Origin of the sequence: Streptomyces sp. CT34 (assembly GCF_000805335.1) — a bacterium.
Classification (GTDB): domain Bacteria; phylum Actinomycetota; class Actinomycetes; order Streptomycetales; family Streptomycetaceae; genus Streptomyces.
The window spans coordinates 6,579,822-6,694,634 of record NZ_KN708638.1; the positions used below are offsets into that span (position 1 = coordinate 6,579,822).

A 114,813-nucleotide genomic window follows, 5' to 3' on the forward strand; every position below is an offset into this window, starting at 1 on the left:
GTGGCGGTCGCCCCCCGGGGCGACCGAGGATCGCAACGCCTCGTGGCAGGGACGACAGGGCGGGTCGTAGACCAGTGGCGGTCGCCCCCCGGGGCGACCGAGGATCGCAACTCCTCGGCGGCCGTCCGCTGGGCCTCCAGCTCGGCCTGTGGCGGTCGCCCCCCGGGGCGACCGAGGATCGCAACTGGAGAGGGGCCGGGGGAGGGGAGCGGCGGGCGCTCGGGGTGGCGGTCGCCCCCCGGGGCGACCGAGGATCGCAACTCATCGGCCCGCAGGCCAACATGGCCCAGGCGGACGGGTGGCGGTCGCCCCCCGGGGCGACCGAGGATCGCAACGCGCGAGAGGATGCCCGCATGCGTGACATGTTGACGGGTGGCGGTCGCCCCCCGGGGCGACCGAGGATCGCAACTCCTACGGCCGCCCCACTCTGTCTCATGCTGGAGGGTGGCGGTCGCCCCCCGGGGCGACCGAGGATCGCAACACCCTGGCCAACATGGTCAAGGGGGCCGATGGCAAGGTGGCGGTCGCCCCCGGGGCGACCGAGGATCGCAACATGACCTTCAGCACGTGCACCAGTTGGCGGGCGTGAGTGGCGGTCGTCCTCCGGGGCGACTGAGGATCGCAACGCAGTGAGCATGAGCCACGCAATCGCGCGGAGTATGGGTGGCGGTTGCCCTTCGGGGCGACTGAGGATCGCAACCTAAGAACACCCGGCGCGGCCGCGAATCGCGCGCCAAGTGGCGGTGGCCCTCCGGGGTGACCGAGGATCGCAACTACGGTATGGGCATGGGCGCGTCGCCCATGGTCACGTGGCGGTCGTCCTCCGGGGCGACCGAGATTCGCAACGCGGGTCACGATCTCCTCCGCCTGCAGGTGAGGCCGTTGCGGTCGCTCTCCGGGGTGACCGAGGATCGCAACGTGACAGCACCCATGGGAGACCGGCCCCAGGAAACCGGATGCGGTCGCCCTCCGGGGCGCCCGAGGATCGCAACGACCCGGGCCTGTCGGTCCTGAAGTTGGATGAGGGCGTGGCGGTTGCCCTTCGGGCCGACCGAGGATCGCAACAGGGTGTAGTCGGTGCCGTTGGTCGGCGACGTGAAGAGTTGCGGTGGCCCTCCGGGGCGCCCGAGGATCGCAACACCACGATGACGACGGCGGCGTCCGAGACCACCGGGTGGCGGTTGCCCTCAGGGGCGACCGAGGATCGCAACCCAGTTCCTCACTCCTCACGAAAGGAGAGAAGTGGCGGTCGCCCTCTGGGGCGATCGAGGATCGCAACGTCACGAAGTCCGCGTGGTACCAGTCGCCCCGACCGCATGGCGGTCGTCCTCCGGGGCGCCCGAGGATCGCAACACCGACTCGAAGAAGGGCGAATGGTGTGTGGTCAAGTGGCGGTTGCCCCTTGGGGCGACCGAGGATCGCAACTGTGTACCCGTGTGGCGCGGGCGCGTCCACCGCGCAGTGGCGGTCGTCCTCCGGGGCGACCAAGGATCGCAACCACTGCCACGGGTCCGCGTCCGGGGACAGCGGCGAAGTGGCGGTCGTCCTCCGGCGACCGAGGATCGCAACTCCATCCCGGACAGGGACGCAGCCACCGGGAGTATGGTGGCGGTCGCCCTCCGGGGCAACCGAGGATCGCAACGCTCGCACCTCCTGGGCTGTCATCTCCGTCGAGCAGAGTGGCGGTCGCCCTGCGGGGCGACCGAGGGATCGCAACGCCGTCGCGGACACCGCGGCCAGGGCCCAGGCGGTGGCGGCGGTCGCCCTTCGGGGGACCGAGGATCGCAACGTCTACGTCGGCTGGCCGACGTACCAAGGTGGCGATCGCTTCTCGGCGCTACCGAAGAACGCAACGCGTATGAGGATGGCGGCTGCGCCGACCTGTCCGCCGTGGCCGTTGCTCTCTGAAATGACCGAGGATCGCAACTGGCCCTCACCGAACAACAAGGGCATGATCTGCGCAGTGGCGGTCGCTCTCCGGGGTGACCGAGGATCGCAACTGGATGACCGACCAGGACCCGTTCGCCGAGCACCGGCGTGGCGGTCGCCCCCCGGGGCGACCGAGGCTCGCAACGTGGTCTACGTCCACGAGGACGAGCGGACTTGGGGAGTGGCGGTCGCTCTCCGGGGCGACCGAGGCTCGCACCTGCGTCACAGACCCCACAAACCAGGAGCACCCCGTGGTGGCGGTCGCCCCCTGGGCGGCCGAGGATCGCAACCAGGACTACCGCGACCGCGACGCCGAGGCTCGCCGGGTGGCGGTCGCCCCCCCCGGGGCGTACGAGGATCGCAACTGCTCCCTCGTCATGCCGCATCCCCGTCCTTGTGTCGTGGCGGTCGTCCCCGGGGCGACTGAGGATCGCAACAAGTCACCTCGGATCGCGATGTGTTGGTGTGTGCCCGTGGCGGTCGCCCCTCGGGGCGGCCGAGGATCGCAGGACCCCGTAGGGTGGCGGTCACCCCCGGGCGATCGAGGATCGCAACGTCACCTGGGCGGGCGGGGCCGAGGTCAGCCTGGCGCGTGGCAGTCGCCCCCCGGGCGATCTAGGATCGCAATACCGTGCTCCAGCCCCGGCACAGCGCGACCCTGGAGGGTGGCGGTCGCCCTCCGGGGCGACCGAGGATCGCAACGACCCCGAGCACCGCAGCGGCTCCCTGGCCGAGGTGGTGGCCGGCGCCCCGGAGGGTGATCGAGGATCGCAACGTGTCGGTCACCGCGGTCACCGGTCCCGGCGGAACGGTGGCGGTCGCCCCCAGGGGCGATCGAGGATCGCAGCTCGTCAGGGACGTAGCGGCGCAGCTGCTCCCACGAGGTGGCGGTCGTCCTCTGGGGCGACCGAGGATCGCAACGTCTCCGCGCAGCGATCCGCGGATGGAGTCCAGCGTGTGGCGGTCGTCCTCCGGGACGACCGAGGATCGCAGCCCGGGGCACGATCTCCTTCGCCTGCAGGTGAGGCCGCGGCTGTCGCTCTCCGGGGCGATCGAAGATCGCAGCGTCTACGTCGGTACGCTGGGCCGGCCTCGTACCCGCAGTGGCGGTCGCCCTCCGGGGCGTCCGAGGATCGCAACACGACTCTGAAGCCGGGGCTTCCGTCGGCCATCTCGAGTGGCGGTTGTCCTCCGGGGCGTCCGAGGATCGCAACACCTTCGCGCCCACGCATCATCTTTGGCTCTTGGGAAAGTGGCGGTCGTCTTCCGGGGCGACTGAGGATCGCAACAAGTACGGCGAGCATCCCCTCACCGGGGAAGTGCTCGTGGCGGTCACCCCCCGGGGCGATCGAGGATCGCAACGACTCCGAACAGGGCAACAACGGCAAGGGCACGCTGGTGGCAGTTGCTCTCTGGGGCGACCGAGGATCGCAACGGGACGTACGCGCACAGCAAGTTGCCCGACGAGATCATGGCGGTCTTCTCCTGGGGTGACCGAGGATCGCAACTTCCCGAACAAGATGGTGCTGGCCGAGGGCTCCCCGCGTGGCGGTCGCTCTCAGGGGTGACCGAGGATCGCATCGCATCGGCGGTGGTGATCGACGTGCGCTGCGGTACGGTGGCGGTCGCCCTCCGGGGCGACCAAGGATCGCAACTGCTACGACCCGTGGACCTGGTACGACGCGGGCCTGGTGGCGGTCGCCCCCCGGGGCGGCCGAGGATCGCAACCCCTTCGTTCGGGTCGAAGGTGCTGGTCGGCACGAGTGGCGGTCGCTCTCCGGGGTGACCAAGGATCGCAACGGCCTGGGCTACGTCGCGGCACCGGGCGGGCGGCGCAGGGTGGTGGTCGCCCTTCGGGGCGGCCGAGGATCGCAACGCCTATTCCCGGATCGACGCCGACCGGCGCACCCCTGTGGCGGTCGGTTTCCGGGGCGACCGAGGATCGCAACCTTCTGGTGGGAGGGTCGGCCGCGGCGAACTACTACAGTGGCGGTCGCCCTCTGGGGCGACTGAGGATCGCAACCATGGACGCCATGATGACGCCCGCGTTGTGATCACCGCGTGGCGGTCGCCCCCCGGGGCGGCCGAGGATCGCAACATGGCCGGGGCCGCGACGTCTGTCACGAGAGCCGCGTGGCGGTCGCCCCCGGGGCGACCGAGGATCGCAACTGGGAGTGCCAGAGCTGCGGCCTGGTGATGATGACGGTGGCGGTCTCCCCCCGGGGCGACCGAGGATCGGAACATCGTTCCCGGCAACATCGACGACCTCGATGTCGATGTGGCGGTCGCTCCTCGGGGTGACCGAGGATCGCAACACGGTCACCTTCCTGGCCACCGTCGACATTTTCGTCGTGGCGGTCGTCCCCCGAGGCGACCGAGGATCGCAACGTCATCAGCGAGGACATCAAGGCGACCACCACCCTGGTGGCGGACCGAGGATCGCAACAGGGCCGTTGCGGCGCTGCCCACGCGTAGTTGGACGGTGGCGGTCGCCCCGGGGCGACCGAGGATCGCAACCACCTCGACTCCGCCTGGCACCACGGCTGGGAGACGTGGCGGTCGTCTCCCGGGGCGACCGAGGGTCGCAACACTCCCGGCGAAGCCATCATGACCCAGGCCCGCTACGGTGGCGGTCGCCCCCCCCGGGCGACCGAGGATCGCAACAGCCGTACCGGCGGCACCAGCATCAACCTGCTGGATGTGGCGGTCGCCCCCTGGGGCGACTGAGGTTCGCAACTCGAAGATGCGGGCGCGCACGTGCGGTGCGGTCTCCAGTGGCGGTCGCCACCTGCAGCGGCCGAGGATTGTAACCCTGCGGTGTACACCCGGTGCGCCGGCATTCTGCCGGGTGGCGGTTTCCCCCTAGGGCGACCGAGGTTCGCAAGTGTGTGCCCTGTACTCCTCGGCGAGGAAGTCCGGTCTGGCGGTCGTCCTCCGTGCCGATCGAGGATGGCAACATGAAGGGACAGCTTGGCTTTTGGACTGCAACACTTCGCCGTGGCGGCCGCCCTCCGGGACGATCGAGGATCGCAACATCTGCGCGGCAGCCACCCGCATAAGCCGAACTGCCGGTGGCGGTCGCTCCCCGGGGCGACCGATGATCGCAACCAGTGCCTGCCGCCGAAGGAACATCATCAGCTACAGGGGTGGCGGTCGCCCCCCAGGGCGACCCGAGGATCGCAACGCCCGCGTCGGCGTTGGCTCCGGCCAGAAGGTCGAGGGTGGCGTGGCGGTCGCCCCTTGGGGCCACCGAGGATCGCAACAATGTAATGCAGGGCGTCGGCCAGACTTACGACACGTGGCGGTCGTTCCCTGGGGCGACCGAGGATTGCAACGAGTCCACCAACCTTCGACCGCTGATCGGTGGCGAAGGTGGCGGTCGTCCCCCGGGGCGACCGGGGATCGCAATATTGTGCCCTGTACGCCCGGGCGAGGAAGTCCGGTCTGGCGGTCGTCCTCCGTGCCGATCGAGGATGGCAACATGAAGGAATAGCTTGGCTTTTGGACTGCAACACTTTGCCGTGGCGGTCGCTCCCTGCGGCGACCGAGGATCGCAACCTCTCGGCCTTGACCGCGTCACGAAGCTGCATCGCGTGTGGCGGTCGCCCCCGGGGCGACTGAGGATCGCAACGCGGAAACCGAAGAGGCCGAGCCCGTGATGGAGGACGTGGCGGTCGCCCCCCGGGGCGACCGAGGATCGCAACGTGCAGTGTGACCTGGACATTGTCGGGTCGTCTTCGCCGTGGCGGTCGCCCCCGGGGCGACCGAGGATCGCAATGCCCAGGCCATGGGCTGGATCCCCGACCTCTACAACAGTGGCGGTCGCCCCTCGAGGCGACCGAGGATCGCAACCCGGCTGGCCAGCCGGGAAGAGGCCGCACTGCTCGACGTGGCGGTCGCCCCCCGGGACGACCGAGGATCGCAACAGGAACTGGTCGAGGCTGGCCTCGTCAAGCGCGGCGTGGCGGTCGCCCCCCGGGGCGACCGAGGTGAGGGATCGCGGCGGTCGCCCCCCGGGGTGACCGAGGATCGCAACCTTTGCCATTCCGTCACAACGGGTGCACTCGTGAGACGTGGCGGTCGTCCTCCCGGGGCGGCCGAGGATCGCGACCATGTGCACCGCGAGGTACTGGGTGGCCACCCAGCCCGGTGGCGGTCGCCCCCTGGGGCGACCGAGGATCGCAACAACAGGACCAACACCCTCCGCGCGACAAAGACGGGCGTGGCGGGCGCCCTCCGAGGCGACCGAGGATCGCAACACGTGCACCACGATCTTGTCGGCCAGGCCATGCGCGAGGTGGCGGTCGCCCTCTGGGGCGGCTGAGGATCGCAATGTTGTGCCTTGTACTTCCGGGCGAGGAAGTCCGGTCTGGCGGTTGTCTTCTGGGGCCGATCGATGATGGCAACATGAAGGTACAGCTTGGCTTTTGGACTGCAACACTTCGTCGTGGCGGTCGCTCTTGGGGGTGGCCGAGGATCGCAACATCTACTGCCCGTTCTCGATCTTTGGTGACGGACTGGTGGCGGTCGCCGCCGGGGGGGACCGAGGATCGGAACCTTGAGGAGTCGGGAATATGGAGTGCCGATGGCTCGGGTGGCGGTCGCCCCCTGGGCAACTGAGGATCGCAACAAGTCACCTCGGTCCGCGATGTGTTGGTATATGTCCGTGGCGGTCGCTTCCTGGGCGACCGAGGATCGCAACTTCAAACCCGGCCGTGGTGCCGAGGCGCTGTGCGAGGGTGGCGGTCGCCCTCCGGCGCGACCGAGGATCGCAACGCTGGCATCGCCCTCAAGACCGACGCCCCGGAAGCGTGGCGGTCGCCCCCCGGGGCGACCGAGGATTGCAACAGCCGCTCCTCGGGACCGCGCTGGTGCCACCGGGGCGTGGCGGTTGCCCCCCGGGGCGACCAAGGATCGCAACGTATCGGCTCGAAGCCGGCACGCGGCCTCGATGTCGGGTGGCGGTCGCCCTCTGGGGCGACCGAGGGTCGCAACAACGGAGTGGCTTGGGCCTACCAACAGCTCTTGATGTGGCGGTCGCCCTCTGGGGTGATTGAGGATCGCAACAACTACCCGCAGAAGGCGGGCGAGATGGTGGATACGGTGGCGGTCGTCCCCTGGGGCGACCGGGGATCGCAACAAGGGCTGCCTCAACGAGGGCGGAAACAAGTACCCGCGTGGCGGTCGCTCCCTGAGCAGCCGAGGATCGCGACCGCGGGGCTCGTACGAAGACGGTGCCCCGGCCCTCGAGTGGCGGACGCCTTCTGGGGCGACCGAGGATCGCACCCCCGACAGAGTCACGCACTGAGCACTCGTCACCGGGTGTGGCGGTCGCTCCCTGGGGCGGCCGAGGATCGCAACCGCAAGGCCGGCATGGACGTCAACGATCGTGCTGAGTGGGGGCGACCGAGGATTGCAACTTCTGTGCTGTCATGGAGCCCGGCCTGAGGGCGCCGGTGGCGGTCGCCCTGGGGCGACCGAGGATCGCAACTCCGTCCCGCGGCTGTACGCGGCGCTGCTGAACGCCTGTGGCGGTCGCCCCCCGGGGCGACCGAGGATCGCAACCTGGACAGTGGCTGTCACACTCTCAACCGCGAAGGCGTGGCGGTCGCCCCTTGGGGCGGCCGAGGATCGCAACGGCTACTGGCCCGAGCCGTGCCGCAACTGCGGCGAGGTGGCGGTCGCCCTCCGGGGCGACCGAGGATCGCAATACCGTGACCCGCCCCACGGGCGAGCCCACCGCCTAGTGGCGGTCGCCTCCCGGGGGCGACCGAGGATCGCAACGTCAGGTACGACGCGACGGTGATCGGGTCGACCAGCTGTGGCGGTCGCCCTCCGGGGCGACCGAGGCTCGCAACCCCCTCTCCACCTGGGAAAAGAGGCCCCCAGTCCCGTGGCGGTCGCCCCCGGAGCAACCGAGGATCGCAACGCGATGGCGATGATGTTCTCGCCATCCGCGAAGCGCGTGGCGGCCGCCCCCTGGGGCGACCGAGGATCGCAACAAGGAGCGGCGGGCCGCGGTGATCGCCAACGGCGGTTGCCCTCCAGGGCGACCGAGGATCGCAACTCAACTCGATCGGGATGACCGGTGCCGGCCTGGTCGTGGCGGTCGCCCTCCGGGGCGATCGAGGATCGCAACCGCACGGGCCCCCGCTTATCGATCACCAGCGCCCAGTGGCGGTGGCCCTCCGAGGCGACCGAGGATCGCAACGACATCTACGCCGTTGACCGGCTGCGCGAGGCAACGGTGGCGGCCGCCCCTCGGGGCGACCGAGGATCGCAACGACCCCGAGCACCGCACTGGCTCCCCGGCCGAGGATCGCAACGAGGTTAAGGACAGCCACAACAAGACGGTCGCGAATGGGTGGCGGTAGTCTCTGGGGCGACCAAGGATCGCAACAACAAGGCCGAACTCTCCGGGGCTACAGCGGTATCGGTGGCGGTCGCCTCCCGGGGCGACCGAGGATCGCAACCCGCATTCAGGAACCCAGTAGTGCGGGGGAGTTGGCGTGGCGGCCCCTGCTGGGGGGCGACCGAGGGTCGCAACGTCAAGAACGGCGACACCTGGACCATCGACAAGATCGTGGCGGTCGCCCCCCAGGGCGTCCGAGGATCACAACGTCGCGTGTGCGTGTGAAGTACCGGGACCTCGCCGGTGGCGGTCGCCCCCGGGGCGTCCGAGGATCGCAACACGAAGTGCGCCGGCTCCGGCAGACTCACCGTCAGCGTGGCGGTCGCCCTGCGGGGCGATCGAGGATCGCAACTGGTTAACGCACACGTACGTGCGGTGTCCGCCGGTGGTGGCGCTCGCCCCCGGGGGCGACCGAGGATCGCAACCATGGACGCCATGATGACGCCCGCGTTGTGATCACCGCGTGGCGGTCGCCCCCCCGGGGCGACCGAGGATCGCAACAGCAGGGCTTCGCTCAGGTCCGGCCGGAACGTCTCGTGGCGGTCGTCCCCTGGGGCGACCGAGGATCGCAACGACATCACCGGTCAGGGCCCCAGCCACATGCCCACCGTGGCGGTCGCCTTCCGAGGCGACCGAGGATCGCAACGATGGACGAGGACCTTTACATAGCGGAGCGGGTCGTGGTGGCGGTCTCCCCCCCGGGGCGACCGAGGATCGCAACAGCCGTACCGGCGGCACCAGCATCAACCTGCTGGATGTGGCGGTCGCCCCCTGGGGCGACTGAGGTTCGCAACTCGAAGATGCGGGCGCGCACGTGCGGTGCGGTCTCCAGTGGCGGTCGCCACCTGCAGCGGCCGAGGATTGTAACCCTGCGGTGTACACCCGGTGCGCCGGCATTCTGCCGGGTGGCGGGTTCCCCCTAGGGCGACCGAGGTTCGCAAGTGTGTGCCCTGTACTCCTCGGCGAGGAAGTCCGGTCTGGCGGTCGTCCTCCGTGCCGATCGAGGATGGCAACATGAAGGGACAGCTTGGCTTTTGGACTGCAACACTTCGCCGTGGCGGCCGCCCTCCGGGACGATCGAGGATCGCAACATCTGCGCGGCAGCCACCCGCATAAGCCGAACTGCCGGTGGCGGTCGCTCCCCGGGGCGACCGAGGATCGCAACTCCGAGCGGCGCCGGTTTCGGCGTAGCCATGGGGGTGGCGGTCGCCCCCGGGGCGACCGATGATCGCAACTCTCCGCTCATCGGGGAACTGCTCGCCCTGCACAGGTGGCGGTCGCCCCCCAGGGCGACCGAGGATCGCAACGGCACGAGGGAGGCCGGCTACGGCCACCGGGCCCGGCGTGGCGGTCGTTTCCCGGGGCGACCGAGGATCGCAACATCGAGGAGCACGGCGACAAGCTCCGGTTCGTCCACGTGGCGGTCGTCTCCCGGGGCGACCGAGGATCGCAACCAGTGCCTGCCGCCGAAGGAACATCATCAGCTACAGGGGTGGCGGTCGCCGCCCCAGGGCGACCCGAGGATCGCAACGCCCGCGTCGGCGTTGGCTCCGGCCAGAAGGTCGAGGGTGGCGTGGCGGTCGCCCCTTGGGGCCACCGAGGATCGCAACAATGTAATGCAGGGCGTCGGCCAGACTTACGACACGTGGCGGTCGTTCCCTGGGGCGACCGAGGATTGCAACTCCGTCAGCGTCACCCCATGGACGATGCGGTGGACCGAGGGTCGCAACGGCTTCGTCTCCAGCCGCAACCACTCCTCGTCCAGGTGGCGGTTGCCTCTTGGGGCGACTGGGGTGCTGTTCGGCGTCGAGGAACTACCCCGCACCCGCGGCGGTAGTTCCCGTGCTCGGCACCATGCGGGACGGCACAGCCAGTCGTCCCCGCACCTGCAGGGGAGTTTCCGCGTACTGGACTAAACGCTCGGTCGCAGGCGGACCTGGGCCAGTCATTCCGCGATCGGTCAAGTATTCGAAATGATGAGTGAATCACCTTGGGTGTTTCGCATGCACCTAAAGGGAAGGCTCGGCTCCGCTTTGCAGGCAAATAGGTCGGCGAGCGGAGTTGCCTGGTCGGCGACACCTCCGCTGGTGCATGGCCTGGTGTTCTCGTGGGCGCCGAGGAGGGTCCGGCGCTCGTGTGGCCCATGTTTCGCTTTCGCGATTTGCTGTAATTCCCATATGCACGGGCCTTCGGCACGGACGCCATGCTTCCGCTTGGGGAGCTTAGTTGAGCGAGGTTCGCATAATCGTTGACCTGCAGTCTTATCAAGGTCGGTCATGTAGTGAGCTTTTCATGGAAGCGGATGCGCGAATTGGTTCCCCGCCCCTGTGCTGGATGGGTCACGGGATGACATGTGGCGCATCACATCGACGATTGTGCGTCGCGTTGCATGCGAGAGGGATTCCCGTGGCGGGATGGTCGATGGAGGCGAAAGGAAAGGATTGTGAAGGGCGGTTCGTTGTGACGATATGGTTCAGTCACTGCGCGCAGTCGAGTGATGGCCGGCTGTGTGTGGTGGCCTCGGGGGGCATCCCGAGGCCACCTGACAGGCCGTCAATAACCGTGAAAGGTCCTTGTTTATGCCCATCAACAAGAGCCGGGGATCGTCAATGGAGCCCCCGGCTTCTCGTAAGGGGATTATCCCTTCTCCGGAAGGCGACGAAACCCGTTCCGTTGATCGGTGGGAGGTGCACCTCTGTTCCAGCCTTCTGGTGGTGGTGTTCGTCCTCGTGGTGATCGTCGTGGCTCTTCCCGACCTCTGGCCCGCCATCGTGGGGGTGCCGGTCGTGTGGCCGCTTGGTGCGCGTGTGATCGCGCTGCTGCTGGCCGCGTCTCGCCGTAGCAGCGTGCGATTCGTGCGCGTGCGGCCGACCTGATCGGCCGGAGGGCGGGCACTGCCTCGCGGTAGTGCCCGGGTGGAGCCACTGCCATAGGCCCCGTGCGGTGACCTCACTGCACGGGGCCGGCGAAGGGATTTTTGATGTTCGAGCCGCCGCATCCGATGGGCTGCGCGTATTGTGGAAAACCGATCACGCAGAACAGCTCTCGTGGGCGCCGACGAGACTACTGTGATCCGACATGTCGGCGCCGGGCACAGCGGAAGCGGGACCGTGAACGCCGGGCAGCCGGGGTTAACCGCACGCTTCGCCGGTCGGTTGCTGTCGACCTTGCCGCACGGGCCCAAGAGGTGCTGGCGTGTGAAGGCACCTCCGTTCCGCTCGGTGCGCTATTGAAGCTGGCCGTGCAAGTGCGGGAGGACGCCTCGTGCCTTGCGGCCGCTGCCGTCGACGAGGCCCGTGCCGAAGGCGCCAGCTGGTCGGAGGTCGCCGCGGCGGCAACGATGAGCGAGGCGGCGGCACGGGCACGATGGGGCGGAGCTAAAGCCGCCGCGCTCCGTGCCTCGCGCAGTGCCCACATACGGTCACGGGCTCGGCATGGCTGGACAGGGGAGGCCGTCGCCCCGTTCTTCGACGTGGCGCTCCTGCCGGCCGTCGCGAGGAACTGCCATGCTGCCGAGGCGCTTGCGAAAGCACTGAGGACGCTGCAGGTGCGCTTCGGCGGTAGTGAAGAACGCGTCGCTGAGCAGGCTGGTCTACCGCCGGCGGTCGTGAACCTCATGCTGCAAGGGACGCACGTGGCGCCATGGCCGGTGACCTATATGTTGACCGACCTGCTGAAAGGCGACCCCGCCGACCTGCGGCTGCTGTGGGAGCGCGCCTGGGGGCAGCCTGCGTCAACGGCTGCCTCGCAGAGCCCCAGTGCACTCGCGGCTGCTCTGCGAGGGGCTCATCTGGCCGCCGGCGGACCGGAGATCTCGACGCTGAGTGCGCACGTCGATGCCGGACGGGAGGAGCTTGCGCTCGTCTTCGCCGGACGACTGGTTCCCCCCTGGGCGCTGCTCGTCAGGATTCTGGACCAGTTGGGGGCAGGCCACGACGACTTCCGCGGACTGTGGGCAGCGTGCCACGACTCCAGCGACTCGGGACACGAAGGGGTCGGGGCCTCATGACCACGTCTCGTCATCGATCTCAGCTTGCTGCACCGACAGCGCGCCGCCGGCCGCCGGATTTCCGACTCGCGTACACGGCATTCCGCCAACTTCACCACGACGTCTACCTGCGCTACGCCTCCGTGAGGACCGAGGACTGGAATCGGGCCAACCAGTGCGTGGATGCCGTCTTCGAAGCACTGTCCACTGGCTGGCCAGCAGCCCTACGCAGCCACTGCCCTGCGGCGCGAGCTTGGTGCCTGTTGCGTCATGAGGCCGCCGTCCGCGCCCACTGCCGACCGGGCCAGACCTGGCGCATGCACTGTCTCCTGGAGGATTCGCAGGCGGATGTGGTCCTCCTGCGCGACAGGTTGGGCCTGCCCGTGGCGCAGGTGGCGGCCCTCATGGGCGTGGACGACCACACCGTGCGGGCGCTGCTGAGGGCAGCCGAACGGAGCCTACGCGCCATCCCTCCGTGCACCTCCCCTTGGACATGCACGCCGCCCGGGCGAGCAACCGCGGCGCGGCACACGCCTGCGTATTCTTCACCATGCATCAGCAGCAACTCCAGTTACCTGCCGCTCGATTGAGCGATTGGCGTGTGTGCCACAGCCCCCTACGATGAGCCCTTCCGCAGGGACATCTGGCCTTCTTCAAGGCCCAAGGAGCGCGCATGGCCCACGGGGAGAAATCCCAATCTCGCCCTATCGACATGAACACCCCCAGTGCCGCCCGCATGTACGACTGGCTGTTAGGGGGGTCCGAGAATTTTCAGCCGGACCGCGACGCATGCGTCAAACTGCTTGGGATCACCCCTACCATCCAGCAGCTGGCCCGCACGAGCCGGGCTTTTCTCCGGCGCGCAGTACGGATCCTCGTCAAGGAATTCGAGGTAACCCAGTTCCTCGAGCACGGCTCGGGCTTGCCCACTCGGGACAACGTCCACGAGGTCGCACAGCGAGCGAACCCGAACGCGAAGGTCGCCTACGTCGACAACGATCCCATGGTCCTCGCCCACGCTCGGACGACCCTGCATGAGAACAGCAATGTCATGGTCATCGATCGGGACGTGCGTGATACGGCGGAGATCCTGGAGGCCACAGCTGACTTCTTCGACTGGACGCAGCCGATAGCAGCCCTCTTCGTCTCTGTCCTGGACTGCCTCCGGGACACAGGCGACGACCGCGACCCGGCCGCGCTGGTCAAGCGGGTCGCCGCCAGCCTCCCGGCCGGCAGCTACGTGGTCGCCTGCCAACTCGTCAGCGACAACCCTGTCGTACGAGAGAAGGTGACGACGCTGATGGCCGAGGCCACCAACAACAGCTGGGGAAGGGTCCGCCAGAGCCACGAAGTACGCCGTTACTTCGAGGGCATGGAGATCGAGCCCCCGGGCCTGGTGGACATCGCCGACTGGCGACCGGACACCCCGCCACCGCCGTTGAGTCTTCGACCCAAGGACTGCAGGGAATGGGGGGGCGTAGCCCGCGTTTAGGTGGGTACGCCGTAGAGCGGTGCATGCGAGGCTCGGCCGTCAAGCGCGGGCTTGCTGCGCGTACCGCTCCACGGCTGCCTGCAACTTCGTCAGGCTGGCCTTCATGCTGTCTGCCGCGTCGTGCATCAGGGTCAGCCACTTGTGATATCCGTCAAGTGCCTTCCTCTGCGTTGCGTATGTTGCGCTGTTCACGTGCTCCACATATGCCAGCTCGGACGGTCCACCAGCAGGGAAGTTCAGCAGCGTGAAGGGGTAGGGAGGCAGTACGCAGTCTTTGTTCAAGAGGCGGATGTTGACCTTGTCGGACTTGGCCGCCGTGACCAGGTGCTCCATCTGCTCATACATGACCTGAGCGTTGCCGCGACACCGATCGAGTACGGTCTCGTCCAGCAGAAGCGTAAGCCGCCGCCCCTGTCCCAGGATGAACTGTCTGCGCAGGCGCAGCATGACAATGCGCATGACGACGTCTTCGGGATCGTCAGGCCGCACCAGCCGCACCATCGCTTCAGCGTATGCGCGCGTCTGCAGCAGCCCCGGGACCACCTGGTTCTCGAAGATCGTGATCCAGTCGGCTCGCCCCTCCAGCCGAATCAAGCGACGGAGGTAGTCGGGCGTCACATCCGCGAACTGCTCATACCACTCCTGGTTGTTCGTCTGCGCGAGGAGCTGCTCCACCACCCGCATCTGTGCATCGGACAGTCCGTAGTATCGGGCGAGATCGTAGACATCGCGGGCCTTGGGCGGGCTTTCGCCGCGCTCCAGGCGACTCACCTTCGACGTCGAACCTCGGATGACAGGCGCAACATCCTTCAAGGTCAGACCCCGCAGCTCCCGATAGCGGCGGAGCTCTTCGCCCAGCATTTCGCCCGCAGCCGCGTTGCTGTCCGGCGACGCCATGCGAACGACGGACGGGTCGCCTTCCGGCTCGGGTTGGGCGACGGACATACGAACTCCGGTACAGCAAGGGGCAGGTGGACGCCCTCAGCATGTCTGGCATATGCCCGTCACCACAAGCTATGGCCTGAACATCAGCGCTCGGTCACGATTGCTCGTCCGTCAGGTGGTCGAATTCCGAACTCTTGGCCCCCTCGATGAAGGCGGCCAACTCCGCCGAAGTGAAAACGAGCGCCGGTCCGCCTGGGAATCGAGAGTTGCGGATCGCGACCTCCCCGTTGGGCAGCCCGGCGACTTCGACGCAGTTACCGTTTCCGATGCTCGCGCTGGCCTTCTGCCACGTCACACCAGAGATCTCGCGAGCAGCAACACCGTTCCTGAATGGCATCAGTGCATTCTCCTTTCCTGGGCCTGTCGCCACTTCTGCCCTTCGCAGACTGACACAATTCCCATATGGGATTGCACGGCGACCGTTATGCAAACGCTATCGAAGGTCAGTTCCGGGTTGCAGGTCCCCGAAAGAGTGCAGTTCACGCCCGACTGTCATATTTAATGAATGGACGTCGGAACGGCGGCTGGTCCGTGGAGTATCGAGCGGTTCTCGACCCCGATCGCGTCGCTGCCGCGGGCCGGCGCAGAACGTCGGCCAGCTTGATCACGTTTGGCTGGAGCCTTTGGTGGCCAGATCAACGGGGGATGTGACGGCGCTGCGCGGCCTGGGCCGCCTACCCAGGAACCCAGGTGTGGATCTGGCGAGGTGGACTAGAGCACATGGTCGATGCGGTTGTGCAGTCCGTATCCGCTTCCTGGGCACTCCGTGGTGGCGATCGAGGCCCGTTTCGCGCCAGCTGTCACAGGTTGCGTCTGCTTGTGCGCCCAACGGTTGTCGCTGGGGCTGCTGGCGGGAGAGTGCTGAGTCGGCGATTGCGCACGGCGGGGGCGGCTGTCACATGGCGGGTGCCGGTTCCGTGGGCGAGGGTTTCGGCGAGATTGGCAAGCAGGTTGCTGGGGGCGCGCGTTGAGGCTGAGATGTCCCATGTGGGGTTGTCGATGTCGGGGCCGGCTCATAAGAGCCAGGTAGGCGAAACCGTCTTCTGACGTCTACGTGGTCCAGGACGGTGCCGTTTGCGCAGGTGGGGCCTTGTGTCTCAGTGCATCGACGGTGTTCGTGACACGCGCGTGACAGGACAGGCGATGGGCCCTGTCAGTTTGCTCCGGCGTGCCATTGGATGATGCGTCAGGCGTGGGTATTGCTGTACTCCGGCTCGCCGCTGTCGAGGACGCGGAGCAGGGACGCGGTGACGACGCGTGTGCTGCGGCCGATGCGGAGCACGCGGCAGGGGAATTCCCCGCGGCGGACTAGGTCGTAGCCCTTCGCCCTTGAGAACCCGAAGGCCCGGGAAGCGTCCTCGACGCTGCCAGTTCCGGCCCAGGTGGCGCGGATGCGCGAGGGGCTGTACTGGGCGTCCATGTCCGGTATCACGTTGTTCTGGCTGTGCATGTCTGACTCTTCGGATCCTTTCAATACGGCTTCGGCTGCGGAAATATCCCCGGACTCTGTGACGTTCCCGTGTGGCACCGTGATTACGGAGGGGGAGTGGTGGGTCTGAAGCTGTTCAACACGGCGGGCGGCGTGAGCGAGGTCATGCCGCGTCTTGCTGAGGTCGAGGCGGATGTACAGGACCTCATCGAGGCGCACATGGAGACGATGCTGGGCGTCCGGTTCCTGGCGAGCGAGTACGTCATCGACTGCGTCGACGGCGGACGGATCGACTCGCTCGGGATCGATGAGAATTTCGCACCCGTGATCGTCGAATATAAGCGCGGCACCGACGCGGGGGTGATCAATCAGGGCCTCTACTACATGGCGTGGCTCGTGGCCCACAAGGATGCCTTCCGGAGCCTGGTCCGCGACCGGCTCGGGGCCCCGGCCGCGTCCCAGATCCTGTGGAGCGCACCCCGGCTGATCTGCGTCGCCGGCGACTTCACCCGCTACGACGCGCACGCCGTGCGCGAGCACCGGCGCAGTATCGACCTGGTCCGCTACCGGTACTTCGGCAAGGACCACGTCGGCCTTGAGACCGTGGCCTCGGTCACTGGGCAGTCGGCCGCCGCCAGGCGAGGCCGTCGGCACGCGGCCGGGCTGCCGACTGGCCGAAGGCAGGACGGCGCGATGGTGGAGCTGGCCGCGGCCGTTGACGAGGCTCTGCTTGGTGTCGGGGACGGCATCACCCGGGTCCAGCGCAAGCAGTACCGCGCCTACCAGCGGCTGCGGAACTTTGCCTGTGTCTGCCTGCCGCAGCAGACCAAGCTCCTCGTCTACCTCAAGGCGGACCCGCAGGGGGTCGACCTCGTTCCCGGCTTTACCCGGGATGTGACGGGGCTCGGCCACCACGGCACGGGCGACCTGGAGGTGCAGCTTCGTACGGAGCGGGACCTGGAGCGCGCCCAGGACCTGTTCCGCCTCAGCTACGCCGCGGCGTAGCGGACTCTCGCCCGGGGCACTGGCCGGGCGGGAGTGTGGAGTTGTGGGTGGTCGTCGTGCTGCTGCCTCTCGACGGGACGGTCAGGGGTGGCGGTGGACTACCAATGGTGCGGAGGATCCCCGGTTTCGCTAACCGGGGATCCCGTGCTATGTATCGCCCTGCCTGTGGTGCCGTTGTGTGTGCCGCTGGGGCCTATGGGGTGCCGTTCCACAGCATGGCCACTTCCTCCGCGCTCGGTTCGTACCCTTCGGGGTACGCGGCTGCCGCCCGCTGCTCAGCGGCCTGGGTGGTGTCCCGGAGGGCGATGTTCAGGCGGGTCAGCAGTGCGAGTACCGGCTCGTGCGTGATCGGGTCGAGGATGTCTTGGGTGCGAGCCGAGTCCCAGTCCGCAACGACGAACGCGGTGGAGATCAGCAGCTTGGCGTGGGTTGCGGGGATGTCCACGATCTCGTCGGCGTTGACGGCCATACGGACAAGGCGGTCGCGAAGGGCACGGGCGTTCTCCCAGCCGCGCCAGATCCCCGTCTGCTGGTCCGCACTGCTGCCCCGCGCGACTCGCGGGGACAGCGGAGGGTAGGCCAGCACCAGTGTGGTTGCCGCCTGCCAGTCGCGGGCCGACGCCGGCACAGTTGCCTCGGCGACTATCCGCGCCCGCAACTGCTGCAGGTTCCACCGCCGCGACGTGTCCTGCTGTGCCTGTGCAGCGCACTGCGGGCAGAGCGGCGGACCGAATCGCCCGGGTGGGCTCCAGGAGCGGCTTGTGCGCAGCAGCTCCGTCCCACAGGCCGCGCAGAAGATGCCCGACGGACAGGGGCCGATCGCGGTGAGCATGTCGTTGAGAGTGAGACCAGCGGCCTCGGCCAGCGCCCTGGAGTGAATGCCGGGCTGCTGCCAGTACAAGTGCCTCAGCAAGCCGATCAGGGGCGGGGCGTGGACGGCTTCCATCTCTTCACGGAGTTGTCTGACCTGTTCCAGCACGTCCTGCTGCGCGAGGTCGAGCCGTTGCTCGGCTTCCGCGAGTGCACCTTCTGCGTCGGTGAACTCGCGGACCGAATGCTCCACCTGGGCCAGGATTTCGTGCGGGATATCCGTACTCATGCCGGTGATTATGCAGCGGGCGTCGGACACGTCACGTGTGCACGGGCGCAGCGCAGGTTAGGGGGTCATCGGGGTCGTCCAGGAAGGAGGGCGGCTGGTGGTGATGCTGCCACCCGGGCCGGGGCCGGGGCTTGCGTGGCGCGGAGCGCTGGGCCGTCAGGAGCCGTTGGGCGTACGCGTCGTTGGCCGTTCCCTTCGGCCACTTCGAAGGTGATGTCCTGCAGCAGGGCTGCCGGTGCCTGTGCGGACAGCTGGAGTGCCCAGCTCGGCTGGTGGACGGCGTGGCCGCCCCAGACGGTCCACGTGGGGAGGGGGCTGTTGGTCTGCTGGGCGGCGAAGGCGTCGAACTGCACGCCGGCAGCCTCGGCGCCGGGGGCTTCCCACATGATGTAGCGCCCGTCGATGGTGTGCTTCCAGCCCGCGTCGGCGAGCGGGCGGGTCGCCTCGGCGATGGTGGTCTCGGTGACGCGGGTGGACGGGCCGCGGCCCCACGCGTTCTCGGTGGCCAGGGAGTTCAGCAGGGTGCTGACGATCTCGGCTGGAGTTGATGCGGTCGCCGTCCCGTGCCAGAGAAGGTCGCTGACCGGCGTTTCGTAGGCGGCGAGGGTCCACTTGATGTCGCGACCTTCGGCGTCGTGGTCGAACAGGGCGCGCAGGGTGAGTGATTCGTGGTTGGCGATCGAGGTGTTCTCGTCCCAGGTGCGCCACCTTTGCCAGTCATCGCGTGCGTCGAGGAAGTTGTCGAGGAGGGCGTCGTGGTCGCCTGCATCGGCGGCATACGCGGGCACGACCTCTATCTCGGTGCGGAGTGCGGGTTGTTCCGGTTCGGCAGGTGCGGCGAGTGTGCTGCGGGCCTGTGCGACTTGGCGCTCCATGGCGGTCATGGGCGCGGGACCCGGTCGCATGTTGTCGTGGGCGTGTTCGAAGGCGCTGAGCGCTTCGCCAGGCGAGTCGAACCTGTTGGTGATGTGCCGAAGGTTGTCTTCCCCGCGGAGGAAGACGCTTTCGCCGCTTTCGCGGTAGGTGCCGACGGCAAACGTGTCGCCGTCCCGATGGGCGTGGCCGTGGATGATGAGGCGGCCGTGCCGGATGTCGTCGTGGATGTTGTTGGCCTGGCTGGCGGCCTTCTGGACTTCCTCGCGCGTGCCCGCGTGGGCGGGGTTGGTGGCCCCGGTCCGCCCCTGGTCGATCGCCTCACGGAGCCGGGGGAGATCTCGGTGGTGATGCCTTCGAGAGTCAAGGCTTGGGCGACTTTTTCCGCCCAGTAGGGCTCTTCGTGGTCGATGCGGGCCATGACCAGATTGTGCTCGTCGAGGGCGTCGAAGCCGCGAGCGGTCAGGAAGGCGTGGGCCAGCTGGTGTCGGGGGCCGGTGACGGAGGCGGTCACGGCACTGGGGTGCGCGGGGTGCGTGTCGAGGTGGACGTGCAGGTCGGTGGAGGGTGTCGTCATGGCAGGCTGCTCGCTTCTGCCGGTGACCGGGTCAAGGACCCGGTCACCGGCGAATTAAGGGGTCAGCGGGAGATACGCGAGGGTGACGGAGCTGTGGTCCGCGGTGGGCCGGCTCTAGGCGGGGCTGAAGCTCTAGTGGGCTGGTGCGTGGGGGCTGGCGCGGGCGAGGTGGCGTGATGCCAGCGGGTACGCACGGCAGCCAGGTCGGCCAGGGCGCGGCGGCTGCCGACGACGAGCTGGTACGGGGTGGTCGCCGGGTCGTCGGTGAACGCCTCGATGCGCAGGGCCACATGGTGCGCTGTGGCGAGGAGGGAGTGTTGCAGGACGCGCTCGCCCCAATAGTGCGGCGAGCCGACGGCTGGTGCCCCGAGCAGGTCGAGCAGTTCCGCTGGTTCGGTGTCAGCGGTGAGCAGGCCGCGCTGCTGGGCCTCCCACAGGATGGTGACCGGGTCGACGGGAGCATGGCGCTGCGCCAGGGCGGTCGCGGATTGCCACAGCCCGCCGTGCAGGGGGCGGGTGAAGTCGCCGGCGGTCAGCCAGCGCATCTGCTCGACATCGCGAGGGTGTGCCGTTGCGGCGGCGAGCAGCAACCGCTCCTCCTCAGCCGCTTCGTCGCCGTTGTGTGGGGCGGCCGGGGTCGGTGCGGGTGTGCGGGGCAGCGATCCGGGGTGGGGCGGGAACGTCGCGGCGAGGTGGTCGACGATGGCGGTGAGGGCGTCGGCTTCAGCGAGGGTGGTTGGGACCGGCTGTGGGTGCGTGAGGTCACGGGCGGTTTGCGCGAGGCGCTGGGCGCCGGCGCGTAGGGTGCGGCGGGCGTGCTCGGCTTCGATCATCCGCGCGTAGGCGGGTGCGTGCCGGGGGCGTGGGCAGACCTGGATCACGGTGTGTAGGTAGGAGGCGCTCAGCCCGCGGACGTGGTCCTGGGCGGTGGTGAGTACCTTTTCCAACCAGTCGGTGTTCTGGGTGTGCTGGGCCGGGTCGGGGGCGGGCAGGGAGCGGATCGCGGCGAACAGGGCACTGTGCGCGGCGGTGGAGAAGCAGTCGGGGTCGATCGGGGGCACCTCGTCGAGACGGTGGGGTTCGAGGAGGAGGGCCCCGAGGAGGGCCTGCTCGGCGAAGTGCACCGGCGGGAGAGCGTCGAGGTCGTCCTCGTCAGGGTCGGGGGTGCGGGGCATTAGGCGGCCAAGGTGAAGTCGTCGGGGTTGAACGTCGCACCCACGTGCGGGGCCAACAGGTGTGCGGCGAGGCGGGGCGGAACGGCGTTGCCGATCTGGCTGAAGACTTGCCCCTTGTTGCCTTGCCACGGGTAGTCGGCGGGGAAGGACTGCAGGAGGCCGGCTTCCTGGGCGGTGATCCGGATCGGGTCCGGCGCCGGGCAGTCCGCGTTCCCGTCGTGCGCGGGTTCGGCGACCCAGGTGCATTCGTTGGCGCGATGACCGAAGAACAACGTGCCTGCGGGCTCGTCCAGGCTGCGAACCGTGGCGTTGGCCTGGTTGTTGCTGCGCAGCGACCACGACCAGCGTTGCCCTTCAGGCGCGTGGAGGTGAGCGGGCGCGTCGCCAACGTGGTGGTCACTGGCATCGCCTGGCTCGTTCCAACGCATGTTCCGGCGGCGAGTTTTCGCTTGGCTGTCGGGGTTGAGAGGCTGCGGTTTCCAGGTGCCGCGGTCGCGGGCGCCTTCGAGAGTCTTGCGGGCGCCGGAAGGGAAGGGCTCAGGGCCGCCACCAGGTCCGCCGCCGGCGCACACGGTGGGGACCGGGCGGTCGGTCGCACCCCAGCCCAGGGCCTGCGCCATGGTCACCCATGGGGCGCGACCGGGACCGAACAGGCTCTCCGGCTCAGCAACCTTGGCATGCGTGGGGGGCGGGGGTTCGGCGGTATGGGTGCGGGAGGCGAGCAAAATCGCCCGCCTCCGGGTCTGCGGAACCCCGTAATCGGCGGCATTGAGGATCCCGGCCCACACAGAGAAGCCCCAGGTGCGCAGGATCGCCGCGTACTGGCGCCACAGCGGCAGCACGTCAGGGACCTCCTCCATGGCCACCCACTCCGGCTGACCGACCGTGTTGAGCGCGTGCAAGTACCGCATCGGCTCGGCCGCCAACAGGGAGCGCGCGTCGCGGCAGCAGATGAGGAGCTGCTCGCGGGTGTCGCGGCCCTGAGCGAGGTCGGCGACCGCCTGGTGGACCAGAGGCCGGTCCACCAGGCCAAGGCGCTTGCCGGCCATCGACCACGCCTGGCACGGAGGGCTCGCTATAAGCCCGGCGGTTTTCCCGCGGACCGGCCAGACGGGGTACGTCGCCACGTCCGTGCGAATCGTCAACTGTCCAACTGCCGCACGCGTCTTGCAGGCCCATTCATCCCACTCCAGGCCCACATCCCGTACACCGAGGACGGTCAGAGCGTGGCTCCATCCACCCGGACCCGCAAAGAGGTCCAGGACTATCAAGAGGCCAGCCCGAAACTGTCCTGGATCAATTCGGCTTCACCACGGCAGGCCCACGGGGAACAGCCGTCGATGACGCCTTGCTCCAGCCCCTCCAGGTCCTGGTCAGTGCTGCCGCGTTCCGTCTGGAGGGCGGCCCATTCGGCGGCGGTGACGTGGTCGATCGGAGCCTGGTCCAGTGGCACGCGGGAGCGGTGGAGGAAAGCCTCTCCGAGCAGTCGATTACCGGCGGCGTTGGCGCGGGCATTGCCCTTGCGGATCGCCGCGTCGAAGGCGACGGCATCCGCCCACTCCGACGGCGAGTTATCCCTGATGTAGCGCCACTGCGCGTTGCCGTGAAACGGGCAACCAAGGCAGCTCGACTTCGGGGTATCCGCCAGGCCGAGCGATGTCAGATAGCGGACGCAGTCGGAGCGGGACCAGCCCATGTCGATGAGCGGATGCCGGTTGCGCATGTACTTCACGTCCGCGTCCTTGGCGCGGTGGAATTCATCGGTAGAGATGCCGACCCACTGCTCCACGAACACGTCGCGTGGGATGCGTGCGGGGTAGGGGTAGCCGAGAAGTTCCCGCACCTGCTTCTTAATTGGCTTTATTTTATATTCGCCTGTGCATTGCCGCCGGGTCATACCGGGCTTGCCGTCCTGATTCAGGATGTAGAGCGGCATGGAAGCGAATCGGTGATCTGGGTCGAGTGCGTCCTTTCGGATGTTCCCGGAGGAGACGCGCAGGATGGGTATGCCTGCTGGTGCGGCTATTTCTCGCTCCAGGCGGTCGAGGTGGGCGTAAACGGCCCTGGGTTCCCATCCTGTGTCAGCGAAAATGGCATAGTCGACCTTGGGGAGGATGCCCTTGGCGGACAGGGCGAGCATGGCGCTGGATTGAATTCCGGCACCTAGAGAAATGCATCGAAGTGCGGGGGATGTGGAAATGGTGGTTCCTCGCAGTGAACGGATATGGCCGGGCGGTGGCCGGGAGTGGGGAGATTCAGCGCCGTGCCGGGGTGGTGCCGGTGCCGTGCGTGGTGGGGAGGGTCGCGGGCGGCGTCGTGGCGGGCGCCGGGCGCGCGGCGAAGGCCGGGCTTGTCTGCTCAAGCCCGTCGGCCAGGTGTCGAACGGTGGTGGTGGCGGCCTTCAACTTGTCGAAGACGGGGGCGGGCAACTGGCGCCAGTGCGCGTTGTACTGGGCCCACTTGATGATCTCGGCCGCGTTGCGGAGCTGCTCGGCGAGTTGGACGAGCACGGCTGCCTGCTGTTCGTTGTCTTGGGCCGTGCGTGTGGCCTGGAGGAGTTCGTCCAGGGCGGTGGGTAGGGGGTCGGGGTCGGTCGGCAGCCCGTAGAGCCGGGCGTGCAGGGACTGGGCGAGGGCTTGGACGGGACCGCCACAGGACTTGTAGCCGAACTGGGGTCCTGCCTGGGGGCGCAGCCGGAAGCTTGCGATCACGTCGCGGGTGGGGACGTCTGGATCGATCTCGGCGGCCAGGGCACGGGCGAGGTCGTGCGGGGTGAGCGCATCGGTGGTCGTGGCGACCTCCATAGGGACGGGGAGAGGCAGCGGTTGTCAGGTCCGACGGCGTCGAGCGATGGGCAGGTCAGCAGCCCCGGTGGGGCGGTCGGCGGCGTAGGACTGCCGGTCGGGCCGACGGACCGACTGGTGCGCCTGGGAAAGGCGCTGTTGACGGCGAGGCAGACGGTTCTGTCGTCGGAGCTGCCGAGGACAATGTCGTGGTGGTCAGTGAAGGCTGTGGTGTGGGTGGCGCTGCGCCGATTGAGGCGGGAACAGGCGGACTGCGGCGCTACAGGCCGTGGCCGTGGGCTGCGTTGGGCGGTGCAGGGGGTTTCGCGACGGACAATCCTGTGCGACTCGGGGGCCGCGGTGTGGTGTCGGCCAGTGCGATCCGTGCCTCGTCGAGGGTGCGTTGCGCGGCGTCGAGGTGGCGGCGCAGGGCGGTGTGGTGCGGGAGAGCTTCCAGCTGCGCGCCGACGGTGGTGGTGTGGCTGACCGGGTCGCTCACCTTGGCCAGGGCGGGCAATGCCTGGGTGTAGTGGGCCAGGGCGCGGCCGATCGTTGCCGCTGCCTGACTTGATGCGAGTGCTTCCTGGGAGGGGGTGGTGGTCTGGATGTCGCCGGCGAGGACGTGGTGGGCGTGACCGGTGAACATCGAAGCGAGGTAACCCAGAATGTCGACATGGCGCAGGGCGGTGAAGAAGCCGTCGGGGCCGGCGTCTACCGGATGGGCGCGAATATCGGTGAGGACGGAGTCGAGGGCTTCGCGGCACGTCATGTCGAACAGGTCGATGGGCTCATACAGGGACAAAGGGCGTCTCCGTTGGTAGTGGTGCCGGAGCGGTCGAGCTCAGGCTGGATGGTCTGAGGTCGGGGCGGGTGATGTCGGTGCCCCGCCGCAGGGCGTGCGCGTCTCGGCGGGGCACCGGCATCACAAAGAGGGCGTGTGATCAGGCGGCTTCGCCGAAGTCGGACTGCTTCGGCGGTGTGGCCTTGGCGATGGCGCGGGTGGTGATGCTCTGGGAGGCGCGGTCGGAGGCGGCGGCCAGTTTGTCGGCGCCGGGCTCGCGATACCAGGGGCGCAGGTCGAGCGTGGCGACGCGCATGCCGGTGGCCAGGCACAGGGCGGTGCCCTTGGGAAGGGCGCGGATCGCGTCGGCAGGCAGGATCCGCTCCTGCCGCATACTGACCGAGGTCGACTTGCCCGACTCGGAGTGCGAGGTTGACGTGGTCTCCACGTCGCGATCGCCGATCAGTCGGCTCAACTTGTCGGCGAAATCTGGGTCGTCGATACCGGAGCCGATCACCTTGATCGTCGCGGCCGACCACAACGAGTCCATGCCCTGGTCCCCCCAGACTGACTGGCCCTGGCGGTAGGACTGCAGGATCGTGATCGGGATGATGCCGCGCGATCCCAGGTGCGAGTACAGGGCCGGAAGGTCGCTGATCTTGCACACGTTGGCGGCCTCATCCAGGATCGCGAGCAGCGGGGGGTCTAGGCGCCCGCCGGCGCGTTCGGCCTGTGCGGTCGCGGCTCGCATGACCGAGTCCGCGCATGCCGCGATAATCGCCGAGCCGCCGCCTCCGCCGTCCTTCGAGAGCAGGTACAGCGTGTCCATGCTGGTCACGAACTCGCTGGGCTTGAACTCCGGTACGTCCTTCTGCGGGGTCACCCACGCGGCGATCTCGGAGTTGAGGAGGGCGGCGGCGTATTGCCTGGCTGTCTCGTAGATGCCGTCGCGTGTTTCCGGCGGACCCTCGACGGTGCCCCTGAGCTGTGCCGCGACGGCGGCATGGCCGTGGTCGCGCAGGATGTCCAGCGGGGTGCGGTCGGCAGGGAACGCCAGCCACTGCATCACGTCAGTGATCGGTCGTTCGTCCAGAGCGGCGGCGAGGAACAACTGGCTCAGGATGTTGCTGCCGGCCTTGGACCAGAAGTCACCCTGCTGACTGGCATCCACGCTGGCGGCGAGGAAGTGCCCGGCCAGCCGCCCAGCTCCTTCCAGCGTCTTGGCGTCGGCCAGCGGGTTCCACCACATGGTGCGTTCGGCATGGGCAATCTGCTGCGGGTCCATCGACCACGTCCGGCCCACGGCCGCACGAGCTTCGAGCGTTGCCGTATACGCGTCGCCGGCCGCCTTGTTGGAGGTGAGCAGGACCGGGCCGGGTGCGCTGAGGATGGAGGGGATCGCCAGCGACGTGGTCTTGCCGGAGCGCGGTGCCATGATCGCGACGGCGACGTCCTCGTACCCCATGCGGACCTCGCGCTTGGTGCCCTGGAGGTTGCCCAGCAGGATGCCGGTGTCCTTGGCATCGATGTGCTTGACGGCCTTCAAACTCGGGCGCAGGGAGCGGGCCTTGGCGGTAATGGCCTTGGACATCAGCGATTCGATGTCCTTGTGCGTTGCCGTGCCGGCCACGCGCTGCCTACACCCGTTACTGCCGTCCTTGCGCCGTTTCCACAGCACGGCGGCGGTGATACCGAGCGCGATCAACACGGCGCCGGGCAGGATGCGCGTGCCGATCAGGCGGGACGTTTCGTCCAGGTGGGGCCACAGCTGGTCGGGGTGCAGGAGGGCTTGTACGGGCTGGTAGGGGGCGGTGGGGCCGGAGTCGGTGGCCCAGGTGGTGAGGTTGCCGCCGAGCCAGGCGAGGTTGGACAGGGGGACGGCGGTAGCGATGGCGCCGAGCAGGACGCGGAAGGCTATGTCGTAACCGTCAGTGTTCGAAGTGGGCGAGCTGGAGGGCTGGGGCAAAAGAGGGTCCGTACAGGGGCGTTGGCAGGGGGGATGAAGGCGCGGGTCAACGGGCGCGGCGCTGTTTCGGCACGCGTGGTGGCCTCGCGGCGGGGGTGGTCGAGGCGGTGTCCCGTCGACGGGCGGAGAGGTCCGCGACACGGCGCTCCAGTGCGAAGGCGACGTCCCCGACCGAGACGTGCACGGTGCGGGTGTGCGTGTGTTCGCGGGTGCGAGCCGGGATGCGGTGGGGATTGCGGCGCACCGGTGTGGGGTCGGCGAGCGCTTGGGCGAACGCGGCGACCAGGCGCGGCGGTGTGGTGTTGCTCAGGTAGGCACGCCAGAGGAGGCCGCTGTCGTCTTCGCTGAGTCGGGCTTCGGCGAACCAGGGGCCATCGTTGCCGTAGTGCTCGACGGCGGTGATGCCGTCGGGCGAGACCAGGCCCTCGCCGGCGTCGTGCCATCCCGCCTGACCAAGCAGGTCGTAAGGGTGTGGGCTGGAGGCCGGCGGTGTGCGGTCGGTGAGGGCGTCGGTGAAGGCGGCGATGATCTCGACCGGGGTGCGGGCGTCGAAGGTCGTCGACCACGCCGGCTGATCACTGCTGCGGGCGTGGCGCACGGTCCACCACGGCTCGTCCGGGTCGGGGTCGATCCGCAGGGTGGCCTGCTGGTCGGGGCTGGTGAGGATGACCCGGGGCATCAGCGGGTCCTCGGCGGCACTCCAGCCGCAGGCGCGGTGAAGGGGGACCGTGATCCAGGACGGGTCGCCGGGACCCGCGAGGTACCGGGGCGCGACGAGCGCCACTTCGATGTCGTGCGGCATGCCGGTCACCTCCGGGTCACGGGCGCCGGGGCCGCGGGGCGGGGGTGGGACTTGACGGTGGTGGTGAGGGCAGCCGGCGGGCGCGGCGGGAGGTCTTGGGCAGCGGCCTGGATTTCGAGGAGGACCTTGCCGTGGCCGGCCCAGTCGTCGAGGTAGGACCAGGCTTCCGCGTTGCGCTCGGCGAGCGCGCCGTCATACGCCAGGGTGCCTGGCTGGGCGGACGACGGCAGCGCGTCACGGGCTTCGAGCCATTGCTGCTGCAGCGCATCAAGCTGCCGCAGGGCGTCGTCGAGGGTGCCGAGCTGCCAGGGCCAGCGGGACTGGAGGTGCGCGGCGTTGAGCTGTTGCACCTGGACTTCGGCGGTGGCCAGCAGGTCCTTGGCGAAGGACCGTACGCGGTTGAAGGACCGCCAGGTGTCGGCGTCGCGCTTCGCGGCCCGCAGACCGTAGGCGACATGGTCGAGGGGCCAGCTGTCGAGGTCGGTGTGTTCCTCGGCGTAGGCGTCCCAGTCGGCGAGGATCTGTTCGCTCTCGCGCAGGAAGACGGCGAGCTGGTGCAGGCGCTCGCGGTGAATCACCGTGGGGGAAGGGACAGTTGGGGACAAGAGCGCTCTCAGAAGGAGGACGGAGGAGGGGGCGCGGTGAGCCGGGCGGGCGTGCCGCCCGGCTCGTTCAGCGGACCCGGCCGGTGACGGACACGGCGGGGGCGGCGACGGGCGCCGGCGGGTGCGGGGCGAGGGCTGCCTTGCGGCGGGCCTTGCGGGCGGCGGTGCGGATGGCCTTCAGCCGGGTCTCATGCCTGGCGGCGAGTTCCTCGCCCTGCGGGCCGCGCTGTTCCTGGGTGACCAGGTGGGTGTGCGGAACGTCGAAGCGTGCGCGCTGGACGGGCTCGTCGCTGACCAGGGCGCTGGTGAACGCGGTGATCAGGTGGTGCGGCATCTGGTCGTCGAGATAGGCGTGCCAGATGCGCTGGAAACTACCGCCGCCGGTGGGCAGGGCGGCCTGGACCCGCCAGTGGAATTTCTCGCCCGGCTCGACGGACCACCGCTCCAGGTTGAGAGTGCCGTCGGGGTGGTGGGCGATCTCGTTGCCGTGTTCGTCGCGCTCGTACGACCAGCCCGCCGCGGTGAGAGGTGACCAGATCGGCGGCGTCTGCTCGGGGATGGGTTCGAGTAGCGCGTTGGTGAGGGTGGCGAGGATCTCGACGGGGGTGTTGGCGCCGAACTCGGTGTACCAGTGCTGCCCGTCCTCGCTCTGGCCGCGGATGCGCCACCACGCGTCGTACGGTCTGGGTTCGGGTTCGAGGACCACGGTGTGGCGGTAGTCGGGGCTGGCCAGGACGATGTGGGGATAGTCCGAGTCGGAGTGGTTCTTCCACCCGGCCGCCCGCAGGGCTTGGGTGATGTGCCGGGGATCCCCGCGTCCGGCGAGATGGCGGGGCTGGGTCTCGAACCAGATGGTGTCGTGCGGGGAGTTGGCGCGGGTGGGGATGTAGGGACCGGTCATCGCCCCGGGGCATCGGCGGGTCGGGTGGCGGCCTGCGTACGCAGGCGCTTTACGTCCCAGTGCAGGATGTGCCAGTCCGTGGCCTCCTGGGCCGCGTCCCGGAAGGCTTCGGCGGCGTGGCGCACGTCGTCGTGGCGGGGATGGTCGAAGTGCTGGCTCACGATGTGCGCGCTGGCGCGCAGGATGTCGCCGAGCAGGATCGGGACGCCCTCGTTCTCGTCGAGCAGAGCCCGGAGCAGGGGCAGAGTCTGGTCGAGCGAGGGGTACGTGCGGACGTAGGTTGCGAGTTCCGCGAGGGTGTCGGTGGCCTGACGGAGCCGCAAGGGGGTGGGGGCATGGGGTGTGCCGTGGGACACGGAGTCCTGGGCGTCCGGGGACGGGCGGCGTCCCGAGGGGGTGCGGGTGACCTGCGGGTCGAAGGTGCGGAACTTCTCGTCGAGACCGTTGACGCGGTGCAGCATGTTCCTCAAGTCGTCGAATGCTTCGTCGCTTTCGGCCTGCAGGTCGACGACGTAGCGGTCCTGGAGGACGAAGTCGTTGCAGACGTCGCCGATCGCTTCGAAGATCTGGGTGAGGCGGCGCAGTACTCCGTCGTGGCGGTCGACGATCGGGGCCAGGACCGCGGCGATGTCTGCGGGGGATTCGGCCCGGTCGATCTGCTGGCTCAGGCGGAGCAGCCCGGTGGTGAGGGCCTTGATGTCGCTGGGCAGGAGGTCGTCGTGCTGGGGCATGGGTGAGGGGCTTTCGATCGGGAGCGGATGAGGGCGATTCAGCGGCGGGCTCTGCCGCCTGCGGCGGTGTACGGGTTGGTGGGGGCCTGGCGGCGGGGCCGGGTGGTGGCCCAGGAGTTGCGGGCCCAGGTGGTGGCGCGGGCGGCGGTGACGCGGGCTTGCTGCCAGGCGGATAGCTGGTCGGGCCGTACCGAGACGGAGGTGGTGCGGATGTGTGTGGACGGTGGCACGTTTCCGCGTGGGCGCATGACCTGCTGAGGGTCGGCCAGCGCGGTGCTGAACGCCTGGACGAGGTGCATCGGTGTGGATGCGGTGAAGTTGGCGTCCCAGATACGCCCGTGCTCGTTGCGGGCCCCGGCCCACCAGTGCGCCTCGCCGGGTTTGGACTGGTGGAACTGGAGCCAGGCGCCGCCGTCGGGGCTCATGGCGGTGAAGTGCTGGCCTTGTTCGGTCTGCCAGCGCTGTTCTTGCAGCGGCGCCCACACGTTGGGCGCGTGCGCGGAGCGAGGGAGGGTGAGCGCGTCGGTGAAGCCGGCGACGATCTCCACGGGAACCTGGCGGGTGAAGGCCGCGTGCCACGCCTCCCGGCCCGGGGTTGCCTTCCCGGAGATCGTCCAGCCGCCGGGCTGGGTGAACGGGTCGTAGCCGACCCGGATGGACTTGTCCGGGCTGTCGAAGACCAGCGGTCCGCCGGGCTTGGACTTGTCCTTCCAGCCGGAGGCGCGCAGGAATTCGCTGACGTGGCGGATGTCTCCGCCGCCGGCGAGGTAGCGGGGTTCCACCAGGTAGTGCTGCTCGGCGTGTGGGGCGCCGGGGCCCCAGCCAGTCCACTGCTGCTTCTTCACCGGCTCCTCCTGACAACCATGGCGGAGGCGATGGGCTTGGGCGGCGTGGTGCTTGCTGTGGCGGGCGGTGTCCCGAGCTGCTTGAGGGTGTCGGTGTGCTCGTCAAGGTCCATGCCGACGCTGTGCAGTTCGTTGGCGGCCCGGCCCATCGCGAGCCACACCTCGGGCGGGAGCACACCGCGGTGGGCCTGGCTCTGGGCGAACCGGGACCCGGTGCCGACCAGGTCGGTCACCCGGGTCAGGACGCCGTCTTCGGTGTCGAGGACCTTGCCCAGAATCTCGGCCGCTTGGCGCGGGGTGGCCCGGGCGAGGTGGTCGTCCAGGGTTTTGATCAGGCTGGCGATGTCCTCGGCGAGGCGTACGGGGTAGGACGACGGGTCGGGCATGGGACTCCTGAACGGGCGGGCTGGGGGTTGCTATGTAGGGGTGCGGTTGCTGTCGAGGAGGTGGCGTGTGGGCTCCCGACGGGACTCGTCGAGGGCTGCCTTGGGGCGTCCGCCAGCGAGAAGAAGGGCATGGGTACTGCTGTCGACGGCGACGGCGCGCAGGTATCGGCGGAAGAGGAAGACGACCAGACGCGGTGGACGATCAGCGGTGATCGGCGCTGGCGTTCGGCGGGGTGCGAGAGATGCGGAAAGTTCCTCAAAACCAGGGGAGTTGAGCGGAAGAGGCGGCTACAGCCGGCGGGTGCGGGGGGAGCGGCCGGTGGAGGGCGGTGCTGCGGCGGGTGATGTCCTGGCGAGGCGACGGTCACGGGCTTGGGCGATCCGTGCTTCGAGCTGTGCCTGTTCGTCGTCGTAGCTGTGTGGCGTCTGGGCGATTCGGGTGTAGGGCCCGCAGCCGTACAGCGGTGTTCCGATGGCCATCCTCGGCAGCGGATCGCTGGAGGCGAGGCTGCGGGTGAGCGCGGTGACGATGCCGGGCGGGGCATGGGTGCTGAAGGCGGCCGTCCACCAGCGGTAACCGTTGACGGTGCAGGCGGCCTGCCATGGCCTGGGCGCGCTGGGTGCGCGTTCCTCGGTGAAGCGCACCAGGCCGTCCGGTGACACGGCCGTGGACGTGGGCGATTCGGGGTCCGTGGTCCACCCGGCCTCCTGCAACGGGCCGAGGACATCTGCGCCGTGTTCGCAGGTCGGCCGCAGCATCGCGTCCACGACCGCGGTGATGTACTCGATGGGAAGGTGCGCGCCGAGCACCGCTGCCCACTCCTGATCGTCAGGGGCAGTGGCGCGCAGGATCCACGTCCAGGCCGCCCGCCGGCTGAGGAGGACGTGCAGGCGGTTGTCTGGACTGGCCAGGGCGGTGTGCTGGTTGATCGTGGAGATGTCCCGCCAGCCGTGGCCCCGCTGCAGCCACTCGGTCAGGTGTTCCCAGTCGCCGCCGCCGGTGAGGTAGCCGGGTGCCGACAGGACGTAGGGGGTGGGGTTGGGCATGGGGTTCCTGGGGCGAGGGGGGAGAGGGCCAGCTGCGTCGGCCGCGGCGGTGGGACTCGCTGAGGACGGCCTCGGGACGGGCGCCGGCCAGAGGGATGCTGCGTTCATGGCTGCCGACGGCGACGGCGCGCAGGTAGTGGCGGAACAGGGCACCGGCCAGGCGCGGTTTCCGGCTGGTGGTGATGGGCGGGGGAGTGCGGTCGGGGGCGGGGATGTGCGGTCTCTCTCGGGGTGGGGCCGGCCCCGGAAAGGGGCCGGCCGAGGGGATGGTTACGGGAAGTCGGCGGGAGCGGGGGCTCCTTGCGGTGGCCGAGTGCGCCGTCGCCGGGGCGATACCGGTGGCGACGGCCGCGCTGAGGCGAGAGGGCGCCAGTGCGGCTGCCGACGCAGAGGGTGCCGTCGCGGTGAGAGATCAGTACGTCCACGTCGTGCTCGTCGGCGAGGCTCATGGGCGAAGGCGTCCGGGACGCTGGGTTCACCGCCGGGCTGCTGGGGCGGCGCGGCTGGGGGGCGATGGCGTGGGCCGGCCACTGGGCGGATCCGCGGGGGAGCGGCGGTTGCGTATGTCGGTGACCGCTTCCTGGTAGGCCGCGGGGTCGAAGAGATCCTCCGGGATGTCGACGACGTATCCGGCCAGGAGCAGGGAGGGGATGGCTCGGGTGGCGACCTTCTTCTTCTCGTCCTCGCTGAGGTGGTCGGGGACTTCGTGCCAGACGTAGACGGGTCCGGCGGTGGCCTCGGTTTTGCGTTCCAGGCCGAGGGCGTCGAGGAGGGCCAGGAGCTGCTCGGGTGCACCGGTGGGGGTGTCGGCGTGGATCGTGTCGGTTGGGGGCCTGCGGTAGATCTCGACGTCGGTGCCTGCGTCGTCGGCTCTGTTTGCCACGGGCGGGGCTTCTCCCTTCGTACGGAGGGCTATCGCCGCAGGGCAGGCGACTTGGACAGGGGTGGCGCCGGGGCTGTGGTCAGTGCGGGCGCGGAGGTGGTGCGGGCGGCCTGGTTGCGGATCAGCTCGATCTGCAGGGCGTGGTTGGACAGGCTGTTGGTGGCCGTCATCAGCCGCTGTGCCGGATCCGGTTCGTGCCCGGCGTTCTCCAGGCGTTCGGCCCACGGGGCCCAGGTGGAGATCAGGGTCTGCACCATGCGCGGCAGTAGACCGTCGTGGGGCGCGGCGATTTCGGTGAGGACCTTGGCGACCTCCTGGTCATCGGCGGCGTTGCGAGCCCGCTCGGCGAGCCGCTGGAGGGAGCGGTGGGCGGCCTGCTGGTCACCGTCGGCGGTGGCTAGGACGTTGAGCGTGGAATCCAGGTGGACGCTGAATCCGGCCAGCAGCAGTGCGTGGGCGGCGGCGGTGGCGCCTTGGCGCTGCTGCTCGACGGGCATGGTGTGCGGCTGGTGCTGGTAGGGGCCGCGGGGCCCGGCGGCGGAGACGAAGCCCCCGGCGGTCTGCAGGATCCCTTCGGCGCGTTCGTCCCCGCCGATCGCGACGACGAGCTGCGTCTTCGGATCGCGCGTGATGGTGACGTAGTCGAGGACGAAGAACGTCGGCTCGCTGTCCTGCGGCCCGCTCATCGTGACCGAGCCGCAGGCGCTGCGGCCGGGGCGGGGGCTGCGACCGGAGCCGTGCCTGGGGCGGGCTTGGTCTGCGGGAGCCGCACACTGACACCGATACCGAGCCGGTCCAACTGCGCGGCTGCGGCCTGGACGGCCTGTGCCTGTGCGGCGGTGTCCTCGCCGGGCAGCACGAAGGCGTCCTGGTCCTTGTCGTAGATGCAGCCGTTGTCGGCGAGGATCTGGGCGGCATCGGCCCGTTCGGGCTTGGCGACGTGAAAGTCCCGGCCGACCAAGGTGATCACCACGAGTTCCGGCGGTGGCGTCGGGGTGAGGCGGGCGGCGTTGTCGTGGACCTGGGCGAGGGCCTTGTCGTAGCGGGGCAGCAGGTCGGTGACGATGTCCTCGGCGGCCTGGACCGGATTATCGGGGACAGCGATGCCGTCGGGCTCGCGTACGGTGCGGAAGGCTTCGGGGCGGATGCTGGACGGGGCGATGGCGGCGACGAGGAACTCCTCACCGCTGCGGGGGCGCGCGATGACGTACAGGCGGGTGCCGTCGTCGCGGGTGAGGACGGCGTCCTGGTCCAGGATGTGCTCGGCGATGGCGTGGGCGACCAGGTCCATGTCCCAGACGTGTTCGGCGCGGGCGAACTGATCGGTGTAATGCTGGTGTTGCTGGTGCTCGCTCGTCCAGTGGCCGGGGAGTTCCTCGGTGAGGCCGATGGCGAAGGAGGCGAGGTCGGGGGTGGAGTCGTGCATGGATTCCTCGGGGTGGGGGCCTGCGCCGCCGTCCGGCAGGGCCGGGGGAGCGGGTGGCGGGCTGGTGCGGCGGTTATCCGTGGCGGTGCGCAAGGGGCAAGGCATGTCTTTCTTCGGCGTTCAGCGGGACCGGCGAGCTGGGATCGGACGCGGTGCGGCGGGACGGCGGGTGGCGAGGGCGGCTCGCTCGTTGGCGCCGGGCAGGGCAGCTGCGACCGTTTCGAGGTCCTGCTGGACGCCGTGAAGACGTCGGGCAATCCATTCCAGGTGTTGTGCCGCGTCGGGGCCGTAGGCGTGCGGCAGTTCCTCCAGGCGGCGTGCGGCCTGCTCGACCAGGGCCCGCACTCCGGCAATTGGCCCCTTGTCCTCGTTGGCGAGTGCGCACATCGTGGTGGCGATGTGGGCTGCCACGCTCGGCGGCGACTGCGGCGCGGTGGGCTTCGGCAGCTTGGGGAGTTGGAAGGGCGATGCGTCGGTGTGTGCCCGATGGACCGTGGTGCGAGTCGGGACCGCCGTCAGACCCAGGTCCGCCTCGATGCGTCGGCACTCCGCATCCAGGGCCCGGTACAGGGACGAGCCGTCCGGCGCCCAGGAGCCGTCGGATCGGATGAGGTTGGCAATCACGTCGAGGCGGCCGTGGCGGGCCTGCAACGCGACCCAGTGGCAGCCCGGTGCGTCCTCGGCGGCTGGGGTGAAGCCGGCGACGTGGGTGAGCCGGCGGGCGATCAGTGCCCACTCCGGGCGGGCCAGGGCGCGATCGGCGGGGTGCAGACGCACCGCGAAGTGGAAGAGCCCGGTCACGGCGTCGCTCGAGCCCATGACGTGGGGGTGCAGGTCCCCCGGGGCGTCGAGGTAGTCCTCCCAGTCGGCGAACATCCACGAGCGCGGAGGGCCACTGAGCCCGGTCTCGTTCACAAGAGACCTGGTGACGACGGCATCGCCGAGTACGTCTTGCTCGGCAATAGGGCGTCCGAGGGCGTTGGCGAGGGCCTGGCTGGGGAACAGCGGCTCGCGGTGGACGTAGAGGATCACCGGCCGCCCCGTGCGTCGGCTATGTGCACGAGCTGGTTCAGCTCGGTGACCGAGTACCAACTGCAGTCGACGACTTCGCCGGTGCCGGCCAGCCGCGGCAGCAGGTAGGTCGCCAGAGCCTGCTGGTGGATGAGACAGTCAGGGCAGCGACGGGAGAGATGGACGAGGTAACGAGGGTGCGCGGTGATGTAGGTGCGCTCGCCGCCGTTGGGGTCATAGAGCCTCCACCCGTCCTCGTCGGTCGGGGTGTGCCACGAGGCAGTGACGACCTTGTAGGCGTCTCCCCACAGTTCGTGGCCGGCGGCGCCCTTGAGGACGACGACCTGGTCGCCGGGCCGAAAGTGCCGGTGGGTGACATCCCGGTCGGGCGTGAGGATGTCGGCAGGAGCGTAGGGAGGGCGGGTGGCTTCGGGCACGGCGAGAGGTCCTTCCACGAACGACAGGGGCGGCGGTGGAGGACCAATGGTCCGGAGGATCCCCGGTTTCGCTAACCGGGGATCGTCGGGTATAAGGCATCCCGCACCCGCCCTCCAACGGGCACCGGGTGCTACCGGAAGGGGTTCTCGGTGCCGCGGTCGTTGTCCGTGGCGGCGTCGAGGAGTTCGGGCAGGTCGGTGGCTTCGGCGTCCCGCTGGTCGACCCACCATCCGGCGCGAGTGATGGTGCGGATCGTCTCTTCGAGGGTGACCCAGTCCGCCTCGTCCCAGGTGCCGTCGGTGACCAGCGAGGTGTAGGCGGCGGTGACCAGACGGTGGCGGGAGCGCTCACCCCAGCCCAAGATCTTGTGGGGGCCTTCGAGCGGCGGCATCTCGAACTGGGTGGCCCACTCGGCGGCGGCCTGCTGCTCGGCGGCGCGCTTGGCAGCGAGCCATTCTTCCTTGCTGGCGATGTCGCCGTCACGGGCGGCCTTCCAGCAGTCGGTGCAGTCCTTGGACGCGAGCCATCGGGCGAAGGAGGCTCGCTTGTCGGCGGGCCGGTCGGACAGGTTGTGCGTCACGGTGTGTTCACAGGTGTGGGTTATTTCCCAGGAGGTACGGACCCCCGGGGAATTCCGTTTGATGGGCGTTACGTTCGAGGTCGGGCTGCTGGTCTGGGGCTTCAAATCGAGTGCCTTTCGTTGGCGGTTGGGGTGGTGGCCTGCGTCGTTGCGGAGGTTCGTGCATCAGATGCACGATTCATGCGGCGGACGGAGGTGGTCTGGAGTGCTTGGCGGTGGTCTCGGGGACGCTTCCGCCTTCTGCGTCGTCTCAGCGTGTCCTGCGGATGGCGTTTGTGGCCGCCGTGGCGATGGCGACGGGAGCGCTGGAGGGCTGGGACAGGTGCAGCAAGGTGGTCCCCGGCAAGTGGTGGGACTCCGCGGTGAGGGTGAGCTGGAGTACGGCGCAGCCGGCGGTCGTGAGCTGCTTGACGCGGGTGACGGCTTGAGCGGTTTCGTCGCTGCCGTACCGGGCGTCGGTGACGATCACGAGGAGGCGGCCGGCGCCGGGGCGGCTGAGTTCGAGGCCGTGGTCGAGTGCGTCGATGGCGTCGCCGAGGTTGTGGTGGCCGCCGTTGGCATCGAACGTCGTCACGCGCTCTGGTGCTCGGTGGGTGGGTCGGGTCAATGCGGTCAGGTGCTGGTCATAGGCGATGGTGGCGGTAAGGGAGTCGGGGTCGGTCAGGGCTGCTGCGCGTGCCACGATCCAGGCAGCGGACGCGACGGGCGCGCAGGCGGCACGCATGGAGCCGGAGACGTCGACGGCGATACCCACACGCAGCGGTGGGGTGGGGGAGTTCCGGCGGCGGGTGTGGGTGAACGGTTCCGCGGTGGGGACCGACCCGGCCGCGCGCTGAGCGTCGCGGGCGAGGGCCGCGCGCATGTTGAGGCGGCCGGGCGGGGTGGGGCTGGAGGTCCGCTCCTCGGTCCGCTCGCGGTAGGCGGCGGCACGCAGGGCGCGGCTCAGGCGCGCGGCGGCACCCTGCTCGGCGGCGGTGGGCCTGCGGGTGCCGGTGACCGGGTTGCCGTAGGGCGCCGGTGTGCCGTCGGGGGTGACGGTGGTGCCACGGGCGTTGAAGACCGACTTGGCGGTGGCGGCGGCTTTGCGTCGCTGGCCGGCCCGCTGGGCGCGGTCCTGAGCCTGCGCCTTGGACTGCGCGGCCATGGCGTTGGTCGCTGCGGCTTGTGCCGCGAGGTCGGCGGCGTCGGTGGCTGCCGTGCTGTCCATGACGACCCCCACGGCGCCGGACAGCAGATCGGTGAGGTTCTCCGGCACGGGCAGGGCGGGGGCCGCGGTGTCCAGAGCGTCGCACCATTCTTGAGCGTGCGCGAGCATGGTCGTGGCGTCGTGGTCGGCGCACTGGTGGGCTGCGGTCCAGATGCGGGTGAGTGTGGCCAGCAGGTTTGCGCCCAGCACCCTTTCGCACAGATCGGCGACGGCCCGGGTCTCGCCGGCGTCCAGGATGCCGACGTCACGGCGGCCGAGGACCAGGGCCGCCACGGCGGCGGCGTGCTCTATGCCCTGGAGGGTGGGGTGGGCGATGTCGGGCATGACCAGGGTTCGGGCGCTGGTGCGCAGGTAGGTGCGGTCCGTGGGCCGCGTGATCAGGTGTGCCCCTTCGACGCGGCTCTCCTCCAGCAGGAGCGCGGCCTCGACGACACGGGGGTCCGCTCCGGCAGGCTGTGTCCAGACGGAGTGGGCCGCGTGCGCGGCCTCGTGGACGAACACTCCCCAGGCGGCGGGATACCGCTCCTCGTCGCCCACGATCCGCGGATTGATCTCGTGGGGCTGGAGCGGGGCGAACAGGCCGGCGTCGAACTCGACCTCGCCCAGAGTGGGGAAGAACGCGGCCGGTGCGCCGCTGCGCGTGCCGGGGCGGCAGGTGACGAGGAGGTCCTGGCGGCCGGAGAGGTCGACTAGCCGGTCGCCGAGTTCGGCTCCCACGCGCAGCCACGCGTCCGGGGAGGAACGGGGTTGCGCGGGCGGGGCGCCGTCGTCGTCCCAGCGCGCGAGGTCGGCGTCGTCGTCAGGCGTGGTGGCGGGGGACTGGACGTGGTGGTGGGCGCTCATCGCGAGCGGCCCCGGTGTGCGGAGCCGGTGCTGCCCGGGGGCTGCCGGGCGGCTGAGGCGGGGAGCTGCTTGCCGAGGGTGAGGGGCGCGATCTTCTTGACGCCGGCAGCCTTGATGACGGCAGCGGCGACGGCGTCGCGATCCTCCACAGGAGCGATGCCTACGAGGTTCGCGAGCGCTGCTTTGGTGCCGAGGACGGCCTCGGTCTTCTGGTAGCTGAGCAGTTCCCGCAGTTGGGGGGCCCAGCCCAGCTCGCCGAGTTCGACTTGGCGGGAGAGGTGTCGGGCGACCCGGACCACCCGGGCATCGATCCTCAGCGCCAGGGCGAGGTCATAGTCTGTGCCGATCTGGATCTGCACGCTGAACCGGCTCGCGAGTGCCTCCGTCAACACCGCGCCGTGGACGCCGGGATTGTGGCCCGCCACCACGTAGAAGCCCGGCTCGGCCTTGATGGTCTCGCCCTTGTGGGCCTTGACCTGGATCTGCCTGCGCCCGTCCATCGCGGGATACAACGCCGCCAGGACCTTCGGTGAGATCAAGGTGGCATCGTCGATTAGCAGGGCGCGGCCCTCGGTCATCGCGGTGACTAGCGGACCGTACTGGAAGACGTAGGCTCCCGCGTCGTCCTGTGTGTACTCGCCGATCAAGTCGCCGACCGTGGTGTCGCCGTCACCGGCGACGGTGAGCAGGTCCGGGAACGCCGCCTCGACCAGACTCGTCTTGCCGGTGCCCGGAGGGCCGTAGAGCAGCACCGGCACGTCGGCGTCGCGCAAGCGATTCAACGCCTCGACGTCGGGCAGATCGGCCAGCTCCCGGGGGTGGTAGAGCTGGCCCCCCGCGCGGCGGATCGGGCCGGTCTGCCTGGGCGTGGCTGCTGCGGGAATGGTCGTGCGGGCCGTGGCCGCCTGGGCGCGGGGAGAGTGGGTGCCCGGTGGGCTGATCACAGCGGTCTGCGCGGCTGCGGCGGTTTTCGCGTTCGCGCGGAACTCCGGTTGTCCGGTTCCGCCTTGGTCGGCCTCACCGCGTCGCACCAGGGTGAGGGCGGCGTTGCGGACGGCGCCGTGGGAGTGGCCCAGCTGCCTGGCCATGTCCCCGATGGTGAGCGTGTCCGCCTGCCGGTCGGCCAGCAGTCGGGCCACCTTGGCCCGTAGTTCGCCGCCCTTGGTGCGCGCTGGACTGGTAGGCGTTCCGGGTGTGGTCAAAACGAGGCCCCTTCAACAGGTGCGGGTGCGGGTTGGGTTGGCGATGCGCTGGAGAGGCTGGCCGCTCTCGAAGCGGATCACGGACTGTGCCGACATCGGCGACCGGGCCAACCGGGGCGTACGGTCGGCGCTCACCGGCCGACCGAGGGCTCGGTCCAGGTGCAGGGGATGGCCGGCGACGAGCAGCTCGCTGGCTGCCGAGCAGGCCCGTGCGTCCGCTCCGTACCGGGTTCCGTCGCTCGGCAGGCGCAGCCTGGCGTCTCTTCGAAGCCGGCCTGGAGCAGGATCCGCCGGGCGGCGGCGTTGTAGCCGGTGGTGGTGATCTCGCCGGTGATGGTGTGCCGGATCGTCATGAACGGCTCTGCTGGTGCTTCGGGCAAGGCGGATCTCCTATCGGTGGTGGCGGGAAAGTGGTGGGGTGTTGGGCGAAGGCGAGGCGGGCCCGGAGCTTCCAGCACATCAACGGTGCGTGGCTGGACCACGAACGATGGGCAATGACTGCCGACAGGCTCCAGGGCGGGCCTCACCACCCCGCAGCTACCTGACTCGCCTTTCCGCACGTTCTGATAGCCGGGTGTACCAACAACAGCCATGTGCGGGCAATCTCCTTGTGGTGGTGGGTGGTTCGGTGGTGGCGGTTGTGCGGCGTGTGCGCGCACCGGCCGCACAGGTCAGCGGGCGGCATGGGCGAGGGTGCGGCGGTGGCGTCCTTGTCGTCGGGTGGCGCCGGGGACGGTGATCTTGCGGCGGGCGCCGAACAGCACGAGCAGGCACGCGATGGCGCCGGCCGCTGGGAGCGCGGAGATGGCGGACGGGTGCGCGGTCAGAACTCCTGCTGCGGCCGTTCCGGCAGCTTGACCGGCGCCGACCGAGGCGATCAGCCAGGCGTACGCCTCGGTGAGGGCGCCCGCCGGGGCGAGTGCGTCCACGGTCAGGAACGCGCTGGTGATCACGGCGGTCAGGAGCAGGCCCGGCGGTGCCGTGAGGGCAACCGCCGCCACGGGCACGGTGGCGATGACGAGGGGCAGCCATCCGGCGGCGAACAGCAGGCAGGCTGCCAGGAGTTGCTGGGTGAGGGTGCCGGGCCAGACACGTTTGCCGTACAGGAGGCCGCCGACCAGACTGCCGGCAGATAGGGCGGCCGGGATCAGTCCGGACAACAGTTCCACCCCGGTGCGGTCTGCGACGGCGACAGCCCACACATTCACGGCGCCCAGGGCAAAGCCGATGCCGGCCACGGCGAGGAACAGCCACCGCAGACCCGGGTGGCGCATCGGGCCGAGAGCCCCGGTGGAGTGATTTGCAGGCGTAGGGCGCCAGCGTCTGGAGGGCGCTGAGGTCAGTACCGCGGTGGCGCCGAGGAGCCCGAGCACAGCGGTGGCGCCCATCGCCGTGCCCGGACCTGTCGTTGTGGACAGGACGGCGACCAGCGGGGGCCCGATGACGTAGATCGCCCCTTGGGATCCGGTGTCGAGTGCGAGGGCAGCCCGGCGCTGTGCCTGGTCCGGCAGGACTGTGGGCCACAGAGCCCGCAGTCCTGCTTCGAGAGGAGGCGTGCTCAGCCCGGCGAGTCCGGCCAGCGCTGCGGCCAGGCCGGACTGCTGGGCGACCTCGACCGCCGACAGAGCCAGCAGACAGACCGTGGTCACAAGAACCGCCACTCCGGTGACCAGGGTCTGTCCGCGCCGGTCGACCATCCGGCCCAGGACCGGCTGCCCGATGGCCGAGGCCAACCCGTACACCGCGCACAGCAGGCCACCGTTGGCCAGGGATCCGCCCTGGTCGGCGACCAGGAGGAGGATCACAACGGGAGCCATCCCGCTTGGCAGGCGCCCGGTCAAGGTGCCCAGCAGCAGGCGGGCGACATGCCGCTCGGCGAGCAGCGAGCGGGAGGCGGAGCGGGCCGCTGAGCGGCCGGTCTGGAAGGTCAACGCGGGGTGCTTTCCGTGGTCGGGGATCTCACCCCTGCGATGCGGAGTGTGTCAGCGGCGAGGGCGGAGACCCGGCGGGTGAGGCGGATCGGCTCGGTGGCCGACTCACCTGCCCCGGGCCCCTCCGGTGGACTGGGTGACGCCGACCGTGGGCGAGTAGCTGGGCCGCGGGGGGATGGCGCGGGCGCCGGGCGACGTGGTCAAGGCGGGGCCACGCTGTGGCGAACGGGCAGCGGCTGCTTGAGCGATGCGGCTGCGTCGCTCCGTGTGCCCGTCGCCGTGTCCGTGGACAGCGATCGGGTTGTGGGGCGGGCCAGGGGTGACGACGGGGTCGAGGGAGTAGTCGGCTTGGACCGCGTAGCCGTAGCTGCGCAGGTCGTGGACGGCCTGGCGAGTGCGTCGCATGCCGTCCTGGTCCGGGTTGGTGAGCCGGTACAGGCCGGGTGTGGCGAGGACGGGCACGAACTGCTCGCGCACCAGGAACCAGTGGGCCAGGTGTGTGGGGATGTTCGCGGTGGTGGCTACGAAGCCGTGCTCGGGATGGGTGCCGAAGCGGAAGTGGTCAGACAGGTGCAAGCTCCGTGGTGTGGGGTCAGCGGCGCGAAGCGGCTGACGGTGCTGAAGGGGAGGGGGCGGGTGCGGCGGTGTGAGTGAGGGGCGTGGGTGCGGCCAGAGCCATCTGCCCGCCGGGGGTGGCGGCGTAGGCGATACGCGTGAAGTCCTCGGCCTGGGTCACCCAGGTGGCGATGGCCGGCATCGCTTGGGTGCCGAGCCGTGCGCGCACGTCGCTCCATCTCTCGTGGAAAAACTTTCGGGGCGGTCTCGCGTGCGACTTGGCCGTCTGGGCGTTCCACTCGTCGCACGCCGGCTGACTGAGGAGGAGCGCCCTGTGAAGCTCGGCCACAGTGGCCTTGTCCTCGGCGCTGATGGCCGGGTTGCGGTTGCACTGCTCCAGCACCGTGGGGGCATGGGTGAGGACGTCCACAAAGGCAAGCCAGGCCCGGTCGGCGAACTGGTACTCACAATCGGCGATTTGCTCGGCGGGAGAGGTGAGCGGGACGCCGTCGCTGTACCGGCCGGAGTCCCGCATCGCCTCCAGCGTCGCGTGTTCCTCGTCGATGCGCTCAAGCGCCGAGGCGATGGCATCGATGCGCCGAGCGTGCAGCGCCCGCTGGTAGGCGGGCAGGAAGCGGTCTTGGATGGCGCGGGCCGCCTGGTCGGGAGCGGGGGGCAGGATGGCGCTGTGCGGTGCGTGCGACTCCTCGTAGTTGTCGTCGAAACCGTCCGGCGCGAACGCCCCGATGACGTAGTCATGGGGATGGCCGGGGCGTTCGATGAGCAGCAGCTCGGTTCCGGCGCCGTCTTTGAGGACCGCTGCGTACGGGACGCGCGTGCGCTGTACGGCGTGGGACAGTTCCCCGGCGTCCCACAGCAACGGGACGAGGTCTTCCTGCCAGAGGGGATGACTGTAGATCTCCACCGTGGCGTTCCAGGATCCGGGCAGGTGCGTGGCGATGGCAGTGGCCACGTCGCCGATGTACGGGCGGTGGCTGGTGGTCACCGTGGCCCGGTGCTGGTGGGCGGAGCGCACCAAAGCGGCGGCGAGGCCGTGGCGGCGGCGGACATCGTCCAGGGCAATGGTGTGCGTGCCGTCGTCACGGCGCTGGAAGCCGAGGTGCGTCAGGGCGGTCTGGGCCCAGGGGTACTGCTCGCCGTGGGCGATGGCGACGAGGCCGGCTGTGCGGCTGAACGAGAGCGTGATCTGCGCGGGAGAGGTAGCGGGCATGGTCCTGCGGGTGGTTGGTCGTGGTCAGCGCGGGTGCCTTGTGCGGTCCGGGCTGTCAGCGCCGTCGGGCCGGGTCCTTCGGCGTAAGTGGAGGGAGCGCTGCGACGGTGGTCTGTCGCGGCGTGGTGAGTTCGACGGTGGATGGCGCGGATCGTGCGTTGCGGGCGTGGTGGATCAGGACGTGGCCGTCGGCGAGCCAAGTCTCGATGGCTGGCCATGCGGCGGCGTTGCGCCGGGCCCTGGCGTGGAGGTAGGTCTCGGCAGGCAATTCCCTGGGCGTCTCGCGCAGTTCGGTGAGCTTGGCATTCCAAGCGACCACCGCCCGCCTCCCGTCCTCCAGCGCGGCGCGAAGTCGACCCATCGCAGGGTCCGTCTCCACTGGGGGCCTACCGGGCTCGGGGTGGAGGGGCTGGCACCGGTCGAAGAGGGCGGGCCCGTGGGTGAGGAAGTCGCGGAAGGCGTTCCAGGCGTTGTCGCGTAACTCCTCTTCGTGCCAGCTGAGCGGCATCCCGTCGACATCGGCAGGCGACTGGGCGATGGTCTGCCACTCCTGTTGCTCCTGGCGGGCCCAGGACAGGGCGCTGGAGACTTCGCGGACGCGACGGTCGTGCAGGGCTCGGTCGTAGTCGGGCAGGAGCCGCCCTGTGATGGCATCGGCGGCGAGGGCCGGCTGGGCCGGAATCACGATGCTGCGTGGGGCGTCGGGCTCGTCGGCGAAGTGACCGCTGAACCCGTTGGGGGCGAAGGCCCCGACCAGGTAGGTGTGATCGTCTTTGGGGTGTTCGGTCAGCAGCAGGCTGGGGCCGTCGCTATGGGTGAGGACCGAGGCGCAGGGGATGCGGGTTGTTGCGACGGCGTGGGCGAGTTCGCCGTTGTCCCACAGATAGGGGTGGAGGTCGTCTTGCCACTCGGGCAGGGCGTAGATCTCCACGTCGGCGGTCCATTCCCCGGGCAGCTGGTGGGCGATGCCGGCGGCGACGTCGCCGATATAGCTCCGGGTGGTCGTGGTGACCGCAGTGTCGTGGTGGCGGGCGAGGCCAGCCAGGCGGGCCAGCGCAGCGCGCGTGGCGTCGGGATCGCCCGCCGCCCAGGCGTAGGTGCCATCCGGCCGTCGGTCGAAACCGCAGGCCCGCAGCACGGTATGTGCCTGTATCTGCTGTTCGCCGAAGGGGATGGCGACGATGCCGGCCTGCGGGCTGACGGCGAGGGCGATCTGGGAGGGATGTGTGTCACAGGGCACGGCGGACCTTCCTGTCTTAAGGAGCGACGAGGGGCACGGGGAGGGTGACGACCGCCGCCCCGCTACGCGGCTGTGGTGGGCGCGGTGTGCGACAGGGCGCGGGTTGCCGAGCGCAGGCTGTGGCCGAAGTTGAAGGCCACCTGGCGAGCCTGGGCTTCGAGAGTGTCGTAGGAGTCCTGGGCCGTCATCTGGCCGGAGTGTTTGCGGTACCGGTAGACCGGGATGGGCAGGAGAATTCCGGGAGCCAGGCAGGTGACGCCGACGGCGGCCAGGTAGTCCTCGCCCTGGACGAGGCCGCCCATCGGGGCGGCGCGCACCAGCTCGGTGCGGGCGAGGATCGTGGTCGGCCCGATCGGGATGGTGTCCGCCGGCGATCGCCAGTAGGTCCACACATCCCCGGCTTCGTGCCGGCCCGGCGGTGTGGGACACCGCCACAGCTGAAGCGTGCCGTCGGGATGCAGATCCTGGCTGTATCCCGCGCACCATCCCACACCGGTCTCCTCCAGCGTGTGCAGTCGAACAGCCATGGCCCAATCGGTGAACTCGTCATCATCGTCGGCCCAGTTGACGTACTTCGTGCGCACCTCGTTCAGGGCGAGGTTGCGGGCACAGGCGGCGCCGACCACGCGGGGAAGCACGAGGGTACGGACGCGAGGGTCGGCCGCGAGCGGCTCCGGGAGCCGGGCGGGATCGGCGCCGTCGATGGCAACAACCGCCTCCCACGGAACGCTTTGCCGATCCAGGCTGGCGTGCATGGCGGCCAGGTAGTCGAGCCGGTCCTCGCGCAGCTGGGTGGCGATGACGACCGTGACCTTGGGGTGGGTGTGCGGGGACAGGAGTCCTCCAGGAAGGGGAAGCGGTGCAGGGTGGGTGCTAGCGGCGGAAGCCGGAGCGGGAGGTGGAGGCGGGCGCGGTCGCCGGTTGAGCTGGCGTGGCAGCGGGCGCGGTGGTACGAGGTGGGACGGTGGCCGGGATCGGGCGGCCGGGCCTCCACAGCGCGTAGCTGTCGCTGAAGCGGGACCGCGGGTCGGTGTTCCAGTCCACAACGGGACCGCGGTCTTCCTCTGGCAGCGCGATGACTTCGATTCCCTGCCGGTGCAGCACGTAGCCCCAGTCCAGACCGCCGCAGTTGGCCGGCGTGATGACATCACGCTCGGCAGGCGCACCATTGGTATTGAAGACGTTGCTGTACTTACGGCTGGGGAATTCCCGGCCGCCGGTCAGGGCCTGGCGCAGGTCGTCGGAGGCACCGTCGAGCAGATCTGTGCCGAGGCCAGACCAGCCGTAGTCCACGGTGTCGATGAGGTGCCGGGACATTGCCTCGACGTTTTTGCCGAAGCGGTACTGGTAGGCGGCGAGCAGCAGGGGAAGTTGTGTGCTGGGGTATCCGTCGAAGTGGACGTACATGCCGGCGTAGCCGGTGGTTGTGGGGCGGGCGATGAAGGAGCGCGTGGACAGATGTCCTCCAAAGGGGGGCGGGCCAGGTCAGCGTCGTGGTCGGCCGGGGCTGGGGAGGTACTTCGGCTGCCGGGCGGGAGGCAGAGCGGGAGCGTTGTCTGGGACGTTGCGCAGCCGTACGCCGATTCCGCGGTCGCCGAGGTAACTGGCCACGGCCTGAATCCTCAGGGCTTGTGCGCCGTGCCCGTACGCGGGCAGTACGAAGTTCCCCCGGGTGGGCTTGTACTGGAACCCGTGGAGAAAAAAGACGTGGCGGGCATCGACAGGCACGTGTGACAAGGGGGTCGTCACCGTGCCGTCGGAGTTCCAGCTCAGCTGGACCACGCCTGGTATCTGGGCAGGTCCCGGCGGCGGATCCGGGAGGGCGGCAGCCCTGCGGAGGGCGGCCAGGGCGCCTGCGTACCGGGGTAGCAGGCGGCGGGTGACTGCGGCGGCGGCGCGGGCTGGATCGTTGCTGACGGCGATGCCGTTGGGCTCGGCGGCTTCCTCGAAATGGTGGTCGGCGAAACCGCCGGGCGCCAGCGGGGCGATCAGGAACTGCCCGGGATGGCGCGGTCGATGTACGACGAAGAGCTGTTGCTCGTCGGGGCCGGTGAGGACCGCGTCCTGTTCCAGAGAGGTTTCGGTGACGGCCCAGAGCATGGTGCCGATGTCCCAGACCCGCTGGCCGAGATCGGCCTGCTCGCCGAGGCTGGCGTGGCGGTGATACGAGCTGGACCAGGTGCCTGGCAGCCGATGAGCGAGGTGACGGGCGAAGATAGCGAGGTGGGACTGGTCCGTCTTGGATGTCGTGGTGGGCTCCTCGGAAGGAAGGGCTGCTTGACGCCGGGCTGAACGTTTGATGCGGATGGTGGGTGGAGGGAACTGTCACCGTCTGAGCGAGGGGCGTATGGAGGTTGCAGCCGCGGGAGTTTTGTGGCTTTAAACGGCGCTGGGCTGTCGTGTTTGTGGCGGTGCTGTTCCTTCGAGCGTGGCGATGTGCCGGTAGGCGTGGATCAGTTCCTTGAGGTGTGCGATGGCGGCGGCACGTCGTGCGGCCAGGATGTCGATCTGGGGGCGCTGTTTTGGAGGACACCCAGGGAATTGATGTGCACCGTGCCAGCAGCCGCACGGCTGAGGTCGCCAGCAGCCCACTGGGCCCGATGCCTGAACTCCTGGTCGAGGTGGTTGAGCTGCTGTGCGGCGCATATACGAGCTGAGCCAGCATGTCCTCGGCCCCGTCCGGTTCGTGAAGCGCCTGCAGGCTCCGGGGACGGATACCGAAGGCGTCGGTCACCATCCGGGAGGATGGTCCAAGAGTCCAGACAATCCCGGTTTCGGTAACCGGACATGAGGGGCTACGCTCCCGCCGGCCCCCGCAGGGGTCGCCCGGGATGCGGCCTGGGGGCAGCTGGCCGAGGTGCGCGTCGTACATCGCCCGCCTTCATGCCCGGTGGGGGCCCGCAGAGGCAGTGCGGCCGACGGACTGCTGGGGCCTTGGCGGTGGGGCCGCCGACCGCGGGACGGGGGGCTTTGACAGCCGTCGGGGGACGGGCCCATGGTCGGCTATGAGGTCTCCTAGCTGCTGCGCGAGCAGCCCGCGCTGGGCGTAGAGGATCTCGACGCGGACCCCGGCGGACTGCAGCACGCCGTACGTGTCGGACTGGCCGGAGTCCTGGCCGCTGATGATGCGGTCCAGTCGGCTCCGGGCACGAGCAGCCTCGCCGAGGAGTTCGGCGTGGACGGTGTTGAGCGCCGCGGCCGTCTCGGCGATCTGCCGTGCGTGGTGCCCGGCGATGCTCATCTGCGGGCTCTGTGCGAGCAGATCCTTGGGGGTACAGCCGAGTGAGGCCAGGACCATGCGGCTGCCCAACGCGGTGCTGGGCAGCTCGTGTTCAACCGCGGGCTGCGGGGATTGGGTGCCGGGAACAGCTTCGCCCCAGGCGAACTCGTACTCGTCGTAGGAATCGATCCAGCCGTGCTCTATCTGTGCTTCACGATCGGCGACCTGACTCAGAAGGTCGTCGTGTTCGGCTTGGCACTGTCGGTAGTCGGCCCATTCCTCATCAGTGAGGTTGGGGGGACGGTGCGGCAGAGGCGTCATCAGGAGTCACCACTGTGGTTCCGCTGCTGGATGCAGTGCCCATCCCCGTGGTGGGCGAGGGCCGCGGTGTGCTCGGTGACCAGGGCATAGAGGTGGACGGTAAAGACAAGGATGACAGGCGCCAGGACAGACATCCATGTGACGGCCACGTCATCGGGCTGCCACGCGCTCCCCGGGCTCTGCCGGGTTCCCAGGACACCGAGCACGAAGACTGTGATGCCACGAACGAAGATTGCAAGAAGCGCCATCGTGCACGCGTATACCCCTGCCTCGGGCTCGTTGCAGCGTAGCCGTACCGCGGCGAAGAGCGCGAAGGCGATGAATCCGTCGATGACGCCAAGAAAGAAGTAGGGGACAGCGGTGGAGGTGTGCGTCGTGGCAGTGAGCTGCTGCAACAGGTTGAAGGCGAGCAGGTAGGCATAGACGAGTGCGATGAACCCGGCTGCCGAGGGGCGTCTTTCAGGCAAGGCTGGCCGAAGCGAGGCAGCCCCCGCGGTCTGGGCAGTTGGCGTGATGGGACTCGGCATCAGGGTCTCCTTGTGCGGCGCTGCGTTGGTCGGCGCGCGTCCTTGATGACTGGGACGTGGGGATTGGTGAACCCACTGGGTTTTCAATGCATCCGGGCGTCGGTGTCGAAGAGCGACAGCTCGTGGGGGTGGAGGTGGTGTTGGACGATGAAGGATCGGCCGGCGACCTTCCATAGGCCGCGTCCGCGGTTGAGGTGGGCGATGGCGTCCATTTCCACGGAGGTCAGGCCGAGCAAGGAGGCGGCGGCGTGGAGTTGGTCGGTCTCCTGGCGGTAGATGATGCGGGTGGAGCAGTCGGCGAGCAGGCCCTCGGCCAGGGCGCGACCCTGGGATCCGGCGTCACCGGCGGTGAGGAGATCGCTGAGCCGGTGGATGACCATGAGGTTCGCGATGCCCAGGCCACGACTGAGCTTCCACTGGGCCTGCATGCGCTGCAGGAGGCCGACATGGCGCATCAGGCGCCAGGCTTCGTCGTAGACGATCCACCTGCGTCCGCCGCTCGGGTCGGTGAGTGCGGATTCCATCCAGGCCGATGCGCAGGTCATGGCGAGGACGAGGGCGGTGTCGTCGCCGGAGCCGCCGAGGTGGGACAGGTCGATGGTGAGCATCGGCGAGTTGGGGTCGAACGCGATGGTGCTCGGGGCGTCGAACATGCCGGCGAGGTCACCGTGGACGAGCCGTCGCATGGCGTGGGCGAGGTCGCGGGAGGCGTCGCCGAGCCGGCCGGACATCATGCCGCCGGCGGCGTCGAGTTCGTCGGGGCTGTTCAGCATGGCTGCGATGTCGCCGAGTAGCGGGGTGCGTCCGGAGGCTGTGGCGCGGGTGACGACGGCGTCGAGGGCGACGTCGAGGCCGGTGTGCTCCATCGGCAGCAGGTCCCGTCCGAGAACGGTGCGGGCCAGGGAGCCGAGCAGGAGCAAGCGTCGTTTGCGGATCTCGCCCGCCCAGTCTGCTTCGGAGACGCTGTGGGGCCGTGGTGCGGCATCCAAGGGGTTGAGCTTGCCGGGCAGGCCAGGGCCGAGGGCGATGGAGGTGCCGCCCAGGGCCTGGGCGACGGCGGTCCACTCACCCTTGGGGTCGCACGGGACGTAGACGCGGTAGCCGAAGGCTACGGACCGGAGCGCGAAGGACTTGGCCAGGGCGCTCTTGCCCTGGCCGATGACCCCGGCCAGCAACACGTTCGGGTTGGTGAATCCCTCGATGCGGCCGTACAGCGCGAACGGGTCGAAACAGTACGACGCTTCGGCGTGGACGTCGCGGCCGATGTAGATGCCCTCGGCGCCGAGTCCGCCTTCGGCGAGAAACGGGTAGGCGCCGGCGGCGACGGCGGTGGTCATACGGTGGGCGGGCAGTTTCAGCTTGCCCGCGCGGGCCGAGGCGGGGCCGGGCCGCCCGGCGGGCGGGTACAGGGGCAGCGGCATGGTGTGTTCGTCGGTGTCGCTGCTGGTGGGGTGGTTTGTGGCCTGGGAGTGTGCCTTGGCGGTGGCTTCGGCGAGCTGGCGCCGGGCGGCCCGGCGGGCGGCGCGGTCGGTGCCGTGCGGGGTGAACAGCGGTGAGGCGGAGGCGCGGCGGGCGCGGCGTGCGGGCCGGTGGTTCATGGCGAGCGGCTTTCGTGCGGGGTCAGCGGCTGCAGGCGGTGGTGTGGCCGTGCAGCGGGGTGTTGAGGTCGCTGGGGGTGGTCTTGCGGCGGATGGCGTGGCCGGCACAGAGGTGGCGCTGGCAGATGGTCAGCACTGGCGGGCCTTCCGGCAGCCGCTCGGGGTGGCACTGCGTATCCGTGGCGGCCTCGGTTCCTGAGGGCAGGAGGTGGAACGCCTCGTGCACGGCGGCGGCGGACTGCCACAGGCGGGTGTGCGCGGTGGCCAGCTGGCGCCCGGCGGCCGGATGCGGGGGTCGGGTCGTGGTGGCGAGGTGGTCGAGCAGCTGGTGCAGCGCGGTCAGGTGGGCGTGCAACGTGTCGAGGTGGACGCGGTCCGCGGCCTGGCGCGGCGCGGTCTGTGCTGCGCCGGTGAGGGAGCGGGTGTGGTGGTGAATGCCGGCGCTGGCGGCTCGCAGGTAGGGGTGCGCGTCGGGAGCGCGGTCTGAATTCAAGAAAATCCTTGCTGGAACGGCGGGTTCAGCGATGGCGGTGCCGGTGGTGTGGCGTGTTGCTCGTCGGACTGGCGGGCGCGGAGCGGTGTGTCTGCCTGGACCGGAGGACGGTGTACTCACCGGTGGTAGGCGGAACTGGAGGTTTCTGCTGCGCTGGACGGGTGCGGTCGGCGGTTGCGCGGGTGGCTGGGCCATGCGATGCGATGCCCGTCAGCGTGGGAGGCGGGGCGAGTACCTCGTGCAGGCGGGTGAGGGTGGTGAGCCACCGGTCTGCGTCCTGGGGACGGACCCAGTAGGTGGTCAGGTGGGTGTCGTCGAGGATGCGGCCGAGGGCTTTTGCCGCCAGCGCTGGAAGATCGGCGGGTAGCGGTGGCATGGCTGCCTGCGGACCGTAGGCGGAGTCGACCGATTCACCGCCTGGGCACTGTGCCGCGATCACCGACGCGGCGGCAACCGCCTCTTGAACTTCCCAGAATTCGCCGGTGGCGTGGGCCGTGCGGGCGAGGACGCCCCGGATGAGGGCCTCGCGCTCATCGGGCTTCGCCGCGTCGAGTGCGAGGGCGTAGTCCGCGGCCGTGTCGTTGTCGAAAGGGCCGGTGCTCCACGTGCCCATGGTGATCTCCTTGTCACAGAGCGGTGCGGGCGAGCGGCAGCGCACCGAGCGTGAAGGCGTCGGGCTGCTGGAAGTTCAGGCGGCGCAGGTCGACTTGGGCGGTGACGGCGGCGGTCTCGATCTGCGCGCAGGCCGCATCGAGCAGGGCGTCGGTGGGGGCGGTGACGGTGAGCAGGCCGGTCAGTGCGACGTCGGCGTGTCCGGCGATCAGCTGCCGTTCACGGGCTTTGATGTCGGCGTATTCGACGCTGTCGGCCTCGGAGTCGACCTGTCCGCGACGGGCCCGCTCGCCAGCGTCGGCCAGGATCGCGGCCTTCTTGCGCTGCACGTCGCGCAGGGCCGATTCCAGCGCTTGCGGGACGTAGAGGAGGGACAGGGTGCGACGGACGCCGGCGGTGAACATCAGCCCGTGAAGGAACCCCGCGCTGGTTTCGGTGCGGGGCCAGTTTTCGACCCAGTAGGTGGCGTGCCGGGCGGTGTCGGTGGCGAGGCGGTCGTATTCCTCGACCTGGACGACGGGTCCGGCCGCTGCCGGGTCGGCCTCGGCCTTCCCTGAGGGGGACCACTGCTGCAGGGCGGACAGGGAGGCGGGGTCGTAGGCGGTGCGGATGACGGCGGCGATCTCGCGCGCGGTGAGCCAGCCGGTCACCGCAAGTCCCGCGCTGCGGGCGGCCTGGGCGATGGCGGAGGTGGTCTGCTCCATCACCGTGAACGCGCCGGGCAGTCCGCCACCGGCCTGCGAGATCAGGCGCTTGGCGGCTTTGAGGTCCAGGGAGATCGCCAGGTACGCCTCGTGCGGGGCGGCAGCCGGACCGGCGGAGGCGACGAGGTCGGCATACACCTGCCCGGCGACCGGGGTCTGGGGGTGGCCGTGCTCGGTCCAGTGGCGGGACAGGGTGTCGCCGGAGTCCGGGACGGTGCGTTCGAGGACCTGGATGCTGGCGACGTGGCCCGTGCGGGCGATGCCGGCAAGGGCGCGGCCCCAACCTGTCACGTTGTGGTTCTGGGTGGCGGCATCGAGCAGCGCGAAGGCGCGGGAGGAGACGCGGGCGATGGCGGTCAGGGTCTGGCGGTGCGGGTCGTGCACGGCGGCGGCACCGTTGGTGGAGTCGCCGGGGGTGACGACCTTCAGCGAGGCGGCGGTGCCCGGCAGGTGCAGGACGCCGTCCTGGCGGGGGCGGGAGACCGGACGGGCGAGCCACAACGTCTGCCCGGTGCGACGGCGGTGCGCGTAGCGGGCGACGATCGGCGCCCAGTCGATCAGCGAACGGCCGTGGCGGCGGACAGCGACCAAGGAGGCGACCGCGGCCCACAGCGGGGCCAGCACGATCGCGCCGAGCAGCCCCGTGGAGATCACCGTCACTAGCAACAGCGCCAATGCACAGGAGACGAGGATGAGTTGGGGGAGGGAGAGGCCGAGGAGGATGCCGCGCCGGGACCTGTGAGGGAAGGTCACCGGGAGCGGGGAGGTGGGGGAGAGTGCAGACAAGGGCGATCCGATGAAGCGCGGGCGGGGCCGGGGCGGCGCACAGGCACAGGCACACAGCGCGGTGTGCGCCGCCCCGACGTGAGGGAGGGGTCAGCTACCGGCAGGGGGGGGCGGGGGAGCGGAGAACCCGCTGGCCGAACCGGTGGTCGGGGCCGGCGGAGCGCCCTGCGGCGGCGGGGTGGGAGCGCCCGCCGCGGGCGAGGACATGAACCCGCTGCCCTGGCCGGAGGGGGAGCCGCCCGAGCCGGGGGGTGCCTGGCCGGGGGAGCCGCCTACGTGGCCGCTGGTGTCATCCCGAGCGCTGGTGGGCGGGGGCTGCACGGCCTTCTCCAGACCGTTCTTGATCCCCTGGCCGCCGGACGACGCCTGGGACTGGGAGCCGCCACCCTTGCCACCACCGCCGTCTGAACCACCGTCGCCGGTGGGGTTGGAGGCGATGTCGCCGGGGAAACCGCCGCCGGGGGAGGGGCCTTGAGCGGCGCCTGCTCCGGCTGCCGCGCCGCCGGTTCCGGCGGTGGCCGCCATGGAGGCAGCCTTGCGGCCGGCGCGTTCGGCGTGCTGCCGGGCCATCTGGGCGCCGGCGCCACCGGCACGGTGGATGTCCTCGCCGGAGGTCCCTTCGGCTGCTGCCCAGTGAGCGAATTTGAACACCGCGTAGGGACACAGCAGGATCAGCACCATGATGACGATGCCGGACAGGATGTCGGCGAGCGCGCCGAGCCCGTCCTTGGATTCGGTGTTGCCCATCGCGGAGATGCCGAGCACGAAGACGATCGTCATCAGCAACTTGGAGACCACGAGGGTGGCTGTCGCCTCAATCCATCCCTTGCGCCACCGGCGGGCGACTTCCCAGCCGCCGCCTGCGCCGGCAAAGATCGCGAGGGTGACCATGACCAGGATGCCGACCTTGCGGACCACCATCACGCACCAGTAGAGGATGGCGCCGAGGGCGGCGCCGAGCCCGACTGCCACGGCGACCATCCAGCCCAGTCCGCCGACCGCGGCGATCTGGCTGACCTTGACGAGGCGGCGGACCGCGGTCTCCATCGACAGGTGCGCGGTACGGAACAGCCCATCACTCAGGGCGTCGACTACTTCGATGGCGACGGTGGTGGCGGCGATGGCGCAGAACGCGAACAGGACGCCGTGCATCGTGCCGGTGAATGCCTGGGTCAGGGCCTGGCCGTCGCGGCGGACGGCGGCTCTGACCAGTTGGGCACAGAAGGTGGCGACGAGGATGATCAGGCCGATGGGCAGCAGTAGCTGGTAGTTGTCGATGAACCAGCCTGCGCGCAGGTCCACTTTGGTGGTGGAGTTCACAGCCTTGGCCGCGAGGTCGGCGGCGGCTGCTGCGAGGTCGCCGGCGCTCTTGACCATCCAGTCACCGATCGCCTGGCCGGGGTTGGAGACGAACGAGACCGCGTCACCAACGGAGCAGAGTTTGTCCGCGAGAGGGAAGTCGCAGAAACCCAAGGGGAGTTGACCTCCTTTCTGTGGGTTGGGTTAGGGCACGACGCGGGGAGCGAGGGCGGCCAGGGCACAGTCGTGGCCTGGGCGGCACTGCACGGCCAGGGTCACCGACCGGTCCTCGGCGCCGCCTCCGCCGCCCTTCCACGCGATCTGCTGGGTGCCGTTGACGGTGACGACGTAGACGTACGCCTTGGTGATCGCGGACGGGTCGTCGGACAGGGCCTGTTTGAACGCGGCCGGGAAGTGGCCTTCGCCGATCTTCGCGACGGCGTGCTGGCCGTTGTCGGCCATGCGCGACCACAGCACCGGGTCGGGGACCTGGGCGGCGACGGAGTTCCAGTCGGCGTACTTCGCCTCCTGGGTCATCCACACGCGCATGCCGGCCAGCTGCTGGTCGCGACTGGTGTGACGAGTGTCGTAGGACCACAGCATGGCGGCGACCGCTTTGGCGTAGGCGACCGGCTCGGACAGCTGCGGGGGCTTGGCCACCTGGCCTGCCCCCGACGACGGCTGCGGGGCATCCTGCGACGGCGCGATGCTGCTGCTTGCCGACGGAGCGGGAGCCTGGTCGTGATCCTCGTCGCCCCCGGTGAACAGGGCGACGGTGGCGGCGAGGGCGAGCAGGCCGGTGATGACGAGCGCGACGATCGCGAGGCGCCGCTTGGCCGACCAGGTGGCACCGACCCCGGACAGGGAGGGGAGTCGCGTGCGCATCAGTGGACCTGCGACCCCAGGGCCGAGAAGAAGGCGACGATACCGTTGGCGGCACCGAGGCCGAGCGCGGCGCCGGCGGCCACGACCGCGCCCTTCTTGCCGTTGGCTTCGGCCTGGTGGCCGCCGGTGTGGTGGCCCCAGGCCCACACGCCGAGCGAGACGGCCAAGGCACCGACGACAGCGATCAGGCCGAACATGTTGATGCTGTTGACGACGTTCTTCAGGACAGACAGACCAGGCAGTCCACCACCCTGGGGCGAGATGCCCGGGTCGAAGGCGAGATTGAACAGGTGAGGGGTGAGTGAGGTGGGTATGGCGGGCTCCTTGCTGCGCAGGCCGCACGTCGACGGAACGGGAAGGAAAGGGAGGGGAGTTGCGCGAGTGCGCGAAAAGGCGCCGACCGAGGCCGGCACGTGGCCGTGGCGAGCCAGGAGGGTCAGGTGACGCGGCGGACGGCGAGGACAGTCCAGTCCTTGAGCGGAGTGATCCTCACAGGCTTGGTTGTGCGCGGAGCCTCGATGACCAAGCCCTCGCCAAGCGCCATCCCGACATGTTCGGGCCGTGCGGCACTGCCGCGACTGAAGATCAAGTCGCCGGGGCGCAGGTCCTTGGGGGAGACGGCCTTGCCCTCATTCACCTGCGTGTAGGTGGTGCGGGTGAGCTGGATACCGGCATGGGCGTATGCCTGCTGCATCAGACTGGAGCAGTCACACCGCCCCATCGGATCCGGCCCGTGCGCGCTGGTGCAGCTGCCACCCCACTGGTACAGGGTGCCGAGCTGATGCATCGCCCAGTCGATGGCCTTGCGTGCCTTGGGATCAGCGTCCTTGGGGATCGTGTAGCCCTTCGGCACCGTGCCCTCGGGAATGGGCCCGTATCCGGAACCGTCCTTGGCCGGCCCACAGCCGGCGGTCGGCGACGTGTTGCCCTTGGTGGCGGGCTTGTCTGCGCCGGTGTGCGGGAACGTCGCGCCGATCGCCTTCTGCAGAGCGGTCGCCAGGGACTCCCACTGGGCGTAGGCGTCGGGGAAGCCGGACTGCTGGACAGTCTGTGCTGCCTGGGCGACGGTCATCTGCTGCCAGCCGTTGACCTTCAGCAGCGCCTTGTAGAAGCTCTCGCTCGCGTGGACGGGGTCGCGGATCTGTTGCGCGGTGCCCCACCCCTGGCTGGGGCGTTGCTGGAACAGGCCCAGGCTGTCCCGGTCGCCGTAGTTCAGGTTGCGCAGCCGCGATTCCTGCATGGCGGTGGCGAGCGCGACGATCTGCCCGCGCGCAGGGACGTTGAGGCTGATGCCGGTCGCCACGATGGTCCGGGCGTTGGGGACCTGCTCGCCTGGCAGGTCCAGGCCCTTGATGTGGACGTTCTTGCCGGAGGCGCCGTTGAGGAGGGCTGTGACCTGGCTGGTGACTGCGCTGGTGTCGATGCTGCCTTGGCAGTCGATGCCGGAGCTGGTCTGAGCGGCTTGACTGGCAGTGGCCATGGTCATGGCCGTTCCGGCGAGGAGAAGGGGGGAGAGGACGACGACGCCGATACCGGCGGCTATCGCCTTCAATCCGGCCCGCCTCCCGGCGACAGGGATTCAAGCAGGGGTGGGTGGGGAGTTGTCACAAGGGCGTCCTTGAAGGGGTGAAGTCCCGGCCGCGCGGGCGTGTGGGTGGAAGGACCACGGCGGTCGGTGGTGGGTGAATCGGGGCCCCGACGTACTCGGCGAGTTGCACCTCGCGTCATGAGTGCGTCGGTCGGGTTCAGGTGTGTCGGGGCAAAGGGGCTACCTCGGTGAGGGCAGGGGAGGGGGAGGGCCATCGGCGGTGTCCGCCGGGCAACTCCAAAACAGTAAGCCCAGATCCCCGGTTGCCGAAATCATGTCTGATCAAGGCTTGATTCCGGGGGGTTTGGCGGCGACACCGCTCCACCGGGGATCGTGCCCTACAGTTTTGGCACTTCCTCCCCTCGCTCCCCGCGTCGTGGACCTAGGGCATCTTCATGCCTGTTTCTCCCCCGCCGGGTTCTGTGAGTGAGCCGGAGTGATTCAACCCATCCTCACCTGACCGAATTGGGGTATCCCCTTTGCCTTTTTCCCTACATCAGGGCGACGCGCTGAGCGTGCTAGCGACGCTCCCGGATGAATGTGTCGACTCCGTCATCACCGACCCGCCGTATAACAGCGGTGGGCGGACGGCCAAGGAGCGCACCAGCCGCAGTGCACGGCAGAAGTACACCTCGGCCGACGCGCAGCACACGCTGCCGGACTTCACCGGCGAGAACATGGATCAGCGGTCCTACACGCTGTGGCTCACGCAGATCATGACCGAGGCGCACCGCGCCACCAAGCCCGGTGGAACGGCGCTGTTGTTCACCGACTGGCGTCAGCTGCCTGCCACTACCGATGCGTTCCAGGCAGCCGGCTGGCTGTGGCTGGGCCTGTTGACCTGGCACAAGCCCCAGGCCAGGCCCCAGAAGGGGAAGTTCCGCCAGGACTGCGAGTACATCGTGTGGGGCGCCAAGGGCAAGATCGACGCCTCGCGCAATCCGGTGTATCTGCCCGGTCTCTACAGTGCGTCGCAGCCCTCGGGCAAGGCCCGCAAGCACATCACGCAGAAGCCGGTTGACGTCATGCGGCAGCTGGTACAGATCGCCCCGCCGGGCGGAACCGTGCTCGACTTCTGCGCCGGATCGGGCTCCACCGGGGTCGCTGCGCTCTTGGAGGGACGCGACTTCATCGGCATCGAAAAGACGCCGCAGTACGCCGAGGTCGCCAATGAGCGGCTATTGCAGACGATGCAACAGATCCATTCCCAGGACGACTTCGTCCTGTCCGCCTAAGCACGATCTGCAGGTCGGCACGGGGCGAAGGTAGCCTTCCGGGCTGTCTTTCCCTCGTGCCGCGCGATGCGTTATAGCACCGGATCCCCGGTTAGCGAAACCGGGGATTCTCTGGATCGTGGAGCCGCAATTCACGCTCACTGGTAGCGGCCTCAAGGAGACCCTTTCGTGCCTGAATCCATAGACCTCCCCGGCGACGGGGAAACGGAACCCGTCCGGCTGCCGGACTCGAATCTGGAGAGCATCGAGGCCAGCGTCCGCAAGCTCATGGAGCAGACCGCCGAGCAGTCCCGGCAGCTCGACAGCCTCGCCGCACCGCCGAGCCCCTCACCTTTCGCGGCGTTCGGCATGCCCAACCTTCCCGGGATGCCAGGAGCGCCGGCCCAGGCACCGCCAGAGCCGCGCCCGATCCTGGAACTGGACGGCGAGGAATATGAGGACGAACTAGACGCGCTGTCGGACTGGGTCGATGGCTTCCTCATGGACACCTACGGTGCCGAGGTCACCACCGCAGCCCCGTGGTGCAAGGAGTGGCAGGAGCACGACGACGTCGTCGCCTGGCTCCACGCCCTGTGGATGGCCTACCAGCAGCACAAGGACCCCGAGTCCGGACCCAGCGGCATGTTCGTGTGGCACCGCGACTTCCTCACCCACGGCCTGGCCCACGTCCGCGCCCCGGGCGGACCGCTCTCGGCGTGCATGACCGACCCGGACCGCCCCGCGCACCGCCTGCTGCCCGGCCCCGCCCCCTCCACCCGCTCCTCGCGCGCCGCCTGTGCGGACAAGCCGGAGCACGGCGAGCCGGACCAGGCCGCCGCATGAGCGGGGCCGAGCACCGGCCCGCCTTCGGCCTCTCCTTCGACCCGCGCGCCTTGACCGACCTCCTGGCGGCCCCCGGCGACATCCGCGACCTGGTCCTCGCCCAGCTCCAGGACGTCGTCAACGCCAAGCTGTTCGGCACCAGGCTCACCGCCGAACTCGCCGACTACCGCAAGTTGTACGTCGATCACCGCAACGCCTGGCGCGTCGTGTACGCCCAGCGCCCGGCTCCGCCGGACTCGGCACACCGCACCGAGATCCACGTGGTGGCCATACGCCCGCGCGCCCAGCACGACGTGTACAACGTCGCCCGCACGCGCCTGGGCATCACCCGCCACCCCACCAGCGCGCTCGCCAATGCTGCCCGCTCACGCTCTCCGCAGCTACAGACGCACCGCCCCGCCCCCAAGCCGGGCCCGCCACCGTACGCGGTACCCGGCCTTCCCCGCCCTGCCCTGTCCCCGAACCCGAAGGACCGCACTCTTTGACGACCCACTTCCCCGCCGGCCTCGATGACCTGATGGCCGTCATCGCCGGACTTGAGCACCCGCAGGAAAACCCCCACCACCGGGCGATCCTGGAGACCTACCGCAGAGTTCAGCAGCTCGACCAGCAGCTCCTGGAGGTGGCCGGAGGCGAGCTGGACGGCGGCTCCGCCGACACCCACACGCAGCTGGAGCAGCTCACCGACGTCCTCGCCCTGCGCGCCTTGGCCGGCGCCGAGCTGACGAACCTCCTGAGCACCGATTGCTGCGGCTCCCGCACCGTCGACAACGGCGAAGAGGACGACGCCGAGGACGACGCCGAGGACGACGCGGACTGCCGGTCCTGCCAGGAACCCGTACACACGATCGTCCACGCCTGCCTCGACGCCTTCGCCGCCGCGGGCGACCCCGCCGCCATGTCCTCGGCCGAACTCACCGACCGCCTGCGCCACTTGCCCGGCATGGCGGAGGACCGCTGGTCGTATGCCGAACTCACGCCGCTGCGCCTTGGCCGACTGCTGGCCCCGTACGGGGCACGCCCGCGCAATGTCCGCTTCGGCACCCACCAGCTCAAGGGATACCTGCGAAGCTCCCTGCAGGCCGCGCTGCCCGACTGATCGGGCTGAAGCCCTGGCCCTCGACGCCTTGCGGCGCGTCACGGCCGAGGACTCCCCGCCCACCGGGCCTTCCACCAGTGTTGTTCCCGGCATGTCTGCTGCGCCGCCAGGGCCATACGCACCCGTTGCACCGCCCCTCGGCCAGCTGCTATCTCACACCGAGTGCTGGTGGGGTCGCGGCGGCGACGACGAGTCAATCGCCCTCGTCTGCGCCCGGTCCCAGCAGCCCGGAGACGGGCGTCTTCGACCTGGGCTCCAGATCGAAGACGCCCATCAGCACCGCGGCATTGGCACCGCCCTCGCCCGGCACGCAGCCGAGCACACCCACCCTTTGGGCGCCTACACCGCAGCGTCAACCCGCCGATGCTCCGCCTCCTGCGCCGCCTTGGGCCCGTCCGGCACACGCGGCATGGATCGCACCTCGACGTGCGCTTGCGCCTCAGCATCAGCGCTCTCGCGCACCGGCCCCCTTATCCCCCAAGGAACCTCCCTATAGCCCGCAATGCTCCGGTGAAGAAGGCTCTGACCCAGCTTGATCACCGCATCGAGGCGGCCGTGGGCCACAGCATCGACCGGCTGTGGCAGCACCGCGACCGCGACCTGCTCGACGAAGCACACACGCAGCTGGTCGACGCACACCGGCTGCTCGTCCAGGCCGAGCACTCCGTGACCTTCTACCGGGTCCAGCTCCACAGCCTCTCCTCCGGCCAGTATCCGGTCGACAACGCGCTGTTCGAGCGCATCCATCGCACCGTCGACCTGTTGCAGGACGCAGCCCGCACCAGAGACCGGCAGCAGGCCAAGACCATGGCCGCGCTCGAACCCGTTGAAGCCGCAGCCCGCGACAGAGCTCTACGTGACGTACCGGATCTGCCCGCGCCCGACATCGCCGCGCTGCTCGCCATCACCCAAGGCGCCAAACTCCACCAAAACCTGCTGACGCAGCAGCTGTATGTCGTCACCGCCTCCGGCACCCGCATCCCCTACGGCCAGCTGCAACGCCTCGAAGAAGCCCGTCTGGCGGTGCGCGACACCTCTCACCCGCTCACGGCCGGCCAGCCCGTCACGCTGACCGACACCGGCCGCACGGCTCTGACTGCCCCGCGGTCGGCCAAGGCGCCCGGCGCCGTTCCCGCGCCCCGGCCCGGCAGCTGGCCCACTGCCTCAACCGCCCGCCGCTGAACAGGCACCGCCCCGTGCCCCCCCGCCCCGGAAAGCCTCCTATGCCCCCATCCCCACCGGACTTCAGCCTCGACGGATTCGAAGCCGTCAACGATCTTGTCGCCGCGCGCTTCTGGCAACACATCGACATCGACTCCACCGAACTCACTGCGCTCGCCGAGCACCACACCGACGACCAGCGGCACAGCTACTACGTTCTGCACAACGGCGCGGTGACCTGGGGTATCCCTGGAGAGCCGCAGTTGGTGGCTCTCCATCTGCAGCGCGATGTGGACGCCCGCACCTTCCGCTTCCAGCACGAGGAACTGCCTCTGCCCGCGATGGCGCAGAGCTGGTTGATCGCCCGCGGCTGTCCGAAGGAGTCCATCGGGCTGCGCGAGGGCATGGGCACCTCGCCGGCGGACGAGGCGACCAAGGCGTTGGAGGACCGCCTCACGTCCGACGGCGACTACTTCGCCCTCGTCACCAGCTATACCGACGACTCCCCGGACCGTCGGCAGATCACGGTGCTCCTGGCCGCCATCGACGAGGAGGCACCGTTTCGCTTCCGGGTGCTGCTGGAGAAGGTCGACGCGGACACCTGGACGCACACCCTGCGCGAGGGCGGCTTCACGACCTTCCAGGAGGCCATCAACTGGTGGGAGGCCCACTGGTCGGGCGAGGGTGTTCCTCTACCGACCGCCCCGCCTGCGACCCGGCACATCGCACCGTCCGCGTTGCCCGGCGTTCCCATGCCCCCGGCGCCTCGCAGTGGTCCAACTCGCTGATGGAAAAGACGAATTCACGCATGCCGCAGTGCTTGTTCGGAATGAATTCACGAGGCGCCGGCATCCGGAGAAGTGCGCAACATAGCAGCACATCCCCGGTTAGCGAAACCGGGGATTCTCCGCACTCTTGAACGTGACCCGCCCGGCGTCAGCCCGGGGGTTGTTTTCGCGTTCCCTTCCTCACTTATGGAGATCAATTCCTCATGCGCTCCACCCGCATAGCTGTCTCTGCCGCCGTTCTCGGCGCGCTCACCCTTCCGCTCGTCGCCGCCACGTCCGCGAGCGCTGCCCCGGCCCAGGCTCCGGCCGTCGCGCCGGCCACTCGCCCGTGTGACCGGCCCGGACCGTGGACCGTGCACACGAGCGCGGTCACGATCCGTTCCAAGGCGAGTGCCACGTCGACCGCCCTCGGCGTGCTCTACAGGGGCCAGTCGTTTGTGGTCCACAAGACCAGCGGCAATTGGCACTACATCACCGACAAGGCCACGGGCGTAGAGGGCTGGGTTTCCGGCTCGTATGTCTACCCCGAGGTCTACACGTGCATCGACATCTAACAGGCGCCCTGTCCCGCGAATTCGCGGCGGCGCATTTCCTCGTCCTTCGCCCCTGAGCAGCGAAGCGCGCGTCCCTGTATCCCGCATTTGACAGGAAGGAGTCGTGTCGTGTCCGACGACGCCGACGACGTGATGGGCGTGATCACCCAACAGATTGAGGCCCGTTTCCAGATGCCGCTGGGTGATCTGCGCCAGGCGGTGGCCGCAGCCCCGCACGCCAACAACGACGCCACCGTCGTCGTGAAGTGGTACGGGATGCTCGCAGAGGCCCAGGAGGCGCTGGAGAAGGCCGAGGACGCCCTCCTCGCAGCCCTCGACAGCGCCGTCGGCGACGCGCTGGACGATCCGGTCATGGAGCTGGCCCACCAGGTCAACGCAGCCGTATCGGTGCGTGATGGACGGGCGGTGGCCGTGCGCCACTACCTCGACCCCAACTCCCCTGGGCACAGGGGGTCGGGTGCCTGGCGCGGAGCGGACGCGGCCTCGCGCCGCAGTCCGGCCCTGCAGACCGCTCCGGCACCACGCTCCGCCTCGGTACCGTCGGTCCCGGTACGGGGAGCGTTGCGGTGAGTGTGCTGCACAAGTCCACCAGCTGGGACAAGGCGCTGGCCGAAGCCTTCGGAGCTTCCCTGAGCGAGCTGTACGAGCAGGCCGGCAGCCCCGACGCCTCTGCCGCTCTGACACGTGCCATGGAGCTGCGCTCCTGGCTGGCCCTGGCCGAGGAGCAGGTCGTTCGGGTCCGCGACCGGGTCCACGAATCCACCGCTGCGGACCGTGATCTGGGGGAGCTGTCGGCCGACGACTTGCGGATGGACGCGCAGTGGCTGGAGGCGGCCTTGGCTGGCCGCGACGGGTATGTCGCCGCCCTCGGTGAGTTGCTGCGAACCATGCCCTCGCCCGGATCGCGTGTGGAGCACCCGGTGCAGTTCACCCAGCCGAAGCTGACCACCGCGCTCCCGCCCGCACCGGCACCCACGGGTGCCGGTGCGGTGCGGGCCCGCCGACCGTGAAAGTCCCACCGCTTGCCCCACACCACCTCCCAGACGATCGCCCAACGCATCGAGGAGTTGTACGGCCAGCCGATGGCCGCGCTCGAAGCCCACACCGACGCCAACCCCATGCTCGCCGCCCTGACCAGCAGCCACGCCGATCTGCAGCTGGCCGAACGCAACATCGACTACCAGCTCCAGCGCCTGCGTGAACTGGCCGCTCCGGAACGGGAGATCGACACGTTCGAGGCCGGTCACCTGCTCGACTGCGCCCGCCGGATCGCCGACTCCGTCGCCACCCGGGACGCCCACGCCAAGACCGTGAGCGCCGTCCTCGGCAGCCTGCACCGCGTCCCCATCCCGCAGTCGGCCTCGGCAGCGCCGCGCATGAGCGCCTCCGTGCCACCGAGGCCGGCAGAGCCCGCCGCCACCCATACCCGCTGAATCGCCCGCCCGCTTGAGGAGTTACCCCTTTGGCCACCACCGGTCTGCCCCGCTCCACCCAGGTCGACGTCTCGCGCGTCACCGAGTCGCTGGAGATGATCGCCCCGCTGTGGAATGTGTGGGTCCTGATGACACTGTCCGCACAGCCCCTGCGCTATGCGGAGATCAAGCCGCGCCTTCCCTGGCTCAATGACGGCACGCTCCACCCCAAGCTGCGCCGCCTGACCGAGGCCGGGCTGGTCCAGCGCACGGAAGTCGCCCAGGGACACGTCACCTACGGCCTGACCGCACGGGGCGCCGACCTGATGCCCGTCCTGACCGTGGTCGCCGCCTACGGCGAGGTGCACCTGGAAAAGCCCCTGGTGAAGAACAAGGACACCGGGAAGCTGGAACCCGCGACGCAGGTCCCGCCCGCGCAGAACATCGAAGACACCCTCGCGCTGATCGGCCCGCGTCATGCCACGCCGATCCTGTGGGTGCTCAAGGCCCGCGGCGCCTCCAGTGCCAAGGCGGTGTCCGCCGCGGCGATGCCGGGCTACCGACTCAGCAATGTCTATCCCCAGCTGGATCGACTGGTCGAGGACGGCCTGGTCCGCAAGGAAGGGCTCCTCTACGACCTGACCGCCAACGGCCACGCGCTCGCCCCCGTCTACCGGGCTCTTACCACCTGGGCCACGGGACGCCCGCTCGCCGACGCTGGCACCCACCCGCTGTGGGGCCATAAGCCGGCCGCGACTGAGACCCAGTCCGGTCCGTGGCTGACCACCCAGCCCCGCGTACCCGCTCCCGCAGCCCCCGCTCCCCTCGCAGCGGCCCCGGTCCTGTCCACCCAGGCCCTGTTCTCGCACCAGATACCGGCCCGCCCCCTCGCCCTCCCGCAGGCAGGAGGCCCGCGCCGATGACCAACCTGACCACCGTCGACTGCCCGCAGACGCGCCGGGTGATCCGGGCGCTGTCCTTGCCCGCACTGATCCGCCTGGTGAGTGAGATCGACGACAACGGCCCCATCAGCCGCCGCCACGGCAGTCTGCAGAGCACCTTCGACGACCTGACTGCGGCCCAGCTCGGCTACGCCATCGAGCGGGCCCGTGACTTCGGCCTGATCTACCGCGACGAGGATGAACGGGTCCGTTACCGGCTCACCACCAGCGGCGAAGACCTCGCCGGCGTGTACGACACGGCCGCACGCTGGGCCCGCACCCACCGATACCCCACTGTGGCCAGTGACTTCGTCACCCGTGTCCAGCACGCCCTCGCACTGCTCGGCCAGGCTCCGGCGCTCGCACGCGGCGCAGCCCGGATCGGCGACTCGTGCGGGCTGCTCGTATCCGGTGGATCGGTCCTCAGCCTGGAGGCCCTCGCCGCCCTCGACGGGCCGGAGACCGCACTGGCCGCCTGGCTCCAGACGAATCCGAACGTCCTGGATCACACGGGCTTCCGCTCCTCCCACGCGGAGGATGAGTGGGCGCCCGCTGCGTGAGATCTGGTGTCGGACCCCGGCATGCTCGCCGGCCGGCTCCCACCGTGCTGCGCGGCATCTACCTGCCACGCAGCATGGATGCCGGCGACTTCGCGATGACGACGTACGGCATCCCGCTGCTGGTCCTCTCCACCACCAACTCTGCATCCTTGACCGGTCTTGCGTTCGCGCTGGAGTGGGTCCCGCGCCTGGGCGCGTTCGTCGTCGCCGGGGCCATGGTCGACCGACACGGCACCACCCGGGTCCTTCGCCTGGCTTCGGCGATGCGGGCCGCAGTGGTCGTGGCCGCCGCCGGCGCCCTGCCGCAGCTGGATCGTGGGCTTCCCACCATGGTTACCGTGATGCTGCTCGCCGTCTTGACCGGTGTGCTCACTGAGTTCTCCTACATCGCTGCGGAAACGGCGGGCGGCGTTGCCAGTCGCCAGGCAGGGACACGCGCCCACCGCGTGCAGTCGGTGCTCCTGGGCATCGACCAGGTCGGCACCCTGGTCGGACCCGCCGTCGCCGGCCTACTGCTGGAACGGACCGGGGCGGCCGGCATGTTGGCTACGATCGCCGTCTTTTCACTGCTCGCGTGCGTCTTCGCTCCGCGGCAGTGCACTGCCCAACAGCCCAAGGCTCCGGAGCCGGTCCTTGCGGGGCTGCGCATCGGATGGACGACGCTGCGCTCGGCGCCCGCGCTCGGCTGGCTGGTGTGCGGACTGACCTTGTCCAACCTGGCGATCGGTCTGCTCCAGGCCGCGACTCCCGTGATGGTGGTCCGGCAGTTCGACCACTCCAGTGCGGACGTGGGGCTGATTTGGTCGGTGGCGGCCGTCGCCTCCCTGCTCGCGGTCGCTGTGTGCCGCCGCGCGATCGACCGCTGGGGCCTGTGGCCCGTCGGTGCGCTGTGTGCCGCCCTCGCCGGCAGCGCGTGTCTGGCCGTCTCCCTCACCCACACCTACACCGCGTATCTCGTGCTGATCGCGGTGCTCATGGCCGGCGAAGGCGGGATGACAGTGGTCTTGCGCACCCTGCGTTCTCATCTCATCCCGCAGTCCGTGTTCGGCGCCACCCTTTCCCTGACGATCCTGCTGCTCCTGGTGCCCTTTCCGCTGGCGGGAGTCCTCGTCGCCACGGTGCCGCCCGCCTTGCTCGGCTACGCGATGACCGGCTGCGCGGTCGTGCAGGCCCTCGGTCTGTGTCTCGCCTTCGTACGCCTGCGCACCCTCCCTGATCTTCGCGTCCGCCTCGCCTGACCTCGCTCCTGCCCGGCTGCTACGTCCTGCCGCCCATTCCCCTGGAGATCCACCCGATGCCCACGCCTGCTGCCGCACCGGCCGTTACCCCGGTGCCCCGCCCGTCTTCCCGTGCAGGATCAAGGCCCACGATCACCGACCAGTTCCTCGCCTTCGACGCCGCACACCCCTATGTTTACGCGGCCTTGGAGAAGCTGACGACCGAGCGGCTGGCTGCCGGGGCCACCCGCATCGGGCTCAAGGAACTGTTCGAGGCGCTGCGCTGGCGTCTCCCGCAGGGGCTGCGCGGGCTCAACAACAACTACACCGCGCTGTACGCGCGGCAGCTGATCGCGGACCACCCCCAGTGGGCGTCCGTCTTCGAGCTGCGCCGCCGACGTACCCCCTAAAACCGGCACCGCCGTACGTGAACTTCTCTTTATCCACGTCCTCTTGGAGAGCCCTTGCTCGCTCGTACCATCCTCGTTGTTTCCAGCTCCGGTCCGGAGGACGAGTCATACCGCGGATATTGCCTGGAAGCCGTCGCCGCGTGTTACGACGTCGTCCTGATCACTCCTGCCGCGCCCACGTGGGAGCAGGAGTTCATCACCGACTTCGAGATCGCCGATCCCGACGACGTCCAGGCGCTGGCCGCTGCCGGCCAGGCCCTGGCCGAGCGGCACGAACTGGCGGGTGTGATGACGTGGACCGAGTGGTACCTCGTCCAAACCGCGAGCCTGGCACGACAGCTCGGCCTTCCCACGAACAGCCCCGAGGTGATGGAAGCCGCCCGCAACAAGGCCACCGCCCGCACCCTGTTCGCACGCCACGGCGTCCCCTCGGCCGTGTCGATCACCGCCCGCTCCCTGCTGGAGGCGGCACTGGCCGCCGAGACGATCGGCTACCCGATCGTGCTCAAACCGACCGACCGCGCGGGCAGCGTGGGTGTCATCCGCGTCGAGTGCGCTCAGGAACTGCCCCGTGCCTTCGAGTTCACCGCCGCCGGCGCCCACGACGGGGACGGAAGGGTAAAGGTCCTCGTGGAGGAATTCCTCGACGGTCCCGAGGTCTCCGTCGAGTGCGTCACCCACCGCGGCCACACCACCGCGGTCGCCGTCACCCGCAAGACTCTCGGTGATCCGCCGTTCTTCGAGGAAGTCGCCCACAGCGTCGATGGCGCCGATCCGCTGCTCGACCAGGTGGCACCTGTCGCCGCCGCGGCCATCAAGGCGCTCGGCATCACCGACGGTGTCCAGCACGTCGAGATGCGCCTGGTCTCGGGTCGCCCCCGCCTCATTGAAGTCAACGCCCGCCTCGGCGGCGACATGATCGGACACCTGGTCCACCTCGCCACCGGCGTGGACCTGACCCGCGCCGCCGCCGACATCGCCTGCGGCCAGGCCCCCGGCCTGACTGTGATGCGCCCCGCGGCAGCGGCGATCCGGCTGCTGTACCCGAGCATCTCCGGCACTCTCACCCACTGCCACCTCGACGGCGCCTTCGCCGCCCAGGCACCGTGGTTGGAGCGATTCAGCCTCCAGCGCACGGTCGGCGACTCGGTCGTCCTTCCCCCGGACGGAGATAGGTTCAGCGCCCGCGCCGGATTCCTGATCACCACCGGGCCCACGGCCCAGCTAGCCCAGGCGCGCGCTGAGGAGGCCCTGGGGCACCTGACCCTCGCCGTCGAACCCCAACTGTCGGCTCCCGCCACCTAACCGCGAACCTCCCGCTGCGCCTTCTCCCCACGCTTGCCGCGCCCTGCCCGCTGAACAGGAACCACCGCCATGCCTCAGCCCTCCCATTCCTCATCGTCCGAGCGGCACTCCCTGCGCCTGAACGACGTCGCTCACATGGGCGCCGCGAAACTGCAGCCGCTGCTGCAAGCCAGCTTCCGCAACCTGGTCACGGCCGCCATCGCGGATGCGACCGGACACTTGCCTCGCAGTTCCCGCAAGCTGCTCCACGGGCCACACTTCCGTGACGACCTCGTCGACGCACTGCGCTGGGCCGAGGGCGAGATGCAGGTCGCCTCCGAGCGCATGACCTGGACTGGCGACCCACGGGCCGAACGCACCCTGCGCCAGCTCCAGCAGATCCGTACCGCCCTGGCCCAGGCCCGCGCCGAGGAAGCCGACCGACGGCGCACCGAACACCGCGCCTCCGCCGGACACCACGTGGATACTGACTCCGCCGCCACGGCCCGCCTCTGGCTGCGCAGCGCCTTCCGCGACCGCTTCGAGCAACTCCTAGCCCAGGAGTACGCCACGGCCCAGCTTGAGCCCCCGGCCCAGCGTCCCGGTCCGGCCGACGTTTTCGACGCGATCGAGCAGGGCGCGAGCGAGGGCTACCTCTTCGCCACCATGACACCGCCCGTCCACGACCTGCTCGCCAGGAGCCCCCTTGCCTTCCGCAACGCCGTCGCCGACGACGCGCGCGAACAGGACGAGCGCAACGTCGAGCTGCGTCACCCACTCCTGCTGCGCCGCTGGCGCACCGCGCTGGACCAACTGGCCCAGATGACCGCCCCGCTCGCCCGGGCCACCAGTCCCACGGCACTCGGTCCGCTCACCGCCGACCTTGACGCGATGCCGCGGCAGGCCGCCTTCGCCGTCCTCAACGCCCGACGGTTCCTGGTCGCCATCCACCAGCGCACCGCCGAGAACACCCGCCTCGCCCGACAGTTCGCCCGGACCATCACCCAGCGCGAACAGGACGAGCCCGACCACGCCGCCCACTGTCGCGTCTTCGACCAAGCCCTGCGCCGCCTGGCCGACGAGCACCCCACCGGCTACGACCACATCCGTCACCGGCTGCGTCTCTTCGAGACCAGCCCTGGCCGCCTGGATGCGACCGTCCTGAACGCCGACCAACGCGGCGCACTCAAACGCCAGGTCTTGGCCGAACTCGCCCCACCGTCCCCGGCTTCGGTGACACCGCGCCTGTCCACGGCTGCCCCGTCGAAGCCGGCCACGCCCGCCCCGCGCCCGACCGCCACCCGATGAACCCCGCCCCGACGGATGTGCCCTATGACCAACCCCACCCCGATCGACGGAGATGTCTACGTCTCCCCGCGCTACCTCGCCGGCCTCGGCGGTACCGGCGACCCCAGCTTCGAGCCCGTAGCCCACTGGCCGCACCACCACATGAACGGTCCCTGCCAGCTCCTCATCACCTCCCCGGACTACCGCATCAAGATTGGCTGGTTCGGCGACGACTTCGACGTGTGGAAGATCAGCGCCGCCGAGGACGCTGTCTCCGCGGCCCGCTGGACCGCGAGCTTCAACGACAACATGCCGCCCGAGATTGTCCGCGGCCTGACCACAGCCCTGGCCAACGAGTGGGACGAGGATAGCGACAGCTTCCTGACCGACCGGTCGTACTGGTGGCCTGACGCGGTACAGCCCCTGCTCGACGCCGGCTGGGAAAGCAAACCGCTCGCCTACGGCAAGCTGGAGTTCCTTTCGCCCGACCGGTTGGCGGGCGCCAGCATCGACGTCGTCAGCACCGGCCCGGACGCCGAGGTGGTGAGGCTGTGGGCCGGGCCTTCCGGGTGGGGAACCCGTGCCGAGGCGCACTTCACCGCGCGCACCCCGAAGCATCTGATCGCGGCCACGGCTGCTGGCTTCGTCGACCCCACCCCCATCGCCCGCTTCAAGAACGACCTCAACCCTCAGCTCGCGAAACTGGCCCAGCTCACCCCTGTCCAGCCACCGAAGCCCGCGGCACCCACCCCACTCGACATTCAGCGCGCTGCCGCTGCCCGCCGACGCCCGCCCGCGCTCGGCACGCACGCCGTGCCCCGCTGGAGCACCACCACACTCCCGCCCGCCACGCCCGCTACCCGCAGCGGCCCGCGCCGATAACCCAACTCAGCCCCGGAGGAGCCAAATCCCCCTACAAGCCGCCGAGTTCTTCGCTGAGCTGTGCCTTCCCTTCACCGACAGCACTGTTGTGGGCAACACCTACTACGCCACCCCCATCAAGGGCGCACCGCTACGCCTGCGGATCGACTTCACCAAGACCATCTACGCGGACACCTACGGCGGCCTTCGAGCCGCACTGCTTCATCCAGACAACGGCGAGACTGACGCCGTGGCGCTCAGCTTCGTGGACCACGGCACCTTCCACCGCCGTGACGAAGCCCTGAACACACCCCGGCAGAGCGAGAAGTACGGCACGTTCAGCAGGTACCACCGCCCCGGCAAACCACCGTGGGAAGGCGCCGTGACCACCGGACTGCGCGACGCCATCGAGCAATACAGCAACGTGTGGTTCCCCGGCGCCTGGAAAGCACACACGGCGGCACGCTCTGCGAGCCCCATCTCCCGTACCGCACTGCCCCCGCAGCCCATCCGCAGCAGCGGCCGCACCCCCTGACCACTCATCTGTATACGGAGACCAATGCCGCCGCCCCGTTGGTTGCTCTCACGCCGCCGCCCGCCCCAGCCCCACACCACTGCGGGCAGCGAGCCCACCCCATCGCCAGGGCCGAACGGCTTCTGGCTCACCGACCCTGCCTTCCGTGACCGCTTGCACAGCGCCACTGCGACCACCCTCGATCTGGTCGAGAGCGTCATGTACGACGGCATGACCTTGACCGAGGCCCTCAGCGGCGTGCGGCAGGAGGTCCCCTTCATGCTTGGCGTCCCTGCTGAGTACGGCCTCCTCGTCGAAGCCGAAGCCGCCGCACAGATCGTCCAGGCCGCAGGTCTCGAAGCCGGCTCGCCCTTCGGCCACGCCATCGCCCAGGGCATGGCCCACATCGAACAACGCCCCGTCGAAGAGCAACAGCAGCTCGTGCGAGCGGCAGCACGCCGCTACGTGATCAACGCCCCGTCGCGCCGCAGCTCAGCACCTGCGGTCCCACCTCCGGGCCCGACGCCGGGCCGATCCCGCTGAACCGCCCGAAAACCCGAACGCCCTTGCACTGAGGGGCATTCCAGTCACAACTCAACCAGGAGAGTGCCTTCTTGCGCATCCGTTCTGTCCGCTGTCTTCCCGCCGCTGTCGCTGTTGCTGCCATCGTGACCGGCACCCTGGCCTGGGCCCCAACCGCCTCGGCCCAGAGCCCCGAGCCGACCCCCTCCAACTCCACTGCCCCCGCGCCGCGTGCCGCGGAAGACACCGGCGGGATCGCCATTTTGAAGAAGGACCCCGCAGGCGACGTCCTCTCCGGAGCCACGTTCAGCCTCCTCGACTCCGCGGGCAAGGAGGCAGCCAACGGCACGACCAACGCCGACGGACAGCTCGTCTTCAAGGATCTGACGCCGGGCGTCTACCGCCTCAAGGAGGACTCCAGCGGCAGCAAGCTACACGACACCGTCGAAGACCAGGACGTCATCGTCACACCCGGCACCGCCGCCCCGCTGACGATCATCGACCCGTTCAAGCCCGCCTCACTCCTGCTGCAGGCCAAGGACGACAAGAGCGGCAAACTCCTGCCCGGCGCCACCGTCAACATCGGCACCGGCGACAAGACTCTCCTCACCCTCACCACCGGCGACAAGGGCACTGCCACCGCCCAACTGCCGGTCAACAACCGCACCAGCACCGACTTCTGGGCCAAACAGACGAACGCGCCCGACGGCTATGACCTCTCCACGCCCTCGAAGACCTTCACAGCCAAGCCGGGCACTCCCGTCACCGTGACCGTCACCAACGCCAAGACCTCCACCACGGAGCAGCCGACGGAGCAGCCGACCGACAAGCCGACGGAGCAGTCCACTGACAAGCCGACGGAGCAGCCCACCGACAAGTCGACCCCCGACCAGCCGGAGGGAGACGAGGACACTTCGTCCCCCTCCGCCTCGCCCTCCGGTACCCCGTCCATCGACGAGACCACATCGAGCACCGCAGCCCCCGCGAATGGCGGCACGCTTGCGCACACCGGCGCCGACGCCACCCCGTGGCTGATCGGCGGCGCCGCACTACTCCTTACCGCCGGCGGGATCGCGGTCTTCGTTGCCCGCCGCCGCACGCAAGGCAAAAGCGATGACGGCACCGCCGAGAGCTGACCAACTAGGGATGCTGCATCAACGGCGCATTGTTCCTGCCCATTACAGTGACCGTATGAAGCGAGTGTCTGTAACCAGTTCGCCCGTGACCGGCCTGATGGTGATTGGCCTGCTGTTGTTGGGGACGGGATTCCTGATCCCCTCCGACTTCTTCCAGGGCGTGGCCCAGGGCTCCGGCATTGTGGCGGTTCTCGTCGCCGCCGTGCGCATGGGGCGTGCCGACAGGGCATAGAGCGGCGGCAGCACCCGGCCCCATTCGGGTGAACGGACTGCGTTGACCGACCTGGCCTATGGGGGCACCTGTTCACTGGCTGCGTACGTCACGCCTTCCAGGAGGACCACCGTGTTTGGCAGGACTGTTCTCGCCGTCACCGCGCTTGCTGCTGCCGCGTTGACCGCCCCGGTAACGCTTCCCGACGCCCACGCGGCAACACGGAGCGCCACACCCCTGAGCGCCGCCGATAACGGGAGGACCATCTCCACCGCGCCCGGCGACAAGATCAGGGTCAACCTCAAAGCCATGCGGGGTGACGGGGTGAAGTGGGTGTGGGACAAACCCGCAGCCTCCGCCACCGACGTGCTGCGACGGACTGAGGGAGGCACCTCTCCCAATGGCGACGCCAAAGCCGCCTTCCAAGCCGAAGAGCCCGGACACAGCACCATCACCGCGCACCACCACTGCGTCGTGACAGCTCCTGGGCACACCTGCCCCCACGTTGTCACGACCTGGAAGGCCACCATCGACGTCCACTGACCGGTCGCCGACGGCCAGCAGCCCAGGACAGAACTCCAACGACGACAAGACCCCCGAGCGACAGCTCGGGGGTCTTACGCGTACGCGCACTGACACCGCCATGACCTGGCCACGCCGCTGCCTGCGTCGTGGCCCGGGGCCTTAGGGTCTGACCGATGGGGGCAAGAACGATCCGCGAAGCGGGCCGTTACCGACTCATCAGGCAGCCCTAGTGGGCCGCCAGCAGCCGAATGATGCCCACGACCAGCACCACGCCGAAGGCCAGTGCCACGCGCTTGGGATTCACTCCCGTGGAATGGCCTGATGTCCCACGACGCCGGAAAGCGGGGATCGAGACGAAGCCCTGCGAGTCCCCGGTGTGATGGTGGTGGTTGCCGTGGTGGCCCAACCCACCGCTGTGATGGTGCCCGCTAAATCCACCCCCGTGGTGCCCGCCCCCGCTGAATCCTCCGCCGCCGTGCATGGTGCTCACCCCGTTGTTCGTGATCCGTTCTTCACCACCCCCTGCCCGCGTTCCGCCGGCCTACACCCGAACGACCGAGGTCCTACGCGCCTGGTCATTGCCCGCCGACGCCGTACGGACGACTCAACGACGACGCCTCCACCGAGAGCTGACCTCACCTGTACCACCGAACCCCGCCCCCGGAATCCACCTCGCGATTCCGGAGGCTTTGGCATGCACCGCAGCAGCGCCGGGACGGCGCTCCCGCGTGAAGGCTGCGGCCGTCGTGTGTCTCGCCGCCGTCGCCTGGCGGATCGGCTCAGTGCCCAGGAACTCGCTGCCGCCGATGATCAGGACGTCATGGCCCGACACGGTAGAGGATCCCCGTCGCCCTCCGAGAGGCGATGCCCAGGCGGGACCGATCCGCGGCGGCTACGCGTAGCCCTGACCCAACTCCAATGCAGGAAGGAGAACTTCGGCGGCAGCGCAGTCGCCGCAGGCTTTCGTCCCTGGGCGCATCAGCGCATCCAGTGCTTCCAGGGAGCCCAGTTCTTGACCCCCATCGGCGGCGCGTCGGCACGCGGTGTCGTGCACGAGCCGGCCGCCGCGACGTTGCGAGTCGGGGCGCACGACCCAGCCCGAAGGCTTCGGCAGCGGCAGCGCCTCCAGACGCCGGTGCGTCGGTACGACCGACAGGTCCACTCCTTCGATCGGCCGGAGCTGCCGGTCCGTGACCCACACCGAATACTCGGCAGGCTCCACACCGTCCTCGGTCGCGATCCATGAAGGAACGCCAATGCGGAAGCGCCACGGAAACCGCCCTGTGGTCTGCAACCTCTCGTACAGACGCACCCGTATTTCCTGCTGGTCTGGCGTGACCAATGTGATCAAGGCGAAGGGCGTGGACGGAGACCCGGTCACAGCGATCTGCCCACTTACGCGGCCCTGGTCTCCAGCGCGCGTGCCTGGCGGCGCAGCTCCACCCGAGCAGCCGGCGAAGAACGCCGAACCGACCAGTGCTGGTGCCAAACGATCCGGGAGGACAGCAACAGGAGTCGGCGGCGCAGCGCCGTGGTTCCCGCGGTGGGAGGCAGCACAGAGAGCGCTTCATACGTGCGGCGCCAGTCACGCTGGGCTTGGAGTAGGTCGGCGGGATAGGAGGCGATCGCCATACCCTTATTCAATCATCTGTTCGATTCCGAGATATCTCTCGGGCTCCTCCGTGTTCCCGTTCTCCCTCGTCATCCAATCGAGGCGATTGGCTTCGAACCCAGCCGTCTTGATCTCTGACCATGCGTCCGTCCGCCAACGTCGGACAGATCGCTGCAGCCCAGGCAGGGTGGCGGGTAGCCTTCCTCGAAGGCGACGACGACGGACGACGGGGACGCGAGCCGATGATGACGTTGACTCACAAGGCGGACTTCAGCGCGACGCACGCGGAGCCGAGGTTGCCCTCTTGGCATCCTTGCGCCCGCATCCACGGCCACGAATGGTCCGTGACCTTGGATGTTTCCCGGGAGGGGAACTTCACCGAGGACGAGTCGGTGGCCGTGCACACTGCCTTTGCCGAGTTCGACGTGTGGGTCGCCGGGCAGGTCAACCTCCGGCATCTCAACGAGGTCGACGGCGCGCTACAGGATCGATGCGGTCCCGCCGACGTGGCTCGCTGGGTCTACGGGATGTGGGCGGACCGGCTCCCGCACCTGGCTGCCGTTCGGGTTTCCGGGCCAACCGTCGACACTGGGTCTACCGACTCGGGTGGGCCGCAATACCGACGGTATGAAGTTTCCTACACCCCCACCACTCGCTCGTAAGCGAAGACGAACCATTCAAAGGCTCTCCCAACACGTCTGGGTTCAATGTCAGACGCCTCGGTTGAATGGCAGCAGGCAGCAGGCAGCAGGCAGCAGGCAGCAGGCAGGGCTTGCCTCCCTTTCGTTAGTTCGCCTGCGGCAGACGGGAAAGATCCCGAAAGGGCTGGTGGAAGCTGCAGGGGCATGTCAACGTAGACGACCTTCCCCGGAAACCCCAGGTCAGAGAGGTGATGCCTGTGACCGTGAACGCATCCACGCCCGGATTTTCCACCACCGCGGAGGCCCTGCAACTGCGCTCATGGCAGCTAGGCCCTGGCCAGCCGACGATGGTCACCGACCTCTTCAAGGCGGAGTTCTTCAACCTCGTCGTCGACGACCGGGCCGATGTCCACATCAATAGCAAGGACGGCCGTCTCTATCTCGGATGGTTCCCGCTCGGCCGTACTGGCACCGATGGCGACGGATGGACGCTCGCCGTCACCGGCACCGCCAAGGTCCCCGGCTACCGGATCAGGTTCGACACCGAAACGCCGGCGGAGATCGTCGCGGCCACGGTCCAGCGCGTGCTGGCCACCTCCCAGCCTTTGTGAGCCACTGCCGCCACGCGGCTCAGGGCCGCGCTCGCGTACGGCACGTAACCTGCCCTGTCCCCTCAGGGGGCGCCCGTGACTGCAAGGAGAACGTCTTGGCCCCGGAATTGACCGTCGACGACCTGCTGGATCGTCTGTCCGCCGGCGATGGCGGCGTGGTGGTCCGGCTGTGGATCAACCCCTTCGCGCGCACTGCCCGCCGCTTGGGCGGCGTGGTGCCCACCCGTGACGAGGCCGGCCGACCGGTGGTGTTCATCGCCGAAGCCAAGGACGACGAGCCGCTTGGCGCGCTGTCGGAGCCGACTGTCAGCGACCTGTTCGACAAGCTGTCGGCCTGCAACCGCGACGCCGTGGTGCGGCTGGCCATCAACCCCGACTTCCCGATGGCCCACCGCGCAGGCGCCGTTGCCGGCGCCCGCGACGAGAAGGGCCGTCCCGTGCTGTTCCTGAACGAGCCGGAGGAGGCCGAGCAGTTCGGTCCGCTCCCGCCCGACGTCGCCGTCGCGCTGACTTGGCACGAGCCGACCGAGGCACCGCCGCGCCGTCGGCGCGGCACCCGCCCCGGCGGCGGGCAGTGAACCACTCCCGAGCCCATGGAGGCGCCCCTGAACACGCACCACCCCGCTGACTTCCCCCGTCCCGCCTTCCCGAACCCGGTGCAATGGGTCACCCCGCGTCACCTGGCGGGTGACGACGATGCCCTCGCTGAGCGGATCGGCGAGACCCTCACCGGCCTGGGCTGGCGCATGTGGCCGACCTCCCGCGACACGCTGCTGTACGTGAGCCCGGACGAGTTGCGCGGCGCCGAATGGGTGCTGGCCAACAGCCCGTTCACGCTGGGCGGACTGAGTGTGGCCTTGCAGATCTCCGCCCGTCCGGACGCTGTCAGCGCCCTGATGGAGTGGAACGCGTACTTCACCACCGGCGTGCCGCCCGAAGTGCTCCACGACTTCCTCATCGCGCTCGATGCCAGCGCGGTGCCCGATGCCGGCTTTGATGCGCCCGAGGTGGTGGTCACGGCGCTGAACGATCAGGGCTGGCTCCGTGATGTGGACCGTCCCAGCACTGCCGCCACGGACCCGGGCTTCGCCTCGCACGTCTCGCTTGAGATGGTGCCGCCGCTGATCGCCGACGCCGATCTGGGAGAGGACCTGATGGGCTGGCAGGCATGGGCGGAGCCCCTGTTCGGAGCCCCCTACCTGTGGTGCGCGAACTTCAGCCCGAGCGTCCCCAACGAGCTGGTCGCAGTCTTTGCCGCCTCGCTCGCCTCGCCCGTCCCCGTGGCACGCCACCGGCTGCCACAGAGCGCGGAGCAGCGCCTCACCATCGTCCACCGCAGCTGACCCCGGTCCGGCCCGCATGAGGCCGGACACGGCTTCCTCCCAGGGCTCGCCGGGTGCTGTCTCGGCGACGACGGTGGCGGCGTCGGCTGGGTTGTGGCCGAGCGTGGCGAGCACAGCGACTTGGCGGCCGTCGAGCATGCGCTGCCCGATGCCTCGGTGTTCTTGGACGTGAGCGAGGGCGTTGGCCCAGCGGCCGGCGGTGGTCAGGGTGCGGGTGCCGTCGGCCAGGATGACGCGCCATAGCCACGCGCGTACTTCGTGGCGGTCGGTGTCGCTGGTGGTGAGGTCGGCTGGTATGGAGATGTCTTCGAACTGGGCGCTGGTGCTGTTGCTGACGGCTTCGTAGAGGCTGAGCAGGCGGTGGCGGCCGTCGTTGGTGTTGCCTGCGCGGATCTGGAGGCGGGCGAGGTTGACGACCGGTTCGAGGGCCCGGATCGCGGTCATGCCGGGAAGCGGGGTGGCGTGGAGGTAGGCGGCGGCGTGCTGGTGGCACATCTTGCGGGCGTGGTCGGGAAGGCCGAGGTCGGAGGCGAGGAGCGCGGCCTGGTTGTAGACCGCGGAGGTCAGTCCCTGGTCTGCCTTGGCGGCTGCCGGTGTCGGCAAGCTCGACCAGGGCCTGCACGCGCCGGAGAAGCGGCAGGCAGGCGGGGCGGAATCGTGAGATGAGCGGGAAGCGCTGGGCTATAGGTCCGTGCGGATCCATGGAGTCCCCAGGGTTAAGAGGCAAAGTGGGGCACCCACCGATCAGGTGGCGGACGCCCCACGGTCCGTGTGCTACTGCCAGGTGACGAGAATGCGGTTGAGCGGGGTGTCGAGGAGGAAGACACCAGGTCGCTCCTCGACCATGGGGCCGTCGAGCGGCAGGATCTCGAACATGGCCTCCCGGCCACGGTATTCGCGGTCCCAGGTGCGGATGGCGTCGGCGACCTTCATGACCAAGACGTCGCTGCCGGGGCCGTGACCGATGACGCCGAACTCCCAGAGCTTGCCGCCTTCGGGGGTCTTGCGCTCGGAGAGCCGGCGGGCGAGGTAGGTGACCGCGCCTTTCTCCACGGCGGCCGTGGACGAGGGGTAGGGGTCCTCGGTGAGCACCGTGCCTTTGGCGGTTTGCGGGAACAGCATCCGGATCAGGCCGGAGGGCAGCGAGCAGGAGACGAAAAGCTCCATCCACTCGGGGCTCTCCATGGCGCGGACCGTCATGCCGGTCCACTCCTCGGTCCGTGGCTGGTCCAGAACATTGGCGAGAGCTTCGGAGTCGATCTGCTGCTCGGCCGGGGCCTGGAGCCGTACCGTGCCGTCCGCGGTGAGCGGGACGACGCGGCGGTCATCGTCGGCGATGCCCCTGCGAAGCGGCATGAAGGTGTTCATCTCGGAACCGAGCGATACCCACTGGCCGTCGCGCTTCTCGTAGACGATGGAGCGCGAGACGCTGCCCTTGAGCCGCTGGGGGGTGACGAGCCGGCCGCCGGGTGCGAGCTGGTCGAGCCAGGCGTGAGGAATGCCGTGCGCACCGACGGTGGCGATGATCCGGTCGTAGGGTGCGCCTTCGGCGTGGCCGAGGGCGCCATCGCGGGTGAGCGCCTCGACGTTGGTGACGCCGGCGGCGGCGAGGTGGGCACGGGTGCCCTCGACGAGGTCGTCGTCGACGTCGAGGGTGGTGACGTGTCCGGCCGGGCCGACGAGATGGCCGGCGAGGGCGGCGTTGTAGCCAGTGCCGGCGCCGAGTTCGAGGATACGTGCACCGGGCTGGGCTTGGAGCTGGTCCAACATGAGGGCGACGACCCCGGGTTGGGAGGCACAGGAGATCGACGTGCCGTCGGTGTCGTACTTGATGTTCACCGTCGCGTTGGCGTAGGCGTCCCTGAGCGGAGCGTCCGGAACGAAAAGGTGCCGGGGCACTGTGCGCAGAGCGGCTTCGACCGCAGGGGTGCGGGCGTGGCCGTCGGCCTTGATCTGGTCGACAAGGGCGTTGCGGAGCCGTTCGGCGTCGGCTTCGGGGGTGGTGAGCTTGTCGGTGTTCACCGCGCTGACGCTATCGCCGCGGAGCCCGATTCCGTTGCTGGCGAGGCGTGTTCACTCGACGCCATGACTACCTTCGCGCGATGTGGGACATGGCGTGTTGGTCTGCGGACGGCAGGCCGACACGGTTGGGGTGGACGGGAGAGAAGGAATGCAGATTTCCAAGGCGGACCAGGCGCGGGCCAACCTCGACCAGTGGACCCAGGACGCGCATGAGAATGTGCTCGGGATCGCCGAGATGCTCAACGTTGCCGCTGAGCAATTCGAGCAGGACGCGCTGATCTTCATCGGCCCGCTGCAGGATTACGTATCCGGGCTCCCGCTTGACGAATTCGAGCAGGATGACTGGGGCACCCTCCACAACGATCTGGCCTCGTACGTGGCGGATGTCGGAATTCGCGAGCACGGTGCAGCATGGAAGGTCCTGGACGACGGGACCTTGCCACGCGGCTTCCGCTACGTCATCGAAGGCATCGCGCGCGACGGCGAAGCAAGCCACGTGGACCCATTCGACGTCGCCATGGAGGAATTCGGAAACCTCCCGATCCAGATCGCCCGAATGCTCGCCAACGCAGAAGTGGCAATCGGCGCGAACCCCCTCATCTGGGATGGCCTCCAGCAACTGTGGCTCGGCGCATCGAATGCATCGGGCCACAGCTGCATTACGCCCGCTCCGGCGCCTCCGGAGTGAGCAGCTCCAGCGCCTCCTCCCAGTGGAAACGTTCCGATCCGCCACCTGCCTTCGGCCGATGAGGTTCGTACGAGCCGATCAGGACGCGCATCTCGCGCAACCGATCCAGGCTCCGGCAATACGCGGGGTGGGCGGCCTGGGCGGAGTTGAGGTACGGGAGGACAGCGATGGGGATGCCGAAGCCGTATGCCTCGCACAGGATGCCCAGCGCCAGGGTGTCAGAGATCCCGGCGGCCCACTTATTGATCGTATTGAAGGTAGCCGGGGCAACGGCAATCGCGTCCGCAGGCGGCAGCGGGCGAGGCTCACCGGGCGTGCGCCAGGCAGAGCGGATCGGATACCCGGTCTGGGCCTCGATCGCCTGCACGTCTATGAAGCCGAGCGCTTGGGGGGTGGCGACGACACCGACGTCCCAGTGTTGCTGTTGGGCGGCGGCGACTAACTTGCTGACGTCCCCGGCGATCCCGGCCGCGCAGACCACGACATACAAGAAAGGCTTGCTAGGCGGGTCGGACACGCGGCGGCTCTCCAATCGGTCGCGATGCGATGGTGTCATCCATTGGCCGGCGCGAATCCATCTGGCGCCCGCCATTCGTGATCGAGGACCGAGTACGTGATCGAGTCCCTCCACGCTCCGCGTACAAATACGTGCTCCCGGATGCGGCCTTCCTCCGTCATGCCGGCGCGTAGCAGGGTCTTGGCGGAGGCGGCGTTCAGTGGAGCGCGGGCGGCCCAGATGCGGTGCAGGCCAAGGTGGTTGAAGCCGAGGGCGCACATCAGGTGGACGGTTTCGGTGCCCAGGCCCGCGCCCCAGGTGTCCGGGCGCAGGGCGAAGCCGATGGTGGCGGCCTTCTGGGCGTGCGGGTCGAGTGCCAGACGGGCGTAGCCCACCAGATTCCTGTCCTCCTGGCGGACCACGGCGAGGGCGAATTCGGTGCGGGGTTGCTCGCTGGACAAGGTGATGGAGTGGGCGACGATCTCCCTGACCTGTTCGCGGGTTCGGGGTTCGAAGCTGAGGTGGCGGGTGGCGTCGGCGTCGCCGTAGATGGCGTGTACGGCTTCCACGTCGTTGCTGGTGAGTTCGCGCAGCTGAAGCCGGGGGCCGGCGATGTCGACCGGGTGCATGGTCGGGACCCTACCCGCAGGCGGTGTTACCTGGGCAGGGCGGCAGCAGGGGCTGCTGTGAATGCCTCGATCTCCTCTCGTGCTGTGCGGGCTTCGGGTGCGGTGAGCCATCGGGGATCACGCAGTGCGGTGTGGACCTGCCGTACCGAGGCGACGATGCCGTTGATGCGCTGATCGGCGGGCAGGTCGAGAACGGGCCGTATGGCTTCGTCGACGCCGTCGAGGGTTCCGGCGCGGACGCGGGCGAGGGCGAGGTCGGTGTGCGCTCCGGCCTGGTCGCCGAATGCCCAGTCTTCGGGTTCGGCTTGCCGGTAGGCGGCGACGGCCGCTTCGGCCTGCTGTTGTGCCTCGGGGGCGTCGGGCAGCCAGGCGGTGGCGTCGGCGGCGTAGTAGAGCTGGCGTGGGACGGGGAAGGTCATGATGCCGCCGAACTCGTCCAGGTCGTCGGGGGAGGCCGTGTCGCGGGCCCGTTCGGCCTTGGCGAGGGATTCCCGTACGGCTGTCGCGTCGCCGAGTGCGGCTCCCGCGCGGGCGTGCAAGCAGGACAGCCATACGGCGCTGGTGCCGGTTACGCCTGTCACCTGGGAGATGCCGAGGGCGGCGTATTGGGAGGCTTCGTGGTGTCGGCTGTCCCAGTAGGCGATCAGGGATTGCAGGCCGCGGACCCAGGCGCGCATGGCGTGGTGGTCGGCGTTGTCAGCGCATACGTAGGCGGTGCGGGCCTGTGTCATCGCCGATCGCGGGTCGCCGAGGTCGTGGCTGGCCTTGGCGAGCATGCCGGAGGTGATGGCGGAGAGCAGGTACAGCTCGCGGGCCTGGGTGGGTCGGACGCGGCCGTGTTCGAGGAAGTGGAAGGAGAGGTCCTGGATTTCGACGAGGTCGCCGAGGAGGGTGGCCAGTGGCAGCCGCGGATAGGCGGCGGTGAGGCGACGTACTTCCTGGTGGAGTTCGTCCAGGGTCTCGGGACCTATGGTGCTGCCTTCTGCCATCGCGCTGAAGCGGAATGCACGACGAGCCGCCATGGCGACCTGCCTCTCTAACGTGTCCCGGCCGGTGCTGTCGCCTGGAACGGGTGTGTTGGTGAACTCGATGCCGTCGAAGCCGCTGTTTCCGTCGGTGGGTTCGAGCGGGGAGGACGGCGGTCGTGTCGGCATGACGAGCCGAAGCCGGGGGACGGCGTCGGCTGCGGCACTGCTCTCCTGCGCCGGGCCGAGTAGGACATCGACGGGGTATCGGAACATTGCCTCCAGCACCCGGCACAAGGCCGGGTAGGGGCGGGTCTTGACCTCGCCGCCGTACCACCGCTCGAACTGCCGCTTCGACACCGTCAGGCCGACCAGCGTCGGGTCACGGTCCTGCTCGGCGAGTTCGTTGGCGGTGCGCTCGAAGTGGAGCTTGAAGGTCTCGAACACCTGCCAGTGACGGCTGGTGATCAACGTCCGTAGAAGAGTGGGCTTTTGAGCCATCAATCCCCCGATGGGTTCCGGTCGGCTCGTCGGTTCGACGGTAACCCCGCAATGCCGCCATCCGGGAGGGGAGCACTGCCGCGTGCGGGGAGATGACGGTGGAGACGGCGGCATCGTGACGGTACCCATGTCGGCCGCCTCCTCAAGCCCGGATCAGACGTCGGCGCTCATGTCGTGGTGAGGCGTGCCGCTTGCCCGTCAGGCTCGATGCCCGCCCTGAACGCGAGCGACGAGGTGGTGTTCCACCGTGCCAGCAGCAGGAGAAAGCGCAACGCAGCGACAGGCAGATCCCCGTACCGAGACCCGGAGCACGGAGGCAAGGTGGAGTGGCAGTGGCCTGCCCCTGTGGCAAGAGCAGTCCTTTCCTCACCGCGGCTCGTCCGTAAGTGAGGCACGAAAGTTCGCCGTCGAGACTCTGTCGGCTTGGGGCGTCCGGGACCGACTCGATGACGTGTGTCTGTGCCTGTCAGAGGTCGCCACCAACGCGCTCGTACATGCAGGCCCGCCCAGCATCGGATTCCGGGCACGGCTGGCCATCAGTGGCCCGGTGGTTCGGCTGGAGGTTCACGACCTGGGGCCAGGCCGGCCCCGTCGAAAGCATCCGAGCCTCGATGATCCCTCGGGCCGCGGACTGCTCCTGGTTGACGAACTGTCCGACGAGTGGGGCGTGGACCACCAGCACCGCCTCGGCAAGACCGTCTGGCTCACCTTCAAGATCACTGACCCTGGCCCTCGCACGCCCAATCGCGAGACCTGACCTGGCGCGCCACACCAACGCCAAGCACGAACTTCCCTACAGAAAAGAGAAATTCATGCCCAAGGCCCGACAGCCCTTACCGCCCGGCCGCATCGTCATCCTCGGAGCTGGCCCCTGCGGACTGGGATGCGCGGACGAACTGGATCGGCTCGGTCACCGCAACTGGACGCTGCTGGAGGCGGCGCCCAGCGTCGGAGGGCTTGCGTCTTCCGTGGTCGATCGCGCCGGCTTCACCTGGGACTTGGGTGGCCACGTGGTCTTCTCCCACTTCGGGGAGTTCGACCGGATCCTGGGTGAGCTGTTCGCGCCGCATGAGCTGCTGCATCACGACCGGTCCTCGTATATCCGGTTCCGCGACCGCTGGGTGCCCTATCCCTTCCAGCAGCACCTCCACTGCTTGCCGCAGGCCGACGCCGATGCGTGCCTGCGGTCGCTGGCCCATGCCTGCCGGCAGCGTGAGCAGACCCTGCCGACCGATACGGACTTCGCGACGTGGCTCCAGGCTCAGTACGGAAGCGGTCTCGTCGAGCGTTTCTTCGCCCCGTACAACACCAAGGTCTGGGCGATCTCGCCGGAGAAGATGAGCGCGAGTTGGGTCGCGGAGCGAGTGGCGCCGGTCGACCTCGACGAGATCCTGGCGGCCTTCTACGGCGTCGCGGCCCCCGTGCCTCGGTGGGGGCCGAACTCCACGTTCGCCTTCCCCTCTGTCGGGGGTACCGGGGAGATCTGGCGCCGACTGGGCGCCCGTCTTGGCAACCGAGTCCGCACCCGCACCCCGGCCGCATCGATTGACCTCGACGCCCGCCTCGTGCGGCTGGAGAGCGGGGAGGCGGTGCCTTACGACCAGGTCGTGGCCACTTTGCCGCTGGACCGACTTGTCGCCATGACGACGAGCCCGCCCGACATGCGGGAGGCGGCTCGTCGGCTGAAGCACACCACCGTCGCCATGGTCGGCCTCGGCTACCGGGCCCCCACCCTGGACGAGCGGTCATGGTTCTACTTCCCCGAGGACGACGTGCCGTTTTACCGCGCCACCAACTTCAGCAAGTACGCGCCTGCCAACGTCCCCGGCGCCGATACCACTGCCTTCAGCTCATGGATGACGGAGATCTCCGTGATGTCCGGGACTCGGGTCAACCGGCGTGCCCTGGTGAAAGCCGCCGATGCTGCGCTGCGGCGGCATCGTCTGGTCCCCGGGCTGGCAGAGCTGGCCACCGCTCATGTGGAGGTGATCCCGTACGCCTACCCGATCCCCACCCTGGACCGGGATGCGGCGCTGGCGTTGACGGTGCCATGGCTGGAAGACCAGGCGATCTACCCTCGCGGCCGGTTCGGTACCTGGCGGTACGAGATCGGCAACATGGACCACGCGGTGAAGATGGGCATCGATCTCGCACGCCGCCTGGTCACGGGAACCACTGAGGAACTTCTCGGCAGCCAGGACGCGGTTCCTGCGGGGAGCCGCTCATGACCACCAGCATGACGACGTCCGTCACCTTCGCCGGACACGTCTTCGATGTTGAGGTGGACGAGGACTTCGCCGTTGAACAGCGCACTCATCTGCAGAGCTTCGTTCCCGAGACCACGCTGTCCCCACTCTGTGGAAGATTGACCCGCATCCGCGTCCGCAACAATCGCGAGCTGTTCGTAGACCGGGCCGCCCGTCTCCAGACGGTGCAAAGCCGGTGCGTCGAGCCGTTCCGCGGCGAGCCGTACCTGTGGTCGCGGGTGGGTGGCGTGGAGTGGTGGCGCCCTCACCCCTGCTCACATCTGGCCCAGGACCATCTCTACGCTCACGACTCCACCGGCCGCCTGCACATCGTCCTCCACCCTGATGCACACCGCGGAGAGCGCTATCTGCTGCGCGTCATCCGGGAAGTCGTGATGCGGTGCGGTGAAGACCGGGGCTGGAGCGCATTCCACGCCGCCGCGGCGTCCGTCGAAGGGCACGGAGTGCTCATCGCCGGACCGACCACGGCCGGCAAGACCACCGTGCTCACCGCCCTCGCCTGCCACCGCCGCGCGGACCTAGTGGCCTCCGACCGCGCGATGCTCACACAGAACGCAGCCGACGTCATCGGCGTCCCGCTGTCCACGCGCATCGCCGGAGGCACACTCTCCGCCCTGGCCCCGCGCGAGGCCCTGCCACCCCACAGGGTGCTTCCCCGAACGTTCGGTACGGATCAGAAGGCGAGCTGCACCCCGCGGGACTTCGCCGCCGCCTTCGCGGCCCAGGTCCGCGAAGGCGCTCCACTACGGCTCGCGCTTCTGCCCCGGCTTCGCGACGACGACACCCCGCTCAGCATCCGGCGCCTCCACGGCGAACCCGCACGTGCCGAGTTGGCCGCAGCGTGCTGCACCCCTGACGACGAGGACTGGCTCCACCCGTGGTTCGCACATCGGAACCACTCGGTGGACGGTCTGCGCGCTCAGGCCGCCCAGGCACTGGACGACCTGGTCGCGAAAGTCCCGGTGTTCAGGATCACCGCCGGCGTTCGCATTCCCCACCTGCTGGAACGCCTCGCCGACACCATCGCCAGGAGGCTCTCATGATCCCGAAACGCATCGCCCTCGTAGGTCCCGTGGCCTCCGGAAAATCCACCCTCGCCACCGAGATCGCCGAACACACGGGACTGCCTCACTTGGACCTCGACAACCTGTTCTGGGGAGCGGGCTGGACACCAGTCGACGCCAAGACCTTCCAGAACCGGGTCAGAGACGCGCTCGGCACAGAAACCTGGATCGCCGACGGCAACTACAGCGGGCCTGCCGGCGAGATGCTGCTGGCCCACGCCGCGCTGGCAATCTGGCTCGACCTCCCCCTACGTACCTGCCTTCCCCGCCTCCTCAAGCGCTCATTCCGGCGAGCCGCTCGCGGCGAGGAACTGTTCGCCGGCAACCGGGAGACGTTCCGGCACCTGTTCGCCCAGGACTCGATTCTCCTCTGGGGTCCGGCCCATCACCGCCAGCACCGCCGCCGCTGGCACCACCACCTCGGCCCCAACAAGCCCCACGGGCTGCCCGTCCTGCGCCTCACCAGACCCGCGGCAGTTGCACCGGCGCTCCGCGACCTGGGTCTGCTGCCCACAGCTACGAAGGTGGTGGCACCGTGCCGCACACCGTGATCGCCTCGGCCGTCCGCGTCCCCTGGCACAGTCACCACGGAGGCTACGACCGGCTCCTTGACTACCTGCCGGAAACCGAGCGGATCACCGCGCCGCAGGGAATCACCAGCCAGAAGATCGCCGCCGTGGCCCACCGCTGGCTTCGCCGCCGCTGCCCCTTGCCCTTCTACCCCGCCGAACACTTCGCCACAGATGTACGCGTCCTCTCCCGGCGTGGGCCCGCCCACGTCCTCTACGGCGACGAGCAGTTCTGGTTCTCCCGCCACCGACCGGGCCCCACCGCCGTCACCTATCACCAGCCACCCGCACACCTGACCCGCTTCATGCCGGCCACGAACTGGCGGCGACTCTCCGCACACGCAAGCCAGATCATCACCCTCGCTCCCGACCAGCGGGCCTTCTTCGCCGACCACCTGCCCGAGGAGCGCGTGCACCTGATCCCGCACGGCATCGACACCGCCGCCTTCACACCGGCAGGCGTCCCGGAGCCCGACACCCGGCCACTGGTCCTGACCGTGGGCTGGTGGCTACGCGATTGGGACGTCCTGGACACCGTCCACGACCAGCTCCACCAACGGCACGACAACGACATCGAACTCGTCGTCGTCACCCGTCAGGCTGACCAACGCACCTGGCACCCAGCCGTGCACGTGCTGGAAGGAATCAGCGAACTCACGCTTACCCGGCTCTACCGCCAGGCCGCGGCCGTGCTCCTCCCCCTGACGGACGCAACCGCCAACAACGCACTCCTGGAAGCCCTGGCCTGCGGAACCCCGGTCGTCGCCACCGACACCGGCGGCATCTCGTACTACACCGGCTACGGCCCGGCCACTCTCCTCGCACCGCCCGGTGACGCTGCTGCCGCCGCCGAAGCCGTCGAAACCCTCCTTGGCGAACTCGGCACCGCCGCCCATGCCGCACGACGTGCCGCAGCCCGAGAGCGCGCCGAGCTCTTCGCCTGGCCGCGCATCGCAGAGCAAGTCCGCGCCGTCTACCGCCTGCTGGAGGACGAACAATGACGATCGCCCAACTCTGGCTCCACTACTCCGTCCCCGTCCTGCTCACCCTCCTGTTGGCCCGCGCCCTCTGGGCCCTCGTCGCGGTCGAACTCTGTGCCCGGTGGCTGCTGGACAACGCACACCGAGACCCCGCCCCGGCCGACGAGGACGGGCCGTGGCTGGTGGTCCTGCTGCCCATGCTCCGCGAGCAAGCCCTCGCCCCCGAGACGATCGCCGTCTTCACCGCCCTCGACTACCCACGAGAACGTGCAGCGGTCATCGCCATCACCACCGAACGCGAAGAGAACGCCCGCCATCGCGACCGCGACCGCCTTCCGGCCCTGGCAGCCACCAGCCACCTCAACGAAGCGCAACTGCACGGGCTGTTCCCCCGCGCCAACTGCAGCGACATCGCGGACCAGGTCAACGCCGCTCCCACGGAGAAGCGCCTCGCCCTCCTCACCGAGCTGTATGACGCCGAACCCACGACCCGCGAAACCATCGCCGCCCTCGCCGAAGACCAGCCGGCCGTCGGGCTGCGCCTGGTACACCTCCACCAACCAGACACCGGTGGCCGCAAAGCCGGACAGCTCAACCACGCCGCCGAGCACCTCGAAAAGATCCTCGGCCCCCTCGGCTGGCACGACGAGAACGACGCGGACAACACCTTCCTCTGCGTCTACGACGCCGACGCCATCCCAGACGTCCGTACGTTGATGTCATTCGCCGAGACAGCCACTCGCCACAGGGCGCTCACCGGCCGGCCACCGTCCCTGATCCAGCAGCAGCGCCTGCCACTGCTCGGTCGCCGCCCCTTCCCGTCCGGCGCCACCGGCCTGCTCCTGGAGGGAGAATGGCTCTACCAACTCCGCCGCTCACTCGGCATCGAGCTCGCCCGCATCCGCCTGACGCAATGGCTCACCACCACCCAAGTTGCAAGCCCTGTACGGACATTGATGCGGCCAATGGTCTACGGCGTCGGCTGCGGCATGACTGTCCACCTGCCGACCGTGCGAGACCTCGGTGGCTTCCCCGAACCCATGGAGGATCTCGGCACCGGCCACCGCCTCTCCCTCCTCGGTGCCGACATCGCACCCGCCCCCGTCGCCGTCCTGGACGAGCCCTATACCGAGCCACGCGGCCTGACCAACCTCCACGCGCTCGCCTTCCTCACCTCAGCCCGACCAGACCGCCATGCGAAGGCCGTCGCTCACCTGCCGAGCACCCTCCCCCGCAGTGGCAAGGCACTCCTGGTACTCCGGGAATGGGCCGACGAGATCGCCTGGGTCACCGCCGCCCCACTGATCGCAGCCGTGGTCATCTCCGCCTGCTGGTCCGGCCCCCTGTGCTCCGCACTCGCTCTCGCGGGTCTCTTGCTGCACGGCCCCGTCCTGACCGCCCGACTCATCAAGCTGGCCCCTGCCCTCCATGCCGCGGTCGTTCCCCCGACCAGCCACATCGCTGCCGCCCCACGCCCTACGCGCGGCCGGAGCGCGGCGCTGATCGCAAGCAGCCCCGCCCAACCGTTCATCCGCCTCGCCGGCCCCTGGCGGATGATTCTCCGCCACATCACCGGACACCCGACTACCTTCGGCAAAACTGAACGCTAAAGCACCACGCTATCCGCACGAGGAAGTTGGACCAGAACGTGACCGAGCCCGCCACCCCCGAAATCCGCACTTCCGCCAAAGCCGTCATCCTCCACGACGGCCACGTCCTGCTCATGCGTGCCGTCTGGGACGACCAGGAGTGCTACTTCCTCCCCGGAGGCGGCCAACACCCCGGAGAGAGTCTCAGCGACGCCGTCCGCCGCGAAGTCGACGAGGAAACCGGCCTGACCATCACCGTCGAGTGCCTGCTGTGGCTCCGCGAATACATCGGCGCCCACCACGACCACCCCGTAAGCGAAGCCAACACCCACCGCATCGAAGCGATCTTCCTGTGCACCCCCACCAGCGACCCCGGCCAACTCGGCGGCCACTCCCAAGACGAAGTGCAGACCGGCCTGGAATGGGTACCGCTGGGCAAAATCCCCGCCATCAACCTGCTCCCGCATGCCATCCGCCAGCCCATCGCCACCCTCACCGCGGCGCCCACGCCCCCCGACACCTACCTCGGCGATGTCGCCTGACAGCACCATGGACGGCATAGACGGCCGCGTCCCACTCAACGCCCGCGACATCACCACCGGCCAGGCCAACCGCGTCTGGTCGGTGGGCGGACCGACGCCGTACATCCTCAAGCACTACGGCGACCCGAGCCGCGCCGCCAACGAAGCTGCCGCTCTCCGCCTCATGGCCACGCACCATGCCCCAGCTCCGCAGCTACTCGCCGCGTCCAGCGGCAGCAGCACCCCTCCATGGACCGCACAGACCGCACTTCACGCGAAGCCTGTGCCCGTCGACCGGCTCCTGGCGGACCTCGCCGAACCTCTGGCCGCCATCCACCGCATCCCCGGCACCCACTTCGGCCGCCTCGTCAGCGCCCGGCAATACCGCCGCTGGACCGACTACCTCCACAACCGCCTGCACACGTATGCCACAGCTGCCCCGGCTCTGCGCGCCACGGTCCGACTCCTCCACCAAGAAGTCGAGGCCGGCGAAAACACCATCCAGCCAGTGCTGCTGCACCACGACCTGCAGCCAGGCCACCTCCTTCGCGAACCCGTTGGTTCCCGGCTGCTCATCGACTGGGAGTTGGCCATCTTCGGCGACCTTCGGTCCGACCTCGCCCGCCTCGCCGTACGCCTCGACCTCGACGACCCCACCCCCGTACTCGCCCTCGCCAGCCAGCCGGACCCCACCACCGAAAGCCGACTCCATCTGTACTGGCATATCCATCTAGTCGCCGACGCCGCCCTGAGCACAGACGGCGCCGTACGAGAACGGGCAGCCAAGAGGCTACTCAGCTGGAGGTGAGGCAAGACATCTTCGACACCCCCGGCTTCTTCTGGCCAAAGGTCGAAGGCCCGCCGCTCAACACGGTCCGTGCGTTGCCTTCGCCTGGGCCAGAAGGGCATCGGACTCATTCCGCGCGGTGAACCTTGTCGACGGCCTTCTCCACATGGGCGTCAACAAGGCCCGGGCTGCCGGTGAGGATGACCAACACGCCGCCAGTCCGGACGGCCGTCTGCTTGACAATGCTGCGCTGCCCGCCGGTGGAGTAGGTGAGCAGCTGGCTCCACCGCTCGTCGCCCAGGCGCGGTGCGGCTGTCTTCTGCGTGGTCATGTCGATGGAGGTGCTGCCCGAGACGACCTGGTACTTCGGGCAGGAAGCCATCGCGTCGAAGATGCGGCCAACGCCCTCAGACAGCTTCTGCGCTGTGTCGCTGTACAGCTCTTCACTCACCTCGGAGGTACTGGCGGCGCCGTAGGAGAACGCGACCTTCACTTTGCGGGGGAAGTTGAGGGTTCCGCCGGTGGCCGCATCCCCGCCCAGTTTGTCCAGTGCGGGACAGCCGAGCACCGTGACGTCGTCATTGTGCTGGGCACGCTCCGCCTTGCGTACGTAGCCCTCGCCCAGGTCCTCCACGGTCAGCAGTCGCTTGCTCAGGGCGGCCGAGGAAAGGGGCTCGGCATCCGGTGCGCTGTCTCCGTTTCGGGGTGTGGAGGTGGCCGGTGACGATGCGCTGGAGGAAGCGGAGGTGCTGGCGCTGTCGTTGGAGCAGCCAGCAACAGTGAGTGCGGTGAGCGTGGTCAGGACGAGAGCGGTGGCGGTGTGGCGACGCATGCGAAACCCCCGGGGTGCGCGGAGCGGATGGTCTGACTGGGCCGACGCGTGAGGCGTGTCGGCGGATAGGGGGTAAGAAGGTCAGTGGCCGAGGTGACGCAGGCCGTCGTTCAGGGTGGGGTGCCACTGGTCGACCGGGCCGGAGTTGCGGTTGTACCAGGCCGGGTCCAGGCGCGGTTCGGCGGTGCTGTGGCCGGAGCGGCAGCGCAACCAGATCGTGTCGTCGCGCATACTGAAGACGATCCAGTCACGGTATGCGCCGCACTGCGGACACTCGCGGACCTCGCCGTCGATAACGAGCGGCTGCTCCCAGCGCATCATCAAGCCCTCGACCTCTTGGCGGGAGGGCAGGCGAAGGTCCGGTGGCAGGAAGTCGGGTACCTCCTCGACGAGCGGGGAGGTCGGCGCCGACTCGGGGGCCGGGCTGGCGAAGTCGGGCGCTGGCCAGTTCGTGTGCATCTTCAGCAGGGTCTGGCTGGCGCGCTGGGCTTCGCGGAACTCGCGGTCGGCACGTCGTCGAAACATGTGTCCCCCTCTTCGTCGTTCATCGGCCACACGGAGAGTGCACTAGGTCCCTGACCTGCCGCAACTTGCAAATTCGGGAATCATCTAGGTTTCCCCGGCCGGTTGCTGCGCTGCGGGGAGGGGCGCTTCGGCCGTCCGGTGGTTTGGGGCGTGGCGGAGGTGGCCTCGGGCATGGCGGAGGCGTCGGCGGGCAGGTCGGCCATGCGCCGCAGTCGCCATACCAGTACGTCGCTGACCGAGTCGGCGGTGTCCAGTTCGCGTCGCGCGACGGCCTCGGCGAGCAGCGCGGCGGGCTCGTGGCCGGCGGCTTCGGCGTCGGCGAGGGTGGCGGCGAGCGCGTGCCAGCCGGGCTCGGCGAGGATCTGCTCGGCTAGCTCCGGCACTGCCTGGCGCAGGTGGGCCGCCTGGCGGTGCTGGAGGGGCTGGGAGAGGCGGCGCCCACGGTGGTGCAGGATGGCCATCGGGTGCTGGGCGGCGGACTGGTAGGCGGCGCGTAGGTGTTCGGCGGCCTTGCGGGCGGCGGCGGCCTGCTGGGCGTGGTTCCTCTTGCCGTGCCAGTGGGCAGCGGTGATGACCAGGAAGGCGACCATGTCGATCACCATGGCGGTGGTTGCGCCGTCCTCGCCGCGGCCGAGGGCGGGCCCCGCGTAGACGAGGTCGTGGGCGGCTTGGCGCAGGGCGCGGTCGTGTCCGCGCTCGGCCCGTACGTGGGAGCGGGAGGCTCGCTCGAAGGCGCGTGCCGCCTCACGCAGTTGCTTGCGGGTGTGGGCGGCGGATGTCTTGGCGAGGGCGTCGAGGACCTCCCCGGCTGCCGCGATGTGTGCCGCGGCCTGGTGGTCGTTGCCGTGGTCGATGACCAGGACCGCTTGCCATGCCGCGGTTGCCGCGCGGCGTCGTGCTCGTGCCGGACCGTTCGGTGTACTGGTGGGGTCGTCCAGGGCAGCGGTGGGGTCTTGCTGTGCGTCGGCGGACCAGCGTTCGCGGATACGTGGCAGGGAGAGGTCGGGGGCGAGGGTGGAGCCGGGGAAGAAGACCGGTTCGTCGTCCTTGTTGCGGTCGTCGGTCAGCGCGACTTTGTAGCCGAGCAGGTCACCGGAGGGCGCGAAGCGCTTGCGGACCAGCAGACCGGCGGTTGCCAGCCGGTCGAAGAACTCCGCCTCGCTCTGGGCGCCGGCCACCGCGCGGCGCACGGTCTCGCGCAGTTCCTCACGGGCGGTCTGCTCCCGGCCCTGACGCTCCGCTTTGTGGCGCTCCGCGCTGGTGGGCCGCTTGGCGGCGGTGCCGTCGCCGGCGTTGACCAAGGTCAGCCCCAACTCCTTCTCGATGAGACGGCATTCGGCCTGGGCCCGCTTGTAGGAGCGGAAGTCGTCGGGGCTGCTGCCGTCCTCGCACACGCGCGTGGCGACGATGTGGATGTGATCGTCCGCGTGGCGTACGGCCGCCCAGCGGCAGCCGGGCTCGCCGTCGCCGGGATCGATGCCGGTGGCAGCAACCACCCGGCGGGCGATGTCCGCCCATTCGTCGTCGGACAGGGCGCGGTCGCCGGGAGCGGCGCGCACCGAGGTGTGCCACACGTGCTTGGCGGGCCGCGCGTGCGGCGGCAGGGCCTGGACGGGCTGATCGAGCAGGAGCGCCAAGTCCCTGATGGCGGCTGCGAAGTCGTCGGCGCGGCCGGGGTCGGGCGCCATGCCGTCGAAGGATGCGACGAGGTGGGGGTCGACGTGCTCCTCGGCACGCCCGGGGCCATACAGGTAGTGGAGCAGGCCGATGGTCTTGTCGCCGGACTCGTTGATGCTGGGGATCATGCCGGGGTCTGCTGGCGGGCGATGAGCTGGGTGGCCGCCTCATGGACGCGGCCGGCTGCGGCACGGACGGCGGCGATGGTCGCTTCGAGCTGCGGTGCTTCGGCACCGGAGTTGAGTGCCTTGACGGCTTGGTTGAGGTTGCTGCCCGCCCAGCCGAGACGGCGGCGGGAGTCGAACAGTGCGGTGAGAACTTCGCGGTCGTCGGCGATCTCAGCGGCGGTGCGGTCAAGGTCACGGGCGGCGCGCAGCGCGGAGCGGGCGAGGAAGCCGGCGACGGACAGATTCGACTTGGCGGCGGCGGACTTGATCAGGGCGAACTCTTCATCGTTGAAGCGGGCATTGGGCTGGTGCAGACGCTTCTTCTCGCGCGGCTGGCGCGGGCGCTGACGGGCGCGCGGCGCGGCGGGGGAGCGGCGACGGCGGCGGTTCGGTTGGTTCTTGTCCTGCCCAGGCTTCGGTCCGCCCTCGGTCGAAGCCACTCGGACCTGCGCCCCCTGGTGCTGGTCCGCTCCCGCCCCCTTGGGGGCGGGGTCGGCGGAAGCTACGCTTCCGCCCCAACTTGCTCCCCGCGAGACCGAGTTCGTGACCGACTCTGCAGGGGGATGGGGCTGGCGTTCATTCGGGCTCGTCATCGGGTGCGGTTCCTCGCGGTGCGGGTGCGGTGCTGGATCTGGGCGGCAAGACCGACCATGGCGGCCGGCCCGTCCAGGACACGGACCGGCGTCCTGGGAGCGGTCTGCACGAGCCACTGGCCGCTCGGCGTCAGGACGGCCGCGTGCAGGAGGTGGTGGCGGACCAGGACCTCTGCCCAGGCGCTCGCTTCGGCTGCGGTCGGGATCGAGGCGCGGGTGTTGTGGGAGCGGATGGTGACCTCCATGGTCGGGGCGGTGGCCCGGTACCAGGCCGGGCCACCGCGTCGCAGGGAGTAGATAGGGCGATTGACCTGCGGCTATCGCCCCCTCATCCGCATATCGGGCAGTGGTCGAAGTGTCGAACGAGGGCCCTGGCCATGCGCCCCTTCATGGTGAGGGCGATCGTCGTGTTGGCCTTGGCCGCCGGTGTGCCCTTGTTGGCTGCGGCGTACTGGCGCAGGCATGCGATGTCCTGCTCATAGCCGTTCTTGATGCGCTCGAAGCGCGCGCACGTCTTCATCGGGCCTTCCTTGCGGGGTGGGGCAGGTGGGCGAGTGCCGGGTCCGCGTACAGGGCGGCCTGGAGGTCGCTGAACAGCGCGTTGCTGATGCTGATGTTGTTGCGCCGCAGGTGCGGTCGGATGGCTTGGCGGGTCATCCGGCCTTCTTCGAGGGCGGCTTTGCGGGCGACCTCGACCTTCACTTCCCATGGGACCTCGTCGTCCTGGTCCGTTGGCTTGGCCCGCGGCGTAGCCGGGGCGTCACCGCGGTCCGCGGTCCGTGCCCCCTGCGGTCCGCCGGAGGAGTCGTCCTCGTCCTGGTCCGCCGGTTGGTCCGTCGTATGGTCCGCGTCGTGGTCCGCCGGGGTGGGGGCGGTCCGCTGGTCCGGAGCCGGACCGTCGTGGTCCGTGGGGCCGGATTCCGTCGGCTGGTCCGCGGTCCGCGCGGTGTGGTCCGTGGTCCGCAGGTGGTCCTGGTCCGCCGGAGCGCCTTGGTCCACATGCGCCGGACCAAGCTCTTCGGCTCGTCCGTGCTCGTGGTCCGCCCGACGGGGTGAGCTGTCAGCCGGTTGACCCGTGGCGCTGCTGGTCCGCCACTGACGTGTGCCCTCCGGCGGACCGGAGGCGGTCAGCCGGTCTGCGGCAGGCGCGTCGTGGTCTGCCGGTCGGGCTGCGGCGTGGTCCGCGTCTTGGTCCGCGCGCTCCGGGGTGCGTTTGGTTTGCTGATCTGCCGCCGTAGCAACGTGGTCCGCGGGGGCCGAGTCGGTCTGGTGGTCCGTGGTCCGCCGGGCACGGTCCGTGGTCTGTGGATCATTACCTCGGCGGCGCAGCTTGGTCCACATGCGTCGGACCAAGCTCCTTGGTTGGTCCGCGCTCGCGGTCCGTTCCTCGGCAACCTCCCTTGTGTGGTCCACCGGAACCTCGACGCCCGGGTGGTGGCGGGTGATGAGGATGTACAGGTGGACCGCGCCGGCCAGGGCGAGCGGGGCGAGGGTAGAGAGCACCGCGACGACCGTGTCGCTCAGACGCAGACCGGAGTGGGTGGTCTGCTGGTTGAGGCGGACCGCGTGCAGGGCATTGGCCCAGATGCTCGCGGCGGTGGCGGTGCCGAAGAGCGTCCATATGTACAGCCGCGCCTGCCATGGGGCTTGGGCGAGGACCAGCAGGGCGCGTACGCCATAGGCGATGAAGCCGTCGATCACGAGCGGGAAGAGGTAGGTGAGGAATCCGCGGATGTGGATGGCGACAGCCATCTGCTGCAAGGCGTCGTAGCTGAGGGCGCATCCGGCGAAGCCGAGGGCCACGATGGCGAGGCGGTCCCAGGTTCCGACAGGTGCGACGGCGGGGTGTGCAGCGGTGGGGGTCATGCAGCCTTTCCGAGCGAGGCGATCAGGGCGTGGGTCTGCAGCCGACATGGGCCGTCGGTCGTGTCGTCCGCGTCGTCGTTCTCTTCGCCGTCGTCGTCCTCCTCCAAGTCCCAGTAGCGGTCCCGGTCCTCGACGACGTGGCCGGCTTCGCGCATCAGGTCGCGGATCCATTCGAGGTCGGCGCTCAGGAGGTATGCCACGAGTTCCGGGCTCCAGCCACGCAGGTTGGCGTGGTGGATGAAGGTGCTGCGCTCTGCGGTGCTGAGGTGGACATCGCGGCCGTGGAGGGCAGCGCGCACGCGGCCGTAGTCCACGCGCTTGCGCAGTTTCGCGAGCCAGGGCTGGCGCTCCTTGTCGGTCAGCCCGCCCCAGATGCCGTAGCGGATCTGGTTGTCGATCGCGTAGTTGAAGCAGTCCTTCTTGACCGGGCACCGGCCGCACAGGGACTTGGCCTCTGCGATGGCCTGGTGGTCTCGGGGCGTGTGAAAGAACAGTTTGTCGGCGCGGGCCGGGGCCATGCCGTGGCATTCGCCCCGGGGGTGCCAGCTGTGGTCGGCGATTCCCCGCAGGTCCGGTGCGGGGGAGTCGTTGGTGGTGATGTAGCGCAAGGAAGTCTCCGGGTTGCCTCGTCAGAAGGCGGGCAAGGCAGCACCGCGGTGCTGCGGTGTGCGGCGAGGCGGGGCAGGGTGCGGCGGGAGAGGCCGCACAAGCGAGATCGGTAGCGCGGGACCGGGGTTAGCGGCGCTGGAAGCGGCGGTCGGGCCCGGTGAACTCGACGGCGGTGCACATGCCGGACAGGCGAGAGAGCACCCGGTCGCCGACCTTGTCGCGCAGCACCGCCTGGTGCGCGGGCATGCGGTCGGTGCGCACGGGCGGCATGTTGCTGGTGAAGATCGTCGGCAGCTGGTTCTGGCAGCGCCAGTTGACCAGCCGGAAGGTGATCTCCTCGGTCCACTCGCTGGGCTTGGCCGCCCCGAGGTCGTCGAGCAGCAGCAGGGGGACGCGCATGACCCGCCGCAGTAGGTGCTCGGGGTCCACCCCGGCGCGCGGTCGCAGGTCGGCGTACAGGTCAGCGGCGGTGGCCGCGTACCAGTGCACGCCGCATCCGGCGGCGGTCAGCGCGCGGATCGCCCCGTACGCCTGGTGGGTTTTGCCGGCGCCGGTGGAGCCCCACAGCAGCAGGCTGGGCCCGTGCGTGATCTCCCGGCGCCCGGCGGTGCCGTAGTGCGGGTTGGGGCCCTCAGCATTCGGCGCCACGGCGTTACCGGCGATGGCCCGCACCCACGCGATGACGTCCGGGTGCTCGGGCAGGGCGGCGCGGTAGTCGACCGGGATGCGTGCCTGGGCGGCTTCCAGGGCCGGGATCGGCTCCGGGGTGTCCGGCAGTGTGCGGTCCAGGTCCAATCCGCGCTCGGCGAGCTTGGCCTGTAGGCGGGCATGCAGCCGCTCGGAGATCGCGGGCTGCGGTTCGGCGGAGCGGGCGCGGGTCACAGGCGGCCTCCAAACGTCGTTGGCTCGGCGGTGGGGTTCAGGTATGGCGTGTAGGAGCTTGCGGAGCTGGCCCAGGGCCCCGCGCCGGAGGCGGACGACAGCGCCGAAGTGGCCTGCGGCGCGGCGTTGACGACCTCGTTCACCAGGCTCGGCAGGACGCTCGGGTTCAGACCCTTGGCCCGCAGCCGCTCCAGCGCGGCGCGGATGTGGTCCGCCTCGAACCGCTCGTCGAGCAGGGCATTGACCTTCCGGCCCAGATGGCCGAGGAAATCCTCCGGCGGGCGGCGGTTGCAGCCTCTGACGTACTCGGCCACCAGCTGCTTAGCCGAGACCTTGGCCGAGGAGTCGTCGGGCGCGGGCGCCTCGCGCCCCGTAAGGAAAGATCCAGGATCCAAGATCCTAGATCCAGGGCGTGACTCCTCCGGGAGTCCTCCGGGAGTCCTCCGGGAGTCCTCCCGGAGTGCCGTCTGACCTGCGGGTTTATCCGTAAGTGCCGACTCGGCGGCAGTAGGGTCGCCGACCGGTGCCGCCTCGGGCTCCAGCGCGCGCTGCGGGGCGTTGTCAGCACTGACGGTAGGGCTGGTGAGCCCTACCTGCGGGCTCCCGGAATCCTCCGGGAGTCCTCCGGGAGGAGTCAGTGCCACCGGAGGTGATATCTCAGCCCGCGTGCTGGGGCAGGCCGCGTCCTGGCACTTGCCGCACTTCTGCTTGGCCTGGTGGACGGGGCAGCGCGGCAGGCGGGAAGCGGTCGGCTTGTTGATCTTCTGGTGCCGGTCCCAGGTCACGATGTGCAGCCAGGTTTTGCCGTCGCAGCCGACGTACCGGCAGATCAGCCCGGCAGAGGCCAGCTCATCCAAGTCGCGTGCGACGTGCGTGGCGGTGTGCTCCGGACGCAGCGCCCACAGCCGTCCGGCGATGATGGCGGCGTGGTCGCGGTGCCGGCCTGAGTCGTCGACCTGGGTCAGGAGCCCAAAGAAGGTGACCATCGCGGTGAGGCTGACCGAGGCCAGGTCCTCCGACTCGAACGCCTCGGGCTTGATCGTGCGGATGCGTGCCATCAGACCCCACCTCCGCGACGGCGCGGGAGGTAGCCCCGCCGCACTGGCGCGTGGCCGGAGCCGGCGGAAGGGAAGCGGCCTGCCGCGCAGGCTGGGCGGACCAGCCTTTTGCGCAAGGCAGCGGACATGCAACACTCTCCTCTGAAGTGAAGCCGCTCCGGGGCGTGATTTTGGAAGGGCCCGGTGCGGTGAAGGTGGGTAAATCTCCGGCCCTTGCACAGGCAGGAGTTCCATGTGGCGGTCGGCGTCCGTGAGTTGCACCTCTCGGGCGCCGCCGCTGTTTGCGGGCTACCCGGCCCGGCTGGCTCGCGTAAACCGCATGCCGCTCCTTCTGACGTCAGCCGCCGTGCGGGAGCCCGGCGAGGGACGACGAACATATGCGGGTGCCGCGAGAAGATCCAGACTTAGCTAAAGGCCGCGGTACAAGTCGCAGAGCGTCCGGACTCGGTGGGCCTTAAGGAAGTGCCGACTCGGGGTGCGCAGGAGCCTCCGGACGGCCCGTTGAGCTCTGCTGCGGTACGCGACTCGTCTTCGCAGAAGTCACCGTTCGCCGCCTCGGGATGAGACGAGCGCGGCCTCGACGACCACCCGCTTGCTATGCCCTTCGGCAGGCCAGCACGTCACCAGCGTCAGCAGTGCCTTGGTGGGTGTCGCGCTGGGCTGGCCTGGGACCTGTGCCGTGACAGCGACGTCGGTCGGGTCGACGGTGGAGATGCGGGTGACGGTGTATGTGTAGGTGATCCGCTGTGGCGTCGACACGATGATCGAGGCTCCCGGCTTGATGCTGTCGACGTCCCGCAGCGGAGGCGAGGGAATGCCGGAGCGGTGGCCGGCGAGGACGAAGTTGCCGAGCCCTCCCGCCTCCTCCGTGCCATCGAAGTGCCCGAGCCCGGAGCGCAGTTGCTCAGAGCTGGTGCCCTGGTAGACGGGTTGTGCCCAGTTCCGCCCGAGGGCGGGGATGCGCACGACGTCGATGATGGGCCCTCCCGCCCCTGACACGGCGCTATCGCCCGAGGGGGAGGGGTGAACGGCCCAGCCGGCGAGCGCATGAGTGGCCTCGCGGGTCGCGGCCGTAGGGCTGGACGTCTCACCCGTGCCGCCCGGAGAGGGGCTTGCGTGGGATGGCGCGGTCGGTGCCGGGGTGTCCGACGCTGCGTGTGTCTTGGGAGCCTGGCTGGATTGCGCCAAGACCACCCCGGTCGCGGAGAGCGCGACGGCGGCGGTGACGCCGACGGCGATGACACCTCGGCGGTGCTTGCCCCAACGGGCAGCACGCTGTGACAGGTTGCTGGGCGGCGTCCGGAGAGGAGTCTGATCTGCCGGATTCGCATTGTTGCTGGGAAGGTTAGGGGACTCAGTCATGGGTGTTTCCAGAGCGCGAGATGTCAGGACGGAGGTACGCGTCGGGGCGGGGACCAGCTCAGGGCCCCCGCCCCGCTGCGGAGTTTCACGTCGGTGCGCGGTGGGAGACCGCGCACCGACGGGGGGTCAGGCGCCGGTCTTCGGCAGCACCTTGATCGTCACGGGCCGCGGCTTGGGTGCCTTGGGCTTGGGGATCCTGGTGTCCTGCACGGCGACCGCGGTGGCCTTGCCGTCCTTGACCGCCACCTGCTGGTCGGCCGCCAGCTGGTAGCCGTCGACCGCCTCGACCTCGTGGACGCTGTACTCGCCCGCCGGCAGCTCGGCGGTCTGCCACACGCCGCTGGCGTTGGTCGTGCCGGTCGCGACCGTCTTGCCGGCCTTGTTGCGCACCGCGAACTTGACGCCGGCCAGCGGCTTGCCGGTGTCGCCTGCGGTCTTGACGACCTTGATCCGGCCGCCTTCTCCGGTGGCCGTCATCGTCAGCTGCGCCGTGGCGCTGGTGGTGCCGCCGGCGATGACCATGCGCTGCGCGTCCTTGTTGTGCGGCAGGACGGCGCGCAGTGTGGTGCCGGGCAGGCCCGTGGCCTCCGTGGTGAGCGTGACGCTTTGGCCCTTCGCGGCCGTGACGTGCGCGTAGGCGATGCCCTTGGCGTTGGTGGACTCGGTGTCCTCCGCCACCTTCGTCCCGTTCAGGGCAGCCTTCAGGCTGAGCCGGATGTTCGGCACTGCGTTTCCGGCGGCGGAGGTAACAGTGATCTTGATGCCGGTCGTCACGCCGGGCCGCAGCGCGGCCAGCGGCTGAAGGTGGACCGTGTACGGGCCGGCGAACCGTGCGGCCTCGTTCAGGTAGGCGGTGGCCAGCGTCTTCGCCTGCGGGGCCACCTGCGGGTATGACAGCCGCTGCATGGCCCGCGTCCCGTCGGGCAGGGCATAGGTGGATCCGGCGTTGAGGAGGCTGTAGACGTCCGCGTCGACCGCGGCGGCCTGCGCATCCGAGCCGGCCTTGCCGTATTTCGACAAGATGTACGCGGCCTGAGAGACCTGCGCGGCGGTCGCAGCCTTGCCGGTGGCCTGCGACGTCCAGGCGGTGTAGTCCCGAGCCGCCCCGTAGCCGCCGGCAGCCTGCGGGCCGGCAAGGCCCGGGTCGGCGCAGTAGGCCACCGCGTCCGGTATTGCGGATTCGTAGTCGCCGATGTGCGAGGCGTCCGCGTGTCCGGCGGAGTCCGAGATCAGGAAACCCCGGCCCCACTGATCAGCCGCCGACGCGCTCGGCGCCAGCAGCGCACCCGCGCCCAGCGCAGCCGCCGCGCCAAGCACGACGGGATACCGAAATCGCCGCGCGGCGTGCGCGCGGGGCTCGGGAGATGACACACTCATGAAGTCTCCGCATGTTCGGGGGTATCCACCCGGCCCGGTCACTTCAGGTTTGTGAGGCCGTGGGCGTGACCGGCCGGGTGCCCAGCTCCTGTGGAGCGGGGTATATAGGGGTTGCGACGAGGGATGTTGGAAGACATCCCCATCGATCGATACGAGAACCTACCTGAAGTCGATTCTGGTAGCAATCATGGGGCTAGAGTGTTCCCGTCTGTCCCGATCCGTCGCCAAGTTGTGGAGTCAAGTCGTGCCGCCTCGCCAGTTCAATGGTCCGGGCCTGCGTACGATGCGCCGCGGCGCCGGCTTTACCCAGGCCGTCTTTGCCAAGATGGTGGGCGTCAGTAAGACCGCGGTGATCGACTGGGAGAAGGACGACGAGCAGTGCCCTCCGCCGGAGCGGCTGCCAGCGATCGCGAAGGCCCTTGGCGAGGATCTGGATGTTCTCTTCCCCCGCTTCGGGCCGCCGGACCTTGCTGACCTTCGCGCGGACGCCGGCTTCACGCAGTCCAGGGCGGCTGAGGCCCTCGGCATCACTCGTGTGCCGCTGAGCAATGCGGAAACAGGAAAGAAGCCGCTCTCCTCGGACCTGCGTATCCGTGTGGTTGCCCTCTACGGTGTCACGGCCGATGAGCTTGCAGAAGCCCAGAAGCGCTCCTTCAGCACCATGACGCCGGCTCCGATGCCAACGCATCAGACGCCCCGGGGGCTGACCGAAAGGCTTCGTTTCCTGCTGGAGTGCCGGCCCAAGGTGACCAACGCGGATGTGGCCGCAGCCGTCAACCAAACGACCGGGGCCGGCCTGGAGGCGCAGGACGTCGAGGACGTGAGGACACGGGCTCGAAGCGCGGAGCAGGTCTTCGCCGGGCTGTCCATGGGAGCCGTCCGCGAAGGGCTGGCGAAGGCGCTGAGCGTCGCGCCCTTCGAGTTCCAGGACGGTGAAGAGGTGGAGCAGGAAGTGCTCGACCGCCTGGCCTTCCTGGCGGACAAGCGCGAGGGCGGAGCGACGGTCAACGCTCGCGGGGCAGCTCACGGTGTTTCCCCCGAGATGGTGGCCACGATCAAGGAACTTCTCCTGCGCAAGTCCGGCAAGCAGAAGTAGCCCTGCGCACCGCCCAGCCGGCGGTGCGCAGGATCAGCTCGTACGAACCGGTACTGGCCCCTCAGGGACCTCATGTTCACGTGCTGCCATCGGCGGCCGACCCGCGCGATCGAGCATCTCGTCGACCGAGGCGGGAGTCACACGGGCGTAGACGTCCTGGACCCGTACCAGCCAGCGCCCCTCTCCGATGCTGTCGCTGTAGGGCTTGGACGGCAGGGCTGGCGCAGGCCGCTGCGAGCGGCGTCCTTCCCCGGCTGAGCGCAGTGCGGCAGCGATCCAGTACGCCTCAGCCGCAGCTTCGTGGTCTGGGTGGTCGGCCGTGGACTGGGCGACGACCGGCCAGAGTTCGGGTACCACGTGATGACGCAGCTGCTCGACCGCGTCGCCGATCGCCTGGATCGTGCGGTCCAGGCGGACGTCCACGGCCGGGGCGTGGCGCACTGCCTCGCGCAGCCGCGAAGCAGGAGGCTGGAACCACAGGCCGGGGAACTGGTGGGCGAGGTCCCGACTCAGCGGATGCAGGCGCCACAGCGTTCGGCGGATCTTCCAGCGCTCGACTGCCACCCCGGTGGTCGGCAGACTGGCCCCGCACATGAACAGCAGCGCGCCCAGCATGTTGAGCAGGTCGCTGAGCGAGACCACGAGGTGGGTACGTCCGGGCGAAGCGGGAATGACCATGGCGCCCCACATGAAGGTCACGCGGATCACCGAGTACGCCGCGAACAGCCAGCAGGCCGCGGCACCCAGGGCCAAGCTGATGCGCAGCACGGCTGATTCGGCGCGCCGACTGACGTGTCCCCACTGGTAGGCGCAGGTCGCGCCCGACGAGCCCAGATACAGGTAGTAGCAGGTGGCGAACAGACATGCGCCCCACTGTCCGGCGTGATCGGCCGTGAAGTCGCGGCTCGGTACGGAGCGGTCGATCACGATGCCGAACAGGATCAGCATCAAGGGGATGACCACCACAGTGGCGCGCCGGGATATGCGTGCGACACGGCGGCAGATCTCGATGTGGCGTGGCGGGGCGTCCTGGCTGACGCCGTAGCTGGTCACTGCGTAGCTGAGCAGGGCCAGTGCGGCAGCCATGGCGGAGAGATCCTTGACCAATCCGCTCAGGTCGGTGATGCCGAGGCTGTCGATGCCGTGCCTGACCGGGGGGAACCGGGACCAGAGTGCTACGGCGAAGCCGGCGGAACAGCCCCACAGGGTGCGTCGCAGGGGGTCGCCGTAGCGGACGGCGGGCAGGCGCCACAGCGCGACGGCGGTCATCGCGATGCAGACGAACAGGAGGAAGGTGTTCACGTCGTCCTCACGGCCGTCGGCCCCGCTGGAGCGGGGCAAGGGGGTGGGTGAGGGTGGCTTCCATGACGCTGAGCAGGTCCTTGCCGAAGGCCGCTTGCTGGCGTATCTGCTGGCGGATGTAGGAGGCTGACAGCTCGGCCTCCCGCTCCTCAGCGGTGCCGTAGTGCGCGCGGGCGTTCACCACCGCTGTTGAGTCCGCGAGTTCGGGAAGAATCGGCTGAAGCTCTGCAAGCAATTCATCGGCTACTGCCGCTTCGTTGCCGTGGTCCAGCCATAGGTGGGCCAGTTCGTGGAAAATGATATTGAAGGTCTGGTTAGGCGTGGGGCGGGGACGGTAGGCGATGATCTGCGTCTGACCGACGCTGAGGCGCAGACCGCATGCCGAGCGAAGGTCGGTCGCCGGTGTGGTCACGGGCAGCAGGTGAATGGTGCAGTCGCGAGCCTGCTCAATGTTCGCAATCAAGCTCTTCAGCCTGTATGGGTTGGGCAGCGGGAAATCATGCAGCCTCCGCATGCAGTGCCTACTCAGCCGTCGAATCTCGCCGCCCTCAAGCGCTCGGCGAATGGCCATCCCTGCGGCCGCCTTTCTCATCTCTCGTGCCTGCCCTACTGCCGATTCCCCCCGTTCCTGCTACGCCCGAGCAGGTAAAAGATCTTGCACGGGGCGCAATGCGCCTGTGCCGGGTCAGTTCGATGGCGCAGCGACGTGTGCTGCACCCCTCGGGACTGCCCGACTGCTCCGACCTGGCCGACCGCCGAAGCAACCGCGTCGTCGTCGCGCACCCGCACGGTCAACTCGCGCTGGCGTGGGGCGACTCAATGACCAAGATCGGAATTCCCCCTACACTCAGCCCATTCCAGTAGCATCCCGACTCTCGCTCCAGGTGCAAACCACGAGCCCTGCCGCACCAACTGCCAGCGACGCGGGCGCCCTTCCACTTTCAGCCGAGGTGAAGCTCACTGATAGGTGATCCGGAGAAATGGGACGCAATTGACCTAGGGGCGGGCGCCGGGCAACGTCCGGGACGTCCGCTTGCTTGCGCATTCCATGTACTCTCCCAGTCATGCGATTCTCGGCAGATGCCCTCCTATTCGACAGCGACGAAACGCTGGTTTCCTCCCTGCAATCGGTCATACGCGTGTGGAGCTGGTGGGCCGAGTCGTACGGAATGACCTTGAAAGAGGCCATGAGCCGCGTCGAGGTGCACGGCCGGCCGGCTGCCGCGATCATTGCGGATCTCCTACCGGAAGAGCAGGTCCGAGAGGGCGTGCAGCGCCTGGTGGATGCAGAGGTGGCCGACGCGGCTGCTGGTGGCGTGCAGGCGGTACCCGGTGCCGTCGAACTACTGGCCTCGCTGCCGGAGGGCCGCTGGGCCGTGGTGACGTCCGGCAGTCGGCGAGTGGCCGAAGCTCGTCTCACCCCGGTCGGCATCCGGCCCAAGTTCTTGATCACTTCCGACGATGTCAGCCGCCACAAGCCCCACCCCGAGCCGTTCCTCGTGGCGGCCGAGCAGCTCGGCCTCGACCCCGCCCGCTGCATCGTGGTTGAGGACTCGCCCGCCGGACTGGCGTCCGGGAAGGCGGCCGGCATGGCCACCATCGCCCTGACCACGACGCACCAGGCGGAGCAGCTCGAGGCGGACGCCACGGTTGCCGACCTCACCAGCGTGTCCATCCGGGTCGCCGAGGCCGGGGACCTGGAGGTCACCGTCGGCTGACCGGCCGCCGAGGGGGCCGGCGTCGGCAACAGCCCGCGCTGCCGGGTCCAGTAGGCGGCTGCAACCAGCGCGTAGAGCAAGTACAGGCCGAAGAACGCGGCGACCTGGGGAACGGTCGTGTCCGCGGTCCCCACGCCGGTCAGAGCGGACCGGGAGGCGGCCAGGGTCACGGTGCTGACCACGCCGACGACCAGCGTCAGGGCCTCCACGCCCAGGGGCTGAACGTCAAGATCACGCAGTTCCTGCCGGATGCGACGTTGCAGATTACTGTCGGCCGGACGCTTACGCCAGGTGCGTCCCCGGTGCCGCACCGCGGCCCCCGGCTGTCTTGCGTCGGAATCCGTACCCTCGCCGCGCCCCTCGGCCTCCGCCGCTCTATGGACACGGCCATTCCGGGCGTCCGGGGCACCGTTCCACCACCACATAACTGTTCCTCATACTCATGGCTTCCCGACACAGTCGATCTTGCGATGCGCTGGGGCGAGGGGCATCAGTGCCGCATTGCTGCGCCTCATCGACGGGCAAAAGAACCCCGATGATGCCGGAAATGATCTTCACTCGACCCCGTGGGTCTTATGCCGCGACCGCTTGTCGAATCAGTCGGTAAGAGGATTTAAGTCAGACGCCAAGAGGGCGTCAACGGCGACCTTATGCCCGATTTGCATGGATAGATTGCTCGGGTGGCGTGCGCCTGCTGGGGTGCCTGTGACCCCTCAATTGCCTTGCTTTACAAGCGGAATGAGGGAATCCGGAGGATTGGATGGTGGCTCCGGAATCGCGGTCTAGACCGGCTGCGATGAGGGGGGGTGAAAACCGGCAAACATTTGCCGGTCCTGTGATCCCTGTCGAGGTGGGCGGGAGGGATGCCCCTTTCGCACGTAATCGCCCCCACCGTTCCGGTTGGAATGTTCAAGCCTGAACCGTGACATTCTCTGCAGTATGTGGCCGGTACCACAAGTGCACAAGATCGCAAAATCTTGCGTATTGTCTACCGCGAGACGCAGGGGGGCCAGCGATCGCGCTGACCCCTCTTTTTTCATGCCCGAAAGCAGGCGCGTCTCCCCAGGACACGACAGGAGGGCTGATGGTCGCGCAGCGGCGGGCCGGCAGTAGCAAGGGCGCTGCCGGGAAGAGAGCCTCTTCCGAACGGCCCACCGGAGTCGCCGGTCAGTACATGGGGTTCGGCGCACTGCTCGTGCAGTGGCGCAAAGCCGCCGGCCTCACGCAGCGGCCCGTATGGCGGGCCCTCGGCATCTCCGAACGTAAATACCGCATGATCGAAAAGGGAGCGACGCCGCGGTTCTCGCAGGTCCAGTGCGATGCCCTAGCCGAGGTTCTCAAACTGGACCAAGAGGAACGCCATGCCCTGCTGCTCCACAACGTGGGCACATACCTGCGGGCCGCACCCTCCGAGGGGCGCCCTGACGTGAAGCCGGCGCTGAGGCTGCTCATCGACCGGCAGATGCCCAGCCCCACCTATCTGTCCGACCGCAACTGGAACATCCTCGCGTACAACGAAGCCATGGCCGAGCTGTGGCCATGGGTCATGGAGCCCCGGGCCAATCTGATCCGCTGGGCCCTCACTACCGCCGAGGGGCGCGCTACCTATCACGACTGGCACAAGCACGCCACGGTCTTCGTGCGGATGCTCCGGTTTGCGCTCACCAACCAGCGTGACGACCCGGATCTGCAGGAACTGATCGAGGACGTCAGAAAGAACCCCGAGGTACGGCAGATCTGGGATTCGGACGACGACATGGTTGAGCACCGCGATGGCCACGTCTTCTTGGCCAGCGTGCCGACCCTGGGATGGAAGACGATCGAGATCGTCAGCCATGTGGCATACCCCGCGATCATGCCCGACTGCCGCTTCGTCGTCATGACCTGGGTGGAGGCGGAATCAGACAGTCAGCGGGACGCACTGGGCGGTATCCGCAACGGCTGGGTCGACCAGACCCACAACACGCCAGGCGACCGACACCGAGCCCAGGAGCGGATCGCGGACGCAGAGCGACTCCGCTCCGAAGATGTCCGCACCGCTCGCCTCGTGATGGAAAGCGCCGATGAGGCCGCGGCGCGGGCAGGCGCGGGAGGCGTCCATCTGCCTGCCCTCAGCCGCCTCCTCGGGCCCGACTGCCAGCTGACTCTCTCGCCGTCCAAACGCACTGTGATCTGGGCCATCGAAGAGGGACCGGGAGCGTGGGGCGCAAGCGAAGTGGCGCCCTCAACAGTGATCGCCCGTGTCCCACGGGGAACTCTGCCGCCGGAGGCACGAGCAGAGATGAAGCAGTTGATACGCATCGCGCTGCCCGCACCCCGCGACGCCGCCGACTCCCGCATCGAGCTGCTCCTCGGCGAACTCGACGAGGAGCAGCGCCTCCTGCGCGAAATCCAGGAGGACCTGTCTGGGCACGACCACATACAGCCCGACTGCCGAGACACGGACAGCCAAGTCTATGAGCTGCGGCCCGGCTTGGCGCAGCAAGCTCTCAGGCCGGGGGCCTAGCGAACGACACGGCGGCGAGCTTCACGCCACTGCAGCCCCTGCGACCCTCCCTCCGGCCTCCTCGTAGAAAGCCCTTTCCGTGCACAGCTACATCTACCCCTGCCCGCTGCGCTGGGCCGACGCCGACGCTTACGGACACATCAACAACGCACTGTTCCTCCGGTACATGGAGGAAGCGCGCACCAGGATGTTCCGCGAGATGCTGCCCGCGGACGAAGCAGACCGTCGCCGGAACGCGTTCGTGGTGAGCCGCGCCAGCATCGACTACCGAGCCCCTCTGCACTACCGCGAAACTCCCGTCGACGTACACGTCTGGGTTGCACAGCACCGGGCCGTCTCCTTCGAGCTGGCCTACGAGATCCGCGACGCCGACCAACTGTACGTCGAGGGCACGACCACGATCGCCGCCTACAACCTCGACACTGGTCGGCCCCGCCGCCTCTCGGAAGCCGAGCGCGCATTCCTGGCGCGCTACGACGGATCTTGTTCACCGTCCTGAGCGCCCGTGAACGAAAGACCTACGGCCATGGCAGGCGCTGCTCCTGGACTACTCCGCCGCTGCCATGCATCGAGTGATCAAGTCGGGCATGTCGTCCTCGCGTAGCGCGAGATAGTGCTTGGGCGAGGTGTCGTGCAGGTGCCGTTTGATGACGACTTCGTAGAGATCGGCACGTTGGTCGTCCGCGTAGTGCTCGGTGAGCTGGTACCAGTGCATGAGTACGTGCCATGTGAACCGCTGGGGTGCGGGGGTGGCCTGCGCGTCCAGTGTCAGGTGATGGTGTTCTTTGGCGGAGGCGATCGTCTGGCGCAGCTGCGGCGGGACGATCTCGGGGTTGCTGGCCCGGTCGAGGATCTCCTCCAGGTCCTGGCCGCATGTCTTCCGGGGCGGGAGCGGATCACGAAGGGGCGGAGGGAAGACCTTGAGAGTGCCTTGCGGGCGGCGTGGCCACTGGTGATCTCGGCCGCGCGTGAGGTGATCGGCGTCGAGGCGTTCGAGGCCCTCGACGTCGTCAAGGTCGACCACGTAGCCGGCGGGCCCCTCCACCGTCTGCGCCTCGTCGTTGAAGACCCAGCCCAACTCCCGTACATACCCGCGGTGTCCCTTGAGCGGTCCAGCCTTGACCTTCACGCGCTGGTGCGTGCCGTAGCCACCACTTTCGGAGGTGATCGCCGACTGGACGACGCCGGCTGCCCAGTTGACGCCTACCTCCAGGGCAGGATCGGGAAGGCCGGACCCGACTCCGCGGCTCATGCCATCCCACCGAAATTCCGGGGTGTCCGGTACCCAGAGGCTTTCGGGCTGGTGCGTCGGGCCCATGAAGGCCAGGGCGGAACCCTTCGTCGGGGCGTTCGGGTCCCACGTGCGCGTCAGCCAGCGCCAGCACTCGGCCACCGGTTCACCGGGCGCCGCGGTACGGGTGAGGTCGTGCCCAGCTCCTGGCAGGACCGCGGTCACCAGCGCTTCGACGCGCTGGTCGTCGCGCAGTTGCCACAGCACCGCTTCCCATCGGATCTCGTCAACGGCGCGGCGCTCACGCAGGTGCAGGGCGTAGAGCACCATGGCGACGATGCCACGCATCGCCACGTCGTCCCAGCAGCTCTCATCCATTCCACCGGGGCGTTCAGCCGCAATCGCGGCGGTGGCGCGACGTACGGCGTCGTCCCACGGACTGGGACTGTCAGTGTGAGCGGGCATTGCGGACTCCTGCCACCGGTTGGGCCGTGAATCTAGAAGACGAACGCTGAGGGCAAGGACTTGTGCGTGCGGCCCGCCTCGGCCTGTGCGGGCATGGACGTCAGAAGCGGACGAGGTAGGCCGGGTCGAGGACGCAGCTGAGGCCGATCACCAGGGCCGGTTCGCGGCGATCGCTGTACGTGTCGATCGGACGGTCGACGCGCAGGTGCCGCCACAGCAACGCGACGGGATCGCGCTCGGAATCGAGGTCGTGCCCGAGTGCTTGAAGCCGTGCGCCCCACCGCTGCGGAATCTCCTTTGCGGAGCCGTCGGTGGTGTTGGCGGGCAACAGGCTGCGGACGTCATCAAGCCCGACCTGCTCGATGCCGGAGCCTGATTCGTGGGAGAGGATGTACAGGGCGAGGGTCAGTGCCGCGCAGCCGTCGCTGAGGTCTCCATCGCCCACGCGGTAACCCTTGAACCGACGGCCGGCCAGTTCCATCGTGCGGGCCCAGGCTGCCTGCCACGCTTCCGGCCCGCCTTCGTCCTGCCATGCCTGGAGCCGGTCCAGCACGGTCTGCCGGGTCGCTGCCCACCGGTCGCTTTCCTGCTTCAGGTCGGCTACCAGGGCACGGACTTGTGACTCTAGACGCTGTCCGTCTGGGCTGTCCTTGACGCTCGGGTTGGACAGCGCGTACGCCACCTTGAGAAGGAGGAGGGTGATCGCCCGGCCGCTGTGCCGCTGGGGCAGCTTCGGTCGCAGGGCCGTGGTCAGGGCCTGGGCGAGGTCCTCTCCCATCGGGGCGATCGCTTCGACGAGGGCGACGTCCTCGGCATCCGGGCCGCGGTACCAGCTGGCGCTACGGGCGTCGGCCTTGCGCTGCTGGTATTCCGTGACCAGCGGCATCAGGCGGCGAGCCTCGTAGGCGGGGTCTGCCTCGCACAAGATCAGCTGTTTGAGGAGGCGACGGCCCAGCTGGCTGCCGGGGAGGTCGCCGGCGGGAGACATCACGGTGACGCCACAGCGGCAGTGCAAGGTGAGCGGGTCGCCCCAGCGACCCTCGACAAGATGGTTCTCCCGGTTGCCGCAGGCCGGGCACGCCAGGGCCTCCAGGCCGGTCTCGTGGTCGTAGTTGGGCTCGCTGATCGAGGAGTCCTCGGAGATCACCTCATTCCAGCGTGCCACCTCGGCATCCCACCGTTCCACGAGGATCCAGCCGACATTGATCTGCCAGGTCTGGTCTTCGGGGTAGCCGTCCGGGGCCCCTTCGACGGGTTCGTCCTCGCTGTACCCGTTGTAGGGCAGGGCAACGCGTCGTCCTTGTTCAGCCGTGGGCGCGGCCACCTGAGCGCGGGTGTCCCCGCGCATCGCGGAGGCCCGGTGCGCGAGGGTGCACTGGTGCTCGACCTGGCGCAGGCCGTGTGGACAGCCGGCAGCATGGGCGGCGACCGTGAGCCGGGCGAACTGGCACAGTTCGGCCAGGAATCCGGCATCAGCTCGTGCCAGGCGTTTGACGGGCACGGCGATGTCGTCGATCTCGGGCGGCGCCACGTACCTCCGCAGGATGCTGCCGACCTGCTCCGTGTCCTGCAGAACGGGGATCGCGCGAGTGAAGATGAGGGCACGGATCTGCTCGACGGAGACGCCATCCTGGATGGCTTGGTGGTGGAGTACCGCGCCCAGCAGCAGCCCCACGGCATCGGCGCCGTCGTGCGGCAGCCCCAACTCCCGGCGCGCGAAGGCGTGCTCCTTCCAGAAGTCCGAGAACTCCCGGGCCGCGAAGCGGTTGGTCTCGAACCACCACGTGACCATCAGCGCACTGAGCCCGAAGCATGCTTGCGACAGAGTCTGCGCGGTATCCAGGCCCTCCTCGTTCGCGACCACCAAGTGTCCGACCAACAGTTCCAGCGCGGTGTGGGCGGCGCTCCGTCGCTCGGCGACCGTCAGCTGCTCGCACTCTTCGAACAGCGGCTCAGCGGCGGTCACGGCTCGAACAAGGCGCCGGAGTTCCGCCGAGCATGGACCGGACCGATCGCCATCGTCCGTCATGAACGGGGGCAACTCGCCACGGTAGACGCGGAGCGCGGTCAGCCGGGAGACCTCTACCAGGCGTGCCACGCAGGCCGAATCAGCGGCCACCTGGCCCAGCAGCCGGTCCATGCACCCGGTGCAGCCCTTGAGGGCCGCTGCCATCAGCTCACCGAGCAGTTGCTGGTCGACCGGCCGGCCGTCCGCGTCCGTCGACCCGCCCGGCAGTTCCACAGGATCGTGCTCGTGTGTCCCCACAGTGCCCCTCTCACCACAGATGCCCCCAGCCGCTGACGCGGCAGCGCCCAGCCGTCCACGCTACGTGATCGGCGAGGTACTGCGATTGCTCATAGCGGCTGGTCCCACGTTAGCGATACGCCGCTTGCCCAGGACAAGGCCCCGGGGTTTCAGGCCGATGAGTGTGGGTGGACACCGAGAATCATGCGACGCGCTCGTGGCCGGACCGCTTGTCTCCCCGCCTGGGACCGGCGCCACAGTCGGTTTTCGGCGATCGCTGTCACGCCGATGATCGGGGCCTACTTGCGCTTCCGCTTCGGCTGACGCTTGGGCTGCTTGCGGGATACGGGGGCGCGTTCCTTCTTCGGGGCCTGCTGCGGGGTGCCGGCGGCGGCTTGGAGGATGCGTTTCACACGGGCATCGAGTTCTTTGAGTTGCTCGTTGGTCGTGGCGTCGGCGGGCACTTCGAGCAGGTGCTGCTTGATGACCGCGACGATGTCCAACTCCCACAGCGCACGCTCGTCCGGATCGCGGGGCAGGGGATAGCCATCGCCGTACATCCTTTCCAGGAAGCCAAGCGCCTCGTCATCACTGATGTCGGTGATCTGCTCGCGGTCCGGGACGCGCAGCGCCTTTGCCTCGCTTTCCCTGATCTCCTTGATCAGGGAAAGGCGTACGGTCTCCCGCGCTTTGAAGATCGTCCGATTCGAGGCCAGCCATGCCGCGCTCGCCGCGGCAGCGAGAAAGCCGGGCGCATCGTCGAGCTGGTCCACCTCGACGATCTGGTCGAGGCCGGCCCGCTTCATTTTCGTCAGGAGATCTCGTGCTGCCTCGCGATGCTCTGGTGGCGAGAGGCGGTCGATCAGCTCGATGGCCCCGTCGGCGACTGCCCGCTTGGAGATGCCGAAGCCGTACTGGAGCCCGAGTTGGAAGAGGTCGTTCGCCTGCGTCAGCGACTGCTCCGCGGGGAACCGGAAGGGCGGATCCGGGTACGAGGAGTGGCCGGATTTGCTCTCCCACGTCGCGATCCGGTCGACGATGGCGGCGAGCGTGGTGCTGTCCTCATCCATGAACGCGAGGACGGCGCGCCGTGCCAACGCGTGCATGCGACCGGTGCGTTCGACCACCTCCGCCGGCATAGCGTCCATGATCGTGCTGGCGATCTCACGAAGCTCGTCACGATCAGCGGAGCGGGGGGAAGGTTCTGCGGGTCCGCCGGCGTTGGGGTTCTTCTTGTGGCGCGAGAGGCGGCGGATGGTGGCGATCATCATGGCGAGGTCCATCTCAAGCAGGACCTGGGCCTCATGGGAGAGCGCGTTGAACTGGGCGTGAGACTGGGCGATCCGGTCGGCATCACCGCAGTGAGCCGCGGTGATCGACTCCTTGGCCAGCTCCCTCGGGTAGCTCTCCGCGAACTGAGAGGGCATGGCACGTGGCTGGAAACCCGCCACGGCCTCTGCCGGGATGACGGTGGCGGCCACCTGCAGCCAGGTGCGCCACAGGTCCGGACCGCGATCGTCGGCCACCAGGCTGGCCAGACGCATCCCCATCTCGTTGCGGTGCAACTCGCTGAGGGCACCGATCATCCACGCCGCCGTGCTGACCCACAGCTCCTCTGCCCCGGCCGACAGCTGGTGCAGCGAATCGAGTTCCAACAGCGTGTCGATACCGCCGGCCATGCCCACCATGCTGGGGACGATCTCCGCCAGATGCGCGATAAGCCGGGCCCGACCATGGACATCAAGCTCCGAGGCCGCGTGCCGTGCGGCGTCCTCCAGCTCCCTGCGGTTGCCGCGGCAGGCGGTCTCGACGAGAGACTGCCCGAGCTTGACCCAGGTTTCGGACGAGCCACGCATCGCGACGAACACCGCGGGCCCGTCCCCGACAGCCGCCGCGAGGATGTCCGCCCATGCGGCCAGTAGGCCAGCAGTTCGGTCCGCTTCATGCGCCACGGTGTCCTCGGCGAGGAGAGCCTCGGTGGTCCACCGGGCCCGATCACTCAGTGCGTTGGTCAGTTCCCGTGCATCGGTGAACTCGGCCCTTTGGATCAGCATGCGGTTGGCCCCCACGTATGGATCACACCGCAGCGCGCGGCGGTGCCCAGGAACGGAAAACGATTGTGCACAGTAGCGTTTCAGCAGGCCAAGCGTGCCCGCAAGGGACCTGGCCAAGCCCCCGTGGGGCATGGCCAGGGGTCAGCCCGTTGTTGTCGTGATCGCGGCGGGGACCGAACCCTTAGCGATAGCGTCAGCGATCAGCCTCGGCACCGCCAGCCCCGTACTCCCCGCTGAGCCCCCTGACAGCCGAGACCAGGCCCAGCGGCGCCGCAAAGGCGCCTGTAGGCCCGCAATTGGAGTGTCCCGTTCCGCGACAGCGACCTGTGTATTCGCAATGTGTCTCATGCGCGGGCCGCAGTATCTTGTCTCACGATCCTGTCACCTTGGTCGGGTGATGAGGCGGGCGAGGTCAGCTATGCGGACACAGGCACGTCCGTCCCTGCGGAGGGCGATCGCGTGAATTGGACTCTAAGCCTTGATTGGTGCAGCCGACCTGGCGGCCTGCTCGATCTTCGCGCAGTAGGCTGCACGGGCTTCCTCGTCGATCTGCTTCTCGTGTTCGGCGCGCAACCCGGTCCGGCCGTCGAGGCCCTCGCGCAGGATATCGGCGTGCCCGGCATGCCGGATGGACTCGCCGAGGACATGGACCATGATGGCGAACAGGTTCGTGTCGGCATAAGGCTCCGGCCACCACGGCACGTGGCCGGGGGCGTCGAGGGGAAGCTCGTTGATCGTCACGTCCGAGTGTTCCCACGTGCGCCGGTAGAACCCGATGATCTGATCGCGGGTCTCGTCCTCGGTCGCCCACAGATCGCTGCCGTTGGAGTCCTGCCACCGGGGCAGCGGTTCCGGGGAAGGGCGGTCGAAGACCTCGCCGAAGTACCTGGCCTCGACGGTGGCCACGTGTTTGACCAGGCCGAGGAGGTTGGTCCCGGTCGCTGTCAAAGGTCGGCGGGCGTCGTATTCGGAGAGGCCGTCGAGTTTCCAGAGCAGCGCCTTGCGGTCCCGCCGCAGTCTCCCGTGCAGGTTGTCTTTCGCGAATTCATCGATCATGCGGCATGAGCCTGCCA

113 protein-coding genes, 2 pseudogenes and 1 CRISPR repeat array are annotated in these 114,813 nt (G+C 69.0%); of the genes and pseudogenes, 46 read left to right on the forward strand and 69 right to left on the reverse strand.

The genetic code is table 11. From position 1 onward, the window contains the following. Positions 1-1,854: direct repeats of the CRISPR family, unit length 37 nt; unit sequence GTGGCGGTCGCCCCCCGGGGCGACCGAGGATCGCAAC. A 2,550-nt stretch (positions 1,855-4,404) separates the two neighbouring features. The 4 genes from RZ84_RS39235 to RZ84_RS28680 all read left to right on the forward strand — a co-directional run bounded on the left by RZ84_RS39235 (position 4,405) and on the right by RZ84_RS28680 (position 13,821). Then, the gene (locus RZ84_RS39235) at positions 4,405-4,656 is read left to right on the forward strand and encodes a hypothetical protein (protein WP_157878921.1); all 252 of its coding nucleotides are present in this window, start codon (positions 4,405-4,407) and stop codon (positions 4,654-4,656) included. Positions 4,657-10,920: 6,264 nt separating this feature from the next. Next, complete coding sequence (locus tag RZ84_RS39240; RefSeq protein ID WP_157878922.1) at positions 10,921-11,217, forward strand: hypothetical protein; 297 nt, start codon at positions 10,921-10,923, stop codon at positions 11,215-11,217. Positions 11,218-11,321: 104 nt separating this feature from the next. Beyond that, positions 11,322-12,350, forward strand: a complete 1,029-nt coding sequence (locus tag RZ84_RS39245; RefSeq protein WP_157878923.1) for a hypothetical protein — start codon at positions 11,322-11,324, stop codon at positions 12,348-12,350. A 652-nt stretch (positions 12,351-13,002) separates the two neighbouring features. Further along, positions 13,003-13,821 (forward strand): SAM-dependent methyltransferase, encoded by an 819-nt coding sequence (locus tag RZ84_RS28680; protein WP_043267041.1) that lies wholly within the window; start codon positions 13,003-13,005, stop codon positions 13,819-13,821. Between the two features lie 39 nt (positions 13,822-13,860). Here RZ84_RS28680 and RZ84_RS28685 read toward each other — a convergent pair whose 3' ends face one another. The 3 genes from RZ84_RS28685 to RZ84_RS28695 form a co-directional block, all read right to left on the reverse strand. Beyond that, positions 13,861-14,766: a helix-turn-helix domain-containing protein gene (locus tag RZ84_RS28685; protein WP_052230203.1), complete on the reverse strand. Its 906-nt coding sequence runs from the start codon at positions 14,764-14,766 to the stop codon at positions 13,861-13,863. A 94-nt stretch (positions 14,767-14,860) separates the two neighbouring features. Then, a complete protein-coding gene (locus RZ84_RS28690) occupies positions 14,861-15,103 on the reverse strand; it encodes a DUF397 domain-containing protein (RefSeq protein WP_043267043.1) in 243 nt (80 codons plus the stop codon). An 849-nt stretch (positions 15,104-15,952) separates the two neighbouring features. Continuing rightward, entirely contained in the window at positions 15,953-16,216 is a 264-nt protein-coding gene (locus RZ84_RS28695) for a helix-turn-helix transcriptional regulator (protein WP_043267044.1), read from the reverse strand. 96 nt (positions 16,217-16,312) lie between these two features. Between RZ84_RS28695 and RZ84_RS28700 the strand changes: the two genes are divergently transcribed. Beyond that, positions 16,313-17,200: a DUF5655 domain-containing protein gene (locus tag RZ84_RS28700; RefSeq protein ID WP_043267046.1), complete on the forward strand. Its 888-nt coding sequence runs from the start codon at positions 16,313-16,315 to the stop codon at positions 17,198-17,200. Positions 17,201-17,393: 193 nt separating this feature from the next. Here the strand turns inward: RZ84_RS28700 and RZ84_RS28705 are convergent, their stop codons facing one another. Continuing rightward, positions 17,394-18,329: a hypothetical protein gene (locus tag RZ84_RS28705; RefSeq protein ID WP_241777897.1), complete on the reverse strand. Its 936-nt coding sequence runs from the start codon at positions 18,327-18,329 to the stop codon at positions 17,394-17,396. Between the two features lie 35 nt (positions 18,330-18,364). Next, positions 18,365-19,183, reverse strand: coding sequence for a DUF317 domain-containing protein (locus RZ84_RS35250; RefSeq protein ID WP_052230204.1), 819 nt, complete (start codon positions 19,181-19,183; stop codon positions 18,365-18,367). 27 nt (positions 19,184-19,210) lie between these two features. On the opposite strand from RZ84_RS35250, the gene RZ84_RS41860 reads away from it, so the two are divergent. Then, positions 19,211-19,567 carry a hypothetical protein gene (locus RZ84_RS41860; RefSeq protein ID WP_241777898.1) on the forward strand — a complete coding sequence of 119 codons (357 nt, stop codon included), beginning with the start codon at positions 19,211-19,213 and terminating at the stop codon, positions 19,565-19,567. Positions 19,568-19,811: 244 nt separating this feature from the next. Here the strand turns inward: RZ84_RS41860 and RZ84_RS28715 are convergent, their stop codons facing one another. The 39 genes from RZ84_RS28715 to RZ84_RS28905 form a co-directional block, all read right to left on the reverse strand. Continuing rightward, complete coding sequence (locus RZ84_RS28715) at positions 19,812-20,924, reverse strand: DnaB-like helicase N-terminal domain-containing protein (protein ID WP_043267048.1); 1,113 nt, start codon at positions 20,922-20,924, stop codon at positions 19,812-19,814. After that, the gene (locus RZ84_RS28720) at positions 20,924-22,192 is read right to left on the reverse strand and encodes a DNA cytosine methyltransferase (protein WP_107068307.1); all 1,269 of its coding nucleotides are present in this window, start codon (positions 22,190-22,192) and stop codon (positions 20,924-20,926) included. The genes RZ84_RS28715 and RZ84_RS28720 overlap by 1 nt, the downstream gene beginning before the upstream one ends. Next, entirely contained in the window at positions 22,192-23,064 is an 873-nt protein-coding gene (locus tag RZ84_RS28725; RefSeq protein ID WP_078894297.1) for an adenine nucleotide alpha hydrolase family protein, read from the reverse strand. Before RZ84_RS28725 ends, RZ84_RS28720 begins: the two co-directional genes overlap by 1 nt. 115 nt (positions 23,065-23,179) lie before the next feature. Continuing rightward, positions 23,180-23,728 (reverse strand): hypothetical protein, encoded by a 549-nt coding sequence (locus tag RZ84_RS28730; protein ID WP_043267052.1) that lies wholly within the window; start codon positions 23,726-23,728, stop codon positions 23,180-23,182. Between the two features lie 259 nt (positions 23,729-23,987). Further along, positions 23,988-24,509 (reverse strand): hypothetical protein, encoded by a 522-nt coding sequence (locus RZ84_RS28735; protein WP_043267054.1) that lies wholly within the window; start codon positions 24,507-24,509, stop codon positions 23,988-23,990. A gap of 139 nt (positions 24,510-24,648) precedes the next feature. Next, complete coding sequence (locus RZ84_RS28740) at positions 24,649-26,454, reverse strand: type IV secretory system conjugative DNA transfer family protein (RefSeq protein ID WP_043267056.1); 1,806 nt, start codon at positions 26,452-26,454, stop codon at positions 24,649-24,651. 46 nt (positions 26,455-26,500) lie between these two features. Beyond that, a complete protein-coding gene (locus tag RZ84_RS28745; protein ID WP_052230575.1) occupies positions 26,501-27,256 on the reverse strand; it encodes an SPDY domain-containing protein in 756 nt (251 codons plus the stop codon). A gap of 5 nt (positions 27,257-27,261) precedes the next feature. Further along, a complete protein-coding gene (locus RZ84_RS28750; RefSeq protein WP_052230206.1) occupies positions 27,262-27,834 on the reverse strand; it encodes a hypothetical protein in 573 nt (190 codons plus the stop codon). 94 nt (positions 27,835-27,928) lie between these two features. Next, on the reverse strand, positions 27,929-28,762 hold the full coding sequence (locus RZ84_RS28755; RefSeq protein ID WP_052230207.1) for an SPDY domain-containing protein: 834 nt from the start codon (positions 28,760-28,762) through the stop codon (positions 27,929-27,931). Beyond that, positions 28,759-29,493 (reverse strand): hypothetical protein, encoded by a 735-nt coding sequence (locus RZ84_RS41865; RefSeq protein ID WP_241777899.1) that lies wholly within the window; start codon positions 29,491-29,493, stop codon positions 28,759-28,761. The genes RZ84_RS28755 and RZ84_RS41865 overlap by 4 nt, the downstream gene beginning before the upstream one ends. A gap of 38 nt (positions 29,494-29,531) precedes the next feature. Next, positions 29,532-30,338, reverse strand: a complete 807-nt coding sequence (locus RZ84_RS28765; protein ID WP_043267062.1) for an SPDY domain-containing protein — start codon at positions 30,336-30,338, stop codon at positions 29,532-29,534. Then, on the reverse strand, positions 30,335-30,724 hold the full coding sequence (locus RZ84_RS28770; protein WP_043267065.1) for a hypothetical protein: 390 nt from the start codon (positions 30,722-30,724) through the stop codon (positions 30,335-30,337). Before RZ84_RS28770 ends, RZ84_RS28765 begins: the two co-directional genes overlap by 4 nt. A gap of 288 nt (positions 30,725-31,012) precedes the next feature. Continuing rightward, positions 31,013-31,771 carry a DUF317 domain-containing protein gene (locus tag RZ84_RS28775; protein ID WP_043267068.1) on the reverse strand — a complete coding sequence of 253 codons (759 nt, stop codon included), beginning with the start codon at positions 31,769-31,771 and terminating at the stop codon, positions 31,013-31,015. Positions 31,772-32,246: 475 nt separating this feature from the next. After that, positions 32,247-32,654: a hypothetical protein gene (locus tag RZ84_RS28780; RefSeq protein WP_043267070.1), complete on the reverse strand. Its 408-nt coding sequence runs from the start codon at positions 32,652-32,654 to the stop codon at positions 32,247-32,249. Positions 32,655-32,683: 29 nt separating this feature from the next. Further along, on the reverse strand, positions 32,684-33,340 hold the full coding sequence (locus RZ84_RS28785; RefSeq protein WP_043267072.1) for a hypothetical protein: 657 nt from the start codon (positions 33,338-33,340) through the stop codon (positions 32,684-32,686). Next, the gene (locus RZ84_RS28790) at positions 33,337-34,080 is read right to left on the reverse strand and encodes a hypothetical protein (RefSeq protein ID WP_043267074.1); all 744 of its coding nucleotides are present in this window, start codon (positions 34,078-34,080) and stop codon (positions 33,337-33,339) included. Before RZ84_RS28790 ends, RZ84_RS28785 begins: the two co-directional genes overlap by 4 nt. Positions 34,081-34,200: 120 nt before the next feature. Further along, positions 34,201-35,112, reverse strand: a complete 912-nt coding sequence (locus RZ84_RS28795; RefSeq protein WP_157878925.1) for a hypothetical protein — start codon at positions 35,110-35,112, stop codon at positions 34,201-34,203. Beyond that, complete coding sequence (locus tag RZ84_RS28800) at positions 35,109-35,528, reverse strand: hypothetical protein (RefSeq protein ID WP_043267076.1); 420 nt, start codon at positions 35,526-35,528, stop codon at positions 35,109-35,111. The genes RZ84_RS28795 and RZ84_RS28800 overlap by 4 nt, the downstream gene beginning before the upstream one ends. Positions 35,529-35,659: 131 nt before the next feature. Further along, complete coding sequence (locus RZ84_RS28805; protein WP_043267078.1) at positions 35,660-36,109, reverse strand: hypothetical protein; 450 nt, start codon at positions 36,107-36,109, stop codon at positions 35,660-35,662. Positions 36,110-36,359: 250 nt separating this feature from the next. Continuing rightward, positions 36,360-38,159 (reverse strand): vWA domain-containing protein, encoded by a 1,800-nt coding sequence (locus RZ84_RS28810; RefSeq protein WP_043267079.1) that lies wholly within the window; start codon positions 38,157-38,159, stop codon positions 36,360-36,362. After that, on the reverse strand, positions 38,156-39,298 hold the full coding sequence (locus RZ84_RS28815; RefSeq protein WP_043267081.1) for an AAA family ATPase: 1,143 nt from the start codon (positions 39,296-39,298) through the stop codon (positions 38,156-38,158). The genes RZ84_RS28810 and RZ84_RS28815 overlap by 4 nt, the downstream gene beginning before the upstream one ends. Positions 39,299-39,492: 194 nt before the next feature. Further along, positions 39,493-39,714: a hypothetical protein gene (locus RZ84_RS28820; RefSeq protein ID WP_016572176.1), complete on the reverse strand. Its 222-nt coding sequence runs from the start codon at positions 39,712-39,714 to the stop codon at positions 39,493-39,495. Positions 39,715-40,032: 318 nt separating this feature from the next. After that, on the reverse strand, positions 40,033-41,292 hold the full coding sequence (locus tag RZ84_RS28825; RefSeq protein WP_052230209.1) for an MFS transporter: 1,260 nt from the start codon (positions 41,290-41,292) through the stop codon (positions 40,033-40,035). Positions 41,293-41,397: 105 nt separating this feature from the next. Then, on the reverse strand, positions 41,398-41,868 hold the full coding sequence (locus RZ84_RS28830; RefSeq protein ID WP_043267083.1) for a hypothetical protein: 471 nt from the start codon (positions 41,866-41,868) through the stop codon (positions 41,398-41,400). A gap of 16 nt (positions 41,869-41,884) precedes the next feature. Further along, entirely contained in the window at positions 41,885-43,078 is a 1,194-nt protein-coding gene (locus tag RZ84_RS28835) for a hypothetical protein (RefSeq protein ID WP_043267085.1), read from the reverse strand. Positions 43,079-43,133: 55 nt separating this feature from the next. After that, positions 43,134-44,318, reverse strand: a complete 1,185-nt coding sequence (locus RZ84_RS28840; protein WP_052230210.1) for a hypothetical protein — start codon at positions 44,316-44,318, stop codon at positions 43,134-43,136. A gap of 62 nt (positions 44,319-44,380) precedes the next feature. Beyond that, on the reverse strand, positions 44,381-45,118 hold the full coding sequence (locus RZ84_RS28845) for a glycosyltransferase family 2 protein (RefSeq protein ID WP_277816909.1): 738 nt from the start codon (positions 45,116-45,118) through the stop codon (positions 44,381-44,383). A 73-nt stretch (positions 45,119-45,191) separates the two neighbouring features. Further along, positions 45,192-45,725 carry a hypothetical protein gene (locus tag RZ84_RS28850; protein WP_043267087.1) on the reverse strand — a complete coding sequence of 178 codons (534 nt, stop codon included), beginning with the start codon at positions 45,723-45,725 and terminating at the stop codon, positions 45,192-45,194. A gap of 78 nt (positions 45,726-45,803) precedes the next feature. After that, on the reverse strand, positions 45,804-46,418 hold the full coding sequence (locus RZ84_RS28855; protein ID WP_052230212.1) for a hypothetical protein: 615 nt from the start codon (positions 46,416-46,418) through the stop codon (positions 45,804-45,806). A 781-nt stretch (positions 46,419-47,199) separates the two neighbouring features. Next, entirely contained in the window at positions 47,200-47,859 is a 660-nt protein-coding gene (locus RZ84_RS39255; protein ID WP_043267089.1) for a hypothetical protein, read from the reverse strand. Continuing rightward, positions 47,859-48,386 carry a hypothetical protein gene (locus RZ84_RS39260; protein WP_043267092.1) on the reverse strand — a complete coding sequence of 176 codons (528 nt, stop codon included), beginning with the start codon at positions 48,384-48,386 and terminating at the stop codon, positions 47,859-47,861. The genes RZ84_RS39255 and RZ84_RS39260 overlap by 1 nt, the downstream gene beginning before the upstream one ends. Positions 48,387-48,469: 83 nt before the next feature. Beyond that, positions 48,470-49,984 (reverse strand): VirB4 family type IV secretion system protein, encoded by a 1,515-nt coding sequence (locus RZ84_RS28870; protein WP_043267094.1) that lies wholly within the window; start codon positions 49,982-49,984, stop codon positions 48,470-48,472. Positions 49,985-50,006: 22 nt separating this feature from the next. After that, positions 50,007-50,477 (reverse strand): DUF6238 family protein, encoded by a 471-nt coding sequence (locus tag RZ84_RS28875; RefSeq protein ID WP_043267096.1) that lies wholly within the window; start codon positions 50,475-50,477, stop codon positions 50,007-50,009. 25 nt (positions 50,478-50,502) lie between these two features. Further along, complete coding sequence (locus RZ84_RS35640; RefSeq protein WP_078894778.1) at positions 50,503-51,090, reverse strand: DUF4259 domain-containing protein; 588 nt, start codon at positions 51,088-51,090, stop codon at positions 50,503-50,505. A gap of 13 nt (positions 51,091-51,103) precedes the next feature. Then, positions 51,104-52,579: an SCO6880 family protein gene (locus RZ84_RS28885; protein WP_043267098.1), complete on the reverse strand. Its 1,476-nt coding sequence runs from the start codon at positions 52,577-52,579 to the stop codon at positions 51,104-51,106. 90 nt (positions 52,580-52,669) lie between these two features. Next, positions 52,670-54,052: an SCO6881 family protein gene (locus tag RZ84_RS28890; protein ID WP_043267101.1), complete on the reverse strand. Its 1,383-nt coding sequence runs from the start codon at positions 54,050-54,052 to the stop codon at positions 52,670-52,672. 30 nt (positions 54,053-54,082) lie between these two features. Next, positions 54,083-54,763, reverse strand: coding sequence for a hypothetical protein (locus tag RZ84_RS28895; protein ID WP_043267102.1), 681 nt, complete (start codon positions 54,761-54,763; stop codon positions 54,083-54,085). Further along, positions 54,763-55,077, reverse strand: a complete 315-nt coding sequence (locus tag RZ84_RS28900; RefSeq protein WP_043271105.1) for a DUF6112 family protein — start codon at positions 55,075-55,077, stop codon at positions 54,763-54,765. The genes RZ84_RS28895 and RZ84_RS28900 overlap by 1 nt, the downstream gene beginning before the upstream one ends. Before the next feature lie 122 nt (positions 55,078-55,199). Next, entirely contained in the window at positions 55,200-56,315 is a 1,116-nt protein-coding gene (locus RZ84_RS28905) for a C40 family peptidase (RefSeq protein ID WP_043267103.1), read from the reverse strand. A gap of 515 nt (positions 56,316-56,830) precedes the next feature. Here RZ84_RS28905 and RZ84_RS28910 point away from each other — a divergent pair. The 4 genes from RZ84_RS28910 to RZ84_RS28925 all read left to right on the forward strand — a co-directional run bounded on the left by RZ84_RS28910 (position 56,831) and on the right by RZ84_RS28925 (position 59,507). Further along, positions 56,831-57,586: a DNA-methyltransferase gene (locus tag RZ84_RS28910; RefSeq protein ID WP_043267105.1), complete on the forward strand. Its 756-nt coding sequence runs from the start codon at positions 56,831-56,833 to the stop codon at positions 57,584-57,586. Between the two features lie 168 nt (positions 57,587-57,754). Further along, entirely contained in the window at positions 57,755-58,408 is a 654-nt protein-coding gene (locus RZ84_RS28915) for a DUF4913 domain-containing protein (RefSeq protein ID WP_063772714.1), read from the forward strand. Then, entirely contained in the window at positions 58,405-58,893 is a 489-nt protein-coding gene (locus tag RZ84_RS28920; protein ID WP_043267107.1) for a hypothetical protein, read from the forward strand. Before RZ84_RS28915 ends, RZ84_RS28920 begins: the two co-directional genes overlap by 4 nt. After that, on the forward strand, positions 58,890-59,507 hold the full coding sequence (locus RZ84_RS28925; RefSeq protein WP_052230213.1) for a DUF3631 domain-containing protein: 618 nt from the start codon (positions 58,890-58,892) through the stop codon (positions 59,505-59,507). The genes RZ84_RS28920 and RZ84_RS28925 overlap by 4 nt, the downstream gene beginning before the upstream one ends. 193 nt (positions 59,508-59,700) lie before the next feature. Here RZ84_RS28925 and RZ84_RS42400 read toward each other — a convergent pair whose 3' ends face one another. Continuing rightward, positions 59,701-59,835, reverse strand: coding sequence for a hypothetical protein (locus RZ84_RS42400; RefSeq protein WP_277816887.1), 135 nt, complete (start codon positions 59,833-59,835; stop codon positions 59,701-59,703). Positions 59,836-60,017: 182 nt separating this feature from the next. Here RZ84_RS42400 and RZ84_RS28930 point away from each other — a divergent pair, with 182 nt between their 5' ends. From RZ84_RS28930 to RZ84_RS29010, 18 genes are all read left to right on the forward strand, one after another. Then, positions 60,018-60,689: a hypothetical protein gene (locus RZ84_RS28930; RefSeq protein WP_241777900.1), complete on the forward strand. Its 672-nt coding sequence runs from the start codon at positions 60,018-60,020 to the stop codon at positions 60,687-60,689. 41 nt (positions 60,690-60,730) lie between these two features. Next, positions 60,731-61,456, forward strand: coding sequence for a hypothetical protein (locus RZ84_RS28935; protein ID WP_043267109.1), 726 nt, complete (start codon positions 60,731-60,733; stop codon positions 61,454-61,456). A gap of 203 nt (positions 61,457-61,659) precedes the next feature. After that, positions 61,660-62,010 (forward strand): SH3 domain-containing protein, encoded by a 351-nt coding sequence (locus RZ84_RS28940; protein WP_043267110.1) that lies wholly within the window; start codon positions 61,660-61,662, stop codon positions 62,008-62,010. A gap of 108 nt (positions 62,011-62,118) precedes the next feature. Further along, positions 62,119-62,580: a hypothetical protein gene (locus RZ84_RS28945; protein WP_043267112.1), complete on the forward strand. Its 462-nt coding sequence runs from the start codon at positions 62,119-62,121 to the stop codon at positions 62,578-62,580. After that, positions 62,577-63,020, forward strand: a complete 444-nt coding sequence (locus RZ84_RS28950; protein ID WP_052230214.1) for a hypothetical protein — start codon at positions 62,577-62,579, stop codon at positions 63,018-63,020. Before RZ84_RS28945 ends, RZ84_RS28950 begins: the two co-directional genes overlap by 4 nt. Before the next feature lie 12 nt (positions 63,021-63,032). After that, positions 63,033-63,443: a hypothetical protein gene (locus RZ84_RS28955; protein ID WP_043267116.1), complete on the forward strand. Its 411-nt coding sequence runs from the start codon at positions 63,033-63,035 to the stop codon at positions 63,441-63,443. A 29-nt stretch (positions 63,444-63,472) separates the two neighbouring features. Then, on the forward strand, positions 63,473-64,345 hold the full coding sequence (locus tag RZ84_RS28960; protein WP_043267119.1) for a winged helix-turn-helix transcriptional regulator: 873 nt from the start codon (positions 63,473-63,475) through the stop codon (positions 64,343-64,345). Continuing rightward, positions 64,342-64,923 carry a hypothetical protein gene (locus RZ84_RS35260; protein WP_052230215.1) on the forward strand — a complete coding sequence of 194 codons (582 nt, stop codon included), beginning with the start codon at positions 64,342-64,344 and terminating at the stop codon, positions 64,921-64,923. The genes RZ84_RS28960 and RZ84_RS35260 overlap by 4 nt, the downstream gene beginning before the upstream one ends. Continuing rightward, positions 64,920-66,161 carry an MFS transporter gene (locus RZ84_RS28970; protein WP_043271115.1) on the forward strand — a complete coding sequence of 414 codons (1,242 nt, stop codon included), beginning with the start codon at positions 64,920-64,922 and terminating at the stop codon, positions 66,159-66,161. The genes RZ84_RS35260 and RZ84_RS28970 overlap by 4 nt, the downstream gene beginning before the upstream one ends. Before the next feature lie 56 nt (positions 66,162-66,217). Then, positions 66,218-66,550, forward strand: coding sequence for a hypothetical protein (locus RZ84_RS28975; RefSeq protein WP_107068184.1), 333 nt, complete (start codon positions 66,218-66,220; stop codon positions 66,548-66,550). Between the two features lie 54 nt (positions 66,551-66,604). Next, the gene (locus tag RZ84_RS28980) at positions 66,605-67,855 is read left to right on the forward strand and encodes an ATP-grasp domain-containing protein (protein WP_241777901.1); all 1,251 of its coding nucleotides are present in this window, start codon (positions 66,605-66,607) and stop codon (positions 67,853-67,855) included. Positions 67,856-67,924: 69 nt separating this feature from the next. Beyond that, on the forward strand, positions 67,925-69,142 hold the full coding sequence (locus RZ84_RS28985) for a hypothetical protein (protein WP_157878926.1): 1,218 nt from the start codon (positions 67,925-67,927) through the stop codon (positions 69,140-69,142). A 24-nt stretch (positions 69,143-69,166) separates the two neighbouring features. Beyond that, a complete protein-coding gene (locus RZ84_RS28990) occupies positions 69,167-70,003 on the forward strand; it encodes an SPDY domain-containing protein (RefSeq protein ID WP_043267121.1) in 837 nt (278 codons plus the stop codon). A 25-nt stretch (positions 70,004-70,028) separates the two neighbouring features. Beyond that, positions 70,029-70,517: a hypothetical protein gene (locus RZ84_RS28995; RefSeq protein ID WP_043267123.1), complete on the forward strand. Its 489-nt coding sequence runs from the start codon at positions 70,029-70,031 to the stop codon at positions 70,515-70,517. A gap of 153 nt (positions 70,518-70,670) precedes the next feature. Then, the gene (locus tag RZ84_RS29000; protein WP_157878927.1) at positions 70,671-71,039 is read left to right on the forward strand and encodes a hypothetical protein; all 369 of its coding nucleotides are present in this window, start codon (positions 70,671-70,673) and stop codon (positions 71,037-71,039) included. A gap of 71 nt (positions 71,040-71,110) precedes the next feature. Then, positions 71,111-72,154: a SpaA isopeptide-forming pilin-related protein gene (locus RZ84_RS29005; protein ID WP_043267126.1), complete on the forward strand. Its 1,044-nt coding sequence runs from the start codon at positions 71,111-71,113 to the stop codon at positions 72,152-72,154. A gap of 55 nt (positions 72,155-72,209) precedes the next feature. Beyond that, complete coding sequence (locus RZ84_RS39265) at positions 72,210-72,386, forward strand: hypothetical protein (RefSeq protein ID WP_157878928.1); 177 nt, start codon at positions 72,210-72,212, stop codon at positions 72,384-72,386. A 111-nt stretch (positions 72,387-72,497) separates the two neighbouring features. Beyond that, a complete protein-coding gene (locus RZ84_RS29010) occupies positions 72,498-72,908 on the forward strand; it encodes a hypothetical protein (RefSeq protein WP_043267128.1) in 411 nt (136 codons plus the stop codon). Positions 72,909-73,782: 874 nt separating this feature from the next. Here the strand turns inward: RZ84_RS29010 and RZ84_RS29015 are convergent. Continuing rightward, positions 73,783-74,241, reverse strand: coding sequence for a DUF6233 domain-containing protein (locus RZ84_RS29015; protein ID WP_157878929.1), 459 nt, complete (start codon positions 74,239-74,241; stop codon positions 73,783-73,785). A gap of 401 nt (positions 74,242-74,642) precedes the next feature. Here RZ84_RS29015 and RZ84_RS29025 point away from each other — a divergent pair, with 401 nt between their 5' ends. The 4 genes from RZ84_RS29025 to RZ84_RS29040 all read left to right on the forward strand — a co-directional run bounded on the left by RZ84_RS29025 (position 74,643) and on the right by RZ84_RS29040 (position 77,097). Further along, the gene (locus tag RZ84_RS29025) at positions 74,643-75,164 is read left to right on the forward strand and encodes a 6-pyruvoyl trahydropterin synthase family protein (RefSeq protein ID WP_078894303.1); all 522 of its coding nucleotides are present in this window, start codon (positions 74,643-74,645) and stop codon (positions 75,162-75,164) included. Positions 75,165-75,400: 236 nt separating this feature from the next. Further along, positions 75,401-75,754, forward strand: a complete 354-nt coding sequence (locus RZ84_RS29030; protein ID WP_043267133.1) for an SPDY domain-containing protein — start codon at positions 75,401-75,403, stop codon at positions 75,752-75,754. Between the two features lie 290 nt (positions 75,755-76,044). Continuing rightward, positions 76,045-76,332 carry a hypothetical protein gene (locus RZ84_RS29035; RefSeq protein WP_043271125.1) on the forward strand — a complete coding sequence of 96 codons (288 nt, stop codon included), beginning with the start codon at positions 76,045-76,047 and terminating at the stop codon, positions 76,330-76,332. Positions 76,333-76,347: 15 nt separating this feature from the next. After that, positions 76,348-77,097 (forward strand): SPDY domain-containing protein, encoded by a 750-nt coding sequence (locus tag RZ84_RS29040; RefSeq protein WP_043267135.1) that lies wholly within the window; start codon positions 76,348-76,350, stop codon positions 77,095-77,097. A 24-nt stretch (positions 77,098-77,121) separates the two neighbouring features. Here RZ84_RS29040 and RZ84_RS41875 read toward each other — a convergent pair. Next, positions 77,122-77,800 (reverse strand): annotated as a pseudogene (locus RZ84_RS41875) (hypothetical protein); the annotation flags it as partial. 71 nt (positions 77,801-77,871) lie between these two features. Next, positions 77,872-79,222: pseudogene (gene fxlM, locus RZ84_RS29045) on the reverse strand (methyltransferase, FxLD system); the annotation flags it as partial. 45 nt (positions 79,223-79,267) lie between these two features. Between fxlM and RZ84_RS29050 the strand changes: the two are divergent. After that, positions 79,268-79,807, forward strand: a complete 540-nt coding sequence (locus RZ84_RS29050; RefSeq protein WP_157878930.1) for a hypothetical protein — start codon at positions 79,268-79,270, stop codon at positions 79,805-79,807. Here the strand turns inward: RZ84_RS29050 and RZ84_RS29055 are convergent. From RZ84_RS29055 to RZ84_RS29065, 3 genes are read right to left on the reverse strand one after another with little or no spacing between them, the layout of a single operon-like run. Next, positions 79,779-80,363 (reverse strand): flavoprotein, encoded by a 585-nt coding sequence (locus RZ84_RS29055; RefSeq protein ID WP_052230219.1) that lies wholly within the window; start codon positions 80,361-80,363, stop codon positions 79,779-79,781. The genes RZ84_RS29050 and RZ84_RS29055 overlap by 29 nt on opposite strands. Beyond that, on the reverse strand, positions 80,360-80,932 hold the full coding sequence (locus tag RZ84_RS29060; RefSeq protein ID WP_043267137.1) for a GNAT family N-acetyltransferase: 573 nt from the start codon (positions 80,930-80,932) through the stop codon (positions 80,360-80,362). Before RZ84_RS29060 ends, RZ84_RS29055 begins: the two co-directional genes overlap by 4 nt. A 26-nt stretch (positions 80,933-80,958) precedes the next feature. Next, positions 80,959-82,368: a hypothetical protein gene (locus RZ84_RS29065; RefSeq protein WP_198540065.1), complete on the reverse strand. Its 1,410-nt coding sequence runs from the start codon at positions 82,366-82,368 to the stop codon at positions 80,959-80,961. 277 nt (positions 82,369-82,645) lie between these two features. Here RZ84_RS29065 and RZ84_RS37200 point away from each other — a divergent pair, with 277 nt between their 5' ends. Genes RZ84_RS37200 through RZ84_RS29105 form a run of 8 tightly spaced genes read left to right on the forward strand, consistent with a single transcriptional unit; the run spans position 82,646 to position 90,196 of the window. Beyond that, positions 82,646-83,155: an ATP-binding protein gene (locus RZ84_RS37200; protein WP_347232793.1), complete on the forward strand. Its 510-nt coding sequence runs from the start codon at positions 82,646-82,648 to the stop codon at positions 83,153-83,155. Between the two features lie 55 nt (positions 83,156-83,210). Beyond that, complete coding sequence (locus RZ84_RS29075) at positions 83,211-84,626, forward strand: protoporphyrinogen/coproporphyrinogen oxidase (protein WP_043267140.1); 1,416 nt, start codon at positions 83,211-83,213, stop codon at positions 84,624-84,626. Continuing rightward, positions 84,623-85,708, forward strand: coding sequence for a phosphoenolpyruvate carboxykinase (ATP) (locus tag RZ84_RS29080; protein ID WP_043267142.1), 1,086 nt, complete (start codon positions 84,623-84,625; stop codon positions 85,706-85,708). Before RZ84_RS29075 ends, RZ84_RS29080 begins: the two co-directional genes overlap by 4 nt. Further along, entirely contained in the window at positions 85,705-86,280 is a 576-nt protein-coding gene (locus RZ84_RS29085) for a P-loop NTPase family protein (protein ID WP_063772715.1), read from the forward strand. Before RZ84_RS29080 ends, RZ84_RS29085 begins: the two co-directional genes overlap by 4 nt. Then, entirely contained in the window at positions 86,265-87,299 is a 1,035-nt protein-coding gene (locus tag RZ84_RS35265; RefSeq protein WP_052230220.1) for a glycosyltransferase family 4 protein, read from the forward strand. The genes RZ84_RS29085 and RZ84_RS35265 overlap by 16 nt, the downstream gene beginning before the upstream one ends. Continuing rightward, positions 87,296-88,888 carry a glycosyltransferase family protein gene (locus tag RZ84_RS29095; RefSeq protein ID WP_043267145.1) on the forward strand — a complete coding sequence of 531 codons (1,593 nt, stop codon included), beginning with the start codon at positions 87,296-87,298 and terminating at the stop codon, positions 88,886-88,888. The genes RZ84_RS35265 and RZ84_RS29095 overlap by 4 nt, the downstream gene beginning before the upstream one ends. A 38-nt stretch (positions 88,889-88,926) precedes the next feature. Then, positions 88,927-89,409 carry an NUDIX domain-containing protein gene (locus tag RZ84_RS29100; RefSeq protein ID WP_157878931.1) on the forward strand — a complete coding sequence of 161 codons (483 nt, stop codon included), beginning with the start codon at positions 88,927-88,929 and terminating at the stop codon, positions 89,407-89,409. Beyond that, the gene (locus RZ84_RS29105) at positions 89,399-90,196 is read left to right on the forward strand and encodes a phosphotransferase family protein (RefSeq protein ID WP_157878932.1); all 798 of its coding nucleotides are present in this window, start codon (positions 89,399-89,401) and stop codon (positions 90,194-90,196) included. The genes RZ84_RS29100 and RZ84_RS29105 overlap by 11 nt, the downstream gene beginning before the upstream one ends. A 106-nt stretch (positions 90,197-90,302) precedes the next feature. Here RZ84_RS29105 and RZ84_RS29110 read toward each other — a convergent pair whose 3' ends face one another. From RZ84_RS29110 to RZ84_RS29165, 12 genes are all read right to left on the reverse strand, one after another. After that, complete coding sequence (locus RZ84_RS29110) at positions 90,303-91,007, reverse strand: hypothetical protein (RefSeq protein ID WP_043267147.1); 705 nt, start codon at positions 91,005-91,007, stop codon at positions 90,303-90,305. 81 nt (positions 91,008-91,088) lie between these two features. After that, positions 91,089-91,532: a hypothetical protein gene (locus tag RZ84_RS29115; RefSeq protein ID WP_043267149.1), complete on the reverse strand. Its 444-nt coding sequence runs from the start codon at positions 91,530-91,532 to the stop codon at positions 91,089-91,091. Positions 91,533-91,612: 80 nt separating this feature from the next. Continuing rightward, positions 91,613-93,337, reverse strand: coding sequence for a relaxase/mobilization nuclease domain-containing protein (locus RZ84_RS29120; RefSeq protein ID WP_043267151.1), 1,725 nt, complete (start codon positions 93,335-93,337; stop codon positions 91,613-91,615). Continuing rightward, on the reverse strand, positions 93,334-93,816 hold the full coding sequence (locus RZ84_RS29125) for a plasmid mobilization protein (protein WP_241777902.1): 483 nt from the start codon (positions 93,814-93,816) through the stop codon (positions 93,334-93,336). Before RZ84_RS29125 ends, RZ84_RS29120 begins: the two co-directional genes overlap by 4 nt. A 149-nt stretch (positions 93,817-93,965) precedes the next feature. Further along, positions 93,966-94,214: a hypothetical protein gene (locus RZ84_RS29130; protein ID WP_043267153.1), complete on the reverse strand. Its 249-nt coding sequence runs from the start codon at positions 94,212-94,214 to the stop codon at positions 93,966-93,968. Positions 94,215-94,297: 83 nt separating this feature from the next. Then, the gene (locus RZ84_RS29135; protein WP_043267155.1) at positions 94,298-94,489 is read right to left on the reverse strand and encodes a hypothetical protein; all 192 of its coding nucleotides are present in this window, start codon (positions 94,487-94,489) and stop codon (positions 94,298-94,300) included. Then, complete coding sequence (locus RZ84_RS29140) at positions 94,486-95,835, reverse strand: DUF2637 domain-containing protein (protein WP_043267157.1); 1,350 nt, start codon at positions 95,833-95,835, stop codon at positions 94,486-94,488. Before RZ84_RS29140 ends, RZ84_RS29135 begins: the two co-directional genes overlap by 4 nt. Further along, positions 95,832-96,443 carry a WhiB family transcriptional regulator gene (locus RZ84_RS29145; RefSeq protein ID WP_043267159.1) on the reverse strand — a complete coding sequence of 204 codons (612 nt, stop codon included), beginning with the start codon at positions 96,441-96,443 and terminating at the stop codon, positions 95,832-95,834. The genes RZ84_RS29140 and RZ84_RS29145 overlap by 4 nt, the downstream gene beginning before the upstream one ends. A 127-nt stretch (positions 96,444-96,570) precedes the next feature. Continuing rightward, positions 96,571-97,326: an ATP-binding protein gene (locus RZ84_RS29150; protein ID WP_043267161.1), complete on the reverse strand. Its 756-nt coding sequence runs from the start codon at positions 97,324-97,326 to the stop codon at positions 96,571-96,573. Then, the gene (locus RZ84_RS29155; RefSeq protein WP_043267163.1) at positions 97,323-98,384 is read right to left on the reverse strand and encodes a hypothetical protein; all 1,062 of its coding nucleotides are present in this window, start codon (positions 98,382-98,384) and stop codon (positions 97,323-97,325) included. The genes RZ84_RS29150 and RZ84_RS29155 overlap by 4 nt, the downstream gene beginning before the upstream one ends. Positions 98,385-98,924: 540 nt before the next feature. Beyond that, positions 98,925-99,350: a sortase gene (locus RZ84_RS39270; RefSeq protein WP_052230222.1), complete on the reverse strand. Its 426-nt coding sequence runs from the start codon at positions 99,348-99,350 to the stop codon at positions 98,925-98,927. A gap of 522 nt (positions 99,351-99,872) precedes the next feature. After that, on the reverse strand, positions 99,873-101,123 hold the full coding sequence (locus tag RZ84_RS29165) for an MSCRAMM family protein (RefSeq protein ID WP_107068186.1): 1,251 nt from the start codon (positions 101,121-101,123) through the stop codon (positions 99,873-99,875). A gap of 244 nt (positions 101,124-101,367) precedes the next feature. On the opposite strand from RZ84_RS29165, the gene RZ84_RS35270 reads away from it, so the two are divergent. Beyond that, positions 101,368-102,219 carry a helix-turn-helix transcriptional regulator gene (locus RZ84_RS35270; protein WP_052230223.1) on the forward strand — a complete coding sequence of 284 codons (852 nt, stop codon included), beginning with the start codon at positions 101,368-101,370 and terminating at the stop codon, positions 102,217-102,219. 33 nt (positions 102,220-102,252) lie between these two features. On the opposite strand, the gene RZ84_RS29175 is transcribed toward RZ84_RS35270, so the two are convergent. Both RZ84_RS29175 and RZ84_RS29180 read right to left on the reverse strand, forming a co-directional pair. Further along, positions 102,253-103,521 (reverse strand): MAB_1171c family putative transporter, encoded by a 1,269-nt coding sequence (locus RZ84_RS29175; RefSeq protein ID WP_157878933.1) that lies wholly within the window; start codon positions 103,519-103,521, stop codon positions 102,253-102,255. 7 nt (positions 103,522-103,528) lie between these two features. Further along, a complete protein-coding gene (locus tag RZ84_RS29180; protein ID WP_206743096.1) occupies positions 103,529-104,035 on the reverse strand; it encodes an ImmA/IrrE family metallo-endopeptidase in 507 nt (168 codons plus the stop codon). Between the two features lie 179 nt (positions 104,036-104,214). On the opposite strand from RZ84_RS29180, the gene RZ84_RS39275 reads away from it, so the two are divergent. The 4 genes from RZ84_RS39275 (at position 104,215) to RZ84_RS29195 (ending at position 108,244) form a co-directional block, all read left to right on the forward strand. Further along, positions 104,215-104,385, forward strand: coding sequence for a hypothetical protein (locus RZ84_RS39275; protein ID WP_157878935.1), 171 nt, complete (start codon positions 104,215-104,217; stop codon positions 104,383-104,385). A gap of 200 nt (positions 104,386-104,585) precedes the next feature. Beyond that, positions 104,586-105,239 carry an HAD-IA family hydrolase gene (locus RZ84_RS29185; RefSeq protein WP_043267169.1) on the forward strand — a complete coding sequence of 218 codons (654 nt, stop codon included), beginning with the start codon at positions 104,586-104,588 and terminating at the stop codon, positions 105,237-105,239. A 1,084-nt stretch (positions 105,240-106,323) separates the two neighbouring features. Further along, positions 106,324-107,745 carry a helix-turn-helix transcriptional regulator gene (locus RZ84_RS29190; RefSeq protein WP_063772716.1) on the forward strand — a complete coding sequence of 474 codons (1,422 nt, stop codon included), beginning with the start codon at positions 106,324-106,326 and terminating at the stop codon, positions 107,743-107,745. 79 nt (positions 107,746-107,824) lie between these two features. Further along, complete coding sequence (locus RZ84_RS29195; protein WP_043267171.1) at positions 107,825-108,244, forward strand: acyl-CoA thioesterase; 420 nt, start codon at positions 107,825-107,827, stop codon at positions 108,242-108,244. Positions 108,245-108,292: 48 nt separating this feature from the next. Here RZ84_RS29195 and RZ84_RS29200 read toward each other — a convergent pair whose 3' ends face one another. From RZ84_RS29200 to RZ84_RS29215, 4 genes are all read right to left on the reverse strand, one after another. After that, complete coding sequence (locus RZ84_RS29200) at positions 108,293-109,441, reverse strand: hypothetical protein (RefSeq protein ID WP_157878936.1); 1,149 nt, start codon at positions 109,439-109,441, stop codon at positions 108,293-108,295. A gap of 100 nt (positions 109,442-109,541) precedes the next feature. Beyond that, a complete protein-coding gene (locus RZ84_RS29205) occupies positions 109,542-111,581 on the reverse strand; it encodes a hypothetical protein (RefSeq protein ID WP_157878937.1) in 2,040 nt (679 codons plus the stop codon). Between the two features lie 404 nt (positions 111,582-111,985). After that, positions 111,986-113,755 (reverse strand): hypothetical protein, encoded by a 1,770-nt coding sequence (locus tag RZ84_RS29210; RefSeq protein WP_043267178.1) that lies wholly within the window; start codon positions 113,753-113,755, stop codon positions 111,986-111,988. A 456-nt stretch (positions 113,756-114,211) separates the two neighbouring features. Beyond that, positions 114,212-114,796: a DinB family protein gene (locus RZ84_RS29215; protein WP_043267180.1), complete on the reverse strand. Its 585-nt coding sequence runs from the start codon at positions 114,794-114,796 to the stop codon at positions 114,212-114,214. Positions 114,797-114,813 lie beyond the last annotated feature (17 nt).

Bases quoted from the DNA above. Each gene is read 5' to 3' on its own strand.
- RZ84_RS29130 (WP_043267153.1), bottom strand. From the start codon at position 94,214: ATGGAGGTCACCATCCGCTCCCACAACACCCGCGCCTCGATCCCGACC.
- RZ84_RS28870 (WP_043267094.1), bottom strand. From the start codon at position 49,984: ATGAACCACCGGCCCGCACGCCGCGCCCGCCGCGCCTCCGCCTCACCG.
- RZ84_RS29165 (WP_107068186.1), bottom strand. From the start codon at position 101,123: ATGAGTGTGTCATCTCCCGAGCCCCGCGCGCACGCCGCGCGGCGATTT.
- RZ84_RS28730 (WP_043267052.1), bottom strand. From the start codon at position 23,728: ATGGAGGTCGCCACGACCACCGATGCGCTCACCCCGCACGACCTCGCC.
- RZ84_RS39265 (WP_157878928.1), top strand. From the start codon at position 72,210: ATGAAGCGAGTGTCTGTAACCAGTTCGCCCGTGACCGGCCTGATGGTG.
- RZ84_RS29095 (WP_043267145.1), top strand. From the start codon at position 87,296: ATGACGATCGCCCAACTCTGGCTCCACTACTCCGTCCCCGTCCTGCTC.
- RZ84_RS29085 (WP_063772715.1), top strand. From the start codon at position 85,705: ATGATCCCGAAACGCATCGCCCTCGTAGGTCCCGTGGCCTCCGGAAAA.
- RZ84_RS29075 (WP_043267140.1), top strand. From the start codon at position 83,211: ATGCCCAAGGCCCGACAGCCCTTACCGCCCGGCCGCATCGTCATCCTC.
- RZ84_RS29050 (WP_157878930.1), top strand. From the start codon at position 79,268: ATGCAGATTTCCAAGGCGGACCAGGCGCGGGCCAACCTCGACCAGTGG.
- RZ84_RS29025 (WP_078894303.1), top strand. From the start codon at position 74,643: ATGCGTCCGTCCGCCAACGTCGGACAGATCGCTGCAGCCCAGGCAGGG.
- RZ84_RS29215 (WP_043267180.1), bottom strand. From the start codon at position 114,796: ATGATCGATGAATTCGCGAAAGACAACCTGCACGGGAGACTGCGGCGG.
- RZ84_RS28725 (WP_078894297.1), bottom strand. From the start codon at position 23,064: ATGCTCGCCCTGTCCGCCAAGGGCATCCTCCCCAAGGTCGACTATGCC.
- RZ84_RS28790 (WP_043267074.1), bottom strand. From the start codon at position 34,080: ATGCACGACTCCACCCCCGACCTCGCCTCCTTCGCCATCGGCCTCACC.
- RZ84_RS28755 (WP_052230207.1), bottom strand. From the start codon at position 28,762: ATGACCGGTCCCTACATCCCCACCCGCGCCAACTCCCCGCACGACACC.
- RZ84_RS28975 (WP_107068184.1), top strand. From the start codon at position 66,218: ATGCCCACGCCTGCTGCCGCACCGGCCGTTACCCCGGTGCCCCGCCCG.
- RZ84_RS35640 (WP_078894778.1), bottom strand. From the start codon at position 51,090: ATGGGCACGTGGAGCACCGGCCCTTTCGACAACGACACGGCCGCGGAC.
- RZ84_RS29180 (WP_206743096.1), bottom strand. From the start codon at position 104,035: ATGCGGAGGCTGCATGATTTCCCGCTGCCCAACCCATACAGGCTGAAG.
- RZ84_RS41865 (WP_241777899.1), bottom strand. From the start codon at position 29,493: ATGCCCCAGCACGACGACCTCCTGCCCAGCGACATCAAGGCCCTCACC.
- RZ84_RS29185 (WP_043267169.1), top strand. From the start codon at position 104,586: ATGCGATTCTCGGCAGATGCCCTCCTATTCGACAGCGACGAAACGCTG.
- RZ84_RS29115 (WP_043267149.1), bottom strand. From the start codon at position 91,532: ATGTTTCGACGACGTGCCGACCGCGAGTTCCGCGAAGCCCAGCGCGCC.
- RZ84_RS28685 (WP_052230203.1), bottom strand. From the start codon at position 14,766: ATGTCCGTCGCCCAACCCGAGCCGGAAGGCGACCCGTCCGTCGTTCGC.
- RZ84_RS28990 (WP_043267121.1), top strand. From the start codon at position 69,167: ATGACCAACCCCACCCCGATCGACGGAGATGTCTACGTCTCCCCGCGC.
- RZ84_RS29060 (WP_043267137.1), bottom strand. From the start codon at position 80,932: ATGCACCCGGTCGACATCGCCGGCCCCCGGCTTCAGCTGCGCGAACTC.
- RZ84_RS29205 (WP_157878937.1), bottom strand. From the start codon at position 111,581: ATGGACCGGCTGCTGGGCCAGGTGGCCGCTGATTCGGCCTGCGTGGCA.
- RZ84_RS29200 (WP_157878936.1), bottom strand. From the start codon at position 109,441: ATGCCCGCTCACACTGACAGTCCCAGTCCGTGGGACGACGCCGTACGT.
- RZ84_RS39255 (WP_043267089.1), bottom strand. From the start codon at position 47,859: ATGACGCCTCTGCCGCACCGTCCCCCCAACCTCACTGATGAGGAATGG.
- RZ84_RS28895 (WP_043267102.1), bottom strand. From the start codon at position 54,763: ATGCGCACGCGACTCCCCTCCCTGTCCGGGGTCGGTGCCACCTGGTCG.
- RZ84_RS29140 (WP_043267157.1), bottom strand. From the start codon at position 95,835: ATGACCCCCACCGCTGCACACCCCGCCGTCGCACCTGTCGGAACCTGG.
- RZ84_RS29080 (WP_043267142.1), top strand. From the start codon at position 84,623: ATGACCACCAGCATGACGACGTCCGTCACCTTCGCCGGACACGTCTTC.
- RZ84_RS28935 (WP_043267109.1), top strand. From the start codon at position 60,731: ATGCCCCCATCCCCACCGGACTTCAGCCTCGACGGATTCGAAGCCGTC.
- RZ84_RS29120 (WP_043267151.1), bottom strand. From the start codon at position 93,337: ATGATCCCCAGCATCAACGAGTCCGGCGACAAGACCATCGGCCTGCTC.
- RZ84_RS29155 (WP_043267163.1), bottom strand. From the start codon at position 98,384: ATGGCACGCATCCGCACGATCAAGCCCGAGGCGTTCGAGTCGGAGGAC.
- RZ84_RS28695 (WP_043267044.1), bottom strand. From the start codon at position 16,216: ATGCACAGCCAGAACAACGTGATACCGGACATGGACGCCCAGTACAGC.
- RZ84_RS28820 (WP_016572176.1), bottom strand. From the start codon at position 39,714: ATGACGATCCGGCACACCATCACCGGCGAGATCACCACCACCGGCTAC.
- RZ84_RS35260 (WP_052230215.1), top strand. From the start codon at position 64,342: ATGACCAACCTGACCACCGTCGACTGCCCGCAGACGCGCCGGGTGATC.
- RZ84_RS28985 (WP_157878926.1), top strand. From the start codon at position 67,925: ATGCCTCAGCCCTCCCATTCCTCATCGTCCGAGCGGCACTCCCTGCGC.
- RZ84_RS39240 (WP_157878922.1), top strand. From the start codon at position 10,921: ATGCCCATCAACAAGAGCCGGGGATCGTCAATGGAGCCCCCGGCTTCT.
- RZ84_RS28850 (WP_043267087.1), bottom strand. From the start codon at position 45,725: ATGTACGTCCACTTCGACGGATACCCCAGCACACAACTTCCCCTGCTG.
- RZ84_RS29040 (WP_043267135.1), top strand. From the start codon at position 76,348: ATGGAGGCGCCCCTGAACACGCACCACCCCGCTGACTTCCCCCGTCCC.
- RZ84_RS28715 (WP_043267048.1), bottom strand. From the start codon at position 20,924: ATGCCCCGCACCCCCGACCCTGACGAGGACGACCTCGACGCTCTCCCG.
- RZ84_RS28745 (WP_052230575.1), bottom strand. From the start codon at position 27,256: ATGCCGCACGACATCGAAGTGGCGCTCGTCGCGCCCCGGTACCTCGCG.
- RZ84_RS29135 (WP_043267155.1), bottom strand. From the start codon at position 94,489: ATGAAGACGTGCGCGCGCTTCGAGCGCATCAAGAACGGCTATGAGCAG.
- RZ84_RS28810 (WP_043267079.1), bottom strand. From the start codon at position 38,159: ATGAGCGCCCACCACCACGTCCAGTCCCCCGCCACCACGCCTGACGAC.
- RZ84_RS29105 (WP_157878932.1), top strand. From the start codon at position 89,399: ATGTCGCCTGACAGCACCATGGACGGCATAGACGGCCGCGTCCCACTC.
- RZ84_RS35250 (WP_052230204.1), bottom strand. From the start codon at position 19,183: ATGACCGCCATGGAGCGCCAAGTCGCACAGGCCCGCAGCACACTCGCC.
- RZ84_RS28920 (WP_043267107.1), top strand. From the start codon at position 58,405: ATGAGCGGGGCCGAGCACCGGCCCGCCTTCGGCCTCTCCTTCGACCCG.
- RZ84_RS29055 (WP_052230219.1), bottom strand. From the start codon at position 80,363: ATGACACCATCGCATCGCGACCGATTGGAGAGCCGCCGCGTGTCCGAC.
- RZ84_RS39260 (WP_043267092.1), bottom strand. From the start codon at position 48,386: ATGCCGAGTCCCATCACGCCAACTGCCCAGACCGCGGGGGCTGCCTCG.
- RZ84_RS29110 (WP_043267147.1), bottom strand. From the start codon at position 91,007: ATGCGTCGCCACACCGCCACCGCTCTCGTCCTGACCACGCTCACCGCA.
- RZ84_RS28835 (WP_043267085.1), bottom strand. From the start codon at position 43,078: ATGCCCGCTACCTCTCCCGCGCAGATCACGCTCTCGTTCAGCCGCACA.
- RZ84_RS28680 (WP_043267041.1), top strand. From the start codon at position 13,003: ATGGCCCACGGGGAGAAATCCCAATCTCGCCCTATCGACATGAACACC.
- RZ84_RS39275 (WP_157878935.1), top strand. From the start codon at position 104,215: ATGGCGCAGCGACGTGTGCTGCACCCCTCGGGACTGCCCGACTGCTCC.
- RZ84_RS28940 (WP_043267110.1), top strand. From the start codon at position 61,660: ATGCGCTCCACCCGCATAGCTGTCTCTGCCGCCGTTCTCGGCGCGCTC.
- RZ84_RS28785 (WP_043267072.1), bottom strand. From the start codon at position 33,340: ATGAGCGGGCCGCAGGACAGCGAGCCGACGTTCTTCGTCCTCGACTAC.
- RZ84_RS39245 (WP_157878923.1), top strand. From the start codon at position 11,322: ATGTTCGAGCCGCCGCATCCGATGGGCTGCGCGTATTGTGGAAAACCG.
- RZ84_RS28770 (WP_043267065.1), bottom strand. From the start codon at position 30,724: ATGCCCGACCCGTCGTCCTACCCCGTACGCCTCGCCGAGGACATCGCC.
- RZ84_RS28775 (WP_043267068.1), bottom strand. From the start codon at position 31,771: ATGCCCAACCCCACCCCCTACGTCCTGTCGGCACCCGGCTACCTCACC.
- RZ84_RS29190 (WP_063772716.1), top strand. From the start codon at position 106,324: ATGGTCGCGCAGCGGCGGGCCGGCAGTAGCAAGGGCGCTGCCGGGAAG.
- RZ84_RS28855 (WP_052230212.1), bottom strand. From the start codon at position 46,418: ATGCTCTGGGCCGTCACCGAAACCTCTCTGGAACAGGACGCGGTCCTC.
- RZ84_RS28690 (WP_043267043.1), bottom strand. From the start codon at position 15,103: ATGCCATTCAGGAACGGTGTTGCTGCTCGCGAGATCTCTGGTGTGACG.